At 72.7% G+C, this 111912-nt stretch carries 108 protein-coding genes and 2 tRNA genes (1 of these 110 running past the window's edge); 36 read left to right on the top strand and 74 right to left on the bottom strand.

Annotation, left to right across the window (positions count from 1 at the left end; all coding sequences use genetic code 11):
* Both glmU and BKA00_RS34725 read right to left on the bottom strand, forming a co-directional pair.
* Positions 1-675: the beginning of a bifunctional UDP-N-acetylglucosamine diphosphorylase/glucosamine-1-phosphate N-acetyltransferase GlmU gene (gene glmU, locus BKA00_RS34730; RefSeq protein WP_268248232.1), read on the bottom strand. 771 nt of this gene lie to the left of the window's left edge; only the first 675 of its 1446 coding nucleotides appear in the window; it begins with the start codon at positions 673-675; its stop codon lies beyond the left edge, outside the window.
* A 166-nt stretch (positions 676-841) separates the two neighbouring features.
* Positions 842-913: transfer RNA gene (locus BKA00_RS34725), tRNA-Gln, on the bottom strand.
* Positions 914-1293: 380 nt separating this feature from the next.
* Here BKA00_RS34725 and BKA00_RS34720 point away from each other — a divergent pair.
* Positions 1294-2247 (top strand): acyl-CoA desaturase, encoded by a 954-nt coding sequence (locus BKA00_RS34720; RefSeq protein WP_185032285.1) that lies wholly within the window; start codon positions 1294-1296, stop codon positions 2245-2247.
* Positions 2248-2264: 17 nt separating this feature from the next.
* The gene (locus BKA00_RS34715; RefSeq protein WP_230298957.1) at positions 2265-3047 is read left to right on the top strand and encodes a TetR family transcriptional regulator; all 783 of its coding nucleotides are present in this window, start codon (positions 2265-2267) and stop codon (positions 3045-3047) included.
* Here BKA00_RS34715 and BKA00_RS34710 read toward each other — a convergent pair.
* Positions 3039-3401 carry a VOC family protein gene (locus BKA00_RS34710; RefSeq protein ID WP_185032283.1) on the bottom strand — a complete coding sequence of 121 codons (363 nt, stop codon included), beginning with the start codon at positions 3399-3401 and terminating at the stop codon, positions 3039-3041. The genes BKA00_RS34715 and BKA00_RS34710 overlap by 9 nt on opposite strands.
* Before the next feature lie 173 nt (positions 3402-3574).
* A complete protein-coding gene (locus BKA00_RS34705) occupies positions 3575-4363 on the bottom strand; it encodes a trans-aconitate 2-methyltransferase (RefSeq protein ID WP_185032281.1) in 789 nt (262 codons plus the stop codon).
* A 114-nt stretch (positions 4364-4477) separates the two neighbouring features.
* On the opposite strand from BKA00_RS34705, the gene BKA00_RS34700 reads away from it, so the two are divergent.
* On the top strand, positions 4478-5284 hold the full coding sequence (locus BKA00_RS34700) for a patatin-like phospholipase family protein (protein ID WP_185032279.1): 807 nt from the start codon (positions 4478-4480) through the stop codon (positions 5282-5284).
* A gap of 43 nt (positions 5285-5327) precedes the next feature.
* Positions 5328-5816, top strand: coding sequence for a MarR family winged helix-turn-helix transcriptional regulator (locus BKA00_RS34695; protein ID WP_185032277.1), 489 nt, complete (start codon positions 5328-5330; stop codon positions 5814-5816).
* A gap of 236 nt (positions 5817-6052) precedes the next feature.
* Here BKA00_RS34695 and BKA00_RS34690 read toward each other — a convergent pair whose 3' ends face one another.
* The 10 genes from BKA00_RS34690 to metG all read right to left on the bottom strand — a co-directional run bounded on the left by BKA00_RS34690 (position 6053) and on the right by metG (position 16602).
* A complete protein-coding gene (locus BKA00_RS34690; RefSeq protein WP_185032275.1) occupies positions 6053-7180 on the bottom strand; it encodes an amidase in 1128 nt (375 codons plus the stop codon).
* Between the two features lie 46 nt (positions 7181-7226).
* The gene (locus BKA00_RS34685) at positions 7227-8990 is read right to left on the bottom strand and encodes an ABC-F family ATP-binding cassette domain-containing protein (protein WP_185032273.1); all 1764 of its coding nucleotides are present in this window, start codon (positions 8988-8990) and stop codon (positions 7227-7229) included.
* A gap of 51 nt (positions 8991-9041) precedes the next feature.
* Complete coding sequence (locus tag BKA00_RS34680) at positions 9042-9482, bottom strand: hypothetical protein (RefSeq protein WP_185032271.1); 441 nt, start codon at positions 9480-9482, stop codon at positions 9042-9044.
* 87 nt (positions 9483-9569) lie between these two features.
* Entirely contained in the window at positions 9570-9812 is a 243-nt protein-coding gene (locus tag BKA00_RS34675) for a hypothetical protein (protein ID WP_185032269.1), read from the bottom strand.
* Between the two features lie 128 nt (positions 9813-9940).
* On the bottom strand, positions 9941-10870 hold the full coding sequence (locus BKA00_RS34670) for a 4-(cytidine 5'-diphospho)-2-C-methyl-D-erythritol kinase (protein ID WP_268248231.1): 930 nt from the start codon (positions 10868-10870) through the stop codon (positions 9941-9943).
* Positions 10871-10891: 21 nt separating this feature from the next.
* Complete coding sequence (locus BKA00_RS34665) at positions 10892-12019, bottom strand: glycoside hydrolase family 26 protein (protein WP_230298956.1); 1128 nt, start codon at positions 12017-12019, stop codon at positions 10892-10894.
* Between the two features lie 29 nt (positions 12020-12048).
* Positions 12049-12954 carry a 16S rRNA (adenine(1518)-N(6)/adenine(1519)-N(6))-dimethyltransferase RsmA gene (rsmA, locus tag BKA00_RS34660; protein ID WP_185032267.1) on the bottom strand — a complete coding sequence of 302 codons (906 nt, stop codon included), beginning with the start codon at positions 12952-12954 and terminating at the stop codon, positions 12049-12051.
* Between the two features lie 59 nt (positions 12955-13013).
* On the bottom strand, positions 13014-13829 hold the full coding sequence (locus BKA00_RS34655; protein WP_230298955.1) for a transglycosylase family protein: 816 nt from the start codon (positions 13827-13829) through the stop codon (positions 13014-13016).
* 158 nt (positions 13830-13987) lie between these two features.
* Positions 13988-14812 (bottom strand): TatD family hydrolase, encoded by an 825-nt coding sequence (locus BKA00_RS34650; RefSeq protein WP_185032265.1) that lies wholly within the window; start codon positions 14810-14812, stop codon positions 13988-13990.
* Positions 14809-16602: a methionine--tRNA ligase gene (gene metG / locus BKA00_RS34645; RefSeq protein WP_185032263.1), complete on the bottom strand. Its 1794-nt coding sequence runs from the start codon at positions 16600-16602 to the stop codon at positions 14809-14811. Before metG ends, BKA00_RS34650 begins: the two co-directional genes overlap by 4 nt.
* A 93-nt stretch (positions 16603-16695) precedes the next feature.
* Between metG and BKA00_RS34640 the strand changes: the two genes are divergently transcribed.
* On the top strand, positions 16696-18312 hold the full coding sequence (locus tag BKA00_RS34640; protein ID WP_185032261.1) for an ArnT family glycosyltransferase: 1617 nt from the start codon (positions 16696-16698) through the stop codon (positions 18310-18312).
* On the opposite strand, the gene BKA00_RS34635 is transcribed toward BKA00_RS34640, so the two are convergent.
* Both BKA00_RS34635 and BKA00_RS34630 read right to left on the bottom strand, forming a co-directional pair.
* Positions 18309-20135 carry a hypothetical protein gene (locus tag BKA00_RS34635; protein ID WP_185032259.1) on the bottom strand — a complete coding sequence of 609 codons (1827 nt, stop codon included), beginning with the start codon at positions 20133-20135 and terminating at the stop codon, positions 18309-18311. The genes BKA00_RS34640 and BKA00_RS34635 overlap by 4 nt on opposite strands.
* A 103-nt stretch (positions 20136-20238) precedes the next feature.
* On the bottom strand, positions 20239-21594 hold the full coding sequence (locus BKA00_RS34630; protein WP_185032257.1) for a glycosyltransferase family 2 protein: 1356 nt from the start codon (positions 21592-21594) through the stop codon (positions 20239-20241).
* Between the two features lie 798 nt (positions 21595-22392).
* On the opposite strand from BKA00_RS34630, the gene BKA00_RS34625 reads away from it, so the two are divergent.
* Positions 22393-23832 (top strand): glycosyltransferase family 39 protein, encoded by a 1440-nt coding sequence (locus BKA00_RS34625; protein ID WP_230298954.1) that lies wholly within the window; start codon positions 22393-22395, stop codon positions 23830-23832.
* Positions 23833-23844: 12 nt separating this feature from the next.
* Here BKA00_RS34625 and BKA00_RS34620 read toward each other — a convergent pair whose 3' ends face one another.
* Together BKA00_RS34620 and rsmI are read right to left on the bottom strand one after the other, a co-directional pair.
* Positions 23845-24147: a hypothetical protein gene (locus BKA00_RS34620; protein WP_185032255.1), complete on the bottom strand. Its 303-nt coding sequence runs from the start codon at positions 24145-24147 to the stop codon at positions 23845-23847.
* 138 nt (positions 24148-24285) lie between these two features.
* Positions 24286-25143 (bottom strand): 16S rRNA (cytidine(1402)-2'-O)-methyltransferase, encoded by an 858-nt coding sequence (gene rsmI, locus BKA00_RS34615; protein WP_230298953.1) that lies wholly within the window; start codon positions 25141-25143, stop codon positions 24286-24288.
* Positions 25144-25228: 85 nt separating this feature from the next.
* Here rsmI and BKA00_RS34610 point away from each other — a divergent pair, with 85 nt between their 5' ends.
* A complete protein-coding gene (locus BKA00_RS34610; protein WP_185032253.1) occupies positions 25229-27016 on the top strand; it encodes a dolichyl-phosphate-mannose--protein mannosyltransferase in 1788 nt (595 codons plus the stop codon).
* Positions 27017-27031: 15 nt separating this feature from the next.
* Here the strand turns inward: BKA00_RS34610 and BKA00_RS34605 are convergent, their stop codons facing one another.
* Complete coding sequence (locus tag BKA00_RS34605) at positions 27032-28240, bottom strand: MFS transporter (protein WP_185032245.1); 1209 nt, start codon at positions 28238-28240, stop codon at positions 27032-27034.
* A gap of 123 nt (positions 28241-28363) precedes the next feature.
* On the opposite strand from BKA00_RS34605, the gene BKA00_RS34600 reads away from it, so the two are divergent.
* The 3 genes from BKA00_RS34600 (at position 28364) to bla (ending at position 31539) form a co-directional block, all read left to right on the top strand.
* Positions 28364-29377, top strand: coding sequence for a LacI family DNA-binding transcriptional regulator (locus tag BKA00_RS34600; protein ID WP_185032241.1), 1014 nt, complete (start codon positions 28364-28366; stop codon positions 29375-29377).
* 65 nt (positions 29378-29442) lie between these two features.
* Positions 29443-30477, top strand: a complete 1035-nt coding sequence (locus BKA00_RS34595; RefSeq protein WP_185032239.1) for a magnesium transporter CorA family protein — start codon at positions 29443-29445, stop codon at positions 30475-30477.
* A 108-nt stretch (positions 30478-30585) separates the two neighbouring features.
* Positions 30586-31539 carry a class A beta-lactamase gene (gene bla, locus BKA00_RS34590; protein ID WP_185032237.1) on the top strand — a complete coding sequence of 318 codons (954 nt, stop codon included), beginning with the start codon at positions 30586-30588 and terminating at the stop codon, positions 31537-31539.
* A gap of 77 nt (positions 31540-31616) precedes the next feature.
* Here the strand turns inward: bla and BKA00_RS34585 are convergent, their stop codons facing one another.
* Complete coding sequence (locus tag BKA00_RS34585; protein ID WP_185032235.1) at positions 31617-33266, bottom strand: penicillin-binding transpeptidase domain-containing protein; 1650 nt, start codon at positions 33264-33266, stop codon at positions 31617-31619.
* A gap of 155 nt (positions 33267-33421) precedes the next feature.
* Between BKA00_RS34585 and BKA00_RS34580 the strand changes: the two genes are divergently transcribed.
* The 3 genes from BKA00_RS34580 to BKA00_RS34570 all read left to right on the top strand — a co-directional run bounded on the left by BKA00_RS34580 (position 33422) and on the right by BKA00_RS34570 (position 38152).
* A complete protein-coding gene (locus tag BKA00_RS34580; protein ID WP_185032233.1) occupies positions 33422-34393 on the top strand; it encodes a LysR substrate-binding domain-containing protein in 972 nt (323 codons plus the stop codon).
* The gene (locus BKA00_RS34575; protein WP_185032231.1) at positions 34390-35295 is read left to right on the top strand and encodes a serine hydrolase; all 906 of its coding nucleotides are present in this window, start codon (positions 34390-34392) and stop codon (positions 35293-35295) included. The genes BKA00_RS34580 and BKA00_RS34575 overlap by 4 nt, the downstream gene beginning before the upstream one ends.
* Before the next feature lie 121 nt (positions 35296-35416).
* Positions 35417-38152: an AAA family ATPase gene (locus tag BKA00_RS34570; protein ID WP_185032229.1), complete on the top strand. Its 2736-nt coding sequence runs from the start codon at positions 35417-35419 to the stop codon at positions 38150-38152.
* 46 nt (positions 38153-38198) lie between these two features.
* On the opposite strand, the gene BKA00_RS34565 is transcribed toward BKA00_RS34570, so the two are convergent.
* The gene (locus tag BKA00_RS34565; protein WP_221493078.1) at positions 38199-39359 is read right to left on the bottom strand and encodes an IS30 family transposase; all 1161 of its coding nucleotides are present in this window, start codon (positions 39357-39359) and stop codon (positions 38199-38201) included.
* Positions 39360-39435: 76 nt separating this feature from the next.
* Entirely contained in the window at positions 39436-40773 is a 1338-nt protein-coding gene (locus BKA00_RS34560; protein WP_185032227.1) for an amidase, read from the bottom strand.
* A gap of 508 nt (positions 40774-41281) precedes the next feature.
* Here BKA00_RS34560 and BKA00_RS34555 point away from each other — a divergent pair.
* From BKA00_RS34555 to BKA00_RS34545, 3 genes are read left to right on the top strand one after another with little or no spacing between them, the layout of a single operon-like run.
* Positions 41282-43642, top strand: coding sequence for a phosphoketolase family protein (locus tag BKA00_RS34555; RefSeq protein ID WP_185032225.1), 2361 nt, complete (start codon positions 41282-41284; stop codon positions 43640-43642).
* The gene (locus BKA00_RS34550; protein WP_185035203.1) at positions 43642-44742 is read left to right on the top strand and encodes an acetate/propionate family kinase; all 1101 of its coding nucleotides are present in this window, start codon (positions 43642-43644) and stop codon (positions 44740-44742) included. Before BKA00_RS34555 ends, BKA00_RS34550 begins: the two co-directional genes overlap by 1 nt.
* 9 nt (positions 44743-44751) lie before the next feature.
* Positions 44752-45984 (top strand): PP2C family protein-serine/threonine phosphatase, encoded by a 1233-nt coding sequence (locus BKA00_RS34545; RefSeq protein WP_221493420.1) that lies wholly within the window; start codon positions 44752-44754, stop codon positions 45982-45984.
* A gap of 10 nt (positions 45985-45994) precedes the next feature.
* On the opposite strand, the gene BKA00_RS34540 is transcribed toward BKA00_RS34545, so the two are convergent.
* Positions 45995-46495, bottom strand: a complete 501-nt coding sequence (locus tag BKA00_RS34540) for an Lrp/AsnC ligand binding domain-containing protein (RefSeq protein WP_185032223.1) — start codon at positions 46493-46495, stop codon at positions 45995-45997.
* 103 nt (positions 46496-46598) lie between these two features.
* Between BKA00_RS34540 and BKA00_RS34535 the strand changes: the two genes are divergently transcribed.
* The 3 genes from BKA00_RS34535 to BKA00_RS34525 all read left to right on the top strand — a co-directional run bounded on the left by BKA00_RS34535 (position 46599) and on the right by BKA00_RS34525 (position 51323).
* Positions 46599-50102 carry an indolepyruvate ferredoxin oxidoreductase family protein gene (locus BKA00_RS34535; RefSeq protein WP_185032221.1) on the top strand — a complete coding sequence of 1168 codons (3504 nt, stop codon included), beginning with the start codon at positions 46599-46601 and terminating at the stop codon, positions 50100-50102.
* Between the two features lie 391 nt (positions 50103-50493).
* Complete coding sequence (locus tag BKA00_RS34530; protein ID WP_185032219.1) at positions 50494-51099, top strand: DUF2975 domain-containing protein; 606 nt, start codon at positions 50494-50496, stop codon at positions 51097-51099.
* Complete coding sequence (locus BKA00_RS34525) at positions 51099-51323, top strand: helix-turn-helix domain-containing protein (RefSeq protein WP_185032217.1); 225 nt, start codon at positions 51099-51101, stop codon at positions 51321-51323. Before BKA00_RS34530 ends, BKA00_RS34525 begins: the two co-directional genes overlap by 1 nt.
* 264 nt (positions 51324-51587) lie before the next feature.
* Here the strand turns inward: BKA00_RS34525 and BKA00_RS34520 are convergent, their stop codons facing one another.
* A complete protein-coding gene (locus BKA00_RS34520) occupies positions 51588-53024 on the bottom strand; it encodes an MFS transporter (protein WP_185032215.1) in 1437 nt (478 codons plus the stop codon).
* A 65-nt stretch (positions 53025-53089) separates the two neighbouring features.
* Between BKA00_RS34520 and BKA00_RS34515 the strand changes: the two genes are divergently transcribed.
* A complete protein-coding gene (locus BKA00_RS34515) occupies positions 53090-53602 on the top strand; it encodes a winged helix-turn-helix transcriptional regulator (RefSeq protein WP_221493419.1) in 513 nt (170 codons plus the stop codon).
* Between the two features lie 16 nt (positions 53603-53618).
* Here the strand turns inward: BKA00_RS34515 and BKA00_RS34510 are convergent, their stop codons facing one another.
* From BKA00_RS34510 to BKA00_RS34365, 31 genes are all read right to left on the bottom strand, one after another.
* Positions 53619-54251: a GTP-binding protein gene (locus tag BKA00_RS34510; protein WP_185032213.1), complete on the bottom strand. Its 633-nt coding sequence runs from the start codon at positions 54249-54251 to the stop codon at positions 53619-53621.
* On the bottom strand, positions 54232-54675 hold the full coding sequence (locus BKA00_RS34505) for a DUF742 domain-containing protein (RefSeq protein ID WP_185032211.1): 444 nt from the start codon (positions 54673-54675) through the stop codon (positions 54232-54234). The genes BKA00_RS34510 and BKA00_RS34505 overlap by 20 nt, the downstream gene beginning before the upstream one ends.
* A 6-nt stretch (positions 54676-54681) precedes the next feature.
* Positions 54682-55101 (bottom strand): roadblock/LC7 domain-containing protein, encoded by a 420-nt coding sequence (locus BKA00_RS34500; protein ID WP_185032209.1) that lies wholly within the window; start codon positions 55099-55101, stop codon positions 54682-54684.
* A complete protein-coding gene (locus BKA00_RS34495) occupies positions 55098-57866 on the bottom strand; it encodes a sensor histidine kinase (RefSeq protein ID WP_185032207.1) in 2769 nt (922 codons plus the stop codon). Before BKA00_RS34495 ends, BKA00_RS34500 begins: the two co-directional genes overlap by 4 nt.
* 80 nt (positions 57867-57946) lie before the next feature.
* Positions 57947-58519 (bottom strand): hypothetical protein, encoded by a 573-nt coding sequence (locus BKA00_RS34490; RefSeq protein WP_185032205.1) that lies wholly within the window; start codon positions 58517-58519, stop codon positions 57947-57949.
* Between the two features lie 38 nt (positions 58520-58557).
* Positions 58558-59100, bottom strand: coding sequence for an ATP-binding protein (locus BKA00_RS34485; protein WP_185032203.1), 543 nt, complete (start codon positions 59098-59100; stop codon positions 58558-58560).
* A 141-nt stretch (positions 59101-59241) separates the two neighbouring features.
* Positions 59242-59823 carry a PadR family transcriptional regulator gene (locus BKA00_RS34480; protein WP_185032202.1) on the bottom strand — a complete coding sequence of 194 codons (582 nt, stop codon included), beginning with the start codon at positions 59821-59823 and terminating at the stop codon, positions 59242-59244.
* A gap of 76 nt (positions 59824-59899) precedes the next feature.
* The gene (locus BKA00_RS34475) at positions 59900-61777 is read right to left on the bottom strand and encodes a fatty acyl-AMP ligase (RefSeq protein WP_185032200.1); all 1878 of its coding nucleotides are present in this window, start codon (positions 61775-61777) and stop codon (positions 59900-59902) included.
* Positions 61778-61782: 5 nt separating this feature from the next.
* On the bottom strand, positions 61783-63747 hold the full coding sequence (locus tag BKA00_RS38435; RefSeq protein ID WP_221493418.1) for an acyl-CoA dehydrogenase family protein: 1965 nt from the start codon (positions 63745-63747) through the stop codon (positions 61783-61785).
* A gap of 72 nt (positions 63748-63819) precedes the next feature.
* The gene (locus BKA00_RS34465) at positions 63820-64272 is read right to left on the bottom strand and encodes a nuclear transport factor 2-like protein (protein ID WP_185032198.1); all 453 of its coding nucleotides are present in this window, start codon (positions 64270-64272) and stop codon (positions 63820-63822) included.
* A gap of 29 nt (positions 64273-64301) precedes the next feature.
* The gene (locus BKA00_RS40175) at positions 64302-65147 is read right to left on the bottom strand and encodes an SGNH/GDSL hydrolase family protein (RefSeq protein WP_185032195.1); all 846 of its coding nucleotides are present in this window, start codon (positions 65145-65147) and stop codon (positions 64302-64304) included.
* A gap of 34 nt (positions 65148-65181) precedes the next feature.
* Entirely contained in the window at positions 65182-65826 is a 645-nt protein-coding gene (locus BKA00_RS34455; RefSeq protein WP_185032193.1) for an SGNH/GDSL hydrolase family protein, read from the bottom strand.
* The gene (locus BKA00_RS34450) at positions 65826-66083 is read right to left on the bottom strand and encodes an acyl carrier protein (protein WP_268248221.1); all 258 of its coding nucleotides are present in this window, start codon (positions 66081-66083) and stop codon (positions 65826-65828) included. The genes BKA00_RS34455 and BKA00_RS34450 overlap by 1 nt, the downstream gene beginning before the upstream one ends.
* A 464-nt stretch (positions 66084-66547) precedes the next feature.
* Complete coding sequence (locus BKA00_RS34445; RefSeq protein ID WP_185032189.1) at positions 66548-67552, bottom strand: sulfotransferase family protein; 1005 nt, start codon at positions 67550-67552, stop codon at positions 66548-66550.
* A gap of 237 nt (positions 67553-67789) precedes the next feature.
* Positions 67790-68362 carry a GNAT family N-acetyltransferase gene (locus BKA00_RS34440; RefSeq protein ID WP_185032187.1) on the bottom strand — a complete coding sequence of 191 codons (573 nt, stop codon included), beginning with the start codon at positions 68360-68362 and terminating at the stop codon, positions 67790-67792.
* Between the two features lie 25 nt (positions 68363-68387).
* On the bottom strand, positions 68388-69455 hold the full coding sequence (gene hypE, locus BKA00_RS34435) for a hydrogenase expression/formation protein HypE (RefSeq protein ID WP_185032185.1): 1068 nt from the start codon (positions 69453-69455) through the stop codon (positions 68388-68390).
* Positions 69452-70612, bottom strand: coding sequence for a hydrogenase formation protein HypD (gene hypD / locus BKA00_RS34430; RefSeq protein ID WP_185032183.1), 1161 nt, complete (start codon positions 70610-70612; stop codon positions 69452-69454). Before hypD ends, hypE begins: the two co-directional genes overlap by 4 nt.
* Positions 70612-70881: a HypC/HybG/HupF family hydrogenase formation chaperone gene (locus BKA00_RS34425; protein WP_185032181.1), complete on the bottom strand. Its 270-nt coding sequence runs from the start codon at positions 70879-70881 to the stop codon at positions 70612-70614. The genes hypD and BKA00_RS34425 overlap by 1 nt, the downstream gene beginning before the upstream one ends.
* Positions 70881-71519 (bottom strand): D-sedoheptulose-7-phosphate isomerase, encoded by a 639-nt coding sequence (locus tag BKA00_RS34420; RefSeq protein WP_185035197.1) that lies wholly within the window; start codon positions 71517-71519, stop codon positions 70881-70883. The genes BKA00_RS34425 and BKA00_RS34420 overlap by 1 nt, the downstream gene beginning before the upstream one ends.
* A gap of 5 nt (positions 71520-71524) precedes the next feature.
* Positions 71525-71731, bottom strand: a complete 207-nt coding sequence (locus BKA00_RS34415) for a HypC/HybG/HupF family hydrogenase formation chaperone (protein WP_185032179.1) — start codon at positions 71729-71731, stop codon at positions 71525-71527.
* Positions 71728-72324, bottom strand: coding sequence for a D-sedoheptulose-7-phosphate isomerase (locus BKA00_RS34410; RefSeq protein WP_185032177.1), 597 nt, complete (start codon positions 72322-72324; stop codon positions 71728-71730). The genes BKA00_RS34415 and BKA00_RS34410 overlap by 4 nt, the downstream gene beginning before the upstream one ends.
* Entirely contained in the window at positions 72321-72827 is a 507-nt protein-coding gene (locus BKA00_RS34405; RefSeq protein ID WP_185032176.1) for a DUF892 family protein, read from the bottom strand. Before BKA00_RS34405 ends, BKA00_RS34410 begins: the two co-directional genes overlap by 4 nt.
* A gap of 23 nt (positions 72828-72850) precedes the next feature.
* Complete coding sequence (locus tag BKA00_RS40170; RefSeq protein ID WP_268248220.1) at positions 72851-72982, bottom strand: DUF6893 family small protein; 132 nt, start codon at positions 72980-72982, stop codon at positions 72851-72853.
* A complete protein-coding gene (locus BKA00_RS34400) occupies positions 72979-73770 on the bottom strand; it encodes a hydrogenase maturation protease (RefSeq protein ID WP_230298896.1) in 792 nt (263 codons plus the stop codon). Before BKA00_RS34400 ends, BKA00_RS40170 begins: the two co-directional genes overlap by 4 nt.
* Positions 73767-74759 carry a hypothetical protein gene (locus tag BKA00_RS34395; RefSeq protein WP_185032175.1) on the bottom strand — a complete coding sequence of 331 codons (993 nt, stop codon included), beginning with the start codon at positions 74757-74759 and terminating at the stop codon, positions 73767-73769. The genes BKA00_RS34400 and BKA00_RS34395 overlap by 4 nt, the downstream gene beginning before the upstream one ends.
* Positions 74747-75421, bottom strand: coding sequence for a DUF6084 family protein (locus BKA00_RS34390; RefSeq protein WP_185032173.1), 675 nt, complete (start codon positions 75419-75421; stop codon positions 74747-74749). The genes BKA00_RS34395 and BKA00_RS34390 overlap by 13 nt, the downstream gene beginning before the upstream one ends.
* A gap of 108 nt (positions 75422-75529) precedes the next feature.
* Positions 75530-75733: a hypothetical protein gene (locus BKA00_RS34385; protein ID WP_185032171.1), complete on the bottom strand. Its 204-nt coding sequence runs from the start codon at positions 75731-75733 to the stop codon at positions 75530-75532.
* A 10-nt stretch (positions 75734-75743) separates the two neighbouring features.
* Complete coding sequence (locus tag BKA00_RS34380) at positions 75744-76385, bottom strand: DUF5947 family protein (RefSeq protein WP_185032169.1); 642 nt, start codon at positions 76383-76385, stop codon at positions 75744-75746.
* Positions 76382-76867, bottom strand: coding sequence for a NifU family protein (locus BKA00_RS34375; protein WP_185032167.1), 486 nt, complete (start codon positions 76865-76867; stop codon positions 76382-76384). The genes BKA00_RS34380 and BKA00_RS34375 overlap by 4 nt, the downstream gene beginning before the upstream one ends.
* Positions 76867-78672, bottom strand: coding sequence for a nickel-dependent hydrogenase large subunit (locus tag BKA00_RS34370; protein ID WP_185032165.1), 1806 nt, complete (start codon positions 78670-78672; stop codon positions 76867-76869). Before BKA00_RS34370 ends, BKA00_RS34375 begins: the two co-directional genes overlap by 1 nt.
* Positions 78673-78848: 176 nt before the next feature.
* Positions 78849-79898, bottom strand: coding sequence for an NADH-quinone oxidoreductase subunit B family protein (locus tag BKA00_RS34365; RefSeq protein WP_185032163.1), 1050 nt, complete (start codon positions 79896-79898; stop codon positions 78849-78851).
* A 181-nt stretch (positions 79899-80079) separates the two neighbouring features.
* On the opposite strand from BKA00_RS34365, the gene BKA00_RS34360 reads away from it, so the two are divergent.
* The 3 genes from BKA00_RS34360 to BKA00_RS34350 are packed head-to-tail and all read left to right on the top strand — an operon-like array spanning position 80080 to position 82311.
* A complete protein-coding gene (locus tag BKA00_RS34360; protein WP_185032161.1) occupies positions 80080-80418 on the top strand; it encodes a hydrogenase maturation nickel metallochaperone HypA/HybF in 339 nt (112 codons plus the stop codon).
* Positions 80411-81217 (top strand): hydrogenase nickel incorporation protein HypB, encoded by an 807-nt coding sequence (gene hypB, locus BKA00_RS34355; RefSeq protein WP_185032159.1) that lies wholly within the window; start codon positions 80411-80413, stop codon positions 81215-81217. Before BKA00_RS34360 ends, hypB begins: the two co-directional genes overlap by 8 nt.
* A gap of 56 nt (positions 81218-81273) precedes the next feature.
* Positions 81274-82311 (top strand): aldo/keto reductase, encoded by a 1038-nt coding sequence (locus BKA00_RS34350; RefSeq protein ID WP_185032156.1) that lies wholly within the window; start codon positions 81274-81276, stop codon positions 82309-82311.
* A gap of 60 nt (positions 82312-82371) precedes the next feature.
* Here BKA00_RS34350 and BKA00_RS34345 read toward each other — a convergent pair whose 3' ends face one another.
* From BKA00_RS34345 to BKA00_RS34320, 6 genes are all read right to left on the bottom strand, one after another.
* Positions 82372-84522, bottom strand: coding sequence for an acyl-CoA dehydrogenase family protein (locus BKA00_RS34345; protein ID WP_185032154.1), 2151 nt, complete (start codon positions 84520-84522; stop codon positions 82372-82374).
* A 77-nt stretch (positions 84523-84599) separates the two neighbouring features.
* On the bottom strand, positions 84600-85367 hold the full coding sequence (locus BKA00_RS34340) for a hypothetical protein (protein ID WP_185032153.1): 768 nt from the start codon (positions 85365-85367) through the stop codon (positions 84600-84602).
* A gap of 194 nt (positions 85368-85561) precedes the next feature.
* Positions 85562-86353, bottom strand: a complete 792-nt coding sequence (locus BKA00_RS34335) for a hypothetical protein (RefSeq protein WP_185032151.1) — start codon at positions 86351-86353, stop codon at positions 85562-85564.
* A gap of 160 nt (positions 86354-86513) precedes the next feature.
* Positions 86514-87422 carry a DUF5753 domain-containing protein gene (locus BKA00_RS34330; RefSeq protein ID WP_185032149.1) on the bottom strand — a complete coding sequence of 303 codons (909 nt, stop codon included), beginning with the start codon at positions 87420-87422 and terminating at the stop codon, positions 86514-86516.
* Positions 87419-88246 (bottom strand): SAM-dependent methyltransferase, encoded by an 828-nt coding sequence (locus BKA00_RS34325; protein ID WP_185032147.1) that lies wholly within the window; start codon positions 88244-88246, stop codon positions 87419-87421. Before BKA00_RS34325 ends, BKA00_RS34330 begins: the two co-directional genes overlap by 4 nt.
* 157 nt (positions 88247-88403) lie before the next feature.
* On the bottom strand, positions 88404-89408 hold the full coding sequence (locus BKA00_RS34320; protein WP_185032145.1) for an oxygenase MpaB family protein: 1005 nt from the start codon (positions 89406-89408) through the stop codon (positions 88404-88406).
* 108 nt (positions 89409-89516) lie between these two features.
* Here BKA00_RS34320 and BKA00_RS34315 point away from each other — a divergent pair, with 108 nt between their 5' ends.
* Together BKA00_RS34315 and BKA00_RS34310 are read left to right on the top strand one after the other, a co-directional pair.
* The gene (locus tag BKA00_RS34315; protein ID WP_185032142.1) at positions 89517-90155 is read left to right on the top strand and encodes a TetR/AcrR family transcriptional regulator; all 639 of its coding nucleotides are present in this window, start codon (positions 89517-89519) and stop codon (positions 90153-90155) included.
* Between the two features lie 118 nt (positions 90156-90273).
* Positions 90274-91881: a peptide chain release factor 3 gene (locus tag BKA00_RS34310; RefSeq protein WP_230298895.1), complete on the top strand. Its 1608-nt coding sequence runs from the start codon at positions 90274-90276 to the stop codon at positions 91879-91881.
* Positions 91882-91894: 13 nt separating this feature from the next.
* On the opposite strand, the gene BKA00_RS34305 is transcribed toward BKA00_RS34310, so the two are convergent.
* A complete protein-coding gene (locus BKA00_RS34305) occupies positions 91895-92101 on the bottom strand; it encodes a hypothetical protein (RefSeq protein WP_185032140.1) in 207 nt (68 codons plus the stop codon).
* Between the two features lie 45 nt (positions 92102-92146).
* Between BKA00_RS34305 and BKA00_RS38430 the strand changes: the two genes are divergently transcribed.
* From BKA00_RS38430 to BKA00_RS34285, 4 genes are all read left to right on the top strand, one after another.
* Positions 92147-92602 carry a hypothetical protein gene (locus BKA00_RS38430; protein WP_221493417.1) on the top strand — a complete coding sequence of 152 codons (456 nt, stop codon included), beginning with the start codon at positions 92147-92149 and terminating at the stop codon, positions 92600-92602.
* 226 nt (positions 92603-92828) lie between these two features.
* On the top strand, positions 92829-93452 hold the full coding sequence (locus BKA00_RS34295; RefSeq protein WP_185032138.1) for a COG4315 family predicted lipoprotein: 624 nt from the start codon (positions 92829-92831) through the stop codon (positions 93450-93452).
* Positions 93442-93945 carry a COG4315 family predicted lipoprotein gene (locus tag BKA00_RS34290; RefSeq protein WP_221493416.1) on the top strand — a complete coding sequence of 168 codons (504 nt, stop codon included), beginning with the start codon at positions 93442-93444 and terminating at the stop codon, positions 93943-93945. The genes BKA00_RS34295 and BKA00_RS34290 overlap by 11 nt, the downstream gene beginning before the upstream one ends.
* Positions 93942-94421, top strand: a complete 480-nt coding sequence (locus tag BKA00_RS34285) for a hypothetical protein (protein WP_185032137.1) — start codon at positions 93942-93944, stop codon at positions 94419-94421. Before BKA00_RS34290 ends, BKA00_RS34285 begins: the two co-directional genes overlap by 4 nt.
* A gap of 17 nt (positions 94422-94438) precedes the next feature.
* On the opposite strand, the gene BKA00_RS34280 is transcribed toward BKA00_RS34285, so the two are convergent.
* The 6 genes from BKA00_RS34280 to BKA00_RS34255 all read right to left on the bottom strand — a co-directional run bounded on the left by BKA00_RS34280 (position 94439) and on the right by BKA00_RS34255 (position 100286).
* Positions 94439-95458, bottom strand: a complete 1020-nt coding sequence (locus tag BKA00_RS34280) for an aminotransferase class V-fold PLP-dependent enzyme (RefSeq protein WP_185032135.1) — start codon at positions 95456-95458, stop codon at positions 94439-94441.
* Positions 95459-95587: 129 nt separating this feature from the next.
* On the bottom strand, positions 95588-96592 hold the full coding sequence (locus BKA00_RS34275) for a hypothetical protein (RefSeq protein ID WP_185032133.1): 1005 nt from the start codon (positions 96590-96592) through the stop codon (positions 95588-95590).
* Positions 96593-96933: 341 nt separating this feature from the next.
* On the bottom strand, positions 96934-97683 hold the full coding sequence (locus BKA00_RS34270) for an amino acid ABC transporter ATP-binding protein (protein WP_185032131.1): 750 nt from the start codon (positions 97681-97683) through the stop codon (positions 96934-96936).
* Positions 97680-98588: an ABC transporter permease subunit gene (locus BKA00_RS34265; protein ID WP_230298894.1), complete on the bottom strand. Its 909-nt coding sequence runs from the start codon at positions 98586-98588 to the stop codon at positions 97680-97682. Before BKA00_RS34265 ends, BKA00_RS34270 begins: the two co-directional genes overlap by 4 nt.
* Entirely contained in the window at positions 98549-99403 is an 855-nt protein-coding gene (locus BKA00_RS34260; protein ID WP_230298893.1) for a transporter substrate-binding domain-containing protein, read from the bottom strand. Before BKA00_RS34260 ends, BKA00_RS34265 begins: the two co-directional genes overlap by 40 nt.
* A 52-nt stretch (positions 99404-99455) precedes the next feature.
* Positions 99456-100286 carry an SAM hydrolase/SAM-dependent halogenase family protein gene (locus BKA00_RS34255; protein ID WP_185032128.1) on the bottom strand — a complete coding sequence of 277 codons (831 nt, stop codon included), beginning with the start codon at positions 100284-100286 and terminating at the stop codon, positions 99456-99458.
* A 253-nt stretch (positions 100287-100539) separates the two neighbouring features.
* Here BKA00_RS34255 and BKA00_RS34250 point away from each other — a divergent pair, with 253 nt between their 5' ends.
* On the top strand, positions 100540-100848 hold the full coding sequence (locus tag BKA00_RS34250) for a hypothetical protein (protein ID WP_185032126.1): 309 nt from the start codon (positions 100540-100542) through the stop codon (positions 100846-100848).
* A gap of 92 nt (positions 100849-100940) precedes the next feature.
* Here the strand turns inward: BKA00_RS34250 and BKA00_RS34245 are convergent, their stop codons facing one another.
* Positions 100941-101360: a hypothetical protein gene (locus tag BKA00_RS34245; protein WP_185032124.1), complete on the bottom strand. Its 420-nt coding sequence runs from the start codon at positions 101358-101360 to the stop codon at positions 100941-100943.
* A 113-nt stretch (positions 101361-101473) separates the two neighbouring features.
* Between BKA00_RS34245 and BKA00_RS34240 the strand changes: the two genes are divergently transcribed.
* On the top strand, positions 101474-102628 hold the full coding sequence (locus tag BKA00_RS34240; RefSeq protein ID WP_185032122.1) for a hypothetical protein: 1155 nt from the start codon (positions 101474-101476) through the stop codon (positions 102626-102628).
* A gap of 146 nt (positions 102629-102774) precedes the next feature.
* Complete coding sequence (gene folP / locus BKA00_RS34235; RefSeq protein WP_185032119.1) at positions 102775-103581, top strand: dihydropteroate synthase; 807 nt, start codon at positions 102775-102777, stop codon at positions 103579-103581.
* Here the strand turns inward: folP and BKA00_RS34230 are convergent.
* A complete protein-coding gene (locus BKA00_RS34230; RefSeq protein ID WP_185032117.1) occupies positions 103578-104234 on the bottom strand; it encodes a dihydrofolate reductase family protein in 657 nt (218 codons plus the stop codon). The genes folP and BKA00_RS34230 overlap by 4 nt on opposite strands.
* A gap of 95 nt (positions 104235-104329) precedes the next feature.
* Here BKA00_RS34230 and BKA00_RS34225 point away from each other — a divergent pair, with 95 nt between their 5' ends.
* The 3 genes from BKA00_RS34225 (at position 104330) to BKA00_RS34215 (ending at position 108010) form a co-directional block, all read left to right on the top strand.
* Positions 104330-105088: a glycosyltransferase gene (locus BKA00_RS34225; RefSeq protein ID WP_185032115.1), complete on the top strand. Its 759-nt coding sequence runs from the start codon at positions 104330-104332 to the stop codon at positions 105086-105088.
* A gap of 135 nt (positions 105089-105223) precedes the next feature.
* Positions 105224-107014, top strand: a complete 1791-nt coding sequence (locus tag BKA00_RS34220) for an alkyl/aryl-sulfatase (RefSeq protein ID WP_185035185.1) — start codon at positions 105224-105226, stop codon at positions 107012-107014.
* 12 nt (positions 107015-107026) lie between these two features.
* The gene (locus BKA00_RS34215; RefSeq protein ID WP_230298892.1) at positions 107027-108010 is read left to right on the top strand and encodes a DUF389 domain-containing protein; all 984 of its coding nucleotides are present in this window, start codon (positions 107027-107029) and stop codon (positions 108008-108010) included.
* A gap of 253 nt (positions 108011-108263) precedes the next feature.
* On the opposite strand, the gene BKA00_RS34210 is transcribed toward BKA00_RS34215, so the two are convergent.
* Positions 108264-108348 (bottom strand) — tRNA-Ala (locus BKA00_RS34210).
* A gap of 124 nt (positions 108349-108472) precedes the next feature.
* Here BKA00_RS34210 and BKA00_RS40165 point away from each other — a divergent pair.
* On the top strand, positions 108473-109825 hold the full coding sequence (locus tag BKA00_RS40165) for a tyrosine-type recombinase/integrase (RefSeq protein ID WP_185032113.1): 1353 nt from the start codon (positions 108473-108475) through the stop codon (positions 109823-109825).
* A gap of 152 nt (positions 109826-109977) precedes the next feature.
* Here the strand turns inward: BKA00_RS40165 and BKA00_RS34200 are convergent, their stop codons facing one another.
* From BKA00_RS34200 to BKA00_RS34190, 3 genes are all read right to left on the bottom strand, one after another.
* Positions 109978-110175 (bottom strand): hypothetical protein, encoded by a 198-nt coding sequence (locus tag BKA00_RS34200; RefSeq protein ID WP_185032111.1) that lies wholly within the window; start codon positions 110173-110175, stop codon positions 109978-109980.
* 5 nt (positions 110176-110180) lie between these two features.
* On the bottom strand, positions 110181-110708 hold the full coding sequence (locus BKA00_RS34195) for a hypothetical protein (RefSeq protein WP_185032109.1): 528 nt from the start codon (positions 110706-110708) through the stop codon (positions 110181-110183).
* Between the two features lie 194 nt (positions 110709-110902).
* The gene (locus tag BKA00_RS34190; RefSeq protein WP_185032107.1) at positions 110903-111637 is read right to left on the bottom strand and encodes a hypothetical protein; all 735 of its coding nucleotides are present in this window, start codon (positions 111635-111637) and stop codon (positions 110903-110905) included.
* Positions 111638-111912: the final 275 nt, after the last annotated feature.

Raw genomic sequence — 111912 nt, 5'->3', positions numbered from 1 at the left:
GGCCAGGTGCGCGCCCGCCCGGTGGCCGTCGCCGCGCAGGATCGCCACCACGTCGGTGAGGTACTCCTCGCCGCCCGCGTTGTCGGTCGTCACCCGCTTCAGCGCGTCCGCCAGGAGCGCGCCGTCGAAGGCGTACATCCCGACGTTGATCTCGTTGATCGCGCGCTGCTCCCCGGTGGCGTCCTTGTGCTCGACGATCGCCTCGGCGCTGCCGTCCGCCGCCCGGATCATGCGCCCGTAGCCGGTCGCGTCCGGCATCTCGGTGGTCAGCACGGTGACGGCGTTGCCCTCGTCCTCGTGCGCCCGGACCAGGGCCCGCAGCGTCTCGCCCCGCAGCAGCGGGTGGTCGCCGTTCGTCACGACGACGGTCCCGTCCAGCGCGCCGGTCTGCTCCAGCGCCATCCGCACGGCGTGGCCCGTCCCGCCCTGCCGTTCCTGCACGGCGGCCTCGGCGTCCGGGGCGTGCTCGGCGAGGTGCGCGACGACCTGCTCGCGCCGGTGCCCGACGACCACGACGAGCCGCTCGGGCTCCAGCTCGCGGGCGGCGGCGAGCACGTGGCCGAGCATGCTGCGCCCGCACAGCTCGTGCAGCACCTTCGAGGTACGGGACTTCATCCGGGTGCCCTCGCCCGCGGCGAGGACGATGACGGCGGCCGGGCGGCTCGCAGCGCTCACAAGGAGGCTCCTCGGCATCGCGGACGGGGATCGGTCACGGGCCCGCCCACCTGCGACATCACGACACGGCAGGCCGGGGCGAACCCGACACCGGCAGGATACCGCCCACCTCGCTCCTGTCACCCCACCGCCCACCCGGGGCCACCCGATCGGGCGTCTCAGACAGCTCCGGCGCAAGGACTCGAACCTTGTCTAAGGGCACCAAAAACCCTTGTGCTGCCGATTACACCACGCCGGATCAAAGCAGACGGATCCGGACAGAGCCGCGAACCGACCGGCCCCCACGATACCGACACACGCCCGGGAGAGCCCACCTGAAATGGCCATCGGCCCGGCCGCTCCCGCCGCCGCACCCCATGGCCGTTCCTCCCGGCCGGTTTAGAACCTGTGCTATCGAGCAAGCAAACTGCGTGCCGGCCGGCCCGGGCCCGGTCGGGCGGCACACCGGTTCCGCCGCACTTCGCGGGCGGCCGGCGACCCCCGTTACGCAAGAGAATTATGTGACCGAAGAGGCAGTTTCTCGCCGACTTTACTGTTCGGCTCTGCCCAACCTACGGACTCGTAGGTTACGTTGGCGTAGGTAAGGCTGCCCCGAGTCACGGGAAGAAGTGATGACGCATGACGACAGCTCCGGCCATGGATCCACCTCGCCCGCAGCGGCGTCCCGAACTCGCGCCCCAGCAGCGCGGCAACGGTGAACGGGCGCTGATCGCCGCGTTCACGGCGCTGCCCTTCCTGGCACTGTTCGCCGCCGTCCCGCTGGCCTGGGGACGGTTCCTCGGCTGGACGGACGTCGTCCTCACGGCGGTCTTCTACCTGGTGTCCGCGGGCGGCATCACGGTCGGCTACCACCGGTACTTCACCCACGGCTCCTTCAAGGCCACGCGCGGCCTGAAGATCTTCATGGCGCTGGCCGGGAGCCTGGCCATCGAGGGGCCGGTCATCACATGGGTGGCCGACCACCGGCGGCACCACAAGCACTCGGACAAGGAGTTCGACCCGCACTCGCCGTGGCGGTTCGGCGACGACTGGAAGGCGCTCGCCAAGGGGCTGGCCTGGGCGCACTACGGCTGGCTGTTCGACGCCAACAGGACCTCCAAGCAGCGGTTCGCCAAGGACCTCCTCAACGACCGCGACCTCCGGCGCATCCACCTGGCGTTCCCCGGCCTGGTCGCGGTGTCGTTCCTGCTCCCGGCCGTCATCGGCGGCCTGGTCACCATGTCCTGGATGGGCTTCCTCACCGCGCTGTTCTGGGCCGGGTTCGTCCGGATCACCCTGGTGCACCACGTGACCTGGTCCATCAACTCGATCTGCCACACCTTCGGCAAGGAGGAGTTCGAGGTCCGCGACAAGTCGCGCAACGTGTGGTGGCTGGCCATCCCCTCGCTGGGCGAGTCGTGGCACAACCTGCACCACTCGGACCCGACCTGCGCTCGGCACGGCGTGCTGAAGGGGCAGGTCGACATCAGCGCGCGCATCATCTGGGCGTTCGAGAAGATGCGCCTGGCCCATGACGTCCGGTGGCCGAACCCCGACAGGCTGGCCGCTAAGCGCACGAAGCAGGCGGTTTGACCGCCACAATTGATCCCGTGACAGATCCCGCTCCCAGGACCCGCAGAAAGCGGATGACCGCCAAGGAACGCCGCGAACAGCTTCTCGACATCGGCCGGACGCTGTTCGCCGAGCGCGGGCTGGACGGCACCTCGGTCGAGGAGATCGCGTCGGCGGCCGGGGTGTCCAAGCCGGTCGTGTACGAGCACTTCGGCGGCAAGGAGGGGCTCTACGCGGTCGTCGTCGACCGGGAGTTCGAGCGGCTGCTGGGCCTCGTCACCGACTCGCTGAACTCGGTGGTCCACTACCGGAGCAAGCTGGAGAAGGCGGCGCTGGCGCTGCTGGAGTACATCGAGGAGCGCCCGGACGGGTTCCGCATCCTCGTCCGCGACTCGCACGGCGGGACGGGCACGGGCAGCTACGCCAGCCTGCTGAGTGAGATCGCCGGCGAGGTGGAGCACATCCTGGCGCAGGAGTTCGACCGGCACGGGTACGACGACAAGTTCGCGCCGCTGTACGCGCAGAGCCTGGTCGGCATGGTGGCGCTCACGGGCCAGTGGTGGCTGGACGTCCGCCGACCGCACCGGGAGGACGTGGCCGCGCACATCGTGAACCTGGCGTGGAACGGCCTGTCCGGTCTGGAGCCGAGGCCGTCGCTGGATCCGCGCCGCCGCCGCAAGGAGATGGAGCGGCAGGAGAAGCGCGCCGAGAAGGCCGCCGCCAAGGCCGAGCGGGCCGAAGGCAAGGCGGCGGCGAAGGCGGAGAAGGCGCACCGCCGGGCGCGGCGCGACTTCGAGGAGATCCCCGACCCGTCAGCCTGAGGGCCGCAGGAACTCCAGCCGGTTCCCCACGGGGTCGTCGGCGTAGAAGCGGCGGTGCCCGGGGAACAGGTCGTCCGGCGCGACCTCGTGGCCGGCGGCCCGCAGGCGCGCCGCGAGGGCGTCGAGATCGTCGACGAGCAGGCCCGGGTGGGCCTTGCGGGCCGGCCGGAAGGCGGGCTCGACGCCGAGGTGGAGTTCGACGCCCGGGCCGCGGAACCACGCTCCCCCGCGCTTGGCGAGCTCGGGCGGCTTGGGGACCTCCTCAAGGCCGAGGACGCCGCCGTAGAAGGCGCGGAGCCGGTCCTCGCTGCCGGGCGGGGCCGCGAGCTGGACGTGGTGGACACCGGTGATCATGGTTGCCTCCGGACATGGCACCGGCGGCCCCCCGGAGTTCGTCCGGGAGGCCGCCGGCGGGGTCGCCGGTCTCGGGTCGCGAGCCGGGTTTCGCGGACGCCGCCCGTCCGCCGGAGATGGCACACCGCAGGGGAACGAGTCGCTTCCCTCGGGCGGGGCGGGCGGCATCCCGTCTAGGGGGTGGTGGCGATCACGAAGATCCTCCGGAACGGGAACACGGTGCCGTACGGGGCGGCGGGATAGGCGCGCCTGAGCCGCTCGCGGTACTCGGCGAGGAACTCGTCCGCCTCCGCGGGCGGGAGGGCGGTGAGGACGGGGCGCAGCGCGCTGCCCTTGACCCATTCGAGGACGGGGTCCTCGCCGTGCAGGACCTGCGCGTAGGTGGTCTCCCAGGCGTCGACGGCGCAGCCGAGGCGGGCGAGGAGGTCGACGTATCCGGCGGGGTCGAGGACGGGGGCGTCGTGCTGCAGGTGGGCGAGCCTGTCGCGCCACCGTTCGGAGCGGCCCATCTCGCGGAGCAGGACATGGCTGGGCGCGCCGAAGTTGCCGGGCACCTGGAAGGCGAGGCGGCCGCCGGGGGCGAGGGCCGCGACCCAGCGGGGCAGCAGGCGCGGGTGCTCGGGGAGCCACTGCAGGACGGCGTTGGAGATCACGAGGTCGAGGGGCCGCTCGGGCTCCCAGTCGGCGACATCGGCGACGCGGAAGGCGAGGCGCCCCGGGATCCCGTGCGCGCGGGCCGCCGCGATCATCTCCGGTGAGCTGTCGAAGGCGTCGATGACGGCGTCCGGCCAGCGGGCGGCGAGGGTGGCGGTGAGCTCGCCGCTCCCGCAGCCGAGGTCGGCGACGCGCGCGGGCGGGGCACCGCCGAGCCGTCCGGCGAGCTCGGTGAAGGGCCTGGCGCGCTCGTCGCCGAAGACCCCGTACTGCGCGGGGTCCCATACGGCCGCGGTTTGTCTCGACATCAAGAGACATCATGCCCCGGCCCATATCTTGATGTCAAGAATCTTGGCGCGTGTCGCGGCGACCGGTCGCATGACGGATGCGCCCCCGCCGAAGCCGCTCCTAGGCTCACCGGCATGACGGACGACGAGAGCGGATGGGCCCTGGCGCTGGGCCCGGGCGGACCGGTGGGAACGGCGTGGCTGATCGGCCTCGCGGCGGGACTGCGCGAGGCGGGCGTGGACCCGGCGGGCGCGGGCCTGGTCGTCGGGACCTCGGCGGGCGCCATCGCCGGCGCGGCGATCACCACGGGCAGGGACCTGGCAGCACTGGAGGAGCTTCCGCCGCGCGACGGCCCCCCGGCGCCCGCGGACGGCTCGGTGATGGCGCGGGTGTTCGAGGTGGGCGCCACCCCGGGACTCGCACCGGACGAGGCCAGGCGGCGGATCGGGCGGCTGGCCCTGGACGCGGCCGCGCTGCCCGCCGAGCGCCACCGCGCGAGCATGCGGTACCTGGTCGGGACCGACACGTGGCCGGGCGCGCGGTTGCTGGTCACCGGGGTGGACGCCGTGTCGGGCGAACCGGTGCTGTGGGACGCGTCGAGCGGCGTCCCGCTGTCGCTGGCGGTGGCCGCGAGCAGCGCCGCCCCCGGCTTCGCCGAGCCGGTGCCGATCGGCGGGCGCCGCTACCTGGACGGCGCGTTCGCCGGATGGTCGGAGGCGGAGCTGGCGAAGGGGGCCGGACCGCTCGTCGTGGTGGAGCCGATGCCCCACATGCGGGGCGGCGGCGGCGACGTCCGGATCGTCCCGGACGCGCGGGCGCTGGAGGCGTTCGGCCCGAACCTCGGGGACCGCTCGCGCTGGACGCCCGTCTACCGCGAGGGGGTCCGGCAGGCCCCGGAGGCGGCCGAGCGGATCGCCTCCGCACTGCCCGCCCGCCGCTGATCGCGCCCGTCTTTCTCGATATCAAGACAGGTAGGGTGGCGGCATGCGCGATGAGGTCGACAGGCTGGTCGAGGCGTGGAACACCGAGCGCCCGGACCTGGACGTCCGGCCGCTGCAGGTCCTCAGCCGCGTGTCCCGGCTGGCCCGGCACCTCGACCGCGCCCGGCGCTCGGTGTTCGCCGACCACGGACTGGAGCCGTGGGAGTTCGACGTGCTCACCGCGCTGCGCCGGGCGGGCGCCCCCTACCGGCTGAGCCCGGGCCGCCTCCTGCACGCCACCCTGGTGACCTCCGGCACGATGACGAACCGCATCGACCGGCTCGCGGCGGCGGGCCTGGTCGAACGGCACCCCGACCCGCAGGACAAGCGCGGCGTGCAGGTCCGCCTCACCGACGCGGGCCTCACCCGCGTCGACGCCGCCTTCGCCGACCTGCTCGGCCGCGAGCAGGCGATCCTGGAGAGCCTCTCCCCCGACCAGCGCGAAGCCCTGGCCGACCTCCTGAGAACCCTCCTCATCCCCTTCGACGCGTGATCTCCCAGGGGAGCGACCCCCTGGAACCCCCGTTACGAGCCGGACGATCCTCACGCCACAGTGCGGGTGTGTTGTGTCCGTGCGGGTTCGCGATGTGGCGCTGCGGTCGCCCGGCTCGGCGGGTCGTGCGACCTCCAGGCGCCTAGAGCGCCTTCCGGCCGCCCGACCCGCGCCCCGACTCAGGTCCCGGTCCACGTTGACTCCAAGAGCGTTCGGGCGTGGCACGTCCGAGAGGGCTACGGGGTCAGGGCGCTTTCCAGTGCGGCGGCGAGGGCGCAGAGGTGTTCTTCGCCGCCGGCTCGGCCGATGAGCTGGACGGACGCGGGCAGGTGCGAGCCGGGCACCGGAACGGGCAGGGCGAAGGCGGGGAGCCCGGCGACGTTGGCCTGCCCCACGAGCGATGTGAGGACGAGGTCTGACTCGTCCGCCTCGTCCGCCTCGTCGGGCTCCGGGGGCAGGCACGTCAGGACCGGGAGGGCGATCGCGGTGTGCCGGGCGAGGATCGCGTCGAGTTCGGCCCTGATCGCCTTCCGCACGGCGAGCGCCCGGTCGAGCAACCCGGCGCCCGACACGTCGATCATGTGCTGGATGCGGCGCGCGATGCGCCCGCTCAGCAGGTCCGGCTCCGTGAGGAGGTGCCCGTTCCAGCGCGGGGCCTCGTCGCTGATGATGAGGCCGTTGGCCATGGCGGCGTCGGCGTAGTGCTCGGACGTGACCTCGGTGAAGGGGCCGAGGCGGCGCAGGGCGTCGTCGACGGCGGCGTCGACCGCCGGGTCCACGCCGTCCGCGCGGAGGCGCGCGACGGTCATGGACGGGTCGTAGGGGGCGGGCGTGAAGCCGGGTTCGAGCAGGCGCATCCCGAGCACGACGGCGGCGACGTCGCGGCCCATCGGCCCGACGACGTCCAGCGTCGGCGACAGCGGGTGCACGCCGTCCAGGGAGACTCGGCCGTTCGTGGTCTTCAGGCCCGCGATGCCGCAGCAGGCGGCCGGGATGCGGATCGACCCGGAGGTGTCGGTCCCGAAGGCGACGTCGGCCTCGCCGGTGGCGACGGCCACGGCGGAGCCGCTGGAGGAGCCGCCCGGCACCCGCGACGGGTCGAGCGGGTTCACCGGCGTTCCCGACCAGGGGTTGACGCCGTCCGCGGCCATGCACAGCTCGTTCAGGTTGGTCTTCCCGGCGATGCGGGCGCCCTGCGCGCGGGCGGACGCGACGGCGGGCGCGTCCGCGGCGGCGGGCTCGGCACGCTCGGCGACGGCCCGGCAGCCCGCCGTGGTGGGCAGCCCCGCGACGTCGATCGCGTCCTTGACGGCGAGGCGCGGGCCTTCGCCCGGCTCGCCCGTCCTGATGATCCAGGTCGTCATTCAGGGATGATGCCCGGTGCGCCCGCGAACCGCCATGAACGTCCTGCTAACCGAGATCCTCGGCGAGCATGAGCCACTCCTCCTCGACGCCGGCGGCCTCGGCCTGGATCTCCTTGAGCCGGGCGTCCAGCTCCTGGAGCTTGGCGTAGTCGGTGGCGTGCGCGGCGAGCTGCTCGTGGAGGGCGGCCTGCTGCCCGGCGAGCTTCTCCAGGCGGCGTTCGAGGCGGTCGAGCTCCTTGCGGGCCTTCCAGTCCTGGCCGCCCGCCTTGGGCTTCGGGGCCGCCGGGGCGGGCTCGTCCCGGACCGCGCCGGGCTTGGGCGCGGTTCCGGCGGCGCGCCGTTCGAGGTACTCGTCGACGCCGCCGGGCAGCAGCGACACGCGGCCGTCGCCGAGCAGCGCGACGACGTGGTCGGTGATGCGCTCCAGGAAGTAGCGGTCGTGGCTGACGACGACGAGCGTCCCGGGCCATCCGTCCAGGAGGTCCTCGACCTCGGTGAGGGTCTCGATGTCGAGGTCGTTGGTGGGCTCGTCCAGGAGGAGGACGTTCGGCTCGGCCATCAGGAGGCGCAGCAGCTGCAGGCGGCGGCGCTCACCGCCGGACAGGTCGCCGACGGGCGTCCACTGCCGGTCGCCCGCGAAGCCGAGCCGTTCGAGGAGCTGGCTCGCGGTCCACTCGCGCTTGCCGACGGTGATGCGGCGGCGGATCTCCTCGACCGACTCCAGGACGCGCCGGGCCGGGTCGAGCTCCTCCAGGTTCTGCGACAGGTGCGCGAGCTGGACGGTCTTGCCCTGCACGACCGTTCCGGAGACCGGCCGGACGGAGCCGTCGAGAAGGCGCAGCAGGGTGCTCTTGCCGCTGCCGTTGACGCCGACGAGGCCGACCCGGTCGCCCGGGCCGAGCCGCCACGTCATGCGCTGGAACAGGTCGCGGTCGCCGAGGCGGACGCTGACGTCCTCGATGTCGTAGACGGTCTTGCCGAGCCGCGCGGTCGCGAACCGGGTCAGCTCCACCGCGTCGCGCGCCGGCGGCTCGTCGGCGATGAGGGCCTGCGCGGCGTCCACCCGGAACTTGGGCTTGGACGTGCGCGCCTGCGGGCCGCGGCGCAGCCACGCCAGTTCCTTGCGGAGCAGGTTCTGCCGCTTGGCCTCGGTGGCGGCGGCGATCCGGGAGCGCTCGGCCTTGGCGAGGACGTAGGCGGAGTAGCCGCCCTCGTAGCGTTCGACGCGCCCGTCGACGACCTCCCACGTGCGGTCGGTGACCTCGTCCAGGAACCAGCGGTCGTGGGTGACGACGAGCAGCGCGACCTTGCGGGCCCTGAGGTGCCGGGCCAGCCAGTCGATCGCCTCGATGTCGAGGTGGTTGGTGGGCTCGTCCAGCAGGAGCAGGTCGGACTCGGGGACCAGCAGCCGGGCCAGCGCGACGCGGCGGCGCTCCCCGCCGGACATGCCGGCGAGCGGCGCGTCCAGGTCGAGGTCGGCGAGCAGGCCGCCGAGGATCTCGCGGACGCGGACGTCGCCCGCCCACTCGTGCTCGGCGCGGTCGCCCACCACCACGGACCGGACGGTCGCGTTCTCGGCGAACGCGTCCCGCTGGGTCAGGTAGCCGAGCCGGATCCCGCGCGCGTGCGTGACGCGCCCGTCGTCGGGTTCGGTCTCCCGGGCGAGGACGGACACGAGGGTGCTCTTGCCGCCGCCATTGCGGCCGACGACGCCGACGCGGTCGCCCTCGTCCAGGCCGAGGGACACGGCGTCGAGCAGCGGCTGGGGCCCGTAGGCCTTGGCGACGTTCTCAAGATTGATCAGATTCACGGCGCCTTCAAGCGTAGGGCACCGCCCGAACGGCGCGCCCCGCCCGGACGATCAGTTCGGGGGCGCCATGCCCGAGGGCCCGGGCTGCTCCGGCCGATCCGGCTGATCGGGTTGCCCGTACTGACCGGGCTGATCGGGTTGCCCGTACTGACCCGGCTGACCCGGCTGACCCGGCTGACCCGGCTGCCCGTACTGACCCGGCTGCCCGTACTGACCGGGCTGGCCCGGCTGCCCGTACTGACCGGGCTGGCCCGGCTGCCCGTACTGACCGGGCTGCCCGTACTGACCGGGCTGCCCGTACTGGCCGGGCTGCCCGTACTGACCGGGCTGCCCGTACTGGCCGGGCGGCTGCGGCGGGTAGAGGGCGCCGGGCGGCCCGTACGCCGCGCCGGAGTTCTTGCCCTTCGACGAGTTCGCGGCGAGGACCGCTACGAGCACCACCACGCCGACGACGACCAGGAGCAGGAGCAGGAGTATGAAGGGGGTCAACATGCCAAGAAAGGCCATTTCGCTCTGTTCCGACAATCGCGGGGGGCGGACCGGTCGATGGCGGCCGCGCGTCCCGGCCGCGCGGCGAGCCTACTGCCCGCCCGCCTCCCCCGGCACCACGGAGCCGGGCGCCACGGGCCCCGGCACGGCGGGGCCCGCGCCCCCGGGGCCCGGCACGGCGGGACCCGGCACGGAGCCCATGCCCGAGGCGGCCGCCACCACCTTGTCAGGGGCGTTGCGGCGCAGAGCCCGGTCGCGGCGCACCGCCAGCAGGACGAGCGTCGCCATCACGACGATCGCCACGAGGCTCAGCATCCCGGACAGGTACGTCATCGCTCCACCTCGCCGGTCGGGTCAGTCCCGGAGGAACCGGTGTCACGGATAGAAGACGCGCTCCGCGACGCCGGGGTTCGCTTGTGTGACGATGGCAGCTACCGGGACAGGGGTGTCCCACCGTCCCGTCAGACGATTGTGGCCCCGGGGACGGGTCCGGAGGCCCTGACGATCTGCTCCGCGACGCCGGCCGAGTCCAGCGCGTCCGCGAGCTCGGCGGCGTCCTCGTCGGTCTCGGCGAGGAACGCGCACGTGGGACCGGAACCGGAGACGAGCGCCCCGATCGCGCCGAGGTCGCGGCCGGTGTCGAGCGTGCGGCGCAGCGACGGGCGCAGCGACAGCGCGGCGGGCTCCAGGTCGTTGGACAGCGCGGCGCCGAGGGCCTTGGCGTCCCCGGTGGCGAGCGCGGTCATCAGCGCCTCGGACACGGTCGGCCAGGCGGCGGCCTCCCCCGCCGCCAGGCGGAGCCGGTCGCACTCGCCGTAGACGGCGGGCGTGGACAGGCCGCCGTCGGCGGTGGCGAACACCCAGTGGAAGGTGCCGCGGGTGAGGGCGGGGGTGAGCCGCTCCCCGCGCCCGACGCCGACGGCCGTGCCGCCGAGGACGGCGAACGGGACGTCGCTGCCGAGGTCCCCGCCGAGCTCCATGAGGTCGTCGCGGGTGAGCGCGGGCTCCTCGCGGTCGTCCCAGAGCCGGGCGCACGCGACGAGTGCGGCGGCGGCGTCGGCGCTACCGCCCGCCATGCCCCCCGCGACCGGGATCGCCTTGCGGATCGAGAGCTTCACGGCCGTCTCGACGCCGAGGCGCGCGGCCACGAGCCGGGCCGCCCTGGCGGCGAGGTTGTCCTCGCCGGTGGGGACGCCGCCGACCGCGACCCGCGAGTGCGGCGCCGCCCGGACCTCCACCGCCAGCCGCTCGGCGGGCTCGGCCGTGACCTCGTCGAACAGGGACACGGCGTGGAACACGTTGACGAGGTCGTGGTAACCGTCGTCGCGGATCGGCCCGACGCCCAACTGGAGGTTCACCTTGGCGGGGACCCGCACCGTCACTGCGCTCACTCGCGAAACCCTACGGGACCCTCAGCCGCCGCTGGTGACGGGGAGGTTGCGAGGGTTGAAGTACGGGGTGGTGGCGAGTTCGCGCAGCGCCGAGATCGCGTGCGTGTCGCCGGTCACCGAGTAGGAGCGGCGCCTGTCGCGGGCGTTCTTCGCCTGCTCGTCTGAGTTGAAGTAGACGACGGCCTTGACCTGCGGGTCCTGCAGAGTCTTGGCGGCCTCGCGCAGCCACTCGGCGCGGCGCGGGCCGTAGGACTTCGGAACCCCGAACTCGGCGATCATGATGGGCTTGTGGCGTCCCCGGGCCCACTCCGTGAACAGCTTCAGCGCCTCCGACAGGTCGCGGTAGTCGTAGTCGGCGCCGGGCTGGGCGTCGGCGCAGATCCAGTCGACCTGGTCGTCGCCGGGGTAGTAGGAGCCCGCGTTCGCGCCGTTGAAGCCGCGGGCCGTGGGGCACCACACCCAGGCGACGTTGTCGACGTTCTCCCGCTTGAAGATCTCCCGCAGGTGCTTCCACGCGGCGGTGAAGTCGGCCGCCGAGTGGACGCGCTTCTGCTCGGACGACTTGTCCATGTCCCGCGACCAGCGCAGGAACACGGGCTTGCCGAGGGCCTTGACGGCGCGGGCGCGCTTGGCGATCAGGTCGTCGTGCTCGCCCTGGACGATCTCGCGGGCGTCACCGCCGTCCCAGGTCAGCAGCAGGTAGCGGTCGCCGTCGGCGACGGACTTCTCCAGCCCGCCGGGAAAGTCGCTCTTCCAGCCGCGGTAGCTCTGCACGATGTCGAGCCGGCGGCCGAGCCGCTGCTCGAAGCCGGCGACGGGCGCCATGCCCGGCTTGCCGGCGTCCTTCCCGGACGGCGACTCCGACGGCGAGCCGGAGTCCGACGGCGAGCCGGAGTCCGACGGCGACTCCGACGGCGAGGCGGAGGCGGACGGCGTGCCGCCGCCCTCCGGCACCCACGCCCCGAAGTAGGCCCCCTGCTCCGGCGGGACCGGCGCCACGCCCGCCCGCGCCGTCGTCGTGATCTTGGGTGCCGCGCCGGCGCCGCCCCCGCAGCCCGCCGCGACCGTGGCGACCACGCCCGCGATCGCGAGCAGGGCCGTCCCCACGACCGGCATCCGGGTCCGCGCCGCCCGCGAACGCGCCTTCACATCGACCTCCGGCTAGTACTGATGCTGTCTCATCCCCCGCGGGGAGCCCTCGCCTCGGGGGTTCGAGAGTGATCACCCCGGCGAGAAGGACCATACTCGGCAATCCGGGCGAAGGCGGCCACGTCCAGCGCTTCGCCCCGGGTCCGCGGGTCGACGCCCGCGGCGCGCAGCGCCTCCTCGGCGGCGGCCGCCGACCCGGCCCATCCGGCGAGGGCCGCGCGCAGCGTCTTGCGGCGCTGCGCGAACGCGGCGTCGACCACGGCGAACACCTCCCGCCGGGACGCCCCGGTCGGCGGCGGGTCCCGGCGGGTGAACGCCACGAGCCCGGAGTCGACGTTCGGCGCGGGCCAGAACACGGCGCGCCCGACGGCCCCGGCCCGCCGCGCCTCCCCGTACCAGGCGAGCTTCACCGACGGCACCCCGTAGATCTTGGAGCCGGGCGCGGCGACCATCCGGTCGGCGACCTCGGCCTGCACCATCACCAGCGCGGACCGCAGCGACGGCAGCGTGGCCAGCAGGTGCAGCACGACGGGGACGGCGACGTTGTAGGGCAGGTTCGCCACGAGCGCCGTCGGCGCGGGCCCCGGCACCTCCGCGATCCTCATCGCGTCGTCGCGCACGACCTCCAGCCGTTCCGCGAGGTCCGGCTCCCGGGCGGCGGCCGTGGCCGGCAGCTCGGCGGCCAGCGCCGGATCGATCTCCACGGCGACGACCCGCCGCACCCGCGGCAGCAGCGCCAGCGTCAGCGACCCGAGCCCGGGACCGACCTCGATCACGACGTCATCGGGGTCCAGCTCGGCGGCCCGGACGATGCGCCGGACGGTGTTGGCGTCGATGACGAAGTTCTGCCCGAGCGTCTTCGTCGGCCTGATGCCGAGCCGCCCGGCCAGCTCCCGCACGTCCGCGGGCCCGAGCAGGCCCCTGGTGTCCCCCATGCGACAAGTCTCCCCTGTCATCGCGGGTGCCCCGTCCCCCGGGGCCCCGCGGGCGCCGGTCAGGAGAACAGGAACTTCCCGCAGTTGGGCCACTGGCCCTGCCAGCGGCCGTTCACCCGCTTGTAGAGGAGCTGGGCCCGGTAGGTCTGCTCGGCCGAGCTCGCGTCCGACGGCTTGCCCGAGCCGCCGACCGACGCCCACGACGCCAGGGAGAACTGGTAGAGGCCGTAGTACCCGGCCGGGTTCACGGCCTTCGGGTTGTTGTGGGACTCGCAGTTGGCGAGGCCGCGCCAGTTCAGCCGCGTCACCGAGCCGCTGTTCGCCGACTTCGGGCCCACCGCGATGATCTGCGCGACGGGCTTGCGCTTCACCTTCCTGGCGAGGACCTTCGTCACCTTGCGGCCCTTGCGCCGGACGAAGGCCACCTTGAGGATCGTGATGCCCGGGCGGCCCTTGCGCAGCTCCTTCTCGGTCCACGGCGCGACGGACGAGCTGTTCTTGCGGACCGTCGGCGCGGTCGTCTTCACGACCTTCGTCACCGGATCCGACAGCAGCCGCATGATCTTGATGGTGTCTCCGGCGGGCTTGTCGGCGGCCGGCTCGACCAGGTCGTGCGGGCCGAGCGCGATCTTCGCCTGCTCCAGCACCTGGCCGACGGTCGCGCCTGTCGTCATGGTCTCGGTCTTCTTCGCGTCGACGACGATGACGACCTTGCGCGGTGCGGGGGCGCTGGTGCGCGGCGCGTCCGCGACGACGCCGTTCTTCGGGGCCGCCGATCCGCCGTCCCCGCCGCACGCCGAGGCGAGCAGCGCGGACGCCAGCAGGACGGCGAGGAGCGCGGTCGCGCGGGGCGCGCGCACGGATGGGGAAGGCACGGGGAGATCCTCCAGGGAGCCGGGCTCGGGGGGCGCCCGTCCAACGGCCAGAGATTAGAGGTCCCCGCCCGTCTCCGCCACCGCAACACCGCCACTCGCACCATTTGCCCGATATGCCGGACACGGGCCTCCCGCCGTCCCGGCCGGTCCCGCGCGGGTCACCAGGGGCCGAAGGCGCGCTCCCCGTTCGCGGCGATCGCGGCGCACAGCTCCGCCAGGTCCACGCCCTTGACCTCCGCCATCGCGCGGACGGTGTGCGGGACCAGGTAGGAGGCGTTCGGCTTGCCGCGGTGCGGGATCGGCGTCAGGAACGGCGCGTCGGTCTCCACGAGCAGCAGGTCGAGCGGCGCCGCGCGCAGCGCGTCCCGCAGGGGTTCGGCGTTCTTGAACGTGACGTTCCCGGCGAAGCTCATCAGGTAGCCGCGGTCGGCGCAGACCCGCGCCATGGCGGCGTCGCCGGAGTAGCAGTGGAAGACGACCGTGTCGGGCGGGCCCTCCTCCTCCAGGATCGCCAGCACGTCGTCGTGGGCCTCCCGGTCGTGGACGACCAGGGCCTTGCCGGTGCGCTTGGCGATGTCGACGTGGGCGCGGAAGGAGCGGTGCTGGTCCTCCTTCGGCGCCCAGTCGCGGTAGTAGTCCAGGCCCGTCTCGCCGATCGCGCGGACCTTCGGGTGCGCGGCGAGACGGGCGACGTCGGCCAGGACGGCGTCGCTGATGCCCGTCGTCTCGTTCGGGTGGATCGCGACCGCCGCGTACACGTCGTCGAACTCGGCGGCGGCGTCCACCGCGAACCGGGAGGACGGCAGGTCGCAGCCGATCGTGACGATCCGCGCGATGCCCGCCGCCTTCGCCGACCTCAGCTGCTCGTCCACCGGCGTCTCGACGATGTCGAGATGGCAGTGGCTGTCGAAGACGTCGACGGGCAGGCGCTCGGGCAGCGGCGGGTAGGACCGGGAGGCCTGCCCGTCCCCCTCCTCGGTCACGCCTTCTCCAGCCGGGCGAGCTCCTCGTCCACCACGGACGTCTCCAGCTTCTTGAACAGCGGCACCGGCTTGGCCAGCGGGACGCCCGGCCTGATCGGCATGGACTTCCAGCGCGCCTCGGTCTCGTAGTCGCCGGTGAGGACGCGGTAGTCGGGGCCGCCCTCCTCCGACACCGTCTCCAGCCGCGGCATGCCGCTCCACACGCCCTGCCCGCCGAGCATCTCGTAGACCTTCTGCGAGGAGTTCGGCAGGAACGGCGTCAGCAGCGTCTTGGCGTCGTCGACGACCTGGAGCGCGGTGTACAGGATCGACTTCACGCGCTCGGGGTCGTCCTTCAGCTTCCAGGGCGCCTGGTCGGACAGGTACTTGTTGGCGTCGCGGACGACGTCCAGCGCCTCGGTGATCGAGTTCTTGAACCGCGACCGCCCGAGCTCGGCGCCCACGGCCCCGAACGCCGCGCGGCTGCGCTCCAGCAGCGCCCGGTCGGCGTCGGTGAGGTCGCCCGCCTCGGGAATCGCGCCGAAGTTCTTCGCCGCCATGTTGACCGAGCGGTTGACGAGGTTGCCCCACGCCGCCACCAGCTCGTCGTTGTTGCGGCGGACGAACTCCGACCAGGTGAAGTCGGTGTCCTGGTTCTCGGGGCCGGCGACCGCGACGTAGTAGCGCAGCGCGTCGACGTCGTAGCGCTCCAGGAAGTCCTTCACGTAGATGACCACCTGGCGGGACGAGGAGAACTTGCGGCCCTCCATCGTCAGGAACTCCGACGACACGACCTCCGTCGGGACGTTCAGGGCGCCCAGCGAGCCGGGCGTGCCGCCCTTGTCGCCCTGGCCGCCGTAGCCGAGGAGCATCGCCGGCCAGATCTCGGCGTGGAAGACGATGTTGTCCTTGCCCATGAAGTAATAGGACAGGGCCTCCGGGTCCTGCCACCAGGCGCGCCACGCCTCGGGGTCGCCGGAGCGCCGCGCCCACTCCACCGACGCGGAGAAGTAGCCGACGACGGCGTCGAACCACACGTACAGCTTCTTGGCCGGGTTGTCGCGCCAGCCGTCCAGCGGGATCGGCACGCCCCAGTCGAGGTCGCGGCTGATCGCCCGCGGCTGCATGTCGTCGAGCAGGTTCAGCGCGAACTTCAGCACGTTCGGCCGCCATTGGCCCTGGTTGCCGCGCAGGTAGCGGCCGAGGACCTCGGTGAACGCGGGCAGGTCGAGCATGAAGTGCTCGGTCTCGGTGAACACCGGCGTCTCGCCGTTGATCCGCGACACCGGGTTGATCAGGTCGATCGGGTCGAGCTGGTTGCCGCAGTTGTCGCACTGGTCGCCGCGCGCCCCGTCGTAGCCGCAGATGGGGCAGGTGCCCTCGATGTAGCGGTCCGGCAGCGTCCGGCCGGTGGACGGCGAGATCGCGCCCATCGTCTTGGTCGGGAAGATGTAGCCGTTGTCGTACAGGCCCTTGAAGACCTCCTGGACGACGGCGTAGTGGTTCAGCGTGGTGGTCCGGGTGAACAGGTCGTAGGACATCCCGAGGCCGTGCAGGTCCTCGGCGATCACGGAGCTGTAGCGGTCGGCCAGCTCGCGGGCCGTCACGCCCTCCTTGTCGGCCTGCACCTGGATCGGCGTGCCGTGCTCGTCGGTGCCGCTGACCATCAGGACCTTGTTGCCCGCCATCCGCTGGTAGCGGCTGAACATGTCGGCGGGCAGCGCGAAACCGGAGACGTGCCCGATGTGACGGGGCCCGTTGGCGTACGGCCATGCGGGCGCGGTCAAGATATGACGGCTTGACGAGGACATGGAATCAAGGGTAGTCGCGTCACGGGGGCCGCGGCACGCGAGTAACCTGGCTCGGCGTCACAGCACGGACCAGCGGAGGCGGGAACTCAAGGCATGGCCCAGACCACGTCCGACCAGGCGGTCGCCCGGGAAGCCGACGACGCGGGGCCGGACGCGCCGTCCGAGCGCCCCGGCCTGTGGGGCCGGGTGCGGCGGACCCGGCGGGTGGTGTGGCTGTCGCTGCTGGTCGCGGCGTCCGCGGTGCTCGCCCAGTGGGTGATCATGACGCCGCCGCTGTACTTCGACCCATACTACGTGTGGCTCGCCGCCCGCGACTGGCCGCACATCCCGCTCACCCAGTGGCCGTTCGACGAGGTCCCGCACCAGGTCACCCGCATCGGGCTGGTGCTTCCGGCGCGGCTGGTCCAGGAGCTCCTCGGGGACGGCCAGGCCGCGTACTTCACGGTCGCCGCCCTCGGCTGCGCCGCCTTCTTCGTCGGGACGTACCTGGTCGTCCGGTCCCTGTTCGGGGACGTGGCGGGCCTGGCGTCCGCGGCGGTCATGCTGGTCCACCCGTTCTTCACCATGACCAACCCGTTCGGCCACGAGATCACCTGGTCGACCGGGGTGATGCTGCCGGACATGCCGGGCGCCGGGCTGTTCACCATCGGGATGGCGGGCCTCGTCGTCGCGAGCCGCCGGACCGGCCGGGCCCAGACGCGGATGCTGCTGGCCGCCGGGGTGCTCCTCGGCGCGTCGTTCCTCGTCCGGGAGTTCCTGGCCTTCCTCTTCCTCGCCATCCCCGCCTACCTGGCGCTGCTGCGCATCCCGTGGCGCCGCAACGTCACGGTCGGCGCGCCGATGCTGGCGATCCTGCTGCTCAACTTCGTCCACAACCAGCTGGTGTGGGGCAGCCCGCTCGCCGGGCTCATGTCGGCCGCCTCGCACGGCGGCCAGTCCCGCGACTACGTCACCCGCTCGCTCGCCGCGCGGTCGTTCCTGCGCGCGATGCACGAGTGGAACCCCCTCGGCCTCGTCTTCACGGCGGCGCTGGTCCTCACCATCGTCGGCTGGGCCGTCACCCGCGACCGGCGGCTCACGCTGGTCCTGGTGTGGTTCTTCACGCTGGCGGTGCCGCTGACGCTGTTCTCCGGCGTCCTCGACCCGAACGACATCTCGCTGCGCGCCTGGCTCCAGCGGTACTGGTTCGCGGTGCTGCCCGCGCTGCTCGCCGGCGGCTCGGGGTCGCTGATCCTGATGTTCCGGATGCTGCCGTCCGGCCTGGTGTCACGGCTGCGGCTGCGGACGGTCGCGGCACCCGTCCTGGCGGTCGCGCTGGGTGCGGCGTACGCGGTGGCGGCGGTCCGCGCCGTCCCGGAACTGCCGCGCGACAAGGCGTGGAGCGAGCTGCGCGGGTACCTCGGCGACCATCGCGACATCACGCTGATCTGCGCCGACCGGCGGCTCGCGCAGACCCTCACCTTCTACACGCGCGACATGTGGGGGCGCCCGGTCTGGCGCGGCGAGATCCGCGACTTCCCGCACTACATGCCGGTCCCGCGCAACGCGACGGAAGGGCCGATGCTCTACACGCGCTGGCGCGGCATGGAGTCGCAGATCGGCGGCGGCTGGCGCCCCGACCCCGCCCAGGGCTGGACGCTCATGTGGCGCTCGTCGGACGGGGTCCTGCAGCTCTGGAATCCCCCCGCCCGGGCCTCCGCCGGCAGTTAGCGGGTCCAGGCGACCCAGTCGCCCTCGGCGGTGCGGCGGCTGGCGACGACGCGCCAGCCGGGCGGGGCGCCCTTCGGCCAGGACGCGGTGGGAGGAGCGTTCTTCGGCCAGGCCAGGACGACCATGTCGGCGTCCTGCGGCGGCGCGGTCCAGCGCGCGTCGAACACGCTGCCGTCGCTCCACCAGGCCCAGTAGTACTGGGAGAGCCGGATCGTCCACCAGATGTTCCAGTCGACGGCGATCGACCGCTGCCTCGTCAGGTCGGCGGCGCCCCGAAGGTCGGTGTAGGCCGTCTCGGCGCGCACCAGCGGCTGGGCGATGCGCTCGGTCGCGGTGACGGACATGGCGAGCGCGACGGCGGCCAGCAGGCCCGCCAGCAGCGGCGGGCCGGCCGAGCGGCGGAGCCGCGGCAGGACGGCCGCCGTCGACAGCACGAGCAGAAGCAACCCGGCGGACGTGGCCCGCCAGAGGTGGAACGCCGTCCAGTCCCAGGTCAGGAGCGACGTCTCCGGGAAGTCGTAGGCGGTGTAGGTGTACCGGGTGAGCAGGTCGCCCGCGTACCACTGGACGACGCACGCGGCGACGATCGTCAGCACGGCGGCCGCGCCCGCCGCCCACAGCAGCGTCCGCCGCGAGGCTCGCATCAGGACCGCGACGCCCACCGCGAACAGCGCCGGGGTGACGCTGGCCAGGTAGCGGCCGTACACGTAGTTGCCGATGCGGTACTCGACGGGCAGTGCCGCCGACGTAGCGAACGCGATGCCCGCCACCAGCGCCATGACGGCGAGCGCCAGCGCCCGCACCGGCCCCGGGGTGGTGCGGCGCACCGCGAGGAACGCGACGGCGACGAGCCCGAGCGCCGCCACGCCGCCGGTCGCGACGGACTGGTACCAGACCTGGCCGGTGCCGAGCGAGAGCATCCAGCCCCACCCGTCGAGTGTGGTGAGGCGCTTCACGACGTTGCCGCCGAGATCGTTGTCGCCCTGCGGGTACATGTGCGGCAGCAGCGACCGGTTCAGGAGCATCCCCGCGGCCGTCGCGGCGGCGAGGGCGAACGTGGCGGCGGACACGGCGCGCCAGGACCGCCACCGGAACACCAGGGCGGCGCCGAGCAGCGCGGCGTGCACGAGCAGCAGGATCGCGCCGCGGGTGTGGCAGGCGTAGGCGTAGGCGACCAGGAGCGACGCGCCCGCCCCGGCCAGCGTCAGCCGGACGGCCGGGCGGCGCCCGGCCGGGGGCGGCGCGGTCAGCCACGTGTGCGCCAGGAGCAGCCAGCCGGCCACGAGCACCGGCAGGATCGCGTCCGTCAGCGCGAACCCGGAGTAGAACAGCACGCACGGCAGCAGCGCCGTGACGTGCCCGAAGACGTACGACCAGCGGCGCCGCACCGCCAGCCGGCGCAGCAGCAGGTAGGCCAGCGGCAGCATCGCCGCGCTGACCAGCGCGTTGATCGCCAGGGCGGTCCGGTAGACGCCGACCGGGCCGTCGCCGATCCAGAAGGCGGGCGTCAGCAGCAGCGGGTAGCCGCCGCGGTACACCGTCCCGAACGACATGTCGGCGTCGGGCCCGCCGGTCAGGACGCGGGCGGCGAACAGGTAGCCCGACTCGTCCGGCGTCGCCACCGGCAGCGTCTGCCCCGACGCGAGCCAGAGGCGCACGGCGACCTGCGCGACCCAGCCGAGCGCGAACAGCCAGGCCCAGCGGCGGCGGGCCGCGCGGGGCGGGGCGGCGGGCGGGTCCGCCGGGGACGCCGGCGGCCGGGCGTCGGCGCCTTCGTGTGGTGCGTCCGGGCGCGCGGCGCCCTGCGGCGTGCGCGTGCTCACCGGCACGCGGCGCGCCGGGCGCGGACTGCCGGGGGAAGAAGCTCCATCGACGGTCAAGCCTGCCATAGTGCGGGCGAGGCGCCCGGGCCCGGCCCGGTGGCGCTCAGCGACCGTCCTCGTCGCCGTCCTCGGACGCGGTCGCGCCCTTCTTGCCCGCGGCGACCTTCTCCGGCCCGTCCTCGGTCGCGGCCTCCTCGGCCTTCACACCGTTCTCGGCGCGCTCCGCCTTCGCCGCCTTCTCGGCCCTGGCCGCCTTCTCGGCCTCGGCGACCTTCTGCACGGCGGCGTCGACGACGCCCGCGGCCTCCTCGGCCGGGTCCGTGAGCGGCGGGTGCTGGCGGCGGCGGATGCCGAGGATGCTGACGAACAGCGAGGCGAAGATCGCCTGGAAGCTCATCACCAGCGCGGTCGCGGCGGGGACGACGATGCGCAGCGAGTGCCGCGGGTCCAGCTCGCCGAAGCTGTTCACCCGCCAGTGCAGCAGGGACGCGACGAGCCCGCCGAGACCGGCGACGGCGAGCAGCCCGCCGAGCAGCAGGCCGCGCTCCAGGCTCCACCAGTCAATGACCTTCTGCACGCGGCTGTCGTGCGGGAGGAAGCCCTCCTGCATCGCGTAGACCTTGGTCAGCAGCGCGAACAGCACCGCCTGGAAGCCGATCACCAGTGCGGCGGAGGCGCCGACCAGCGTGTCGACGTCGAAGGCGATGTCTCCGACGGTCACCGGGCCGGTCGACAGCGCGACCCCGGCGACCAGGCCGAGCATCATGAAGACCAGGCCGGGGATGAGGAACAGCCAGCGGGGGCTGTAGAGCATGAGGAAGCGCAGGTGGCGCCAGCCGTCGCGCCAGGTGTTGAGGTGCGGGGCGCGGGTCCGGCCGTCGGGCGACAGCGTGGTCGGCACCTCGCGGATGTCGTAGCCCTGCAGGGTCGCCTTGACGACCATCTCGCTGGCGAACTCCATGCCGCCGGTCTGCAGGCCGAGCCGCAGGATCGCGTCCTTGTCGAAGGCGCGCAGGCCGCAGTGGAAGTCGCCGATCTTGCTGCCGAAGAACAGCCGGCCGACGAAGCTGAGCACCGGGTTGCCGAGGTAGCGGTGCAGCGGCGGCATGGCGCCCTCGGCGATTCCGCCCTTGAACCGGTTGCCCATGACGAGGTCGGCGCCGTCGCGCAGCTCGTCCAGGAACGGGCCGAGGGTGGCGAAGTCGTAGGAGTCGTCGGCGTCGCCCATCGCGACGTACCTGCCGCGCGCGGCCCGGATCCCGCCCATCAGGGCGTTGCCGTAGCCCTTGTCGACCACCGGCACGACGCGGGCGCCCGCGTCCCGGGCCAGCTGCTGGCTGCCGTCGGTGCTGCCGTTGTCGGCGATGACCACCTCGCCGTCGATGCCGCTGTCCTCGAAGAAACCGATGGTCTTGCGGACGCAGGTCTCGACCGTCTCGGCCTCGTTCAGACATGGCATCACTACGGAGAGTTCCACGCGATCTCCTTCGTTACCCCTGGTGGCGTCGTTACCCTTGGTGACCCTGTTACACCTGCTGACCGTCTGCGGCGTTTTCCACTAATCTCTGTTGTTCCGCGTGTTGTTCATCGGGACGGCCCGTCGGCGTTCATGATGCCCGCCGAGGGCGGGGCATGATGGCCGCTCTCGTCAAGAGCACCCGTATCGTGTTGCCCACTTGCAACCGGAAAACCCTATCCGGCACCGTCGCGGGCGGCATGTTAGGACGTCAAGCATACGGGCACGGCGGCCCGGAAAGGGTGGGCGGCTGTGACGCGCGCCGCAGGACGCAGTGCCGTGGACGAACGTAGTGCCCTGGACCAACGCAATGCCACCGGACCGGGGGCCGGACATCGAAGGGAAGGTGCGGCGATGGCGGGGGAAACGCCGCAAGGCACCGCGCTCGACGGGTCGGCGCAGGGCGGGACGGCCCTGGCGACGACGGCCGGCTCCGCGGCGGCGACGGCCGCACCGGGCACCACGGCCGACGCGCCCGGGGGCGCGGAGACCGCCCCGGAGTCGGCCAAGTCTTCGTCAGAGGCCGGCAACGTCGCACCCGATTCCGGGACAGAAGGTCTGGAATCCGGCATAACGGTCACCGCTTCCGGTGAGTCCATTAAGGACGCGCAGGAAACGGACACAAAGGTGCGTCCGGAATCGGGCGACACGCCGGACGACACGCCCGGGGAGAGTGCCGAGGCGGGTCGCGGACGCGGCCGCGGATTGTGGACGCTGGCGTGCCGGAACCCGGTCTTCAGTGTGATCATTGCCATAGCGGCGCTGCTCCGCCTGGTGGCGATGCTCGGCTACCAGCCGGTGATGTTCTTCAACGACAGCTTCGACTACCTGAACGTCGCGATGGACCCGTACCCGCACCCGCTGCGGCCCGACGGGTACTCGTTCCTGCTGCTCGCCCTCAAGCCCTTCCACAGCTTCGCCCTCGTCGCGGGAATCCAGCACCTCATGGGCCTGGCCATGGGCGTGATGATCTACGCGCTGCTGCGGCGCCGGTTCGGCCTGCCCGGCTGGGGCGCCGCGCTGGCGGCCGCGCCGGTTCTGCTGGACGCCTACCAGCTGCAACTGGAGCACCTGGTCCTGTCGGACACCACGTTCACCTTCCTGGTGATGTCCGCGGTCACGCTGCTGCTGTGGCGCGACCAGCCGTCCTGGAAGATCGCCGCGGGGGTCGGGCTGATCGTCGGGATGGCGTGGCTGACCCGCTCGGTCGGGATGCCGGTGCTCCTCGGCGTGCTGGTCTACATGCTGATCCGCCGCAGCGGCTGGCGGCTCATGGCCGTCACACTGGTCGCCTGCCTGCTGCCGGTGCTCGGCTACATGGGCTGGTACAAGGCGGAGAGCGACAAGTTCGCGATCACCGAGAGCAACGGGATCTTCCTGTACGCCCGCGTCTACAAGTTCGCCGACTGCCACCGGATGAAGGACCTGCCGGTCAGCGAGTACCCGCTGTGCACCGAGCCCGCGAACCGGCTGCCGAACTCGCAGGACGGCATCTGGAACGCCCGCTCCCCCCTCAACCGCTACACCGGCACGCGGTTCAGCCCCGAGAACAACAAGCTCGGCAACGACTTCGCCAAGCGGGCCATCGCCTCCCAGCCGCTCGACTACGCGCGCGTCGTCGCGCACGACTTCTTCCGCGTCTTCCAGTGGAAGCGCACGGTGTTCCCCGACCCGGCGACGTACTCGCAGTACGAGTTCGAGAAGAAGAGCAGGCCGCTTCCCGACTGGCACATGCCCGGCGGCGGGACTGCCGCCCAGGACGCGCGCGGCTACGAGCACGGCAACGCCCGCACGCAGGTCGTCGAGCCGTTCGCCGGGGCCGCCCGCGGCTACCAGGACGTCTTCTACCTGCGCGGCACCATGGTCGGCGGCATCCTGCTCCTCGGCCTGGCCGGGCTGGTCCCGCTGTGGCGGCGGTTCGGCGGCGAGGCGCTGCTGCCGTGGACGCTCGCCACCGGGCTGCTGCTCGCGCCCGCCGCCACCGCCGAGTTCGACTACCGGTACGTGCTGCCCGCCGTCCCGCTGGCGGCGCTCGCCGCCGGGCTGGCGTTCCGGCCCGAGGCCCGCGCGACGGCGGCCGGCTGGACGCGCCGCCTCACCCGCCGCGGCGAGGGCCGGGCGACCCCGCCGGCCGAGCCCGCGGCCCAGGACTCCCCGGAGACCGCGGGCGTCACCGCCTGACCACCGCTGCGGCTACCAGGCGTGCATGCGGCGGAGGTGGAAGACCATCGCCACGTCGCTGCCGCTGCGGGCGATCGGCAAGTCGTCATGCCTGCCGTGCGTCGCCGACAGCGCCTTGACGTTCTGGCCGCCGCAGGTCGGGCAGGACCGGTCCATCCAGGGCGTCGTGCAGGGCTGGCCCTGGCGCTCGTAGATGACGGCCGCGTTGCCGTGCCCGTCACCGGAGTGCCGGACCCGGAACTCCTCGTCCCAGGAACCCTCGCAGCACAGGCACTCGAAGACCCACACTTCGTGGTGCGTCCATGCCTCGTGCATGGCACCCACCCCCTCACAGACCGTCTTCCGCGCGACACTTGGGCGCCCCTGGTCTGCTTCGCTCGGATGCCCCGGCCGGAGGCCGCCGGATCGGTTATGCCCCGGAGAGACCCGTTTGGATCGCTCTGAGGGGGGTGACTATTTCCTGGCCTTGACAACGGCGTCGTAAACGAGGCGCTTCTGGGCGCCGTTCTCCCGGGCGACCTCGGTGATGGCCTGCTTGCGCGGCGTCCCGGCCGCCTCCCGCGCGGCGACCGCCGCCGCCAGCTCCGCCGGGTCCGTCAGCCCCCGCGGCTCGGGCGCGCCCCCGACCACCACCGTGATCTCGCCGAGGACGCCGTCCCCGGCCCACGCGGCGAGTTCGCCGAGCGTCCCCCGGCGGACCTCCTCGTAGGTCTTGGTCAGCTCCCGGCACACCGCGGCCGGACGGTCGGAGCCGAACGCCTCCGCCATGGCCGCGAGGGTGACGGGCAGCCGGCGCGGCGACTCGAAGAACACCATCGTGCGCGGCTCCCCCGCGAGTGACTCCAGCCGGCGGGCCCGCTCCCCCGGCTTGCGCGGCGGGAACCCCTCGAAGCAGAACCGGTCGGTCGGCAGACCCGACACCGCCAGCGCGGTCGTGACGGCGGACGGCCCGGGCAGCACCGTGACCGGGACGCCCTCGGCGACCGCGGCGCGCACCAGCCGGTACCCGGGGTCCGACACGCCCGGCATCCCGGCGTCGGTGACCACCAGAACGTCCCGTCCGGCGAGCAGGTCCTCGACCAGGCCCGCGGCCCGCTCCCGCTCGTTCAGGTCGTTGTAGGACACGACGCGCGCGGCCAGTTCGACGCCGAGGTCGCCCGCCAGCCGCCGCAGCCGCCGCGTGTCCTCCGCCGCGATGACCGGCGCCTCCGCGAGCGCGGCCCGCAACCGGGCCGAGGCGTCCTCGGGCCTGCCGATCGGCGCCGCGGCGAGCCGCAGCGTTCCCGTCCCCGCCGCCATCACGGCCCCCATCCCGCTCGTCCCGTCACGCGGCCCATTGTCCCAGGGAAGGCGCCAAGGTCCTGAAGGAGGAGGGAAGTGCAAATAAACTCGCAGGATGTCGACGACGGATCTGGCTCCGGTCCCGGCCACGGCGTCCCGGCGCAGGCCCCCCGCGCTGCGGGAATGGCTCGCGCCGGCGATCCCCGGCAGCCCCCTGCTGTCCTGGCTGGGCGCACTGCTGGTCACCGCGCTCGCCGGGTACCTGCGGTTCGACCGGCTGGGCACGCCGAAGGCGGTGGTCTTCGACGAGACCTACTACGCCAAGGACGCGCTCGCCCTGCTGAGGTTCGGCTGGGAGCACAACACCGTCGAGGGCGCCGACAAGATGCTCATCGCCGACCCGGACGCCCGCATCTGGGGCAGCGGGCCCGCGTTCGTCGCGCACCCGCCGTTCGGGAAGTGGATGATCGCGATCGGCGAGTGGATGTTCGGCGCGACGCCGTTCGGGTGGCGGTTCATGCCCGCCCTGGTCGGGACGCTGTCGGTGCTGATCCTGTGCCGGCTCGCCCGCCGGATGACGGGCTCGACGCTGCTCGGCTGCGCCGCCGGGCTGCTGCTGGCGCTGGACGGCCTGGCGTTCGTGACCAGCCGCGCCGCGCTGCTGGACGTCTTCGTGATGTTCTGGGTCCTCGCCGGGTTCGCCTGCCTGGTGAACGACCGGGACCGCTCCCGCCGGGTGCTCGCCGAGCGGATCGAGCAGGGCCGGACGTCGGTGTACGGGCCGTTCCTCGCGCACGGCTGGCGGTGGGGGGCGGGCGTCTGCCTCGGCCTCGCCTGCGCCACCAAGTGGACGGGGGTCTTCTACGTCGCCGCGTTCGGGCTCATGACCGTCCTGTGGGACTACGGCGCCCGCCGCGCCGCCGGGGTCCGGGCCCCGCTGCAGGGGACGATGCTGCTGGAGGCCGTCCCGGCGTTCGTGCAGCTCGTCGTGGTCGGGCTGGTCGCCTACCTGGCGACCTGGTGGGGATGGATCTTCAAGCCGGGGGGCTGGGGGCGCGGCGAGGTCTCGGGCAACCCGCTGTGGCGGCCGTTCGAGGCGATGCCCGAGCTGTGGCACTACCACGCGGAGATGCTCGGTTTCCACACGGGCCTGGACGCCAAGCACCCCTACCAGTCGTGGCCGTGGGAGTGGCCGATCCTGCGCCGTCCGGTCGCGTTCTTCTACACCGAGCCGAAGGACGCGTGCGGCGGCGCGGCGCGGTGCTCACGCGAGATCCTCGGGATCGGCACGCCCGCCCTGTGGTGGGGGGCGCTGGTCGCGCTGGTCGTGGTGGCGTTCATCTGGCTGATCCTGCGGGACTGGCGGGCGGGCGCGATCCTGCTCGGCTTCCTCGCGGGCTGGCTGACCTGGTTCCCGTCGGCGTTCGCCGACCGCACGATGTTCCTGTTCTACGCGACGCCGCTGATCCCGTTCATGGTGCTGGCGGTCGTCCTGGTGCTGGGCTACCTGATAGGGCCGGCGCCCGCCTCGGCGGCGGGCGCGCACGCGGCGCGCCCCGGCGAGAGCGGCCACGACGCGGGGCCCGCGACCGCCCGGCCGGCCTCCTCCGAACCGCCTCCCCCGCCCCCGTGGGGAGCGCCCGCCGACCCGTCCCCGGCCCTCACGCCGTATGACGGGAACGCGCCGCACGACGAGCACACGCCCTATGGCGAGGACGGGGCGCACGCTCCGCCGCCGCCCGTCCAGGCCGCCGGGGCCCGGCGGCTGATCGGCGCCGCCGCGGCGGGGGCCTTCCTGCTGGTGGTGCTGGCCAACTTCGCGTACTTCCACCCGATCCTGTCCGCGCAGACGATCCCCTACGAGGACTGGCAGGCGCGGATGTGGTTCGACCGCTGGGTCTGACGCCCGGCCGGGCCGTCACAGCCGGGCGGCGGCGTCCGCGGTGACGGCCGGGCCAGCGGCGGGGCGCAGCGTCCGCGCGCCGAGCAGGCACAGGGCCAGGGCGAGGACGCCCCCGGCCCCGGCGCCCGCGAACGCGCCGGGCACGCCCGCGGCGTCCTGCCCGACGCCCGAGACGAACGAGCCGACGGAGCCGCCCGCGCCGATCGCCGCGACGATCCACGCGAACGCCTCGGTGACGGTCCCGGCGGGGGCGAGCCGGTCGACGAGCGTGAAACTGCACGCCAGCACCGGTGCGAGGAAGACGCCGGAGACGAACGCGAGCACCGACATGACGGGCAGTCCCGGCGCGAGGACGAGCGGGAGGTATCCGGCGGCGAGCGCGGCCATCAGCCAGGGCAGGCGCCGGTGCGCGGCGCCCGCCCACCGGCGCGCGCCGTAGACGATCCCGCCGGTGAGGGCGCCGCCCGCCATGCACGCCAGCAGCAGCCCGGAGGCGAGATCGCAGCCCAGGTCCTCGGCGTAGGCGACGACGGCGACGGAGTAGACGCCGAGGGCGATCCCGGCGCAGGCGAGCGACAGCAGCAGCACCCGCAGGCCGGGCGACCGCAGCGGCCCGGCCCAGTCGGAGGCGCGCGGCTCGCCCCGCCACCGGCGCGACGGCCCGGACAGCGCGACGACGAGCGTCCCGGCGATGCCGAGGACGCCGGTGATCAGCAGCGCGGTCTCGGTGTTCACGACGGCCGCGGCGACGACGAGCAGCGGCCCGACGGTGAACAGCAGTTCCTGGGCCGCGGCGTCGAGCGCGTAGGCGGCGTCGACCTGCTCCGGGCCGTCCAGGACGTCGGGCCACAGGGCGCGCAGCCCGGCTTCGAGCGGCGGGGTGGCGAACCCGGCGGCGAAGACGGCGGCGACGGCCAGCGGGAGCGGGGCCGCGCCGACGGCGGCGAGCAGGGCGAACCCGGCCGCGGAGGCGCAGGCGGCGGGCAGCAGGACGCGCGGCTGCCCGAACCGGTCCATGGCGCGGCCGAGGACGGGCTGCCCGGCGGCGGTCGCCAGCCCGAGGATCGCGGCGAGGGTCCCGGCGAGGGGGTAGCCGCCGTCGTCGGCGCGGACGTGCAGCACGACGGCGAGCATGCCCATCCCGTTGGGCAGCCGGCCGAGCAGGGTGCCGCCGAGCAGCCGTCCCGCGTACGGCCTCCGCAGGAATACGACGTAGCCGCGCATCGATGGCCCCCGGGATTCTGTCTCAATTGTCAGTCATACGTATTACCTCCGTCATACGTACCACTTCCGGCTCCTCCCGTTCTAGTCTGATTTCGTTAGAACGATCCGCCCAGGGAGGCGCAGGTGCCGGCCATCAGCCGCCCCACCAGCAAGGACGTGGCTCAGGAGGCCGGGGTCTCGCAGTCCACGGTCTCGCTCGTGCTCGGCGGCAAGTGGAGCGGGCGTGTGTCCCCCGCGACCGCGCGCAGCGTGCGGAGCGCCGCCGAGCGGCTCGGCTACCGGCCCAACCAGGCGGCCCGGAACCTGCGGCTCGGGACCACCCGGACCGTCCTGCTGATGGTGCCGACCCTGACCGCGCCGTTCTTCGGCCCCGTCTACACGGGCGCCGCGCGGGTCGCGGCCCGGCACGGCTTCGGCGTCGTCGTCTCGACCTGGCCGGACGGCGCGGCGGGGCCCGCCGACGGCCCGTTCGCGGCGCCGGACGAGGCGATCGACGGCGTCCTCGCGTCCTCGATGGCCGCGGAGACGCTCGGCGGGTTCGGCGGGACGCCCGTCGTGACGCTGGACAGCGGCCCGGCCGGGCGTCCCGGCGCCCCCGTCCCCACCGTCGACTTCGGCGTGGCCGACGGGATGCGGGCGATCGCGGAGCACCTGGCGGGTCTCGGCCACCGCCGGATCGGGCACGTGGCCGCCGCCCTGGACCAGTGGACGTTCCACGCCCGCGCGGACGCCCTCGCGGAGGTCGTCGCGGGCCTGGCGGGCGGCGTCCTGAGCCGGGCCGGCTGCGCGATCGACGTCGCCTCGGCCAGGGACTCCGCCACCCGGCTGCTCACCGGTCCCGAGCCGCCGACCGCGCTGGTCTGCGACGACGACCTGATCGCGGCGGGCGCGTACAAGGCGGCGCGGGCGCTGGGCCTGGACGTCCCGTCCGACGTGTCGGTCACCGGTTTCGACGACGTGCTGCTGGCGACGGCGCTGGAACCGGAGCTGACGACCGTCCGGCTGCCGGCCGAGGAACTGGGCGCGCAGGGCATGGCGGCGCTCCTCGACCTCCTCGACGGCCGCCGTCCGGGCCCCCGCGTCCTGCCGGGCGAGCTCGTCGTCCGCGGCTCGACGGCGCCGCCGCGCGCCCGCTGACCGTCCGGACGGCGCGGCCGGCCCCGTCCCCTCATGTCCTGGGAAAGCAGGGGTATAAGGCGCGCATGGGATCCGATCCATCCGAGACCGACTTCGAAGAGGATCCGGGAAACCGGATCGGCTCGGCACCCCCGCGGACGCGGGCCTGGCGCGGCGGCGAGATCGAGGCGGAGGGCTTCCCCGTCTCACGGCTGAGCGACTACCTGGAGCGCCCGGACGTCGTCGTCTGGCTCGACCTGTGCGCGCCGCGGCGCGAGGACCTGCACGTGGTCGCCGACGAGCTCGGCCTCGATCCCGTCGCCGTCGAGGACGCGGTGTCCCGGCACGAGCGGGCGAAGCTCGACCGCTACCAGGGGTACGCGTTCCTCAACGTCTACGTCCCGGTGGTGACCGACGGCGAGCTGGTGATGCACGAGGTGTCGGCGTTCATCAGCGAGCGCGCCCTCGTCACGGTCCGGCAGGACCGCGGGTTCGACGTGGACGCGCTGATCCGGCGCTGGGACCAGACCCCGCACGGCGGGTTCGACGAGCCGACCGCCGCCTTCCTGCTCTACGGGATGCTCGACCTGGTCATCGACCTGCAGCTCACGGCCGTGCAGGCGCTCGACGACGAGGCCGACGAGGTCGAGGACCTCGTCTTCGACGACGCGTTCCCGGTCAAGGAGATCCAGCGGCGCAGCTACCGGCTGCGCAAGAACCTGACCGCGCTCCGGCGGGTCGCGCTGCCGATGCGGGAGGTGCTCAACACGCTGCTGCGCCGCGACCTGAAGATCATCCCAGCGCCGCTCGTCCCCTACTTCCAGGACGTCTACGACCACACCCTGCGCGTCGGGGAGTCGACCGACGCCCTGCGCGACCTCGTCGCCGACTTGCTGGAGACGCGGCTGGCCTTGCAGGGCAACCGGATGAACGAGGTGATGAAGAAGGTCACCAGCTGGGCGGCGATCATCGCGGTGCCGACCGCCGTCACCGGGTTCTACGGGCAGAACGTCCCCTACCCGGGGTTCTCCCAGCACTCCGGCTTCATCGCCAGCACGGTCATCGTGGTCGTCTGCAGCCTCTCCCTGTATGTGATCTTCAAGGTCCGCGACTGGCTGTGACCCGCCGCTTCCGGCGAGGTCAGGGCGCCCGTATATGCGTTTGCATATCGCGACTTAGGCCATATCAATATTGGACATCCCGTTCGCGGCTCTGGTCTGCTCTCCGGCATGACGACCCACAGCATCCGCGACCGGCGGCTCGGCGCCGCCGCTCTCGCCCTGACGACGATCGCCGGCCTCGCCGGCTGCGGTTCCGGCGCGGACCCGGACGTGCGGAGCGCGGCGCCGCGCGGCGCCGCGTCCGCGATCGCCGTCGACCCCGTGCAGACGAAGGTCACCAAGCAGATCGGCCGCCTCGAGGCGACCCACCACGTGCGCATCGGCGCCTTCGCGATCGACACCGGGAACGGGCGCAAGGTCTCCCACCGGCCGGACGAGCGCTTCGCGTTCGCCTCCACGTTCAAGGCGATGGCGTGCGGCGCGGTGCTGCGCAAGGCCCGGCGGTCCGACCCGGGCCTGCTCGACAGGGTGATCCACTACACGAAGGACGACCTGGTCGAGTACTCCCCCGTCACCGAGAAGCACGTGGACGACGGCATGACCGTCGCCGACCTGTGCCACGCCGCCATCACCCAGAGCGACAACACCGCCGGGAACCTGGTGCTGAAGCAGATCGGCGGGCCCGCCGGCCTCACCGCCTTCTTCCGCTCGCTCGGCGACACGGTGAGCCGCAGCGACCGCTGGGAGACCGACCTCAACATCTGGAAGCCGGGCGAGCTCCGCGACACCACGGCCCCGCGCCCGTGGGCGGGCGACCTGCGGGCCCTCACCGTCGGCGACGCGCTCGTCCCGGCCGACCGCGAGCGGCTCACCGGCTGGATGAAGGCGACCGTCACCGGGGACAAGCGCATCCGAGCCGGGCTCCCCAAGAACTGGACGGTCGGCGACAAGACCGGCACCGGCGGGGTCTACGGCACCGCCAACGACATCGCGATCGCCTGGCCGCCGTCCGGCGCGCCGCTGATCATCGTGATCACCACGAACGGGCCCACCCCCGACGCCGAGACCGACGACAAGGCCGTCGCCCAGACCGCCCGCGTCCTCGCCGGCGCACTCCGCTAGAAGACCGCGTCATGACCATCGCCCCTGGCACCGGACGTCCGGTGCCAGGGGCGACGCGCGTCAGAGGCCGCCGGGGCTCAGAGCGCCCTGAGGAACTTCGCGGCGATGGGGGCGGCCGCCTCGGCGCCGGTCCCGCCGCCTTCGACGATCACGGCGAAGGCGACGTCCTCGTGGTAGCCGATGAACCAGGCGTGGGTCGGCGGGTTGTCGCCCCCGCCGAACTCCGCGGTACCGGTCTTGCCCGCCGTCCCGGCCGGGAAGTCGACCCCGGAGGCGGTGCCCTCGCTGACGACGGCCGGCATCAGGGCGTGCAGGGCCTTCTCGACGGCGGGCTCCAGCCGCTTCGGCGGCTCGGGCTTGCGGCCTCCGGCGTCGGCGGCCTGCGCGGCGAGGGACGCGTCGACCAGGCGGGGCGAGCGCCAGGTGCCGTCGGCCGCGGCGGCGGCGACGCTCGCCATGTTGAGCGGGCTCGTCAGCACCTCGCCCTGCCCGAAGGACGCGGCGGCGAAGGAGGTGTCGTCCTTGTTGGCGGGGAACGCGGCGCGGACGGCGGGCAGCCCCGCGATGATCGGGGCGTTGAACCCGAACTGGGAGGCGACCTGGGCGAGCCGCTTCTCGCCGAGCTTGTCCACGGCGAGGCGCGCGAACGTGGTGTTGCAGGAGTGCGCGAACGCCTCGCGGAGCGGGACGGTCCCGAAGTCCTCGTGCTTGTAGTTGTGGAACGACCGGCCGCCGACCGCGGTGGTCGCCGGGCAGGCGACGTCCGTCGTCGGGGCCATCCCGCCCGCGACGAGCGCGGCGGCCGTGACGACCTTGAACGTCGAGCCGGGCGGGTACCGGCCCATCAGCGCGCGGTTGTAGCCGCCGGGCTGGTTCGCCACGGCGAGGATCTCACCGGTGGACGGGCGCAGCGCCACCATGGACGCCGGCTTGGCCGCCCCCGCGACCGCCTGCCCGGCGGCGGCCTGCGCCTTCGGGTCGATGGTCGTCTTCACCGGCTTGCCCGCCCCGCCGCCGAACCGCTGCAGCGTCTTCACCGGGGTGCCTTCGGCGTCGGTGATCTGCACCGCGAGCGCGGGCTTGCCCGACAGGCGGCGCTCGTACTGCTGCTGGAGGCCGTCCGCGCCGGCCGGGTCGCCCTTGCGGTACGGGGCGCCGAGCTTGCCCGCCGCCTCGGCGGACACGGGGCCGACCTGCCCGGCGAGCTGCCGGGCGGACCCGGAGGGCGAGGACGAGAGGTCGCTGCCGTCCGCCGCGAGGACGGGGGCGCGGTCGGACCAGGCGCGCGCGGCGCGCAGCCGCTGCCCCTCCTTGAGCTGCGGGTACATGACCTGCGGCGACCAGCGGACGAGCCAGTCTCCGTCCTTGTCGACCATCGGAAGCGACCCGCTGTACTTCCACACCCGGTCGCCGGCCAGCGTCACCTCGGCGCTGTAGGCCCCGCCGACCCTGCCGTCCTCGGGACGCCCCACGGAGGCGACCGTGTAGCGCTGCCGGACGGCCCCCAGGTCGTCCCGCATCTGCTTGAAGCGCGTCTCGAAGTCGGCGGGCGGGGCGTCGGTCAGTGCCTTCATCGCGGCGAAGTCGCCGCCGCTCCAGGCCGCGAGGTAGCGCTTCGCGGCGTCTCCGGGATCGTCACCGTCGCGCAGGAACCACACCGCCCCCGCCCCCACGATCACGACCGCCGCCACGACCGCGGCGACGGCGAGCACACGGGATCGGCGCATCGTCGAACTCCTTCTCCCCCTGTCCGGCCCACCGGCCGGGCGATCCGCCGAGAGCGCGGATGACCGATGGGGGCACAAGGACACCAGGCGCCGCCCGAAAAGTCCAAGATTGATATCGGTCCAGAGCAATATCCGTTTTGGTATTATCCCTGTTCGTGAACCTGGTCGGGCATCTGCGGTGCTTCGTCGTCGTCGCCGAAGAACTGCACTTCGGCCGCGCGGCCGAGCGCCTCGGCATGGCGCAGCCGCCGCTGAGCCAGCGTATCCAGCGGCTGGAGAAGGAGCTCGGCGTGCGGTTGTTCGACCGGTCCAGCCGGCGGGTGCGGCTCACCGCCCCCGGCGGGCTGCTGCTGGAGGAGGCGCGTGACATCCTCACCCGCGTGGACCGCATCTACTCCGTCGCCGAGCGGGCCCGGCTGGGCGAGGTCGGGACGGTTCGCGCGGGCCTGCCGAGCGACCTCGGCGGCCGGGTGGTCGCCGCGCTGATCGCCGCGTTCCGGGAGCGCCGCCCGGACCTGCGGCTCGACCTGCGCGAGACGGGCACCGACCAGCAGATCCGCGCGCTCGCCGAGGGCGCGCTGGACGCCGGGGTGGTGCGGCATCCGTGCGACGCCCGCGGGCTGGAGCTCGGCCCGATGCTGGCGCAGCCGCTCGGCGTGCTGCTGCCCGGCGGCGACGTCGCCGCCCGGCCGGACGCGCCCCCGGAGGTGCACCTGGCCGACCTCGGCACCCGCGACGTCGTCGTCCCGCCGCGCGAGGAGGCTCCCGGCGCCCACGACGAGATGCTCGCGGGCTGCCGCCGGCACGGGTACGCGCCCGCGGCGGTCCACGAGGCGCGGCACCCGGGGTTCGCGCTCGGGCTCGTCCTCGCCGGGACGGCCGTGGCCCTCGTCCCGCGCACCGACGACACCGCCGGGGCGGTGTGGCGGCCGCTGGCGGGCGAGCCGCTCGCCTGGCGGACGTCGTGCGCCTGGCGCCGGGCCCGCGATCCCGAGCACGCGCGCGCCATCGCCGACTTCACCGCCGTCGCGACCGCGGTCCTGCGCGACGAGGCCGGCATGGCCCCGCTCGACCGCGCGCCGGCCCGCCGGGTCGTCCCCCGCCCGTCCTCCGGGTTCCTGGCATGAGCGAGGTGCCCGCCAGGAGAGCGAGCGCGCCGGAGCGGATCAACGCGGCGTTCCGGTCCGCCGGCGTGACCGGGTTCCTGCACGTCGTGGACATCGACACCGGACGGGACGTCGCGGTCGGCGCGGACGAACCGGTGGTGCTCGCGTCGGTGTTCAAGGTGCCGCTGCTCGTCGCGTTCCACCGGCAGGCCGCCGCGGGCGTGCTGGACCCGGCCGAGCAGGTCACCCTGCGCCCGGACGACCGCACCGCCGGACCGACCGGCGTGTCGGCCCTGCTGGACGAGGTCCGCATGTCGCTGCGCGACCTCACCTGCCTGATGATCACCGTCAGCGACAACGCCGCCGCCGACGTCGTCATGGACCGGGTCGGCCTGGACGCGGTCAACGCGGCGGCCGCCGAGCTGGGGCTGCGCCACACCGTCATCGAGGGCAACGGCCGCGACCTGCACGAGACCCTGCTCGCCGACGCCGGGGCGGGCAGCGTCGCCGAGGTCTGGGCGCGGCTGGACGAGCCGGGCCTCCAGGGCCGGCTGCGCGCCCTCGACCCCCTCCGCACGAGCCGCAGCACGCCCCGCGACATGACCCGGCTGCTGTCGATGATCTGGCGGGACGAGGCCGCCCCGCCCGCCGAGTCGGCGGCGATGCGCCGCCTGTTCGGCCTCCAGGTCTGGCCGCACCGCCTGTCGTCCGGGTTCCCCTACGACGACGTCGTCGTCAGCGGCAAGACCGGCACCCTGCCGACCCTGCGCAACGAGGTGGGCGCGGTCGAGTACCCCGACGGGGCCCGCTACGCGGTGGCGGTGTTCACCAGGTCGACGCTGCCCGTCGCCGTCCTCCCCGAGGCCGACGCGGTCATCGGCTCCGCCGCCCGGATCGCCGTGGAGTCGCTCCGCCGGCCCTGAACGCGCCTGTTCGGGCCCGTGCGCTGCACGACCCTCGCGCCCGGTGCCGCGCGGGCACCACAGCACTCGCTTTGAAAACATAAGCTGTACCCCTGTTTTGGACGTTCTTGGGGAGTGTTCGTTGCGGCTGCCAGAGCATCTGGAGCTACTGCTCACCGACGAGCCGGTGCTCGACGTCTACTCGCACGGCCCGTGGCGCGTCCCGGACGGGCTGTTCGAGGAGATCTCGGCGCGGATCGACGGGCTGGCGGCCGACCCGCGGGCCGTGGAGCTGACCACCGACGAGCACAAGCTGCTGACGCTGCCCGCGTCGCTCGTCACCGCGGAGATCTTCGGCATGCTGGCGTTCCTGCCGGGCGGCGGCGCGATCAAGGCGGGCTCGTGGTCGCAGCTCCCCGAGCGGCTGCTGCACCGGCACCTGGTCAACCCCGGGCCGCTCAGCACCCGCATGACCCGGTGGGACGCGCCGGGCGGGCGGTGGCGGCCCCCGGTGGACTGGCTCATCGAGGCGCCCGACCGGGCGCTGGCGATCGAGCTGGCCCGCGACTGCCTGGCGGCGCTGGAGGGGATCGAGCCGCTGGAGGAGCGCCGCAAGGCGCTGCTGCGCCTCTACGACGACCCGCCGGTCTGCGACATGAACCTGCCCAAGACGGAACTGCGCGAGCACTGGCACGCGCACGCCGGCGACGACATCGTCGCGGCGGTGCCCGAACTGCTCGGCCCGGTCGGCTACCTGGAGTGGGTCTGCGCCGGCCTGCTCGCGTCCTACGAGCACCTGATGGAGGCGGCGCCGCGCGAGGAGACCGTCGAGGTCCACCTGGTGCACCTGCTGCTGCAGGGCAGCATGGAGCAGGTCCCGGCCGAACTCGCGGTCGCGCTCGGCGAGGACCGGTACGGTGAGCTGCTCCAGCGGTTCACCGCGGAGCGCCGCGGGTTCAAGGCGGGCGCGTGGCAGGAGCGGACGCGCGCGTGGCTCGTCCGGGCCCTCGTCGCGGGCGCCGCCGACGCGTGCCGCGGCTGGCTCGACATGGCGATGCGGTTCGTCGCGATCGTGCAGGGCCTGCCGGGCGACCCGTGGTTCCCGAAGGCGGAGTGGATCCCGGTCGGCCAGTTCCAGACCGACCTGCGCCGCCTGTACGCGCCGCGCCGCCGCGTCGTGAACCCGCTCACCGAGACGCTGCGCGGCCTGCCCGCCGCCGACGCCGCGCCCGGTGCGGCCGCGGGCGGCCGGGCGGAGATCGCCACGTCGCTGGTCGAGCAGCCGGAGGTGACCGCGGCGCTGGCCGAGCTGACCCGCGGCAGCGCGCCCGTCCGGCTGCTGATCAGCGGACCGGACGGCACCGGCAAGCGCGATGCCGCGCAGGAGCTCGGCCGGGCGCTGGCGCTCGGCCGCGACCCGCACTGGGTCACCGACAACCTGTTCGCCGGGCAGCGCCTGTCGGACGCCGTCGCCAAGCTGCACGCCGACGCCCGCGAGTGCGCCGGCGACCGGCTGCTGATCATCGAGGGCCTGGACGGGATCGTCGCCGACCCCGGCAACGGCGAGGCCCTGGCCGCCGAGCTGCACCGCCTCCTCGCCGTCCACCCCGACCTGAACCTGGTGGCGCTGTGCGACGCCGGCGGCGAGGAGCGGATCCGCGAGATCAACCCCGTCCTGCCGCAGCGGTTCCGGATCGCCCGCACCCGGCCGTTCACGGCGGCGGGCCACGCCGAGCTGTTCCGCCGCGCGCTGGACGCCCGCGGCGCCCGCGGCACCCGCCAGGCGATCGAGGCGGCGGGCGGGCTGCTGGCCGCGACCACGCCGACGCAGACGCTCCGCAACGCGCGCCTCGCGCCGCACCTCGCCGACCAGGTCGTCGCCGCCGCGCGGGCCCGGCTCGGCGCCGACGCGGCGGGCGGCGCGCCGCTCGTCCGCAAGCAGGACCTCCCGGCCGCGCTCGACACCGCGCAGGCCGCCGGCGACCCGCTGGCCGAGCTGCGCGAGCTCACCGGCCTGGAGGGCGTCAAGCACGAGATCGCCCTGCTCGTCGCCGGGACGCAGGCGGCGCGGCTGCGCAGCGAGTCGGGTCTGCGGATCACGCCGCCGACCCGGCACATGGTGTTCACCGGCAACCCGGGCACCGGCAAGACGATGGTGGCCCGGCTGCTCGGCCGCATCTACAAGCGGCTCGGCGTCCTGTCGTCCGGGCATCTGGTGGAGGCGTCCCGCGCCCACCTCGTCGGCGAGTACATCGGGCAGACCGCGCCCCGCACGCGCCGCCTGGTGGAGCGCGCGGTCGGCGGCGTCCTGTTCATCGACGAGGCGTACACGCTGACGCAGTCGCCGCTGAAGGGCGACTACGGGCACGAGGCGATCGCCGAGCTGGTCAAGCTGATGGAGGACCACCGCGACGACCTCGTCGTGGTCGTGGCCGGCTACCAGCAGGAGATGGCCGAGTTCCTCGCCGCCAACCCCGGCCTGGACTCCCGGTTCCCCAAGCAGATCCACTTCCCCGACTACGACGACGACGAGCTGATCACGGTGTTCGGCCGGCTCGCCGCCGCCGACGGCTTCGAGCTGGCCCCCGGCACCGAGGACGTCCTGCGCTCGATGCTGCGCCGCGCGCCCCGCGGCCCGTCCTTCGGCAACGGCCGCCTGATGCGCAACATGCTGGACGTGGCCGTCGCGAACCAGGCCGACCGCGTCGCCTCCGCCGCCGTCGCCCAAGCGGAGGACTCGGCGGGCGGGAAGGGCCCCGGCCCGGCCCGGGGCGGCGACCAGGCGCCCCCCACCCGGGAGGAGCTGGTCACGCTGACCGCCGACGACCTGCCCCCGCTCCTGGACCACCCCGAGGAATTCTTCGGCCTCTACCTCTAACCCCCCGTCGAGTTGCGGCGTGTTGCCCTTATCAGCGCCGGCGGTGTCAAGCGGTTGTTGCAACGAGGTATTCGTTGAGTGCTTGGGCTGGGGTTTTCCAGTTCAGGGTTTGGCGGGGTCGTCCGTTGAGCTGGCGGGCGACTTCGTCGAGGTCGTGCTGGGTGTAGTTGCGGAAGTCGGTGGAGGAGCGGGGGAAGTACTGGCGCAGCAGCCCGTTGGTGTTCTCGTTGGAGCCGCGCTGCCAGGGCGCGTGCGGGTCGCAGAAGTAGACCCGGCACCCGGTGGCCAGGGTGAAGTCGGCGTGCTGGGCCATCTCCGATCCCTGGTCCCAGGTCAAGGTCGCGGCCAGCTCGGCCGGCAACCGCCGCATCAAAGTGGTCAGCACGCCGGTGACCTGCTCGGACACGCGTGAGTGCGGCAACGCGCCGAGCATCACGAACCGGGTGGTGCGCTCGACCAGGGTGATGATGGCGCTGGATCCGCGGGCCCCGATCACCAGGTCGCCCTCCCAGTGCCCCGGCACCGCCCGGTCGGCCGCCTGGGCGGGCCGGGCCGAGATGTGCAGGCCCTGGATCCAGGGCCGGCGGCTGCGCGCCGCGCTCTCGGCGCGGGCCAGACGCGAGGGCGGACGGCGGGCGGCGCGGCCGCTGCGCAGCACCGACCCCTCCCCCGGCCGCAACTGCAGCTGCCGGGCCAGCTCGGCCCGCATCCGGCCCCGGGCCTGGTAGTAGATCGCCTGATAAATCGTCTCGTGCGACACTCGCATCTCCGGCTGGTCAGGATAGGCGGCGCGCAGGTGCGCCGCGATCTGCTGCGGCGACCACCGCCGCACCAGCAGATCACGCACCACCGGCCACAACCGGCCCTGGCACCAGGCCCGGCCCTTGTTCCCGCTGTTGCCGATCAACTTGCCCGGCCGGTGCCGACGCGCCCGCTCATCGGCCTTGCGCTGCGCGGCCACATGCGAGTACGTCCACCGGTACAGCCCGCCCAGCCCGCCCGGACACGCGGTGGTCGCCCGGCCCGGATACCGCGCCCCGCCCCCACCGGCGTCCGACCGCCGATAGGAGTGGTTACGGCGCACCTCCCGCCACACAGTTGACCGGTCCCGGCCGATCGCCTCCGCGATCTGCGGAAACGACCGGCCCGCACCGAACAACACCTCGATCTGCGCGCGCTCAGCAGCTGTCAGACGTCTTCCCGGCACAACAAGATCCTTCCAGGGATCTCGTTGCAACAGACACTAGAGACCGCCCCCGCGCAGAAGGGCAACATGCCGCAACTCAACGGGCCCCCAGCCCCAGGTGGTCGGCTGCCTCGAAGAGGAGGCTTTCCGCGCCTCGGCGGGTGACTAGTTGCGCCCCGACGGGCATTTCGCCGCCGCCGTCTACCGGGACGGTTCCGGCGGGGACGGACAGGGCGGGCAGGCCTAGCACGTTCCACGGCGAGGTGAGGCTGACCAGGAGCGCGGTGAGCGAGCCGAGCCCGACCTCGGTCGCGCCGATCCGGGGCGCGGGGATCGGCATGGTGGGCATCGCCAGCAGGTCGTAGCGGTCCAGCAGCCCGGCGATCTCCTCGGCGTAGCGGTCCCGCTCGCGCAGCGCCCGGACGAGCCGCCAGCCCGGCATCCGGCCCGCCTCCTCCAGGCGGGCGAGCGTCGCCGGCTGGTACCGGCCGGGCGCCTCGGCGACCCGCTCGGCGTGCACGTCGTAGGCCTCGCTGTACTCGATCGCCAGGAACACCTGCCGGAGCCCGGCGAAGTCGATCCGCTCGGACGGCGCGTCCGGGAACAGCGCGCGGACGCGCCGCTCCACCTCGGGGTCGCACGCCGGCGGCTCGATCCAGGCGACGCGCCCGTACGCCGTGCTCCCGGCCCGGCCGCCTCCGCCGGACTCGCCGTCCAGGAGGGAGGGGACGGCCTCCGCCGGCCCGGTCAGGGCGTGGTAGGCGACGCGGCAGTCGGCCGCGGTGGCGGCGAGGACCCCCACGTGGTCGAGCGAGCGCGACAGGGGGAACACGCCGCCGGCCGGGATGGCGCCGTGCGGCGGCTTGAACCCGGCGATCCCGCAGAACGCCGACGGGATGCGCACCGACCCGCCCGTGTCGGTGCCGATGGCGAGCGGGACCATGCCCGCGGCGACCGCGACGGCGCTGCCGCTGCTGGACCCGCCGGACATCCGCTCCCGGTCGCGGGGGTTGCGGACCGCGCCGTTCACCGACACGTCCCCGCTGCCGCCGAACGCGAACTCCTGCGTGCCGGTCTTGCCGACGATCACCGCGCCCGCGTTCCTCAGCATCGTCACGCAGGCCGCGTCGGCCTCGGCGACGTGCCCGGCGTAGTGGCCGGACCCCATTCCGGTGGGCAGCCCGGCGACGTCGATGATGTCCTTCACCGCGACCGGGACGCCGTGCAGCGGGCCCCGGTCGACGCCGGACGCCAGCTCCTCGTCGGCCCACCGGGCGGCGGCCTCGGCGCCCTCCTCGTCCAGGGTCACGAAGGCGTTCAGGTCCTTGTCGACCGACTCCAGGGCCCGCGTGACCAGGCCCCGCGCCGACTCCCGGCCCGCGCGCAGGTCGCGCCCGATCCCGGTCAGCGTCCGTCCGGTGAAGAACCCACCCATTCCGCCTCCTTGCCGCTTACCTGTACCGATCTGCGTAGCATCTCAGACCGCCGCGACCCCTCCCCGTCCGCCCGCCGTCCCGATCATCGCTCACAATGTGGCACTCTGTCACGGATTAGTCGCTCATTGTCCACCGTTCACCGCAGATTGCCCGCCGCTCGCCGAGCGGGCCCCCGGAAGCGTGAACCTACGCACCGGTAGGCGACAGGCTTCCAGCACCCGGGGGCGACGCTCCCGCCGGTTCGCTGGGGGGCGGGGCGGAGGCCGCGCGCCGTCGCGCCGGCATACCGCCCCTGTAACCGGCGGTCGCGCCGAGGTGGGGGAACGAGGTCACGGCCGAGCGCCGTGGCCTCGTTGTCGCCCCGGCCCCGCCGACGCTCCGGGCGTCCCGGGACGTTCGGCCCTAGGCCCGCGGGCAAAGGGCTGATGGGCTCTCGGTGACGGTTGAGAACCCCGTTCGTGGGGACGGGATGTCCTCAGGGCGGTCGAGAGCACCCGGAGGACGCGCATGACCCAGGCGGGCACCCTGAGCGATGACGAAGTACAACGGATCAACGCGTACTGGAGAGCGGCGAACTACCTGTCCGTGGGGCAGATCTACCTTCTGGACAACCCGCTGCTCCGCGAGCCGCTCGAACGGCGCGACCTCAAGCCGCGGCTGCTCGGGCACTGGGGCACCACGCCGGGCCTGAACTTCTGCTACGCCCACCTCAACCGCGTCATCACCGCGCGCGACCTCGACATGATCTACGTCATGGGCCCGGGGCACGGCGGGCCCGCGGCGGTCGCGAACGCCTGGCTCGAAGGCACCTACAGCGAGGTGTACCCGGAGGTGTCGCAGGACGAGGCGGGCATGCGGCGGCTGTTCCGGCAGTTCTCCTTCCCCGGCGGCATCCCGAGCCACGTCGCGCCGGAGACGCCGGGCTCCATCCACGAGGGCGGCGAGCTGGGCTACTCCCTCGCCCACGCGTTCGGGGCGGCCTTCGACAACCCCGGCCTCGTGGTCGCGTGCGTCGTCGGGGACGGCGAGGCCGAGACGGGCCCCCTCGCGGCGAGCTGGCATTCGACCAAGTTCCTGGACCCGGTGCGCGACGGCGCCGTCCTGCCGATCCTGCACCTCAACGGATACAAGATCGCGAATCCGGCGGTGCTGGCGCGCATCCCCGAGGAGGAGCTCGTCCAGCTGCTGGACGGGTACGGCTACCGGCCGTTCCTCGTGAGCGGCGACGAGCCGGCCTCCATGCACCGCAAGATGGCCGCCGCCCTCGACCAGGCCCTCGACGAGATCGCCGACATCCAGCGCGGCGCCCGGGAGGGGCGGGCGTCCGAGCGGCGGCGCTGGCCCATGATCGTCCTGCGGTCCCCCAAGGGCTGGACCGGCCCGAAGGAGGTGGACGGGCTGCCGGTCGAGAACACCTGGCGCTCCCACCAGGTGCCGCTCTCGGGGGTCCGCGAGGACGCCGGGCACCGCGCGCAGCTGGAGGAGTGGCTGCGCTCCTACCGTCCGGAGGAGCTGTTCGACGAGGCGGGCCGCCCGGCGGCCGGGCTCCGCGCCCTCGCTCCGAGGGGTGGGCGGCGGATGAGCGCGAACCCGCACGCCAACGGCGGGCTGCTGCTGAAGCCGCTGGCGCTGCCCGACTTCCGCGACTACGCCGTCGAGGTCGGCAAGCCCGGCACCACCACGACCGAGCCCACCCGCAGGCTCGGCACGTTCCTGCGCGACGTCGTGGGGGCCAACCCGTCCAACTTCCGGATCATGGGCGCGGACGAGACGGCGTCCAACCGGCTCGGGGACGTCTTCCAGGCCACCGACCGCGTCTTCGAGGGCGAGGTGCTGCCGACCGACGAGCACCAGGCCCGCTCCGGGCAGGTGATGGAGGTGCTGAGCGAGCACCTGTGCCAGGGCTGGCTGGAGGGCTACCTGCTCACCGGCCGGCACGGGCTGTTCAACAGCTACGAGGCCTTCGTGCACATCGTCGACTCCATGTTCAACCAGCACGCGAAGTGGCTGAAGGTCACCCGCGGCCTGCCGTGGCGGCGCCCGATCGCGTCGCTGAACTACCTGCTGTCGTCGCACGTGTGGCGGCAGGACCACAACGGCTTCACCCACCAGGACCCCGGCTTCCTCGACGTCGTGCTGAACAAGAAGCCGGAGATCGTCCGCGTGTACCTGCCGCCGGACGCGAACACGCTGCTGTCGGTCGGCGACCACTGCCTGCGCTCCCGCGACTACGTCAACGTGATCGTGGCCGGGAAGCAGCCCGCGCTGAACTGGCTGCCGATGGACGCCGCGATCGCGCACTGCACCCGCGGCATCGGCATCTGGGAGTGGGCGTCCACCGACGGCGGCGCCGATCCCGACGTGGTGCTCGCCTGCGCGGGCGACATCCCGACGCTGGAGACGCTCGCGGCCGTCGACCTGCTCCGGCAGCTGTTCCCCGAGCTGCGCGTCCGGGTCGTCAACGTCGTCGACCTGATGCGGCTCCAGCCGTCCAGCGAGCACCCCCACGGCCTGTCGGACCGCGAGTTCGACGCGCTGTTCACCACCGACAAGCCCATCGTCTTCGCCTTCCACGGCTACCCGTACCTCATCCACCGCCTCACCTACCGGCGCGCGGGGCACGGCAACCTCCACGTCCGCGGCTACAAGGAGGAGGGGACGACGACCACGCCGTTCGACATGGTCATGCTGAACGACCTCGACCGGTTCCACCTCGTCATGGACGTCATCGACCGCGTCCCGTCCCTCGGCGCCCGCGTCGCCCACCTCCGGCAGCGGATGGCCGACCAGCGGCTCTTCCTGCGCTCCTACACGCGCGAGCACGGCGAGGACGCCCCGGAGGTCCGCGACTGGACGTGGCCCTACTGATGCGGGTCCTGACGGTCAACCCCGGGTCGAGCAGCCTGAAGGTGAGCCTGCTCGACAACGACGACACGGTCATCGCCGAGGACTCCGGCGGCGGGCACGAGATGGCCGCGCTGGTCGCGGACCTGCCCCGGCCGGACGCCGTCGGCGTCCGGTTCGTCCACGGCGGTACCGGCTTCACCGCGCCGGTGCGCGTCGACGAGAAGGTCACCGCGCGGCTCCGCGAGCTCGCCGACCTCGCGCCGCTGCACCAGCCCGCCTCCCTGCACGCCCTGGCCGAGATCACCGGCGCCCTGCCGGACGTCCCGGCCGTGGCGTGCTTCGACACCGCCTTCCACGCCACCCTGCCGGAGGCCGCCGCGGCCTACGCGCTCCCCCGCGAGTGGCGCGAGCGGTTCGGGCTGCGCCGCTACGGCTTCCACGGCCTGTCCTTCTCCTACGCCGTGCGGCGCGCCGCCGAGATGCTCGGAGCCGACCCGGCCGCGCCGCGGATGGTGGTGTGCCACCTCGGCGCCGGCGCGTCCCTGTGCGCCGTGGCCGGGGGCCGGTCGGTCGACACCACCATGGGGTTCACGCCCCTCGAAGGGCTGGTCATGGCGTCGCGGGCGGGCAGCATCGACCCCGGCATCCCGCTCTGGCTGATCAAGCACGGCATCGCGCCGGAGGAGGTGAACGACGCGCTCGAACGCGACTCCGGGCTGCGCGGCCTGACCGGCACCGGCGACATGCGCCGGGTCCGCGAGCGGGCCGCCGCGCACGATCCGGCCGCCCTCGCCGCCCTGGACGTCTACCACCACCGCCTGCGCGCCTGCGCCGCCGCGATGACCGCCTCGCTCGGCGGGCTGGACGTCCTCGTCTTCACCGGCGGGATCGGCGAGCACGATCCGGCGGTCCGCGGGCGGCTGGCCGAGGACCTCGCCCACCTCGGGACCTCCGTCGACCCCGGCCGCAACGCCGCCGCGGACGGCGACGCCGACGTCACCGCCCCCGGCGCCGCCGTCCGGACCCTCGTGGTGTCGGCCCGCGAGGACCTGGAGATCGCCGCCGGCGTCCGGAGTGTCCTGCGGCGCGATGGCCCGCCCGGCACAGCAGGTAGTGCATAAGGTGTAAAGGTGGGTAATACGGCGGGCGCTTCGGAGGGCGCGATCCGCAGGCTCTCGAACATCCAGGCGATCACCGACGAGGCGTTCGCCTACATGGGCGTGGACGAGCTGCTCGACACCCTCCTCGGCCGGGTCCGCGCCATCCTGGAGGTCGACACGGCCGTGGTCCTGCTCCTGGACCGGGAGGAGCGGTTCCTCGTCGCGACGGCCGCGAAGGGCATCGAGGAAGAGGTCGCCCAGGCCGCCCACGTCCCGGTGGGCGAGGGGTTCGCCGGGCGCGTCGCCGCCGAGCGGCGGCCGGTCTACGTCCCGGACGTCCCCAGCGCCCGCGTGTTCAACCCGCTGCTCGTCGAGCGGGGCCTGCACTCGCTGCTCGGCGTCCCGCTCGTCACCGGCGGGACGCTGGTCGGCGTCATGCACGTCGGGACGCTCGCGCACCGCCGGTTCACGGGCGAGGAGACCGAGTTCCTCCAGCTCGCGGCCTCCCGCGTCGCGCTGGCGGTGCAGTCCCTGCTCAGCCGCGCCGAACGCGCCGGCGCGCTGGAACTGCAGCGCAGCCTCCTCCCGGCCGCGCCCCCGCGGGTCCCCGGGCTGGAACTGGCCGCCCGCTACAGTCCCGGCAAGGCGATCGTCGGCGGGGACTGGTACGACGTGTTCACGCTCCCCTCGGGCGAGGTCGGCATCGTCATCGGCGACGTGGCGGGCCACGGGCTCCCGGCGGCCGTGGTCATGGGCCGGATGCGCAGCGCGCTGCGCGCCTACGCGCTGGACAACGACGACCCGGCCGAGGTGCTGCGCAAGCTCAACCGGAAGATGCTGCACTTCGAACCCGAGGCGACGGCGACCGTCCTGTACGCGGTGGTCGACACGGCCGCCGGCCGGGCCCGGCTGTCCTCGGCCGGGCACCCTCCCCCGGTCCTCGCGCTCCCGCACGGCCCGGCCGAGTCCGTGGACATGAAGTTCGACGTCCTGATCGGCCTGGGCGAGGACATCCCCCGCCGTACCCTCACCCTCGGCCTGCCGCCCGGCGCCCTGCTGTGCTTCTACACCGACGGGCTGATCGAGCGGCGCGACGACTCGATCATGGCGGGCGTCGCCCGGCTGTGCGAGGCGACCTACGCCGGGCCCCCCGAGGCGGTCGGCGCGGCGGTGATGTCGGCGCTGATCGGCCGCGAGGCCGCCGCCGACGACGTCGCGCTCCTGCTCGCCCGCCGCGTCCCGCCGGAGCGCGGGGGCGCCTGACCCGGCGGCGTCAGTCGGCCGGTCTGCGGGACGCGGCGCGGGCGCGCCTCTCCTCGTCCTCCAGCAGGGGGCCGAGGCGGAACGGGACCTGGTGGGTCAGGACGATCGAGGTGGTGCTGCGGCGCACTCCGGGGCAGGCCAGGATCGAGTCGATGACCTCGTGGAGCTGCTTGCCGTTGGGGGCGACGGCGCGGACGAGGAGGTCGCCCTGGCCGGTGATCCCGAGGACCTCCAGCACGCGCGGGATCGCCGAGAGCGCGACGGCGGCCTCGCGCAGCCTGCCCTGGGCGACCTCCAGGGTGACGAAGGCGGTCAGCTCGAAGCCGATGGCGCCGAGGTCGACCTCGCGGCCGCGGTGGCCGATGACGCCCTCGCGTTCGAGGCGCTCCACCCGGGCGTGCGCGGTGTTGCGGGCGATGCCGAGCTTGGCGGCCAGCTCCGTGACGCCGATGCGGGGCTGCTCGACGAGGCGGCGCAGGATCTGCAGATCGAGGAGAGTGGTACGGGTCACAACGCTCAGCTCCGGCGGGTAACTCGGTTCTGACTTGAGCAATCCGCTCAATTATCGCCCACGCATCTTGCACTCCGCTCAGCGGAGGCGGCTCAATGCAAGCATGAGCACCAGCGTTTCTTCCTCCCCCCTTCGCGACAGGCTCGAACTGGAGCGCGGCCGGATCGCGATCGGCGGGGTGCACGCCCTCGTCCGGCTGCTGCTGGAGCAGCGGCGCGCGGACGCCCGGCGGGGATGGCGGACCGCCGGTTTCGTGTCCGGGTACCGCGGGTCCCCGCTCGGCGGCCTGGACCAGCAGCTGCTGCGGGACGCGAAGCTGCTGGAGGGCCACGGCATCCGGTTCGTGCCGGGCGTGAACGAGGAGCTGGCGGCGACGGCCGTGTACGGGTCGCAGCTCGCCGAGCACCTGCCGGGTCCCCGGTTCGAGGGCGTGTTCGGGCTCTGGTACGGCAAGGCGCCCGGGGTCGACCGGTCGCTGGACGCGTTCAAGCACGCGAACTGGCTCGGCACGTCGGAGCGCGGCGGGGTGCTCGCCGTGGTGGGCGACGACCCGTCCGCGAAGTCGTCCACGCTGCCGTCGGCGACGGAGGGCGCGCTCGCGGAGGCGTTCATGCCGGTGCTGGTGCCCGGGTCGGTGGGCGACCTGCTGCGCCTCGGGCGGCACGGCTTCGAGATGTCCCGGTTCAGCGGGGCGTGGACCGGGTTCAAGCTCGTGACGGACGTCGCCGACTCCCACGAGATCGTGGACGCCGGGCCGGTCCCCGACCCGGTCCGCCCGGAGTTCGCGTGGCGCGGACGGCCGTGGAAGCCGACGCGCAAGCCGGGCGTCGACCTGCAGGGCACGACCGCCATCGAGACCGAGGTCCTCCAGGGCCGCCTGCTCGCCGCGACGGCCTACGCCGCCGCCAACGGGCTCGACCGGATCGAGGGCGCCGCCGGCGGCGCGGTCGTCGGGCTGGTCGCCGCGGGCCGCACCTACGTGGAGCTCCGCGAGGCCCTCGACCGCCTCGGCCTGGACGACGCGGCGCTGGAGCGCCGGGGCGTCCGGCTGCTGCGCCTCGCGCTGATCTACCCGCTGGACGCGGACCGGCTCCGCGAGTTCGCCCGGGGGCTGCGCGAGATCGTCGTCGTGGAGGAGAAGCGGCCGTTCGTCGAGACGCAGATCCGCGACATCCTGTACGACCTGCCGGAGCGTCCCGCCGTGTACGGCAAGAACGGCCCGGACGGCGCCGGCCTGGTCCCGCCGGACGGGGGCCTGGACGCCGACCGGCTCGTGAAGGCGCTCGCCGGGCTCCTCGCCGACCGTGTCGGGCAGGAGCACGTGGACCTGCGCGACGCGGTGCTGAAGCCCCGCAAGCCGCAGATCAACCTGCTCGCCCCGGCGCGCACCCCCTACTTCTGCTCGGGCTGCCCCCACAACCGGTCGACGGTCGTCCCGGACGGGTCGATCGCGGCGAGCGGCATCGGCTGCCACGTGATGACCGTGTTCACCGACCGCGGCATCGGCACCACGCAGATGGGCGGCGAGGGAGCGATGTGGGTGGGCGCGGCCCCGTTCTCCGACACCGGCCACATGTTCCAGAACCTCGGCGACGGGACGTTCTTCCACTCCGGCAGTCTCGCGGTGCGGCAGGCCGTCGCCGCCGGCACCAGCATCACCTTCAAGATCCTCTACAACGCGGCCGTGGCGATGACCGGCGGGCAGGACGCCGACGGCGGCTCCGACCCCGCGGCGATCACCCGGATGCTGCACGCCGAGGGCGTCGCGAAGATCGTGGTGGTGGCGGACGACCCGTCCCGCTACCCGCGCGGGACGGACTGGGCGCCCGGCGTCCGGGTCCGGCACCGCGACGACCTCGACGCCGTCCAGCGGGAGCTGCGCGACATCCCGGGCGTGACCGTGCTGCTGTACGACCAGGCGTGCGCGGCCGAGACGCGCCGCAAGCGCAAGCGCGGCCTCGTCCCCGACCCGCGGACCCGCGTCCTGATCAACGAGGCCGTCTGCGAGGGGTGCGGCGACTGCGGCACCAAGTCGAACTGCCTGAGCGTGGAGCCGGTCGAGACCGAGTTCGGCCGCAAGACGCAGATCAACCAGACGTCCTGCAACAAGGACTACTCCTGCGTCGACGGCGACTGCCCCTCGTTCGTCACCGTCCTGCCCGGCGAGAAACCCAAGGCGGCGCGGACCCTGGCGCCGATCGGCGAGCTGGAGGAGCCCGAGGCCCGGCCCGAGTCCGCGGACGTGCTGCTCGTCGGCATCGGCGGCACCGGCGTCGTGACGGTGAACCAGGTCCTCGCCACGGCGGCCCTCATCGACGGCCGGCACGCCCGCGCGCTCGACCAGACCGGGCTGAGCCAGAAGGCCGGCGCGGTCGTGTCGCACCTGCGCATCGGGACCGCCGAGCGGGACCGGCCGGGCATGGTCGGCGCGGGCGGCGCCGACGCCTACCTCGTGTTCGACTCCCTGGCGGGGACGAGCGAGGCCAACCTGCGCCGCTGCGCGCCGGACCGGACCGCCGCGGTCGTGTCGACCAGCGAGGTGCCGACCGGACGGATGATCGTGGACACCTCGGCGTCGCTGCCGCCGAGCGCGACGCTGGTCAGGCGGATCGCCGAGCGCACCCGGGCGGACCGGCTGGTCGCGTTCGACGCCCTCGCGCTCGCCGAGCGCTGGTTCGGCGCCACGACCACGGCCAACTTCGTGGTGGTCGGCGCCGCCTACCAGGCGGGGCTGCTGCCGCTGTCGGCGAAGGCGATCGAGGAGGCCCTCGCGCTGAACGGCGTGCAGGTGGAGGCGAACGTCCAGGCGTTCCGCGCCGGGCGCCGCCTCGTGCTCGAACCCGAAGGCCGCGACGACGCCGCGGCGGCGGCCGCGCGGGTCGCGCCGCGCCCGCTGGACGCGACGGCGTCCGCCGCGATGGACCTCGTCGACGAGTCCGGCGTGGACGGCGAGCTGGCCCGCGTCCTGCGGATCCGCGTCCCCGACCTCGCCGCCTACCAGAACCTCGCGCTCGCCAAGCGGTACCTGGACGCGGTCCTGCGCGTGGCCAGGGCCGAGGAGGCGGCGGGCTCCGGCGGGCGGCGCCTCGCGGTCGCCGTGGCGCGCAACCTGTACAAGCTGATGGCCTACAAGGACGAGTACGAGGTGGCCCGGCTGCACCTCGACCCGGAGCTCGCCCGGCGCGTCGAGGAGCAGTTCGGCCCCGGCTCCACGGTCGCGTACATGCTGCACCCGCCGCTGCTGCGGGCCGTCGGGGTGGACCGGAAGATCGCCCTCGGCCGGACGGCCCGCCCGGCGTTCCGCGCGCTGCGCGCGATGCGGCGGCTGCGCGGCACCCCGCTCGACCCGTTCGGCGCCACCGCGCAGCGGCGCGCCGAGCGGCGCCTCGTCACCGGGTACGTCGCGGTGGTGAACGAGCTGGTGGCCGGGTTGGACGCGGGCGCCGCCGGGGGCGGCCGGCTCGACGCCGCCGTCCGGATCGCCGAGCTGCCGGACATGATCCGCGGTTACGAGGACGTCAAGACCGAGAACATCGCCCGGTACGAGGAGACCCTGCGCGAGCTGCTCGCCGCGTGGCGGGCCGAGCGGTCGCCGAGCCGCGTGTGACACCCGGGTGAGCGCGATCGCCGGCGTCCCCGGCCGGGCCTGTCGAACCCGCCGGGGACGGCGGCGCGTACCTCCTGGCGAGGCGGGGACCGCGCCCGGCACCGGAGTGCGGCGAGGGTGACGTCCAGTGGATTCGGGCCTGCGGCCGACCGAGCGCTACCGCCTCGCGGAACGCCTCGACGGCGGGGGACGAAGGAGGTACCTCGCCGCCCGGATCGCCGAACTGCACGCCAAGCTCGTCACGCGGCTGAGGGAGCGCGGCCTGTCCCCCCGGCCTCGCCCGCGAACTGAACCGCGCCCTCGCGACCGGCCGATCGGAGGGCCTTGACGGCGGCATATCGTTTATCGTTATTATCGAAAAACGATAAGCCTCCCCAAGGAGAGTTGAGACATGACCCTGGCAGCGTGCTGGACGAAGTTCGACAGCCGTTTCCTGGAACTGGTCATCGGGATCGGCCTACTGCTGGTCGGACTCTTCCAGGCCCTCTTCCCGATCCTCGGCGTGACCGGCCCCTTCCCGCCGATCGACACCCGCGACGTCGACCTCCGCTCCACCGCGCAGGTGCCGCACCTCGCGTCCGGCGGGACGGTCCTGCGCGGCACCCACCACGCCGAACTGGCGGTCGGCGACCCCGGCCTCGGGGACCGGGTGCTGCTCGCCGCGCCCGAGGTCCTCCGCGCCGTGCTGATCATCGTGATCCTGTCGGTCCTGCTGCGGATGGCCGCGACGTTCCGCACCGGCGACGTCTTCGTCCCGGCGAACGTCCGGCGGCTCTTCGCGGTCTCCACCGCCGTCCTGCTGCTCGGCGTCGCCGCCCCCGCCTTCGACATGCTCACCACGAACGCGCTGGTCAGCGGCACCGCGCTCGAGGACGCGGTCGAGATCGGCTTCACGGTGCGGGCCTCCACCGTCCTGCTGGCCGTCCTGATCGCCGCGCTGGCCGGGGCGTTCGGGCACGGCGCCCGCCTGCGCGCCGACACCGAGGGCCTGGTCTGATGCCGCCCGAGGATCCCCACCAGATCACCGTCCACCTGGACGCGATCCTCGCCGACCGCGGCATCACCCTGGTCGAGCTGGCCGAACGCGTGGGCGTGACCCCCGTCAACCTCTCCATCCTGAAGAACGGCCGCGCGAAGGCGATCCGCTTCACCACCCTCAGCGCCCTGTGCCGCGAACTCGACTGCCAGCCCGGCGACATCCTCAACTACACCAAGGACTGACGCCAACCGTCGGACACGACGACCCCAGCCACCACAGCAACCACCAACTAAGCCAAACCGTCGCGATTGCGAGCGAAGCCAGGTTCGAGCCTGCGAGAACCTGATCGCCGAGTGAGCCGCCAGGCGAACCGAGGCGATGCAGCAATCGCACAATAAATACAGCAGGCACCTCTCCGGATGAGGTGCCTGCTGTGCGGGGTACGGGCGAACCGGGCCTCGCGGTCCGGGTCAAGGCTTCGCCCGTTTCCCGTGTCAAGGAGGGTTTCAGGCGCGGGCGATCACTTCCGTTTCTGGCTCGGGGACGGGACGGGACGGCCGGGGCCGGCGCGGGGTCATGCCAAGGGCGGCGATCGCTGCGATCACCATGAACCCGCCGACCATCAGCCAGGCGTGGACGTAGGCGGTGTGGGCACCGGGGTACCCGTGCGGGGTGCCGAGGACGGCGACGGCGAGGCTGACGCCGAGGACCGCGCCGATCTGCCGGCTCATGTTCACCACGGCGCTGCCCGTCGCGTAGCGGTGGGGCGGCAGTTCGACGGCGGCGGCGGACAGGATGGTGGGCAGGGCGAGCCCGACGCCGGTCCCTCCGACCAGCCAGCCCGGCAGCATCGCGGCGGCGTAGGCCGGGGCCGGGCCCAGGCTCATCGCGATCATGACGACGCCGAACGCGCACAGCAGGCATCCGACGGCGGTGATCAGCCCGACCGGGACGCGCGCGGCGAGGCGCCCGGCGATGAGGGCCATCACGGGGACCATCAGGGGGCCGGGCGCGACGGCGAGCCCGGTGCGGATCGGCGAGTAGTGCCAGACCTGCTGCATCCACAGCACGCCGAGCAGCAGGTTGGCGGCGAACGCGACGGTGAACAGCAGCACCGCGGCGTTGGACCAGAGGAAGGTGCGGACGGCCAGCAGCGCGGGCTCGATCACCGGCGCGGGGTGGCGCAGGGAGCGCAGCCAGAACCAGGCGAGGCCGAGCAGCGCGGCGGCGACCACGAGGACCGTCCGCTCGCCCGGCCAGTCGTTGATCTTCACCACGCCGAGCGCCAGCAGCGCGATCGCCGCGGTCGCCACGGCGGTGCCGGGCAGGTCGGGGACGCGGGCGGTCACGCCCTCCCGCGAGTCGGGGACGAGGCGGGCCGCGAGCAGCACCGCCGCGATCCCGATGGGGACGTTGACCTCGAACACCCAGCGCCAGGAGGCGTCCACCAGGACGCCGCCGACCGCGGGACCGGCCGCGGCGGCGATCGCCGAGGCGGCCGACCAGATCCGCACCGCGCCGCCGCGCCGCTCGGCGGGGAACGCCGACAGCAGCAGCCCGAGGCTGGTGGGGATGAGCGCCGCGGCGCCCGCGGCCTGCACGACGCGGAAGGCGACGAGCCACCACAGCGACGGGGCGGCGGCGCACGCCTGGGAGGCGAGGGTGAAGACGGTCAGGCCGATGAGGAGGCCCGCCTTGCGGCCGTAGCGGTCGGCGAGCCGGCCGAGCGGCACGAGAAGGGCGGCGAACACGATCGCGTATCCGTTGAGCACCCACGACAGGTCGGCCATCGACTCCCCGGCGAAGTCGCGGCCGATGTCGGTGAACGCCACGTTGACGATGAACAGGTCGAGGCCCGCCATGAAGGAGGCGACGGAGAGCACCGCGAGCACCGGTCCCCTGCGGACCCGGCCCGCGCCGCGCACCTGACTTTGTTCCACCATAGTCAGGGAGGCTAGCGAGCCCCCTGACTTTGGTCAAGCAAAGTCAGCAGGTTTATAGTGGAAGGGTGACAATCTCACTGGAAGGGCATTTCGCCGACCGCGACGCCTGGTCGATGCAGAACTGCCCGGTCGCGAGGACGCTCGCCGCGCTCGGCCCGCCGTCGGCTGTGCTGGTGCTCAGCGAGGCCTTCTTCGGGACGAACCGTTTCGGCGACTTCGTGCGCAACCTCGGCATGACCGAGTCGGCCGTCACCGCCCGGCTGCGCCACCTCGTCGACGCGGGCCTGCTCACCAGGGAGCCCTACCAGGAGCCCGGGCAGCGCACGCGGTACGAGTACCACCTGACGAAGATGGGCCTGGACCTCGCGCCCACCCTCGTCAGCCTCATGGAATGGGGCGAGACCTACCTCCCCCACGAGGAGGGGCGCCAGGTCATGCTGACGCACGCCCGCTGCGGCGAGCGCGTGACGGCGCAGGTCAGGTGCGCGGACGGCCACGACGTCGCGGTGGACGAGATCGTCATGGGCCCGCCGGGCGCGGCCGACGACGAGCAGGGCGACGGCGGATCCGGGGGCTGACGGGCGGCCGCGGCGGCTACGCCTGCCGGGTGCCGCCCGCGAGCCGCAGCGCGTGCTCGACCAGCGAGACGAGCACCTGCTTCGCCGACACGGCCCGGCGGGCGTCGCACAGCAGCACGGGGACGTGGGGGTCGATGTCCAGGGCCGTCCGGATCTCGGGCGCCTCGTAGCGGTCGGCGTCGTCGAAGCAGTTGACGGCGACGACGAACGGCGTGCCCTTGCGCTCGAAGTAGTCGATCGAGGCGAAGCTCGCCATGAGCCGCCGCGTGTCGGCGAGCACGACCGCGCCGAGCGCGCCGCGCGACAACTCGTTCCACATGAACCAGAACCGCTCCTGGCCGGGCGTCCCGAACAGGTAGATGGCGACGCCGTCGCGCAGCGTGATGCGGCCGAAGTCCATCGCGACGGTCGTGGTGGTCTTGGCGGCCACGCCGTCGAGGTCGTCGACGCCGACGCTCACGTCGGTCAGCGCCTCCTCGGTGCGCAGCGGGCGGATCTCGCTGACCGCGCCGACCAGGGTCGTCTTCCCGACGCCGAACCCTCCGGCGACGAGGATCTTCAGCGCGACGCGCGGACCGTCCGCCCGGTCGTCGGGCTCGTCCGGTTCCGCGGTGGCGGGGGGCGGGGCGTCAGAGCGCGCGGAGTTCATCGAGCACCCTCCTGAGCAGGTTCGGGTCGTTGTGCGGCTGGAGCGCGGTCGCCGGGCCGAAAGGCCCGGACGGCGACGGCGCCGGGGACCATCGCTGGACTTCCAGGAGGCCGGAGTCGAGCAGGTCGCCGGCCAGCACCCGGATCACGCCGAAGGGCAGGTTCAGGTCCGAGGCGAGGTCGGCGAGGGCGTGCGGGCGCCGGCACAGCGCCAGCAGCCCGCGCTGCTGGCGCGAGAGCCGGCCGGGTTCGGGCGGCGGCCGCCCGGTCGCGACGAGGATCGCCACGATGTCGAGCGGCTCGCCGCTCGGCCGGGTGCGGCCGCGCGTCACCGCGTAGGGGCGGACGATCGGCCCGGCGGCCGCGTCGAGCCACCGTTCCCTGCCGGGACCCCGGGGAGCACCGGGCCCTTCACTGGGGTCCATGGCGGGTCACCGGTGTCCGGGCCCGGGCGCGCCCTGCCTGAGTCCGGTGGACAGCTGCCTGCCGACCCGCTTGACCAGCATCGTCATCTCGTAGGCGACGAGGCCCGCGTTGGCGCCGACCTCGCTGAGCAGCGCGAGGCAGCTGTTGGCCCCGGCCGGGACGACGAAGAACAGGCCCTTGTCCATCTCGACGAGCGTCTGCCGGATCTCGCCGGAGTCCAGTTGCGGACGCGCCCCGACGGCGAGGCTGTGGAACCCGGCGGCGAGGGCCGCGAGGTACTCGGAGTCCTCGCGCCCGACGCCCCGCGACATGCCCATCACGAGCCCGTCCCGGGACAGCACGACCACCTTCCGGATCTGCGGGACCCGGTCCACCAGGTCGTCGAGGAGGAAGTTCAGCTCGGCGGCCGCTCCCTGATAGGTCATGATCTTCCCTCCATGCCGTCCGCGGGTCCTTCGGGCGCCTCGTCCTCGTCCCGGCCGCGCAGCCAGCCCGCCTGCAGCGACGCGAACAGGTCGCGGGACGCCTCCGCCGACCGTTCCTCCCAGGCGGCGACGGCGTCGCCGGTGGCCGCGGGCTCTTGTCCGTACGGACCGGTCTCCTCGCGGGAGCCGGTGTCCTCGTAGGCGCCGGCGTCGCGCAGCTGCGGCGCCAGGCTCCCGCCGCGCACCCGGCGCGGCAGCGGGGCCCGCCCGCCGCCGGTCGTCTGCGCGTCCCCGAACCGCGCCCCGCCGAACGACGTCTCGCCGAACGACGTCTCGCCGAACGACGCGGGCGCCCCGTACTGGCCGGCGGCTCCGCCGTAGGAACCTCCGCCGTAGGAGGGCGCGCGGGGACCCGCGGCCTGGAACGGACGCGCGGCGCCGGTCGGCGGCGGACCGTGCGGCGGTGGGGTGCCGAACGACGTCGGGGTCTGGTCACCGTCGTCGAACCCCACCGCCGCGTTCTGGTCCGGCTTCTCCTCGCTCGTCCATCGGGGGAGGGACACCGGCGTCTCCGGCGGCGCGCCGCCGGGCACTGAATTCGGAGGCACTGGACACGGGGGCACCGCGCTGTCGGGCACTGCCCGGTTGGGCGCCGTGTCGGTCGACGCCGCGTCCTGGGCGGGGGCGATGTCGTACACCGGCGCGTTGAGCGTCGCGGTGGACGACGGCGCCGGAGGCGTGGGCCACGCGCGCATCGACCCGTTCGCCGCCGCCGCGCCCCGCTGCTGGGCGGGACCGGCCTGGACGGCGCCGTCCTCGTCCTCGGGCTGGTCGACGTCCACGATCAGCCGGCGCGGGATCAGCACGACGGCGCTGACGCCCCCGTACAGGGACGGCTGCAGCGCGACCCTGATGCCGTGCCGGCCGGCGAGCCGGCCGACGACGAACAGGCCGAGCCGGTCGGTGACGGCCAGGTCGAACTCGGGCGGCCGCGACAGCCGCAGGTTCAGCGCGTCCAGCTCGGACTGGTCGAGCCCGATGCCGCGGTCGATGATGTCGACGGCGAACCCGTTGGCGCCCATCTCGCCGCGGACGAGCACCTCGGTGGGCGCGGGCGAGAACACCGTGGCGTTCTCGATCAGCTCGGCGAGCAGGTGGATGATGTCGGCGACGGCCTCGCCGATCACCGCGGCCTGCCCGGACACCACGACGATCTCGACCCGGGTGTAGTCCTCGACCTCGGCGACCGCGGCGCGCAGCACGTCCTCGACGTGCACCGGCCGGCTCCAGCCCCGCCCGGGGGACGTCCCGGACAGGATGACCAGGCCCTCGGCGTGGCGGCGCATGCGGGTGGTGAGGTGGTCGAGGCGGAACAGGTCCTCCAGCACCTTGGGGTCGGAGGCGTCGCGCTCCATCTCGTCCAGCATCCGCAGCTGGCGGTGCAGCAGCGACTGGCTGCGCCACGCGACGTTGAGGAACACGCGGCTGATGCCCTGCCGCAGGTAGGACTCCCGCACGGCGGTCTCGATCGCGGTGTGCTGCACCTTGGTGAAGGCGTCGCCGACCCGCGCGACCTCCCGGGACCTGCCGATGACGAGCGGCGGCGCCTCGGCGTCCACGTCCACCTCCTCGCCGCGCCGCAGCCGGGCGACGACGCCGGGCAGCCGGTCCTCGGCGAGCTTCAGCGCGGCGCGCTGCAGCCCCCGCAACTCCCGCGACAGGCTGCGCGCGGCCAGCAGCGACAGCACGATCGAGGCGATCACCGCGAGGAGCCCGAACCCGCCCGCCAGGACGAGCCGCATGATGATCCGCTCACCGATCGGCTTGGCCATCTCGTTGAGCGCGAGGCTCGCCTCGGTGACCTTCTGCGCCCACGCCTGCGACAGCAGCTGCGTGGTGGCCTGCCAGTCCGCGGCCTCGGGCGGCAGCCGGTCGCCGCGCGCGCCGACGATCGCGTCCTCGGCCGCCCGGTACCGCTGGTACTCCGCGGACGCGGCGAGCCTGCCGAGGGGCCCGCGGATCTGCTCGTTGAGGTCGGCGAGCCCGGCCTCGAACTCGCGCCGCCCCTCCGCGGCCCACTGGACGAACGCGGTGTGCTCGGCGGGCGTGAGCCGCCCGTTGCGCGCCATCGCCGCGGTGACGAGCGAGTCCTCCCGCAGCATGTAGGCGCGGGCGTTGCCGATGCCGATCAGAGCCCGGCCCTGGGTGAAGATGGCGACGTCGTTGACGGTCACCAGGCCGTCGAAGACCTTGATGACCTGGTCGAGCAGGACGCTGTAGGAGTTGATGACCTCCAGCGGCTGGACCCGGCCCGAGTCGACTCTGGCGCGCAGCTGCGGCAGCCGGTCCAGCGCCTTCACCGCCTCGGCGAGCCGCCGCTTGGTCTCCGGCCGGGCCGCGTCCCTCGCCTCGGGCGACAGGGCCGTCGAGCGGAACGCCTTGTCCACGGCGCTCACCCGGGCGCGCTGCCCGCCCAGCTTCTGCCGGTCGGCCTGGTCGCGCGTGCTGAGCGCGACGACGCTGAGCGAACGCTCCGCCTGGAGCTGGTTCACCAGGTAGATGCCGGGAAGGCCCACCTTCTCGTACGTCGTGGAGAAGTCATACTTGTCGAACGCGTCGCCGAGCGTGATGTTCGCGGCGAACGCCCACAGGGTGATGAGGGACACCAGCGGGACCAGCAGCAGCGCCGTGATCCGCAGCCGGATGGGACGCCGGCGCCGGGGCCTTCCGCCGGACGCGTCGTCGCGGGGTGTCGTGCGGGACATCGAGATCACTACCTCTAGCCGGGGGCGGGCCGCGCCTGCCGGCGCGGGGGCCGGGCGGCCCGTGTGTCAGGGGTGCGGGGTCAGGGGCCGGCCTCGTCCAGGGCCGCGCGGGCGACCAGCCCGCGCAGCCGATCGGTGATCATGGCGACGGCCTGGGCGTGCCCGCGCAGGGCCTTGTCCCGCGCGGTGTACTGCCCGATGTCGGCGTGCATCGCGTGGTCGGACGCGATCGTCTGCCACAGCAGCGGCCTTCCGTTCGCCGCGATGCCGAGGTCGATCACGGTGAACCAGGTCGAGACGACCACGACGACGGCGCCGACGCGGATGACGTCCTGCGCGAGCAGGCGTTCCCGCACGTCGAGCAGCAGCCGCTGGGCCTCCTCGGCCGTGGCGCGGCGCCCGTCCTCCCGGTAGTAGCCGGGGGGACGGCGGGGGTCGGCGGGCCGCAGGCCGGCGGGCTCCCCCGCGGGCCGGCGGTCGCCGGGCCCCGGGTCGGCGGGCCTCAGGTCGATCGGCCACCGGTCTGCGGGCCGCAGGTCGGCGGACCGCCGCTCGGAAGCCCTCGGGTCGGCGGGCCGCCCATCGGCGGCCCACGTGCCGGTGGGCCGCTCATCGGCGGGCCGCCTGTCGGCGGGCATGGCGTCAGCAGGCATGGCATCTCCCATCGCCGTACCGGGTGCGCGGGAGACGCTCAGTGGCCGGGGTGCTCGTCCCGCGGCCAGGCGCGCACCTCGCACCAGACCGCCTTGCCGGAGGCGGTGTGCTCGGTGCCGTGCCGGTCGGCCATCACCGCGACGAGGAACCAGCCGCGCCCCGTCTCCTCCATGAGGTCGACCGGCCGCGCCGTCGGGACGGCGGCGCTCTGGTCGTGCACCTCGATGCGGAGCCGGGCCCCGGCGCGCAGGAGCCGCAGGCACAGCGCGCCTCCGGCGGCCGGCGCGTGCCGGACGGCGTTGGTGACCAGTTCGGACACCAGGACCTCGGCGTCGTCGGCGATGTGCCCGACGCCGGACGCGGTGCTGACGGACCTGCTGAAGCGCCGCGCCGCCGGCACGGACGCGCGCTCGGCGGGCAGCGTCAGCTCGCCCAGCAGGACCACCGGCGGCTCGTCCAGGCCCCGCGGCCCGTTCGGCGCCGTGCCGTTCGGCGGCGCGACCGGCGTCGCGGTGGTGGTCAGATGGCTCGGGAGTGGGGTGCTAGGGAGTTCGATGGTGTGGTGGTCGCCCGACATCATGATGAACGCCTCCTTGACTAAGGCGTGCCGCCCTGTTCCAGCCCTGCCGGGGTGCGAGGCTGAGGTGGGCGTGGGGGGTCTGTGCCGGTGCCGCCGCCGTCCGGGCAGGCGGTGGCACGGCGTGCGAGGCTCGCGGCGGCCTCATGGCGGGCCGCTCCCCTCGGACTCTGTGCCCGCCCGGGCCCGCAGCAGCCGGGCGGTGCTGGTGAACCACGCGTAGTTCTCCTGCTCGAAGCGGCGTCCGCGCAGGCACGTGAGGTAGGGCCCGAGAGGGGACCCCGTGCGCAGGAAGGACTCCTCGTCCAGGTCGCCGCGCAGGTGCTTGAGGGTGCGTTCGAAGACCTCGACCTTGGCCGCCGAGGCCACCGCCCGGTCCTCCAGCTGCGCGATGACGGAGTCGGCGCAGATGTGGTCCACGGCCTGCACCATGACGAGCAGGTTCTCGCGGATGATCCCTGGCTTGGCGGGGGTCACGGCGAACCGTTCGAGTTCGTCGACGCCGGCCTGGGTGACGGTGTACACGCGCTTGTTGGGACGATCGTGCTGGATGATCTGCCGCCCGCTGATCAGACCTTCCGTCTCCAACCTCGACAGCTCCGAGTAGAGCTGCTGCGGCACGGCATGCCAGAAGTTGGAGACCGACAAATCGAAGATCTTTGCCAGCTGGTAGCCGCTGTACTCGCCGTCGAGCAGCGCCGCCAGCACCGCGTGACGTAGCGCCATCGGCCTTCTCCCCCCGCCTTGACTCAGGGTGATGCCCGACGTTAGCAGACAACGACATGATTAGTCATCATGTTGACTAGGATTGGTCAGCGTCGATCGGTGCGGGCGCCCTCCGGAGGCCGGCGACGCCCGGTTCGAGATCGGCCGCGAGTTCGGTGATCTTTCCCGTCAGGAACGCCTCGCGGGTCAGCCGGCGCTGCATCTTCCCGCTGGTCGTCCGCCTGACCGAGCCCCGCGCGGCCAGCACGACGCTGACGGCGGGCAGCTCGAACGTCCGGGCGACCCGCGTCCTGACGGCGGAGGCCACCTCCTCCAGGGGCGTCCCGGCGGCGGCGCGGGTGCTGATCTCCTGGACGATGACGACCTGCTCCCGGCTCGCGTCGAGCGCGCCGCCCCCGCCGGGCCGGCCGCCCGGCGGCGCCGGGCCGAGGTCGGGGTCGATGGCGGCGTCGATCGCGAAGGCGGCGCCGAGCAGGGCGGCCGGGTGGGATGCGCGTGCCACCTCCTCGATGTCGTGCGCGTGGATGTTGCGGCCGTTGACGATGATCAGGTCCTTGATCCGCCCGGTGACGTAGAGCTCGCCGTCGGCGGTGAAGCCGAGATCGCCCGTCCGCAGGAACGGGCCCTCGCCGGCGGACGTGCGGGCGCGGAAGGTCGCCTCGGTCTGCTCGGGGCTCCCCCAGTAGCCGCGGGCGACGCTGCCCCCGCGCACCCAGATCTCCCCCACGCGCCGCTCCGGCCGCTCCGCGCGCGTCTCGGGGTCGACGACGCGGACGTCCAGGGTGACGGGACGGCCGCTGCTGACGAGCCGCCTGGCGCCCCCGGCGGCGGGGTCCCCGCCCGTGAGGCCCGGCTCGTCCGCGGGGACGGCCTCGTTCCGCGCGAGGGCCCCGGCGTCGAAGTCGCGGACGACCGGGCCCCCGCCGAGAGGCGCGCCGGTGATGAGCAGGGTCGTCTCGGCCATCCCGTAGCACGGCATCCACATCGAGGGCCGGAAGCCGACCGGGGCCAACCGCTCGGCCACCGCCTCCAGCGTCGCGGCCCGGACGGGCTCTGCGCCGTTCTTCACGACGGTCAGCGACGACAGGTCCAGGCCCTCCAGCTGCCGGTCGGTGACGCGCCGCAGCACCAGCTCGTACCCGAAGTTGGGCGCCACGGTGATCGTCCCCCGGTACCGGGTGATCAGCTCCAGCCACAGCACGGGGCGCTTGATGAACGTGATCGGCGAGGTGAACACGTACCGGCAGCCGAGGTAGAGCGGCTGGAGGAACTGACCGACCAGGCCCATGTCGTGGTAGTGCGGCACCCAGCCGACGCCGACCGTGGCGGGCGACCCCTCGATGCGGCGCTTGATCTCCTCGCCGTTGGCCACCAGGTTGCCGTGGGTGACCATGACGCCCTTCGGCTCGCTGGTCGACCCCGAGGTGTACTGGAGGAAGGCGACGGTGTCCGGGCCGGACCGCGGCGGGGACCAGTCGCCGGCGTCGGTGTCCTTGCCCGCCTGGGTGTCCAGGCAGTGCACGCGCCCCTTCAGCCCGGCGGCCGACAGCCACGCGTCGAGGGTGTCGCGGTGGGCGGTGTCGGTGAGGATCAGCGCGACGTCGGCGTCCTCGATGATCCGGCGGGTCCGGCCGAAGCGGCCCGCGTCCAGGTCGGGGAGCGGGGCCGGGACGGCGATGACGCGCGCGTACAGGCAGCCGAGGAAGGCCGCCAGGAACTCCAGCCCCTCCGGATAGAGCAGCAGGACGGCCCGGTCCCGCAGGCCGCGCGCCTCCAGGCGGCAGCCGAGCGCGCGGGCCCGGCGGTCCAGGTCGGCGAAGCCGAGCACGTTCTCCTTGTACCTGCGCCCCGGTTCCTCGCTGATGAAGGTGAAGGAGCGGGTGTCGCCGTGCGTCCGGATGTTCTCCCGGACGAGCGACACGAAATCTCTCGCCGTCTCCGGTGGCCCGGCCATGGGTGTCACCCGTCCTCGGGTGAGATGAGCAGGGAGGGCGGGAGCGCGGACAGGGAGAGCAGGGAGAACCAGCGCCGCTCGCCCGTGCCGCCGAACATCGCGTCCTCCAGCGGCGGGAGGAAGTCCTCGGACAGGACGGTGTCGGGCTGCGCCCGCTGGAGCAGCCGCTGCAGGCACAGGACGAGCCACTGGCCGTCCTCGAACGCCCCGCCGAACACCCGCCGGTTGTGCAGCCAGGTGAGCATGCACGAGGTCATCGCGTGCAGCTCGCAGTACCGCTTGGCCCGCGTCAGCGCCGCCACGGAGGAGGTGTCGCCCTCGTTCGCGCGGATGCCCTCCTCGATCCTGGCGCGCAGGGCGCCGATGGCCGACAGCAGGTCCTTCAGCTCGGCCGCGACGCCGGGCGCGGCGTGCGCGTTCGCCGCCGCCAGCACCTCCTCGGAGATCTCCTCGAACCGCTGGCCGATCTCGTCGCGGCCCTCGTTGGTGAGTTGGAGCAGGCGGCCGTCGGGTTCCCAGGCGGGCGGCGTCCGCGTCCAGCCGAACAGGTCGGCGAGCAGCTCGTCCTCGCGGCCCGTCTCCGCCGGCGGGTCGACCAGGAAGGGCAGCTGGCCCGCGACGTTGGCGAGGTTCACGTGCGTGGTGCCCTCGAAGATGCTCGCGATCGCGTGGTCGCGCTGCAGCTTCTGGAACACCCCGTGCGCCACGCCCTCGCGCAGGTAGCCGCGCGCGGCGAGCACCGTCCCGATGCTGGCCACGACCTCCTCGCCGAGGACCGGCACGAAGTACTTCACGATCGAGGACCACAGGCTGAGCCGCCCGGGCGCGACCGTCAGGCAGCGCGCCACCGGGATCGCCACGCACTCGGCGATCAGCAGGTCCAGATGCGCCTTGACCAGATGGTCGCGGATCACCGGGATCCGGTAGATGTCCGAGCCGTACAGGGTGCGCTGGCGCGCGTACTCCATCCCGATGCGCACCACCGCGTCCATCGTCCCCACCGACAGCGCCGCGATCGCGGTCCGGGTGATCTGCAGGGTCTTCAGCGTCTGGACGAGCCCGGAGCCGCGCCGCCCGATCACCCGCTCGGCGGGCAGCCGCGCCCCGGAGAACGCGACGCCGGACAGGTCGTGGCCGCGCAGCCCGACCGTCCGGACGGGGGGCAGCGTCGACCAGGCCGCCGGGTCGAGCTCCCGCTTGTCGACCAGGATGAGGGAGAAGTCGCGGGGGCCGGTCTTCGCATAGGTGGTGACGAACCGCCCGCGGGTGGCGTTGCCGACCGGCCACTTCACCCCGGTGAGCACAAGTTCGTCCCCCTGGATGTCGGCCTCCGACTCCGACGCCATCACGTCGCTGCCGTGGTCGGCCTCGGAGACGCCGAAGCAGGCCAGGTCGCCGCGCAGCACCCCGTCCGCCACCGTCCTGCGCTGCCACGCGTCGCCCCACAGCCACACCGGGTTGACCGCCAGCAACCCGGACCCGTACATGACCGCGACGGTGACGCTGCGGCGCGAGATGCCGCGGGTGACGAAGAACAGCTCCTCCAGCGTCGTCAGGCGCCCGCCGAGCCCGCTCGGCACCAGGTACTTCGGGAAGCCCCACGCACGGACGGCGTCCACCGCGCCCGGGGGGATCTCGTCGCGCTCCTCCGCCTCCACGATGGCCTTGTAGGAGAACGGCCCGGCCTCGTCGTCCATCGGGTCGCCGAGGTAGCCGTCCAGGTCGGCGGCGATCCGGTGCGCCGGGGCCAGCCTCTCGCGCGGGTGCGGTCCCGGCGCGGGACCCCCCGAAGCGGACTGCTCGGTCGCGAGGCTCCCGGACGAGGGGTTCTCGGATGAGGGGTTTTCTGACGAGGGGTTCTCGGACTGGCCCGGGTGGACGGAATGCGCGGGATGGGCGGGGCTCTCCGCGCGGGCCCCGGGGGCGGAGTGAGCGGGCCGGGCGGGGTGTGCGGGGACCTTGCTATCCATTTTTCCTTCGACTCCCTAGTGTGGGTCGCGCCTTCCGGTTCGCGGGCCGCGACTCCTGTGCGGGTCGGCTCCCTATGGCTGCGCGGTGTCGCCGGACGGGCCCCCCGCGTTGTCGGCGCCGGTCGGATCCTCCATGCGCCTGCCGACCACCCGGGCGAGCGTCATCGCCGCGGGCAGCGGGCGCACCATGACGGTCAGGCCCGTGACCAGCCCGGTCTCGCCGAACCTGAGCAGGTCCAGCCCCTGGAGGTCCTTGCCCAGCACCTTGGCGCTGAAGACGAGCGCCTGCGCCGGCGGGCCCGCGCCGTTCGTCCCGTCCGAGGGGACGCCCACCAGCTCGTCGGTGTAGTGGAAGTCCTCGAAGACGTCCAGCAGGACGCCGAGCAGGGCGGCGACGGCGTCGCGCCCCAGGTAGGGCTTCACCATCACCGGGCTGCGGAACTCGATGCCGGGGTCCAGCGCAGCGGTGATCGCGGCGAGGTCCTTGGACTCCACCGCCGAACGGAACGTTCCGGGAACCGTCATCCGGCTGCTCCCTTTCGCTTGCCGTGTGGTCAGTCGGCCGTCCTCGGCGGGACGGCCCCGGCGGGGGGCGTGTCCTGCGGCGGGTCGCCGGGTCCGGGGGCGGGCCCGGGGGCGGGAGCGGGAGCGGCGGCGACGGCGACGCGGGCGAGGTCGCGCGCCCAGGCCCGGTAGCCCGCGGCCGACGGGTGGAAGCCGTCGGCCGCGAAGAGCCGCCGGTCGCGGGCCATGGCCTCGTCCATGGGAGCGTGGACGGCGCCGCCCGCCGCGGCCGCGTCCCGCGTGATCCGGTCCATGGCGCGCGCCCGCGCGCCGAGGACCGAGCGCAGCGGCCGCGGCAGGGCGGGGAACCGGTGCACCGGCGGCATCCCGGCGACGAGCACGGTCGCCTCCGGGAACCGGCCGCGCAGGAGGGCGACGAGCTCGGTCACGTCCGCCGCCCACCGGCGCAGGGGACGCCGCCTGATCAGGTCGTTGATGCCCGTGGTGACGACCACCACGTTCGGCGCGGAGCCGTTCGCGGGCGGGACGAGCCCGCCGATGATGCGCCGGGCCGTCGCGCCGTTCCGGCCGGAGACCGACCACGCCACGCTGCGCCGCAGCCGCTCGCCGAGCTCCTCCGCCAGGAAGCCGGGCAGCGCCTCGGCGTGCCGGGACGCGCCGACGCCCACGGCGGTGGACTCGCCGATCACCATGACCCGCAGGGCCGGGCCCCGCCCGGGGTCGGCGCCGGCGACGAAGCCCTGCTCGTCCCCGGTCGCCGGGTCCAGCCGCGGTGTCCGCCGCACCGTCCGCCACGCCTGCACCGCCAGTACGGGAGCGAGGAGCAGCGGCATCGGCGAACGGATCGCGCGGGCGACGGAATGTGCTCTTTTCATCAGTCTCCCAGACTGCTGGATCGGCCCCCGGGACTCATTTCACCCGCTCACCGAGCAGGCTCGCCGCAATCTGCGCCATCACCTTCGCGACATAGGCGTGCCCGTCCGGATTCAGGTGGATTCCGTCGGCACTCCACATCGCGGGATCGGCGACCATCGCCACCGTTTCTCGCTCTGGAAACGCCATTCCGAACTCGCGCGACACCCGGTCGAGCTCGGCGTTGAAATCGTGAATGCGCTGCACCGTGCGTTTCTTACGGAACTGCGAGATCGGGGTGATGTCCAGCAGCGGCGGCCGCGGCACCGGGATGGCGAGGACGACCGCGCCGCGCCCGCGGCCCCAGCCGAACAGCTCCGCCAGCCGGCGCGCCGCGGCCTCCCGCTCGAAGCCGCGCAGCGCGTCGTTCATGCCGCAGCCGAGCACGACCAGCCGCGGCGCCAGCCCCCGCACGGCGGGCAGCTGGTCGCGCACCACGTCCTCGACCGTCGCGCCCGGGTCGGATGCGTTGAGCATCTCCTCGCGGGAAATCCCCAGGTGAAGGGCCAGCCGCCCGGCCCAGCCGAGCCACCCGCCGGCCGGATCCGGATCGTCCTGGCCCTCGGCCACGCTGTCGCCGAGCACCACCATGGCGGGCCCGGCGGCGTCGGCGCCGCCGACCTCGGGGGGCCGGCCGGCCATCACGCGACGAGGTCGAGCAGGTAGTCGGTGAGGTCGGCCACGGTCTCCCGGCGCCGCGCCTCGGTCACGTCGACCTCCACCTGCAGGTGGTCCTCGATGTCGCTGATGATGCTGATCGCGTACACCGAGTCGACCCCGTAACGGGCGAGTTCGACCCCGGGATCGATGTTTTCCACAGGCCTGTCGAGGTAGAAGGCGATCTTGTCAAGAAGCCACGATTGCAGCTCGTCGTGGGAAATTATTTCCGATCGGGCCACCGCCGCTCCTCCTTATGTCAGAGGATCATCAAAACAATCGTGATTGGTAACGGAAGACGAGCAACACGCAAGATACAGCCAAATGGTTGGCGTGTCTCGATCCGGGTGTGAACGATCGGACACGGAGGTGTCCCCGTCCTGTAAACCCAGTCAGTGGTACGGTAAAAACGGCGATAAGTTACTTGCCGGTAACCACTTCCGATAAGGGCCCAGCGCAGGCGGTCGCGGACCCGCCGCCCCGCACGTCCCACCGTCCCGCTCTCCCCCGCACGACTCCCGGCGGCACGCTACCTGCGCTGTTCCCTAGTCAGCCTCGTCCCGGCACCCCCCGGCCCCGGCCGAGAACCGGGCGCGTTCCAGGAGAGTTTCGGACAACCCTTCGGCGGGGTCCCGTGTGGCCCGGCCGAGGTCGCCTTACCTGAAGGCAAGGGACACCTATCCCTTCAGTCCCCGCCCTCAGTCTGTCAGGACATACTTACTGGACCGTTCAGCCACGAGACGACGGGGTTGGGCTCGCGTCCCCGCGCGAGCCGGTCACGGAGGGCCTGCGCGTGCCGCGCCCGCCAGCGGTGCGCCGCGAGGCGGTGGAATCTGACGAGCGGCGCCGCCGCCGGACGCGCCCCCTCCGTGATCGCGTAGCCGTGGCGGCGCAGCCGGGAGGCGAGCACGTACTGGACGAGGTCCGCCTCCCCCGCCTCCAGGCGGTCGCGCCACGCGCCGACGCTGCGGGCGTTGACGGCCTCGTGCGTGCCCAGGTGCCACTTGCGCGCGGACGGTACCGTCCTCCGCGCGTGCCGGTACGCCGTCGTCATGGCGGGGTCGTACTCCTCGCCGAGGAACGCGCACAGCCTCGTCAGGGCGTCCTCGGGGTCGGCGACCAGGTCCTCGTAGCGGAACTCGTAGAACGTGTCCGGCCCGAGGCGGGCCCGGAGGCGGGCGCCCGTGTCGACCGCCTCCCGCCACGTCAGCGCGGCGGCGTGGATGTCGCCGTCGAACCACGGCATCCGCGTCAGGGAGCTCACCGCGTCCCGGCCGTCCCGGACGAGATGGACGAACTGGGCGTCGGGGAACATCCGCCGGAGCATCGGCACCCGGCGGAAGTAGCTCGGCCGCTTGTCCCCCCAGCGCCGCTTTCCGTGCCGGCGCGCGTAGGCGCGGAACACGGCGGCGAGCGCCGACCCGAGCGTCGGCGGCCCCTGCACGATCTCCTCGGCCACGGCGGCGGCGTCCAGCCGCAGCGCCCCGAACTTGGTGCCCTCTCCGCCGGTGATCCATTCGGCCAGCGCGCGCCGGTTCTCCGGCCGCTCCAGGTCCCCGAACCGGTGCCGGATGTCGTAGGAGACATGCACGAACCGCGTCTCGGAGGGGAACGCGATGTGCCGGTGCGAGTGCAGCATCTGCTGGAGCAGCGTCGTCCCCGAGCGCGGGCACCCGAGGACGAAAATCGGTCGGCACGACTCCCCCGTCATGGCCAGCGACTACCCGCGCCCCCGGGAGCGAAGCCCAAACGAACTTCAACAGATCTCATGCTCAAGGCGCGGATTCCTCGGGCGCGCATAGGACGGCGAGATATGCGCCGCCGACCCGGCCGCGCGCTTCCCGAGTGGGTCACGGCTCCGCGTCCGCCGCCGCTCCGCCCTTTTCCGCCGGCGGCGTTTCCGGCGTCGAGTTCGGCGAATGCCCGCGCGGCGCCGCCCGCCGCCGGCTCAGGGACAGGGCATGCTCATGTAGAGCGCCTGCTCGCCCGCGGCGGGGGTGCCGTCGTAGAGGGCCGTGTCCAGCCCGCAGAAGGCGAAGCCCATCCGCCGGTACGCGTGGATCGCCGGCGCGTTGATGTTGGTGACCTCCAGCCAGAGGTGCCCGGCGCCCCGTTCGCGGGCGAACTCCACCGCGTGCCCCACCAGCGCGCGGCCGACCCCCCGGCCCCGGTGCTCCGGGGCGACCTCGATGTCCTCGATGGTCAGCCTGCGGTTCCAGCCGGCATAGGAGACGGCGACGAACCCGGCCAGATCGCCGGCGGCTCCGAGCGCGACGAAGGTGCGGTGATCTCCGTCGTCCCCGTCCCCGTCCCCGTCCCCGTCCCCGTCGTACGCGTCCTCCGGAAACGCCTTGGTCAGGGGCGGGTCCACGGTGATCTCCCGCAGCGCGAACCCGTCATCGACGGCGGTCACCTGGAAGATCGTGCCGGTGGTGAAGGAGCCGTCCAGGGCCTTGATGGCCTCGGCGTCCCCGGGGACGGCGGCTCGGTACCGGTAAGCGGTGCTGTCGATGACGGTCACGGCACGATGCTAGACGCGGGGCGGGTCAGCAGATGCGCGGTAGCGGGTCCCCGACCAGGAGGTCGACGATGCGGGTGCCGCCGAAGGCCGTCTTCAGCAGCACGAGACCGGACGGGTCGTCGGTCACGCGGCCGATGGCGGCGGCCTCCTCGCCCAGCGGGTGGGCGCGCAGCGCCGCCAGCGCGGCCGGCTCGCACTCGGGGGCGACCACGACCACGGCGCGGCCCTCGCACGCGACGTACATCGGGTCGATCCCGAGCAGCTCGCAGGCGCCCCGGACGGCGGGGCGGACGGGGATCGCGTCCTCCTCCACCACCACGGCCGTCCCCGCGTCCGAGGCCAGCTCGTTGAGGACGGTCGCCACGCCGCCCCGGGTCGCGTCCCGCATCCGGCGCAGGCCGCCCGGGCACGCGTCGGCCAGGTCGGCGAGCAGGCAGGTCAGCGGCGCGGTGTCCGAGACGACGTCGGCCTCCAGCTCCAGCTCGCCGCGCGCCAGCATGATCGTGACGCCGTGCTCGCCGATCGGCCCCGTCACCAGCACGGCGTCGCCGGGGCGGATCTCCCCCGCGAGCCGGGACCGCACGACCCCCACGCCCGCCGTCGTGACGAAGCAGCCGTCGGCCTTGCCGCGCTCGACGACCTTGGTGTCGCCGGTGACGATGTCGACACCCGCCGCGTCCGCCGCGCGCCGCATCGACTCGGTGATACGCCGCAGGTCGGCGACGGGGAACCCCTCTTCGAGGATGAACCCCGCCGACAGGTGCAGCGGCCTCGCGCCGCAGACGGCGAGGTCGTTGACCGTCCCGTTGACGGCCAGGTCGCCGATGTCGCCGCCGGGGAAGAACAGCGGCGACACGACATGGCAGTCGGTGGTGAAGGCGAGGTCCGCGCCGTTCACCATGAAGCGCGCCGAGTCGTCCATCCGGTCCAGGAGCGGGTTGGCGAACGCCTCCCGGAACACCGCCTCGACCAGCGTGCGGCTGGCCTTGCCGCCGGCCCCGTGCGCGAGCGTGATCCTGTCCTCGCGGAGCCGGGGCCTGCGGCTCCGCGCGCGCTCGATGCGTTCCAGTACCTGCTCCTCGCGGACGGTCATCGCACGGCCTCCCTGGCCTCGGCGGGCTCCCCCGCTTGCCCCGCCCCGCCGATCCGCTCGCGGGTGAAGCGGCCGAAGTTGTAGTACGCGGCGCAGGCTCCCTCGGACGAGACCATGCACGTCCCGATCGGCGTCTCCGGAGTGCAGGCCGTCCCGAAGACCTTGCACTCCCACGGCTTCAGGACGCCCTTGAGCACCTCGCCGCACTGGCAGGCCTTCGGATCGGCGACCCGCCCGCCGGGGATCTCGAAGACGCGCTCGGCGTCGAAGGCGGCGTACTCCTCCTTCATCCGGAGCGCGGAGTGCGAGATGAAGCCGAGGCCGCGCCACTCGAAGTACGGCCGCGGCTCCATGACCTGGGCGATCGCCTCCAGCGCCCGCGGGTTGCCGTCCCACGGGACGACCCGGCCGTACTGGTTCTCGACCTCCGAGCGGCCGCCGGCGAGCTGGGCCAGCAGCATGTGCACCGACTGCAGGATGTCCAGCGGCTCGAACCCGGCGACGACCAGCGGTTTCCCGTAGTCGCCGGTGATGAACGAGTAGGGCCGGCAGCCGATCACGGTGGACACGTGGCCCGGGCCGAGGAAGCCGTCCAGGCGCAGGTCCGGCGAGTCGAGGATCGCCTTGATCGCCGGAAGGATCGTCACGTGGTTGCAGAACACCGAGAAGTTCTCGACCCCCGCCGCGGCCGCCCGCAGCACCGTCATGGCGGTGGACGGCGCGGTCGTCTCGAACCCGATCCCCATGAACACCACGCGCCGCGACGGGTTCCGCTCGGCGATCCTCAGCGCGTCCAGCGGCGAGTACACCATCCGGACGTCCGCGCCGGCGGCCTTGGCGTCCAGGAAGGACCCCCTTCCGCCCGGCACCCGCATCATGTCCCCGAACGACGTCATGATGACGTCCGGCTGCGACGCGATGTGGATCGCGTCGTCCACCCGCCCCATCGGGATCACGCACACCGGGCAGCCCGGCCCGTGCACCAGCGAGACGCTCTCCGGCAGGTAGTCCTCCAGGCCGTGCTTGTAGATGGTGTGCGTGTGGCCTCCGCACACCTCCATGAGCTTGTAGTGCCGCCCGGGCTCGCACAGCGCGGCGATCGAGGCCGCGAGGACCCGCGCCCGCTCCGCGTCCCGGTACTCGTCGACGAAGCGCATCAGTCGATCCTCGATTCCCGCAGCGCGTCGATCTCGTCGTCGTAGGCCTCGCCGAGGCCCTCCAGCAGCGCCAGCGTCGCCCTCGCCTCGTCCTCGTCGATCTTGGACATGGCGAACCCGACATGGATGAGCACCCAGTCGCCGGCGGCGAGCCGCTCCCCGTCGAGCAGGGCGGTGTTCACCGCCCGCCGGACGCCGGTCACGTCCACCGTCGCCACCGGGCGGTCCGGCATGATCTCCACGATCTCGCCCGGTATCGCCAGGCACATCAGAAGGCCTCCCCCGCCAGTTCGAGCTGCGTCAGTTCCCAGAGCGCGTGGTAGATCGTCGTCTGCGCCTCCTGGACGCGGTGCACCGACGACGACGGGACGGTGAACAGGTGGTGCAGGCCGGGCGTCTCCGCCATCTGCCCCCCGGTGTATCCGGCGAGCCCGACCACCGTCATCCCGCGCCGCGCCGCCTCCCGCAGCGCGGCGATCAGGTTGTCGGAGTTCCCGCTGGTGGACAGCGCCAGCGCGATGTCGCCCGGACGCCCGAACGCGGCGAGCTGCCGCGCGAACACCACCTCGAACCCGACGTCGTTGGACAGCGCGGTCACCACGGCGACGTCGGTCGTCAGCGCGAGCGCCGGCAGCGGCCGCGCGGACCCGCCCGGATTGAGGAAGAGCGCGGCGACGTCCTGCGCGTCCGTCGAGCTGCCCCCGTTGCCGAACGTGAAGAGCCGGCCGCCGGAGCGGAACGCGCCCGCCATCCGCGCGGCGCACGCCGCGAGATCCTCGGCGTACTGCTCCAGGACGGCCTCGCGGAGCCGGACGATGTCCTCGACCTTCTCCCGCGTCGAGCGGCGCACGTCCTCCAGCAGGGTGTCCAGCCCCGAGCCGCCCGCGTACAGGAAGGGATAGAGCATCTCGGTCACGTCGTCACGACCCCGATCGCCTCCTTGGCGTGGACGAGCACGGTGTCGCCGACCTCGGCGTCCACCAGCGCCACGCTGACCCGTTCGAGCCGCCCGCCGCCGACGTCCACGTCCGCGAGGCCGCCCGCGAGGAGCCGCGCGACGACCACCGGGACGGCCTCGTCCGCGCAGGTCACGCAGTGATCTCCCGTGCATTCGGTCACGCCGTCACCTCCTGGCCGAGCACGCCCGGCTGCTCCAGGAACACGTGCACCAGCTCCCACAGCACGTGGTAGGCGGTGACGTGCACCTCCTTCACGACGCGCGGGTCGCCGGACGGCACGGTGACCAGGTGGTCGACCGCCCCGGCGAGCGCTCCCCCGTCCCCGCCCGCCAGCGCGACCGTCAGCATGCCGCGGTCGCGGGCGCACTCCATGGCGCGCAGCACGCTGCCGCAGCGGCCGTCCGGCGAGACCCCGAACGCGATGTCGTCCGAGCCGCCGAAGCAGCGGACCTGGTGGGCGAACGCGTCGTCGAACCCCGCCCCGGCGGAGACGCCGGTCAGCGTCGCGACGTCGCCGGTGAGCGACAGGGCCGGCAGCGCCCGCTTGCCGACGATCACCGGGTGCACGAACTCGACCGCGACGTGCTGCGCGTCGGTCGCGGCGGCGCCGGTCCCGAAGGTGAGCAGGCGCCCCCCGCGGTGGAAGCGCGCCGCCATCGCGTGGCAGGCCGCGGCGATCGCGCCCGCCTCGTCGGCGAGCGCGGCGCCCGGCTCCGCGCGGCGGCGGAACACCTCCGCCACGGCGGCGCTCACCGGCCGTCCCCCGCGGGCGGGGCCTGCCGGGCGCGCAGCGACATGTCCACCGCGAGGTCCCAGCGGTCCGACAGCTCGTGCGAGATCGCGTGGGCGTCCTCGCACATCGCCGCCGCGACCACCGCCGTCTCGCCGTCCCCGGCGCGGTCGGCGAGCCGCCGCAGCGTCTCACCCGCCGCGATCTGCAGGTGGACGGCGACGTAGGCGTCCCGCATGTGCCTGACGGGATCGCGGTGGCCGTGGCCGATGCCGCCCTCCAGCACCGACGCGAGCAGCGTCCCGGCGTCGCGCGCGATGCTCGGCGACGACCCGTGCGCGTGCAGCCGCGCCTCGATCGCCCTCGTGTACGCCCGCGACCGCTCGGCGTAGTGGCCGAGCGGCCGGCACAGCTCGGGCTCGTCCGCCGCCGCGGTGAGCATCTCGCTCAGCGCGGCCTCGGCGTGCTCCTGGAGCGCGTGCGCGTCCTTCAGATGGCCGACGAGCCGCCGCTCGATCGTCGACATGAGCGTCCGCTCCGCGTCCCCGATCACATCGACTCGGCTTTGAGGTACCGGCGCAGCGCCGGCATCTCCTTGACGAGCACCGCGACCGCGCCGGCCGCGACCAGTCCGAGCATCAGCCGGACGACGACCGAACCGACGCAGGTTCCCTTCCTCATCCCCCCGCTCCCTCCTGTGCGAGTTCCTCCGTGAATTCCTCCGCCAGCAGCCGCTCGACCAGCGCGGCGGCCTCATCGACCGCCGCGCCGACCGGCGCGCTGAGCCTCATCTCCCAGGTGGCGTCCGTGGTCCGCGCCGACGGCTCGCACGCGACGAGCAGGATGCGCGGCGGGACCGGGCCGTTGTCGCGCGCCAGCCGCAGCACCTGCGCGGGGTCGAGGCCGTGCGCGTCGACGGCGACGCCGCCGAAGTCGTCCGGGCCCGGCTCGACGAGCGACACGGTGCCGGGCGCGTGGCCGCGCTCGGCCGCGTCGACCAGGACCGCGGCCCGGTACCCGTCGCCGAGCGCGTACATCAGGTCGATGCCGCGGATGCCGAAGTCGACCGCGTCCACGCCGGGCGGCAGCGAACGGGCCGCCAGCCTCCGGACGACCTCCACGCCGAACCCGTCGTCGCCGTGGAAGACGTTCCCGATCCCCGCGACGAGGACCGTGCGGGACGGCGCCTCCCCGGGCAGCGGCTCGACCTCGTCCGGCCGGACGAAGAAGCGGTGCCCGAGCTGGTTGTAGGGGCCGAGGTCGCGGCCCGGGTCGTCGTCCAGCGCGACGACCAGGTGCACCCCGCCCTCCATGTCCTCCTCGACGCGCTCGACGACGGCGGTGCGGCCGACGAGCGCCAGGTCGAAGATGTCCGCGCCCCCGCGGGGACGCAGCCGGACCCGGCTCCCCGGAGCCGCCTCCCGCCCGCCCGTGCCCGCGCTCCGCCCGCCCACGCCGTCCCCGTTCACCAGACGTCCTTCCGCGGATCCCGCAGCGTGCCGTGCAGCGCCAGCAGCTCATCCGACGACAGCGCGCCGCACCGCTCCAGGACTCGCCGCGCCTTCGGGTCGGTCGCCGCCATCTCCCGCCGCTCGTCCTCGGTGAGGCTGAGCACGCTGAGGATCAGCAGCTGGTCGATCTCCGTCCCGTCGAACAGGTCGCCGGGGCTCTCCGGCGCCACCTGCGGCCAGTCGTAGAGGACGATCGGCGCCGCGAGGACGGTGTCGTGGCTGCCCGGCTCCCCCGCGAGGACCGGCCAGAGCCCGTCCTTGCCGCACCCGGCGGCCGCCTCCGCGAGCCGCTCCGGCGGATCCGTCAGCGACACGAACGCGCCGCCGCCGGTGCGCGCCAGGACATGGGCGCACAGCATCCCGGCGCGGACGGCGTCCTCGCGCTCCTCGGCGGCGCCGGTGTTGACGACCTCCACGCGCAGCCGCACCGCGCCGTCCCCGGCGGGCACGGCCGAGACCTCGACCCGTCCCTCCACCCGCCCCCACGACCGGACGAACCGCACACCGCCGCCCCCGCACGGCGCCTTGCCCTCCACGGGCTCCTCCTCGGCGCCCGCGGCCACCTCGACGGGGACCCGGACGGGAGCGTCCACGAGGCGCTCGACCGCGACCGGGCCGCCGGCGAGCTCGCGCTCGCGGGCCTCCTGCCACGTCGTATGGATCTCGTCCCCGATGCGGATCTCGTCCACGGGGGTGTCGCCGTGCATCACCTGGCGGTGCACCGCGTGCAGGAACCGGAGCGTGACCTCGACCTCGGTGCCGGGCCCGGCTTCGAGGAGGAACTCGGTGCGGACCGTCCAGCGGTCACTGTTCCGCTCGGCGTAGCCGCGCGGGTAGACGCCGCCGATCGTCCACCGCTGCCGGTTCTTCAACGCGGACCGGCGGTACGGCCAGAGGAGGTACCCCTCGTAGAGGACGGTGTCCGCGATCGCCCTCAGGCGGTCCACTCTTCCTCCCCGCGTCGCTTCTCGGCGTGGCTCAGCAGCTCGTCGACCGTGTCGTCGAACGAGGAGTGCGCGCGGCGCGCCCGGTAGGCCGACAGGCGGCCGAAGCAGTCGTCGTCCAGCCGCAGCCAGCGGGCCGTGCCGTAGTAGCGGCCCATCAGGTCCCGCCACACCTGGAGGGGCAGGTCCCCGGTGGCCTCGTGATGCCACGGGATCTGCCCGGTGCGCAGCGCGCCGTCCTCGCCGGGGTAGAAGACCGTGCCGTTGAAGGCGAGGTCGAGCGGGACGTCGCCGCCGCCGAGCGCGTGCAGGTACCGGTCGGCCGCGACCTGCATGTCGTGCCCGCACGGCAGGGACAGCGCCGCCTCCGTCCCGCCCCGGAACGTCGGCACGGTCGCGCCGACGCGCGCCCAGGTCAGGCCGCGCAGCGACCGGTCCCACATCTCCGGCGGGCCGAACACCCCGGCGAGCCGGTCGCGCTCCGCGTCGTCGTAGCCCCGGCGCGCCGCCGCGATCGTCACCGTCGTGGTCAGCAGGACGCACTGGACGGGCCCGCCGTCCAGCCGCCGCAGCCCGATCCGCAGGCTCAGCGTCGGCGTGGCCGCGAACTTCTCCGGCTCGATACCGAGCAGATCGAGCCCGAGCTCCGGTGTCCCATTCATCATGCTGTGTCTCCTTGTGGGGGGACGACCCCCCACACCCCCCGGTTCGCTGCGCTCATGCTGTGTCTCCCCGTGGGGGGGCGACCCCCCACACCCCCCGGTTCGCTGCGCTCATGCTGGTGACAGATTCGGCATCGAGTCGAGGATCGGACCGTGCGTCTCCGGGTTGATCCCCGTCGAGCGGGCCGCCGTGGACGTGCCGTCGGGCAGGTGCCCGACCTGCTTGTCGTAGTTGCCCGTCCGGTTGCCCTCGCGGACGCCCCGCGTGTGCGAGGGCTTGTCGGGAGTGACGTCGGGCTTCCCCACTTTGATCATCGTGTTCCCCTCATCTCCTCGGTGGCCGCCCGGGCCGCTTCAACTCGGTGAAGAACGCGTCGATGTGCCGCCAGACCGCCTCGCCGCCGGTGAAGCCCGTCCAGTGCTCGCGCAGCAGGGCGGTGAGCCGGAAGCAGTCGTCGATCGGGAGGATCCAGTGCTCGGCGGCGCCCCGCGCGCGGTGCACGACGAGCGCCTCCACGTCCGGGCGAAGCTCCGCCAGGACGGGGTTCACCTCGGCCAGGCGCCGCCAGCTCGCGGCGTGGACGGCCGCGTGCAGCGCCCCCGCCGGGCTCGGATAGCGGGCGGTGACCTCGCCCGTCCCGGAGACGGAGAAGAAGGCGAGGTCGACCGGGACGCCGAGACCGGCCCACAGCGGGCCGTCCAGGTGGAAGCCGGCCAGCTCGCGCCGCCGGTCCGGGACGAGTCGGTAGTGCCTCCCGCCCGCCGCCTGCCCGTCGAACAGGACGGCGCACGCCCCGCACGCGCACAGCGGCTCGCCCTCCTCCAGGTCGAGCAGGTGCCGGTGCCCGTCGCGCACCGGTTCGGCGCACAGCTCGCACCGCTCCACGGCCTCGCCCGGCGGCGGCGCCGGGCGAGGCGGAGCCGAGGCCAGCGCCGCCAGCCTCGGTGTGGAGAGCCCCTGCGTCATGCGCGGCTCCGCACCTGGTCCAGGGTGATCAGCACCTTCTCCGGCACGGGCGCCTCGATCTCGACCCGCTCCAGTTCCGGTGCCGCGGCGAGGGCCGCCCGCTCCACGGCGTCCAGCACCGGGCGCGGCGCGGCGGCGCGCCCCTCGGTCGCGGCCCTCAGCCGCACCGTGTCCCCGTCCACCCCGGTGAGCTCCACGGACGTGCGGTGCTTGGCCAGGAACCCCTCCAGCCCGGCGAGGGCACGCCGGACCCGCGCCTCCGGCGTCTCCGGGTGCACGCCGTGCATGGCCAGCAGATGGCCGACCAGCTCGTCGCCGGCCAGCTCCGAGGCGTCCGCGCAGAGCCGCACGATCCGGCCGAAGGCCTCCCCGTACAGCTCCACCAGCGCCTGGACGGCCTGGTGCGCCCCGGGGTCGAGCCCGTCGAGCAGCCCTTCGAGGCGCTGGACGTGCTCGCGGACGCGCTCGTCGTCCCAGCCCATCAGTGGCCCTCCTGGGCGCCGAACATCGGGGAGTGCCGCTTCTCGATCGTCCGGCCGTTGCCGACGTACATGTGCACGCCGCACGGCAGGCACGGGTCGAAGCTGCGGACCGTCCGCATGATGTCGATGCCCTTGAAGTCGTCCGGGCCGTTCTCCTCGAAGATCGGCTGCCCCTGGACGGCGTCCTCGTAGGGGCCGGGCGTCCCGTAGGAGTCGCGCGGGCTGGCGTTCCACGGCGTCGGCGGGTACGGGTGGTAGTTGGCGATCTTGCCGTCGCGGATGACGAGGTGGTGCGACAGCACACCGCGGACCGCCTCGTGGAACCCGCAGCCGATCGCCTCGTCCGGGACGTCGAAGTCGGTGAACACCTTCGTCCGCCCGGACCGGACCTCGTCGAGGGCCTTCTCGGCGAAGTACAGCGCCATCCCCGCCGCGTAGGCGATGAAGTACACGCGGGCCCGGTCGCGCTCGATGGTGTTGGCGTACTGCGGCGGCTTCCACTCCAGGTTCATCTCCGGCATGCCGGGGGTCTTCGGCAGGTCGATCTGGACGCTGTGCCCGGTGGAGCGGACATACGGGGTGTCCACCTCCCCGGCCAGCGCGGTCGCCCACAGCCGGGCGAGCGGCCCGCCGCCGGTGTCGAGCGCGAGGTGGTCGCCGGTCTCGGGGTGGCGCCAGCGCGGGCTCATCACCCAGCTGTACTTGCCGCCGTCGAGGTCGCGCTTCTGCGGGTTCGGCAGCGTCGTCTGGTTCCACGGGTGCCGCTGGTCGATCGGGTTGCCGAGCGGGTCCTCCTTGACGAAGGTCTCCTCGTTGGCCCAGTCGTCGTAGTAGGAGCTGCCGAGCAGGATCCGCATGCCGAGGTTGATCTCGACCAGGTCGGTCGTGACGAGCTGCCCGTCCACGACGATGCCCGGGGTGACGTAGGCGGCCCGCCCCCACTCGGACATGTGCCGGTAGTCGTAGTCGACGACGTCCGGGTTCTGGAAGGCGCCCCAGCAGCCGAGCAGCGTCCGCCGCCGGCCCACCTGGTCGTAGCCGGGCAGCGCCTCCAGGAAGAAGTCGAAGATGTCGTCGTTCATCGCGACGGCCCGCTTGACGAAGTCCAGGCAGCGCGTCAGCCGGACGAGGTAGTCGGTGAACACCTGCGGCGTCGCGACCGTCCCCACTCCGCCCGGGTACAGCGTGGACGGGTGGACGTGGCGCCCCTCCATCAGGCAGATCATCTCGCGGGTGATGCGGCTGACCTGGAGGGCCTCCTTGTAGACCGAGCCCTCGAACGGGTTGAACGCCGTCATGATGTCTGCGATCTTGCGTAGCCCGTGCACGGAGCCGCGCGGCGCGTCGGTGTTCTTGGCCGTGGCGAGCAGGCTCGGGTTCGTCTCGGCGACCATCCGCTCGCAGAAGTCGACGAAGACCAGGTTGTCCTGGAACAGCGTGTGGTCGAACATGTACTCGGCGGCCTCGCCGAGGTTGATGATCCAGTCGGCGAGCGGCGGCGGCTTGATCCCGTAGGCCATGTTCTGGGCGTAGATCGAGCAGACCGCGTGGTTGTCGCCGCAGATGCCGCAGATCCGGCTGGTGATGAAGTGCGCGTCGCGCGGGTCCTTGCCCTTCATGAACACGCTGTAGCCGCGGAAGATGGACGAGGTGCTCCGGCACTCGGCCACCTGCCCGTTCGCAAAGTCGATCTTGGTGTAGATGCCGAGGTTGCCGACGATCCGGGTGATCGGGTCGAACGCCACCTCGACGAGCCCCGCCTGCGTGGCGGCCCGTTCGCCTCGCGCCTGCGTCCCCTGCTTCATGACTCGCCCCGCTTCATGACTCGCCCCGCTTCATGACTCGCCCCTGTTTCCTCGCCCGCCGCCGTCCGTCGGCGCGGCCGTCCCGCTTTCGTGTCCTTGCCGGTCATGCCGGTCGTGCCTGTCATGCCGGTCAGGACGGACGCGCCGGCGGGGCCGCCCGCCGGCGCGGCCGCCGCTCACTGGTGCGGCCAGCGGGGCTGGTAGCCGCTGGTCAGCCTCTCCCGGTTGTGGCGCCACTTCGGTTCCCGGTTCGCGCCCTTGTTGGTGATCGACCGCATCTTCCGGATGAACGGCCCGTAGGACCGCAGCAGCGTCGTGGAGAGGCTCGCCCCGGGCGGCTCGTCCATGAACGGCATGAACTTGTCCGGGAAGCCGGGCATCGTGCAGCCGATGCAGATGCCGCCCACGTTGGGGCAGCCGCCGATGCCGTCCATCCAGCCGCGCTTGGTGACGTTGCAGTTCACGACCGGGCCCCAGCATCCGATCTTCACCTGGCACTTCGGCGAGTTGTAGTCGCGCGCGAAGTCGGCCTGCTCGTAGTAGGCGGCGCGGTCGCATCCCTCGTGGACGGTCTTGCCGAACAGCCACGTCGGGCGCAGCTTGTCGTCCAGCGGGATGACCGGCGCCTGCCCGGCCGCCTGGTGCAGCACCCAGAGCAGCGTCTCCATGAAGTTGTCCGGCTGCACGGGGCAGCCCGGCACGTTCACGATCGGCAGCCCGCCCGCGGAGCGGAAGTCCCAGCCGAGGTAGTCGGCGAGGCCCATGCAGCCCGTCGGGTTGCCGGCCATGGCGTGGATGCCGCCGTAGGTCGCGCACGTGCCGATCGCCACGACCGCCCACGCCTTCGGCGCGAGCCGGTCGATCCAGGTGTTCACCGTGATCGGCTCGCCGGTCTCGGGGTCGTTGCCCATCGATGTCCAGTAGCCGTCCCCGTTGATGTTCTCGTTGGGGATCGAGCCCTCGACGACGAGGATGAAGGGTGCCAGCTCGCCGCGCGCGGCCTGCCGGAACGCCTCCATGAACTCGTCGCCGTTCTCGTAGGCGAGCACCTTGTTGTGCAGGTGGACCTTGGGCAGGCCCGGTATCGCGCCGAGGACGACGTCCTCGATGCTCGGCAGCGACGCCGCGGTCACCGAGATGGTGTCCCCGTCGCAGCTCATTCCCTCGGACGTCCACAGAATGTGGATCTCCTCCGTCAGCGGTTCCGCCGGAGCGACGCTCGTCATCGCTTCCCCCCTCGACCTGCCGAGATCATCACTCCTTGCGGTTGCCCTGCGAGAACGGCGCGAAACACCGCCCGAAAAGCCCCCCAAGGCCTTTCCCTGATTCGGCAAAAACACCGTTTGAGCAGGGAAGATCGGGGCAGCAGAACGGCGCTGGGACAATGGAAGCGGGCCGGGAGGGCGCGTGCACGAGCTGGCCGTGACAGAGAGCGTCATCGCGGCAATTTCTACTCAATTGCCCGATTCGCGGGTGGTGGTGGTGCACCTCGAAATAGGGAGACTTTCCGGAGTCATGCCGGACGCGGTGCGCTTCTGCTTCGAACTGGCCGGCGAGGGGACGTGCGTCGAGGGCGCGCGGCTCGACATCACCGAGCCGGAGGGCGTCGGCGACTGCGCCGCCTGCGGGGCCTCCTTCCCCGCCCGCGACCCGCTCGCGCTGTGCCCGTGCGGCAGCGCCGACGTCACGATCAGCGGCGGCGCCGATTTGTTGATCAAAGCGGTGGAGGTCGCCGACGATGTGTGAGACCTGCGGATGCGACGGCGGGGACGCCGCGCGCCTGACGACCCTGACGGCCCCCGGGGACGGCCCCGGCCACGCCGCCGGGCATGTCCACGTCCACGATCCCGTCCCCGTCCCCGTCCACGGGCACGGGCACGGGCACGACGACGGGCACGTCGTGACGCTGGGCCAGAAGGTGCTGGCCCGCAACGACGACCTGGCCGTCCGGAACCGGGCGTGGCTGGCCGAACGCGGCATCGCCGCGCTCAACGTGATGAGCTCCCCGGGTTCGGGGAAGACGACGCTGCTGGAGCGCACCGTCGCCGACCTGAGCCCGGACCGGCCGATCTCGGTGATCGAGGGCGACCAGGAGACGCTGCTGGACGCCCGGCGGCTCGCCGCGGCCGGGGCCCGGACCGTCCAGGTCAACACGGGCGCCGGCTGCCATCTGGACGCCGCGATGGTGGCCGGCGCGCTGGCCGCGCTGGGGCCGCCCGACGGCTCCACCGTGTTCGTCGAGAACGTCGGCAACCTCGTCTGCCCGGCGCTTTTCGACCTCGGCGAGCGGGCCCGCGTCGTGCTCATGTCCGTCACCGAGGGCGACGACAAGCCGCTGAAGTACCCGCACATGTTCCGCGGCGCGGACGTCCTGCTGCTCAACAAGACCGACCTGCTGCCGCACGTCGACTTCGACATGGACGCGTGCCGGGCCGCGGCCCGCCGACTGTGCCCCGGGCTGCGCGTCCTGCCCGTCTCGGCGACCCGCGGTGACGGCCTGGGCGCCTGGTACGACTGGCTCGACGAGGTGACGGCCGCGCCTTGACCTGGAGTGCGCTCCAGCACCTAGCGTTCTGCGCGAGCCACTGACGAGGAGCACGCATGCAGTACCGCAAGCTCGGCCGTACCGGCGTCGAGGTCAGCACCCAGACCCTCGGCGCGATGATGTTCGGAGCCGTCGGCAACCCCGACCACGCCGAGTCAGAGCGCATCGTCCACCGGGCGCTGGACGCCGGGATCAACTTCATCGACACCGCCGACATGTACTCGGCCGGGGAGAGCGAGGAGATCGTCGGGAAGGCCCTCAAGGGCCGGCGGGACGACGTCGTCCTCGCGTCCAAGTTCTTCTTCCCGCTCGGCGAGGAGCGCAACGCGCGAGGCGGGTCGCGGCGCTACATCTTCCGCGCCGTGGAGGACAGCCTGCGCCGCCTCGGCACCGACCGCATCGACCTGTACCAGATGCACCGCCGCGACTGGGAGACCGACCTGGAGGAGACTCTCGACGCGCTGACCGACCTGGTCCGCCAGGGCAAGGTGCTCTACGTCGGGTCGTCGTCCTTCCCCGCCGACTGGATCGTCGAGGCGCAGTGGGCGGCCGAGCGCCGGGGCGGCGTCCGGTTCGTCTGCGAGCAGCCGCAGTACTCGATCTTCGCCCGGTCGATCGAGGAGTCCATGCTGCCCGCGGCGCGGCGCCACGGCATGGGCGTGATCCCGTGGAGCCCGCTCGCCGGCGGCTGGCTCACCGGCAAGTACCGGCGCGGCGAGCAGGCCCCCGAGGGCGCCCGCTTCGCGCCGTCGGACAACCCGGCGTGGCGGGGCCGCACGGTCGACACCGACCCGAGCGTCTCGGCCCGCTACGACGCCGTGGAGCGACTCAGCAAGATCGCCGAGCAGGCGGGCCTCTCGCTGACCCACCTGGCCCTCGGCTTCGTGGCCGAGCACCCGGCCATCACCTCGACCATCATCGGGCCGAAGACGATGGCGCAGCTGGAGGACCTGCTCGACGCCGCCGACGTCCGGCTCGACGCCGCCACCCTCGACGCCATCGACGAGGTCGTCCCGCCCGGGACCGACATGGCCGGCATCAAGCACATGACCGGCAACCCGTCCCTGGACGCGGAAAACCGCCGCCGGTCCTGACGCGGGCCCCGGCCCCGGCCCCGGCGCCGGCGCCGCGGCGCCGGGCCGTGCCGTGCCGTCCTAACGGATCAGCGGGTCGCGGGGCAGTCCGAGGATGCGCTCGGCGATCTGGTTGCGGGTGATCTCGGAGGTGCCGCCCGCGATCGACATGCCGCGCGACCCGAGGCGCATCAGACCCGCGAACTGGCCGAGGCCCTCGGTGAACGCGGTCTCGGGCCCGGCGAACTCGGCGAGCAGGGCGGCGGTGGCGTGGCCGTGCTCGGCGAGGACGAGCTTGGTGATGTTCCCCTCGGGGCCCGGCTCGCCGCCCGCGACCGCGCGCTCGGCGGACCGCAGGTTGAGCAGGCGGAGGGCCTGCTCCTCTGCGGCGTAGGCGCCGACGCGCTCGGCCGCCGCCGGGACGCGGTCGCCGCGCTCGGCGTAGAGCCGGAACACGTCGGGTCCCGGCGGGCCGCCGACGCCGCCGCCGATGCTGACCCGCTCGTTGCCGAGGGTGGCGCGGGCGACCGTCCAGCCCTTGTTCGGTTCCCCGACGACATCGGCGTCGGGGACGAAGACGTCGGAGAAGAACACCTCGTTGAAGTCGGAGGTGCCGGTCGTCTGGCGCAGCGGCCGGACCTCCACGCCCGGGTGGTGCATGTCGACGACGACCATCGTGACGCCGGAGTGCTTCGGCGCGTCGGGGTCGGTGCGGACGGTGGCGAAGCCCCAGCGGCAGTACTGGGCGCCGCTCGTCCACACCTTCTGGCCGTTGACGAGCCAGCCGCCCTCCACCTTGACGGCGCGGGTCCTGACCGCCGCCGCGTCCGACCCGGCGTCGGGCTCGCTGAACAGCTGGCACCAGACCTCCTCGCCGGTGAGCGCCGGGCGCACCCACCGGTCGATCTGGTCCTGGGTGCCGTGCTGGACGAGCGTGAGGATCACCCAGCCGGTGATGCCGAGCTGGGGACGCTTCACGCCGGCGGCGCGGAACTCGTCCTCGATGACCAGTTGCGACCCGGCGCTCGCCTCCACCCCCCAGGGGCGCGGCCAGTGCGGCTGGACGTAGCCGGTCTCGATGAGCCTCTCGCGCTGCTCGGCCGGGGGCAGCGCGGCGATCTCCCGGGCCAGCTCGCGGATCTCCGCGCGCCGCGCCTCATCCTCGGGCGGCAGGTCGAGGCTCGCCTCCCGGACGACCCCCGCGGCCCGCAGCCGGGTCACGTCCCGCTCCGCGGCGTGCGGATCGGCGACGGCCTCCAGCGTCGCGGCGCGGCGCAGCAGCAGGTGCGCGTCGTGCTCCCAGGTGAATCCGATGCCGCCGTGCACCTGGATGTTCAGCCCCGCGTCGGAGGTGAAGGCGGGCAGGGCGAGCGCCGCCGCCACGGCCGCGGCCAGCTCGAACTGGTCGGACGGACCGGCCGCGGCCCGCGCCGCGTCCCACACCGCGGCCGTGGCGAGCTCCGCGGCGACGAGCATGTTCGCGCAGTGGTGCTTGACGGCCTGGAACGTCGCGATCGGCCGCCCGAACTGCCGCCGCGCCTTGGCGTACGCGGTGGCGGTGTCGACGCACTCCAGCGCGCCGCCGACCGCCTCGGCGGACACCAGCGTCCGGGCGACGGCGGTCGCGTGCGCGCGGGCCCCGGCGAGGACCTCCACGGCGGCGCCGTCGAGCCGCACGCGCGCGGAGCGGCGGGACGGGTCCAGGTTGCCGGGCACCTCGACCGCGACGCCCGGCGCGCCCGCCCGCACGACGACCATGTCGTCGCCGGCGGGCAGGACGAGCAGTTCCGCGAGGCCGCCGCCCAGCACGACGCCCGCGTCCCCGGTGGCGGCGCCGCCGGTCACGGTGAGCGCGCCGTCCAGCCCGAGGGCCGCCGGGGTCGCGCCCGACGCGAGGCCGGGCAGGAGCCGGGCCCGCAGCTCCCCGTCGCCCGAGGCGGCGAGCACGGCGGACGCGATCATCGTCGGCAGCATCGGGCCGGGAGCGACCGCGCGGCCGAGCTCCTCGGCGACCACGACCAGCTCCGGAAGGCCCGCTCCCCCGCCGCCGTGCTCCTCGGGAAGGTGCAGGCCGAGCAGTCCCAGCGCGGCGAACTCCCCCCAGAAGGCGGGCAGGGTCTCCTTCTCGGCGTCCAGCAGCGCGCGGTTCGCCGCCCGCGCCCGCTGGTCGCGCAGGAACGCGCGCGCCGTCCGTGCCAGCTCGCGGTGTTCGTCGCTGATGGCGATCGCCATGGCCCCTCCAAGCTTCCGTCCCGGCCTGAACACCAGAATGGCATTCGGTTCCCCTCCGGGGCGAGAGGGAGATCCGGTCAGCCGCCGACGCGGGTCGGGTGCGGCCCGTGCCACGCGGACCCGGGCGGCGCCTTCCCGGGCGGCACGCCGCCGGGCGGCGGCGCGAGGTAGAGCCACGCGCTCGTGCGGGTCTGCTTGACGTCGATGTCGATCAGCTCGAAGTCCTCGCCGTCGATCAGCCGGTATCCGGTGGCCGCCTCGTAGACGTTGGGGGAGACGGCGAGCGCGAAGTCGGCGTCCTCGTCGTCGAGGCGCCGCTTCACGGTGGGCGCGTCCAGCATCCGGAACACCAGGTTGACCGTGCCGCCCGACACCCCGTTCCTGTCGCGGTGCAGGAATCCCGCGTGCAGGGCGGCCCGCAGCCGCAGCCGTTCCGAGGGAACGGCGGTCGCGTTGTAGGCCTGGACCCCTTCGCGGATCTTCCCGAAGAACTCCGGAAGGACCGTGTCAAGACTGGCCCGCGACTGCAGGACCATCAGGACCCCGTCGCCCCGGTCCTCCCGCCGGCTGCCGCGCCGCCCGATGCGCGCCGCCGTGAGCGCGTCCTCGACGATCCGGTACATGACCGCGCGCAGGTGGACCTGCGCGGCGTCGTCCCGGCTCGTGAAGCGGGCGATGTCCAGGGCGAGGACGACGCGGCAGCGGGGCCGCACGCCGCCGCCGCGCCGGCGGGCGAGGCGGCGGTACAGCCGCCGCGCGAGGCACCGCCCCGCTCCGCGCCGCCGGGACATGCCGAGAAAGAGAGCTTCGACCAGGGGATCGTCGCTCTGGAAGCTGGGCGCCATTGCCGTACTTCTCCTCCACGAAGATCGACCGCTTCTGTCAGCGATCACCTGACTCTTTCGTGTGCTTAGTCAGTTCCGTGGCACTTCATCCAAAAAAGACCGGCAGGGGCGCATGCGATACGCCGGGGAACGACGCGGAACGCCGACGAATGCAGGAGATCGTCGCAATTTCGGCTATTCGTCCGATATTTCGGCTAGTTGTCCGGTGCGCCTGCCGGACGCGGCGGGCGGGCCTCCGGCGCGGCCCCGCAGGATCGGAACGCGCGCGCCGCGTCCTCGTCGCCGTACCGCCCGGCCGCGTACGCCAGGGCATGCGCGTGCGCCCGCGCCAGCCGCCCGTCGACCTCCCCGTCGTCGGCGGGCAGCAGGTCCGGCGCGGCGCTCTGACCCGCCGCCGCGGCGTTCACCAGGTAGGCCGCCGCCTTGAGGCCGCGGCCCGTTCCGCAGGCGAGCAGCACCGCGATCTCGTAGACGGCGTCGCGGTCGCCGCGCTCGGCCCGCGCCGCCAGCGCCGAGGCGTACGGGCCGTGCGCGTCGAGCACCGCGCGCTCGCCCGGTTCGAGCCGCACCGGATCGGCCGCGCGGGCCGTCCGCGCGCCGCCACCGCCGCCGGACCCGGCACGGGCGCGCGCGCTCTCCTCCGCCTTCGCCTCCCGGAGCAGGCGGTGCCACTCCCCCAGGGCGGAGGGGCCCGGGTCCTCGGCGAGGCCGCCGTTCTCCCGGCCGCACCGCCCCAGGGCGAGGACGATCACCGCCAGCATGCTCGCGGACGGGAGGCGCACGCCGTTGACGACCTGGTTCAGCGTCGAGCGCCCGACACTCGTCGGCAGTGTGCTGCGCCCTCCCATCAGCGGATAGAACTCCTCCAGGTCCCCGACGATCTGGTTCACCACCGTCGGCTTGGGCGCTCCGGCCCGCTCGTAGAGCTCCTTGATCCGGTGCTTGAACACCCGGAGAGCGGAGGCTTCGGGCTGCTCGTCGGGCATCGCGTCCTCGTTCTCTCCGCCGCCCGCCCGGAGGGCCCCGGCCGGGGGGTGACAGGAGTGGACCGCCGGGACGGGACGGCGCGCGTGGTGCTCGCCATCGATCGCGGGACACGATGTCACAGCGCGGCGGCGGGCGTCTGCGTCATACGACACGGCCCCGTCACAATGCGGAGACCAGCTCCTTCAGGATCAGCGGCGTGCGGGCCGGCGGCGACGCCCGGGTGGCCAGCACGTTCATGGCGTGCCGGTGGTGGTCCCGTTCCCACGGCAGGTCCGGATAGATGGCGTTGTCCAGCTGTTCGAGGTAGACGACGTCGGCCAGATCATCGTGGGGCAGCCGGAGCAGCGTCATGGCGCCGGCCGGCGCGGCATGGCCGGCGCCGGCGAGCGGCAGGATCTGGAGCGTGACGTTCGGCAGGTCGCACAGCTCCAGCAGATGCTCGATCTGCCGGAACATCGTGGCCCGCCCCCCGACCGGGCGGCGCAGCGCCGCCTCGTCGAGGACCGTCCACACGCACGCGGGCGAGGCCCGGTGCAGGACGTCCTGCCGCCGCAGCCGCAGCCGCACCCGCGCGTCGACCTCCTCCACGGGGCCCGCGCCCCAGGCGGACGCGAGCCGGGCCCGGGCGTACTCGGCGGTCTGCAGAAGATCGGGGACGTACCGGACGGCGTAGCAGCGGATGACGGCGGCGATCTGCTCCGCGCCGACGTAGGGCAGGAACCAGTCGGGGATGATCCTTCGGTACGGCTGCCACCAGCCGGGACGGTGGGACTGCCGCGCCAGCTCCAGCAGCGCGACCCGGGTGGCGTGCTCCCTGACCCCGTACAGCTCGCTCAGCGCCAGCACGTCGTCGATCCCACAGCGCGTGACGCCGGACTCCAGGGCGGCGAGCCGGTCCTCGGAGCCGAGGGCCCGCGCCGCGGCCCGCGCGCTCAGCCCGCGCCGCGCGCGCAGCCTGCGCAGGTGGGCCGCCAGCACCAGCCTCGGCATCGTCGGCCCCGCCGACTCGTCGGCGCCGAGGCCGGCCGCGAGCGCGGCGCCGATCCGTCCCGCCGGGACGGGGCTCATGGCCCGTCGGGCTTGCGCGCGACGCCGCAGAACTGGTCCATTTCCTCGGGCTCCCCGAACGGTGTCGCCTCCGGACGCCACCTGGTGCAGGAGACGACGCCGGGTTCGACGAGATCCAGCCCCTGGAAAAGGTTCTCGATCTGCCGGGGAGTGCGGTGGATGCCGGGCGGCTCGCCGAACCTGTTCCACTCCCGGATCGCCGCCGCCATCCGCTCGCCGGTGATCTCGGTCGTCGGATGCGCGATGGCGAGGTAACTGCCGGGCGCCGTTCCCGCCATCAGCCCGCGGACGATGCCGAGCGCCTCGGCGTCGTCGGTGACGTGCCACATCACGCCGAGCATCGTGATCGCGACCGGCCGGGTCAGGTCGAGCGTGGCACCGGCCCCGCGCAGAACGGCCTCGGTGTCGCGCAGGTCGGCGTCGAGGTAGTCGGTCGCGCCCTCCGGGGTGCCGGCCAGCAGGGCCCTCGCGTGCGTCAGGACCAGCGGGTCGTTGTCGACGTAGACGACCCTGGCGTCCGGCGCCACGCGCTGGGCGACCTCGTGGGTGTTGTCGGCGGTCGGCAGCCCCGTCCCGATGTCGAGGAACTGCCGGACGCCCGCCTCGCCTGCCAGGAAGCGCACCGCCCTGCCGAGGAAGAGCCGGTCGGCGCGGGCCTGCTCCACGATGTCGGGCAGCACCGCCGCTATCTGGTCGCCGAGCCGGCGGTCCACTTCGTAATTCTCTTTGCCGCCCAGCCAGTAATCCCAGATCCGCGCCGAATGCGACACCGTGGTGTCGATCTCTGGAACGGGGGGCGGATGCGGCGCTCGCGGATCGTCCAAGGTCTGCCCCTACTCCCCGACGGACACAGCGCCTTCCACCCTAGGTCTCGGATCGGCCCCTCCCTTGGCCCATTGAGGCCATCACGAAATCGGACCGCGTCTTTGGGCGAGATCGGCCAACGCGGCGGCTTTGTTCGCCGGAACGCCGTTCCGCGGGTCAGGCCGTGGCCTCGACTTCCGCGCGCGACAGCACCGGGTCGGGCCCGTCCGGCGCGGTGGAGGCGACCGGCGCCGACACGCCCGCCGCGACGCGGGCCCGCGCCTGGCGGAACTCCGGCAGCGGCCCGGTGGCGTCGTGCAGCGCGTTGAGGACGACCCACAGCGCCGTCCTGCGCAGCCGCAGCGTCACCGGGTTCGGCGGCTGGTAGAGGGCGAGCTTGCGCGCCCACTCCGGCAGCATGTCGCGGGCGGCCCAGTCCATGAACGGGCTGCCGGGCTCCCACGGCCTGGTCTTGCTGTCGCGCAGGTTGGGCCCGGTCCCGAACGCCTTGATGGGGGTGATCGCGAGGCGGGGCAGGTAGGACTCCAGGCACTCGGCGACGTCCGCCTTGGTGGCGGGCAGGTCCGTCCCGCCGAGCGCCTCGCCGACGCGGACGAACTCGCGGTAGTAGCGCTCCAGGTCGTCGCCCTTGAGCGGGCGGCGGTGGTAGCGCTCGTGCGCGGTCGCCAGCCCCCACACCACGGTCGCGTAGTTCCAGCGCAGCCAGTCGGGGTCGTCGGCGTCGTAGGCCAGCCCGTCCGGGCGGGTGCCCTTCACCGTGTGGTGCATGGCGCGGACGGTCCGGGCGAGGCGCTCGGCCGTCGCGGTGGAGCCGTAGGCCGTCCCGATGAAGAACGACAGGGAGTGCCCGAGCCGCACGGCCGCGCCCTCGGGGTCGATGCCGCCGGTCGGGACGCCGTCGACGCGCTCGGGGATGCGGGAGTGGTCGTAGGCCATCCAGCTGATGCTCGGGTCCAGGCCCTCGATGTAGGCGGCCCCGACCAGCCCGAGCAGCAGGGTCGGCAGGTGAGAGTGGACGTACCAGACCGCGCTGCCGGGCCCGAACCAGCCGGGGTCCCCCTGCGGTCCGGCGAACTCCAGACCGCGGAAGAACCTGGAGCGGATCTCGGCGTCGAAGGCCCGCTCGAACCGCGCCGCGATGATGTTGGTCCTCGATGGCATGCCGCACTCCCGGCCCATTCTGGTGACAAGTGTGTCCAGAGTAAGTGTCTGGGTACATGCGTGTCCAGACTTCGGCGGGTCCCCGGCCCGCCGGGTAGGGTGACCGGCATGGCGAGCACGCGCACGGCCTCGTCCACGCGGTGGGCCGGCGTCCCCGCGGGCCGGCGCCGCGACGAGCGGCGCGCCATGCTCGTCCGGGCCGCGTTCCGGCTGTTCGGCGAGGAGGGCGAGGCCGCCCTCACCGTCCGCGCCGTGTGCCGCGAGGCCGAGCTGCACACGCGCTACTTCTACGAGAACTTCGCCGACACCGGCGAGCTGCTCGCCGCCGTCTACGACCGGGAGGCCGCCGCCCTCGGCGAGGTCCTGGCCCGCGCCCTGGACGGGGCGGGCCCCCGCCCCGACGTCCGCACGCGCGCCGGCGTCCGCGGCGTGCTGAGCTTCATCAGCGACGACCCCCGCCGGGGCCGCGTCCTGTTCGCCGAGGCGCACGGCAACGAGGTCCTGGCCGAGCGCCGCCGCGCCGCGCAGGACGCCCTGCTGGAGGGCGTCCTCGCGATGAGCCGCGCCGAGAGCCCGCCGCTCCCCGTCGTCGTCGCCGCGACGATGTTCACCGGCGCCATGACCGAGCTCGCCCGGCAGTGGGCCGACGGCCGCCTGGGCGACGACCTCGACGCCGTCGTCGACAGCGCCGTCGAACTCTCCCTGGCCCTGCACGCCACGACCGCCCCCCACCTCCCCACCGGCTGACAAAGGCGGGCGCGGCACCGGAGCGGACCCGGTCCGGAAAGGTCGGCGGCCCGCGCATCTCTTCGAGGGGGAAATCGACCCTAGAGTAGGGGGGACGGTCGGCGGAGAGGGGAGCCTGGTGAGCGCCGGAATCGGCACTGCGGAGGACGTTGCGGCGGAGGCGGCGCGGCGCCGGACGTTCGCGGTGATCAGTCACCCGGACGCCGGCAAGTCCACCCTGACCGAGGCCCTCGCCCTGCACGCGCAGGCCATCGAGCAGGCAGGCGCCGTGCACGGCAAGGCCGGGCGGCGCGGCGTCCGCTCGGACTGGATGGACATGGAGCGCTCCCGCGGCATCTCCATCACCTCCTCGGTGCTGCGGTTCGAGTTCGGCGACACCCTGCTGAACCTGCTCGACACCCCGGGCCACGCGGACTTCTCCGAGGACACCTACCGGGTGCTGGCCGCCGTCGACGGGGCGATCATGCTGCTGGACTCGGCCAAGGGCCTGGAGGCGCAGACGCTCAAGCTGTTCGACGTGTGCCGGCACCGCGGCATCCCCGTCATCACGTTCGTCAACAAGTGGGACCGGCCGGGCCGCGAGCCGCTGGAGCTGCTGGACGAGGTCGAGCAGCGCATCGGCCTGCACCCGGCGCCGCTGAACTGGCCGGTCGGCATCGCCGGGGACTTCCGCGGCCTGATCGACCGCGCCGACGGCTCCTACACCCGGTTCCGCCGCACGCCCGGCGGCGCCACCCGCGCCGCCGCCGAACGCGTCCCGGCCGACCGGGCCGCCGCGGAGGAGGGCCAGGCCTGGGTCACCGCCAACGAGGAGCTGGCGCTGCTTGAGGAGATCGGCGCCGTCCTCGACATGGAGGCCTTCGCCGCCGGCTCCTGCACTCCCGTGCTGTTCGGCGCCGCGCTGCCCAACTTCGGCGTGAGCGCGCTGCTCGACACCGTGCGCCGCCTGGCGCCCGCGCCGTCCGCCCGCACCGACGCCGCCGGGCACGCGCGCCCGGTGACGGCGCCGTTCTCCGGGCAGGTGTTCAAGGTGCAGGCGGGCATGGACCGGGCGCACCGCGACCGGCTGGCCTTCATCCGCGTCTGCTCGGGCCGCTTCGAGCGCGGCGCGACCCTCACCCACGCCCCGACCGGGCGCCCGCTGGCGACCAAGTACGCCCAGACGGTCTTCGGCCGCGACCGCTCCACCCTGGACGCCGCCTACCCCGGAGACGTGATCGGGCTGCCCAACGCCTCCGGCCTGACCGTGGGCGACACCCTCTACACCAAGACCCCCGTGACGTTCCCGCCGATCCCGGCGTTCGCCCCCGAGCACTTCATGGTGGCGCGGGTCAAGGACAACAGCCGCGCCAAGCAGTTCCGCCGCGGCATCGACCAGCTCGACAGCGAGGGCGTCGTGCAGGTCCTGCGCAGCGACCTGCGCGGCGACCAGGCCCCCGTCCTGGCCGCGGTCGGCCCCCTCCAGTTCGACGTGTTCACCGCGCGGATGGCCGACGAGTTCGGCGCCCCGGTCGAGCTGTCCCGCCTCGACTACACGACCGCCCGCATCACCGACAAGGAGTCCGCCGAGACGCTCGACGGGCGCCGCGGCGTCGAGGTGCTCACCCGCACCCTCGACGGCTCGTACATCGCGGTCTTCGTCGACAAGTGGCGGGTGCGCGCGATCGAACGCGAACACCCCGACCTCACCCTCACCCCCATGCTCGCCGCGGGCGTCCCGGACTGACCCGCCGAGGCCTCTACGGTTCGCCGGGGCCGTTCAGGGCGCGTGCGAGCCAGTCGAGGGAGCCGGTCTTCTGGGCCTGCTCGGCGAGGCGCCGGGCCGACCCGGTCCGGAGCTGGGCCAGTGAGCTGTCGATCCAGGCCAGCCACCCCGTGCGCCGGTAGCGCTTGAGGAGCCCGATCTCGTACAGGAAGCCCGCCAGCCGCTCCGTCTCGTCCGCCATGCCCAAACCGCAGAGGACCGGAGGTCAGGGCGTAGATTGCCCCAGGTGAGCCAAGGCGAGCCGGACGAGGCGCCCCCGCACTTCCGTACACCGGCGGACTACCGCGACGCGGCCCGCGACCCGGAAACCGATGTGCGCACCTTCCGCCATCTCGCCCGGTCCCCCTACCCGTTCGTCTGGCAGGAGCTGGCCGCCAATCCGAGCACACCCGCGCGCGTCCTGGACGAGCTGTGCTCGAACCGTGACAGCGCGTGGAACGACGGCCGGCTTCTGCGTCTGCTCGCCGAGCACCCGAACGCCGATCGCGAGGTGCTGCTCAAGGTGCTGGCCGAACTGGAGGCACGCTTGCGGACCTCCACGACCCGCCCGTACGCGGCGGTGCTCGCGCTCGCCGCGCGCCGGGAACTGCGGCCGGAGGAGTTGCGTCATCTGGCCGCTCTGCCGGGCGCGTCCCCCCGCATGCGAACGGGCCTGAGACGCCGTCTCGGCGAACGTCAGTAAGCGCGACCGTCGCTGGAACGGCCGTTCTCAACGCCTCGGGCTGGTGAGTCCCAACTTCCCCGGCCGCCGGCTCCTCGCGCGGCCATCGGCATGCCAACGGTCGTTCAGCAGCGGAAAAGACCAGTTCATGGCCGGGAAGGAGCAGTTCGCTCCCCACACCGCGCGGGTATGCGGCGCCAAGGAAGGTACCGGCCGTCCGGTACCGCGCTCCGAAGGGAGGGCACGCATGTTCGATGAGTACTCGGCCGGCGTCCGTTCACCCGGTCCGTCCGCCGTCCGGCGGCGCCGCCGAGCACGGACCGCGGGGCCGCTGGCCGTCGGCGCGGCCGCCGTGGTCGCGGCCGCGGTCGCCGGATGCGGCGGCGGGTCGAGCACCTCGTCCCCGACGACCTCTCCCCCGTCCTCCCCGACGATGTCGCCCCCGTCCTCGGTCGCGCCCACCGGCGGCGCCGCGCCCGGCGGAACCATGAAGACGGCGAGCGTGGGGGCACTCGGACAGATCGTGGTCGACGGCCAGGCTCGGACGGTGTACCTGTTCCAGAAGGACACGGGGACCACCTCGTCCTGCTCCGGGTCGTGCGCGGCGGTGTGGCCGCCGGTCACGACCACCGGCAAGCCCCAGGCCGGTTCGGGAGCGGACGCGGCGAAGCTCGGCACCACCAAGCGGAGCGACGGCAGGACCGAGGTCACCTACAGCGGGCATCCTCTTTACTATTACGCGCCCGACGGCGGCGCGAGCGGCAGCGCGAAGGGGCAGGGGCTCAACCAGTTCGGCGCCAAATGGTACGTGCTGTCCCCGTCCGGTGCTCCGGTGACCCAGCAGCCGTCGGGTGGCGGTGGTGGCTACTGAGAGGGGCCGTCCCCGGACGGCCCGATTCGGCGGGAGGCTTCTCGCCGCTGCGGTCGCGGCGGCGGCGCTCGCCGGGTGCGCGACCGCGACCAACTCGCAGAATCCCGGCCGGATGCAGATCAGTACGGCCCAGGCGCCGCACCTCGGGCAGATCCTGGTGAACAAGACGGGACGAACGCTCTACCTGTTCGTCGCCGACCCACCGAACCAGTCGACCTGCTCGGGGGCATGCGCGAGCATCTGGCCGCCGGCGACCACCGAGGGCGCCCCGACCACGGCCGGAAGCGCCCAGCGGTCCCAGGTCGCCACGATCAGCCGCTCCGACGGGCCCCCGCAGATCGTCTACGGGGGCCACCCGCTGTACTACTACCAAGCCGACACCGGACGCGGCGACACCCTCGGCGAGGCCCTCACCCAGTTCGGCGCCGAGTGGTACGCGGTCTCGCCGCAGGGCCAACAGGTCGAGAGCGGAACGAGCGCGGGACCGCCATGAGCAACGTGCTGCGCTATCTGGGCGTGCTGCTGCTGTTCGGCATCGGCGCGGTCCATCTCTACGAGTACTTCGCGGACTACTACCGCGTCATCCCGGTCATCGGCGTGCTGTTCGTTCTCAACTTCGCCGGCGCGGTGGTGCTGGCGCTCGCCCTGGCCAGCCCGCTGAGGTCACTGCCCGGCCTCTGCTCCGTGCCGATCGCCGGTCGCGCCCCCCACGCACTCGTGGCGCTCGGAGCGATCGTCTTCTCGCTGGGAACCCTCATCGGCCTCCTGATCAGCGAGCAGGGCGCGCTGTTCGGGTTCCACGAGTACGGCTACCGGACCACCGTCATGCTCGCGATAGGCCTGGAGTCCGGCGTCATCGTCGTACTCACCGCCTTTCTGGCACTTGAGGTACGCCGGCTGCGTCCGCCTGCCGGGTCGGGCGGAAGCCGGGCGTCCCGGCGCGGCCAGCACGCCCCACCCCGTCGATGAGACTGCGCTGACCGAGCTCAGACCAGGGCCGCGATGGCCGAGTCGACGTCGGCCTCGGTCGTGTAGAGGTGGAAGGCCAGGCGCGCCGCGCCCTTGCGGACGGACGCCCGGACGCCGGCCGCCGCGAGCCGCTCCGCCGCGCCGGGCCGGGTGACGCTGACGATCGCGCTGTCGCCGGGTGGCATGCCGAGGCCGGCCCGGAACCGGTCGGCCATCCGCACGTCGTGGTCGTGGATCGGCTCGATGCCGATCTCCAGGAGCAGTTCCAGCGTGGGGGCGGCCGCGACGTAGGAGAACCAGGGAGCGGCGATGTCGAACCGGCGGGCGTCCTTCGCCAGCCGCAGCGGCGGGCCGTACGAGGCGTCGCCGTCACCGGCGTACCAGTTGGCGGCGAGCGGCCGTACGCGGTCGCGCACGTCCGGGCTCACGTAGCAGAAGGCGGTACCGCGCGGGCACATCAGCCACTTGTACGCCGAGACGGCGAGGACGTCGAAGGGCGCCGCGTCGACCGGGAGCCAGCCGACCGCCTGGGTGGCGTCGCCGACGACGAGCGCGCCGTGCGCCCGCGCCGCCGCGACGACCTCGTCGACGGCGGCGACCTCGCCCGTCGCGGACTGGACCAGGCTGAAGGCGACCGCGTCCGTGCGCTCGTCGATCGCGCCGGGCAGGTCGGCCGGCGGCACCGTGCGCACGTCGAGATCCTGGACGAGCCACGGGAACAGGTTCGACGTCTGCTCGATGTCGGGGACGACGACGCGCGAGCCGGGCGGAAGCGAGGCGGCGACGGGGGCCAGCACCTGGGAGGCGGAGGCGCCCACGGCCACGTCGTCGGCCGCGACGCCGACCAGGCGCGCGAACGCGCCGCGCGCGCGGCCGGTGGACCGGTCCCACTTGTCCCAGCCGTTGGCCCCGCGACGCCACTCGGCCAGCGCGCCCTGCAGCGCCTCGAACGCCGGTTCCGGCGGTATGCCGTAGCTCGCGGTGTTCAGCCATCCCGGCGCCGGGTCCCACATACGTACCGCTTCGTCCAGATTCACCCTGGTGAGCCTAGGGCCCGTGCACGAAGGAGCGTGGGGAGGGGCGGCGGCCCCTCCCCACTGGTGGTGGTTCTTCCAGTCCCGGGCCGTGGCACGTGTGCCGCGGCCCGCGACCGGCTGATGTGACCGTCAGGCGGACTGGTTCCCGCCCTCGACGATGAGACGGCCGCCCGACCGCTTCAGAATCGGGATCGGCCAGATCCAGCCGATGAACGCGGCGACCAGGACCATGGCCATTCCGCGCCACACCCAGACATCGGGGGCCTGAACCGCGGGCAGCCAGCCGAGGGCGGCGCCCCCGAGTCCGACCAGGCACCCGATCAAACTGTCGAACAGGTAGAGCAGACCCGACACGGACGACGAGATCTTGTTCGACAACCAGACGCCCATGACCGTCGGCAGCGCGAAGGACAGGACGCCGGCGACGGAGCCCAGACCGAGCACCTTCAACGACAACTCGGAGTACCCGCCTCCAATGAGGAAGCTCATCCCCCCCACCCCGAGAGCGGTGAAGGGAACCGCGACGAGATCCGCCACGGCCAGGGTCCTGAGCTTCTCCTCCTTCGCCACGTCGTACATGCAGCGGAGGTAGTTCCAGAAGCTCCAGGCGCCGAGAATGCCGCAGCCGAGCCCGTAGAGCTTCTCGTTGGTGACGTGCTCCAACCCGGCCCAGGGCTTGTTGATGACCATCACGCCCGCGAACGCGAACAGTCGAAGCACGAGGTTCAGGGCCGCGACCCAGAGAACCCTGTTCGGCAGCTCCTTGCGATACCGCCAGGTCTTCCACAGGTTGCTGCCGTTGAGGCACGCCGCACCCACCGCGGACATCGTGACGATGGCCCCGATTCCCACGGACTGGATGCCGTAGGGGTACGCCGTGTGGAGGATCAGGATTCCGATTGCGAGGCGAACGACGATCTTGCGGTCACCCTTGCGCTCGTCCGTCAGGAGTGCCCTGAACGGAAGGGGCCTTCCCGTCCACCACCTCACAAAGATCCCGAAGACGGAGGCACCGACCACGGCGGTGACGAGCCCGCTGGCGAGCGGGTCTTCGACCGCGGTGAAACCCCAGCCGGTTTGTTGGATCGTCAGTTCCCACAAACCGAACAAGAAAAAGCCGACGGCGAGTAGCACTGCTTCTCTCCTTTGAACGGCCTCCGCCCCTAGGGCGGAGGTGGCTGTGATCCCGTGGATCACGGCGTGCTCTGGCCGATCGGGCCAGGACACGCCGGGATTCCGCGGAATCCGAACGTGTCCCGGCGGATGGCCGGAACACTGAAGACAGTGCGGGGAAGAGCGGCGGGGGCAGCGCGGTCGGCGATAAACAGACGCAGATCACACGGTCGGCGCGGGTCAGCCGGGGGTCGTGGAACGCGAGAAGGCGGCACCCTCGTTCACACGAGGATGCCGCCTTCGGCAGCGCACTTCGTTAGCCGATCCGGCCGGCCGGATCGGCCGCGGCCGTCCTGGAGGATTCAGAGGCGGCGGGACTCCAGGACGCGGCTCAGGAACTCGCGGGTGCGCGGCTCGGTGGGCTCTTCGAAGATCTGCTCCGCCGGGCCGCGCTCCAGCAGGACGCCGTCATGGAGGAAGCAGACGGTGTCGGCGATGTCGCGGGCGAACCCCATCTCGTGCGTCGCCAGGATCATCGTCATGCCGGAGTCCTTGAGCTCCCGGATGATGCCCATCACCTCGGTGACGAGTTCGGGGTCGAGCGCGGAGGTCACCTCGTCCAGCAGGAGCAGGCTCGGCCGGGTGGCCATCGCCCGGATGATCGCGACGCGCTGCTGCTGTCCGCCCGACAGCCGGTCGGGGTACTCTCCGGCCTTGTTCGCCAGCCCGAACCGTTCGAGCAGCTCGCGCGCCTGCTCGGCGGCCTCCGCCTTCGGGCGCTTGTGGACGCGGAGAGGGGCGAGCGTGATGTTGTCCAGCACCGACATGTGCGGGAACAGGTTGTAGGACTGGAACACCATCCCGATCCGCTTGCGGACCTTGTCGGGGTCCGCGCGGGGGTCGGTGATGTCGTCGTCCTCCAGGAAGATCGCGCCGTCGTCGACGGTCTCCAGGACGTTCACGCAGCGCAGCAGCGTCGACTTGCCCGATCCGGAGGCGCCGATGAGGCAGACGACCTCGTGCGGCGCGACGTCCAGGTCGACGCCGCGCAGCACCGGGTGGGCGTGGTAGGTCTTCCAGACGCCCTCGATGCGCAGCAGCGGGGTGCTCATCGGCCGCCTCCGGGGGCGCGGCGGCGTTCGGCGCGCGCCGCGAGATGGTCGGTGAACCGGGCCATCGGCACCGTCAGCGCGATGAACAGCACCGCCGTGGCCAGGTAGGGGGTGTAGTTGAAGGTCTCGGCCGAGTGGATCTGCGCCTGCCGCAGCGCCTCCAGCGGACCGAGCACCGCGACGAGCGCGGTGTCCTTCTGCAGCGAGGCGAAGTCGTTGAGGAGCGGCGGGACGACCCGGCGCACCGCCTGCGGAAGGACCACGTACCGCAGGCTCTGGGCCTTGCTGAGGCCCAGAGACCGGGCCGCGGCGCGCTGGCTCGGGTGGATGGAGTCGATGCCGGCCCGGAACACCTCCGCGACGTACGCCCCGTAGGACAGGACGAGCGCGAACCCGCCCAGGACCGCCGGGCTCTCGGGCAGGCCCTGCAGCCGCAGCGCCGGAAGCCCGAACCCGACCAGGTACACCAGCAGGATCGTCGGGATGCCGCGGAACACGTCGGTGTAGGCGACGGCCAGCGCCCGCACCGGGAACAGCAGCGGAGTCCGCAGGCCCCGTGCGAGCGCGACCAGCAGCCCCAGCACCAGGATCGCCACTTCGGCGATCAGGAAGATCCGTACGTTCAGCCAGAAGCCGCGCAGCACATCGGGGAACGCGCCGGTGAACTCGCCCCAGTTGAAGAACGTCTCGTGCACGCGCGGCCAGCCCGGCGACCCCACCACGACAACCACCACGACCGCGGCGCACAGCACCGTCGAGGCCGCGGCCACCGACCCCGACCGGACGTCGGCGCGGCGGCGCCGACGCTCCCGGTCGAGCTGCCGCTCACTCTTGACCCAGGCGGTCTTCCCGCCCGCCGGCGCGGTCACTTCAGGACGGGTGCGCCGGCCGACGCGGTCAGCCACTGCTGCTGGATCTTCGCCAGCTCACCGGACGACTTCAGCTGCCCGATCGCCTGGTCGAGGCAGCCGGCGAGCCCGCTGCCCCGCTCCATCAGCAGTCCGAAGTGCTCGGCGGCGCCGCCCTGCGACTGCGGCAGCTGACCGACGATCTTCGAGTCGTCGATCTGCGCGGCGGTGACGTAGAAGGCGGTCGGCAGGTCCACCACCAGCACGTCCACCTGCTTGTTCTTCAGCGCGTTCACCGCGTCGATCTGCGTGTTGAAGATCTTCGGCTCGTCGGCGGGCTTGATCTGGTTCTTCACCGCCTGCAGCGACGTCGTCCCGACCTGGACCGCGATGCGCGCCTTGCCCAGCTCCGCGACGGACTTGGCGTTCTCGAACTTGCCGCCCTTGAGCGTCACGATGCCCTGCTGCACGTCGTAGTAGCCGTCGCTGAACGCGACCGCCTTCTCGCGCGCCGGGGTGACGGAGATCTGGTTGATGTCGAAGTCGAAGGTCTTCGGCCCCGGCGCGTACGACGACTCGAACGACTGGGTCTTCCAGACCACCTCGTCCTTGGTGAAGCCGAGCTTCCCGGCGACCGCGTAGGCGACGGCGCTCTCGTAGCCCTGCCCGTTGGACGGGTCGTCGTCCTTGAACCACGGCTCGAACGCCGGCTTGTCGGTCGCGATGGTGAGCTTGCCGGGCGACTTCAGCGGCAGCTTGTCCTTGGCGCAGGAGGCGGGACTCTTGCTCGCGGAGGCGCCCGAGTCCTCGTCCTGCGGAGCGCAGGCGCTGACGGCGAGGGCGAGCGCGGCGGCACCGGCGAGCGTTGCCACGAGGGGACGGCGGATCACAGGAAATGCCTCCGGCGGTGAGGGGTTTCGAGGGTCATGGACGCGGCACCGCGCGCAGAGTGAGGGTCTGCGCGCCGGCCAGGCCGAGGGCGTCGGCGGCGCGTCCCTGGTTGACGCCCAGGGCGAGCCATCCGGACGAATCGGTCCACAGCAGCGGCTCCCCGACCGCGACGCTGCCGAAGGTGAGCTGGAACGGGACGCGGGCCGTCCTGGACGGTCCGTCTGCAACGTTCCACTCCACGTCAAGCGGGGTGCCCGGCTCCAGCGAGCCGAACGCGGCCGCCAGGTCGCCGGGCTCCGCGCCCAGCACCAGGCTGCCGAACCGGTCGGTGTACAGCACGGGGACGGTCAGGTCCCCGGGCCGGGCCACCGGGGGCGGGACGTCCAGCGGCAGCGGGTCGACGGCGGCACCGAGATCCGCCGCGTCCACCCCCGCCGCGACGTGCGCGGCGGCGGGAGAGAAGACGTCACGTCCGTGGAACGAGGTCGAGACCTGCGGCAGCCGGTAGGCCGGGTTCTCCAGCGCGTGCGCCCGGACGATCCCGCCCAGCGCCTCCGCCGCCGGCACCAGCAGGCCGTTGTCGGGCCCGACCAGCACATCGCCGCGCCCGGTCACGATCGCCAGCGGCCGGCGGGAGGTGCCCACCCCCGGATCCACGATCCCGACGTGCACGCCCACCGGCAGGTACGGCAGCGCCTGCCGCAGCAGCATCGCCCCCTCCCGCACGTCGAACGGCGTGATCTCATCGCTGAGCACCAGCACGTTCGCGTCCGGGGCGATGCCGTACATCACCCCGGCGCAGATCGCCGTGTACGCCGCACCGAAGTCGGTCGCCAGGCTGACGAACGGACGACTTTGCGGCATGGCAGACCTCATGAAACGGAAGGGGTGAGTGGTACGAGAGTGGAAATCCTACCAAGTCGATAGATTAGCCAACTCCGCCGCCTCCCCGTGCGCCAACGGCCCGACCGCGATCCCGCGCCGCCACCCTCACTCGCCCCGCCTTCCGCGGCACCGAAGGCTTGCTGGTCCCGGACCGCTGGGGACGGTCGTCCACACAGGAGGACTGGTGCCAAGGTGAGCCCCGCGGGGGCGGGGCCGGCTGCCAGTCGGAACAATGCAGAACAAGACAACCGGGTGGGTCGCGGGAGCGATCCTCCTTCTGATCATCGGCGGAACGGGGACGACCGGACTCCCCGGGTCCGGTTCCTCCTCGGGCGGCTCCGGCGGCCCTGCCGCCCCGGCCGCTCCGGCCGCTCCCCACAGCGGGGAGACGCAGGTGACCTCCCGCCTCTGGCAGATGCAGACCGGAGACTGGAAGGTCTTCCTGAAGGACGGCGGGACGGTCAACCTGCCCAAGGCCGTGGGCGACAAGTGCGACCACGGCAGCACCTACTCCTACGCGCAGAAGACGTGCAAGGGATAGGCGCCAATCGACCGGAGTTCCTGGAGTGCCCCGGCGCTCCAGGAACTCCGTACCTGGGCGCCCCGCGTGTCACGGCGTCTCCACACCGGCCGCTACGCGTCGCCTGGCGCGGACGTGTGGTGCGGGTGCCCGTGGGTGCGCCGCTCCTCCTTGAGTCGAGCCTCGTAGAGGTGCCGTCTACCAGCGGTCAACGACTCCCGTACGCGCGCCTCATAACGTCGGAGCGGTTCGTAGTAGGTGTCTTCGTACTCCTCGACCGCCTGGAAGCTCCAACGGTCCGGGAGGACGTTGCGGCCCACGAGTTCGCGCGACAGCTCGTCGGCGAGTTCTTGGTGCCCGGCCTTGGCGAGCAGCGCGGCGGCGTCCCCCAGCTCGAAGTCGGCCTTGCCGGTGAGCTGATGCCATGAGTAGAGGTGGCCCCGGGCGCGCTCGACGCTCTCCAGGGCCTCGCTCAGCTTGCCCACGGCTTTCACGGTCGCCTCGTCGGGCTCGGGACTGCTGCCAGCGATCATGCGGCCTTACCTTCCCCTCCGACCTCCGATGATGCGCTCCCGCGCGCCTCCGCGCTGACCGGCGGCCTAGACTGCTGGGCCGGTTCAGGTCGCTTCGGACGGCAAGGGGTCTCATGGATAACGGCGTCCCGCCTCAACGGCAGAGCCCGGAGAGCGACCGGCTCTCGGAGCGCATGGAGGCGGCGTCCGACCGGGAGAAGGCGTCCATCCTTGTCGACCACTTCGCGGCGGCCACCGCCGGCCCCCCTTCCGCATGGGTGGACGACTTCGTCTCCCGGGTCGAGGAGTTCGGGCTCCCCGTTCGGCAGATCCGGCGGGCCGCCACAGACCTCGCCTGGCTGGCCCGGAAGAACGGTCAGGGCTACCTGGACGAGACCGACCGGGCCCGCGTCCTGGCGGCGGGCAACACGCCTACCGCGCGGCTGTGCCTGGCCTACATCCACGGCCAGCGGCTGCGCTTCGACTTCAAGTTCGCGCAGCTCCACCGGCACTGTCTCGAATGGCTGGCAGAGTTCGACCAGGACGCCCTCGTACTGAGCTTCGCGGCCTTCGCCGCGCTCGGCGCCCGCGCCTCGAACGGGCCCGGCCTGTACCGGCGGGCCGTCGACGCCCCCGACGCGGACGACAAGACCAACCAGGTGCTCCTGACGGGCATCAATTTCGCCGACCACTTGCCGGAGCAGCCGCAGATGATGCTGGATCTGTCCGACGAGATGATGGCGCGCGGCCAGGAAAACTCCATTGTCTATTACCGGCGCGCGACGGCGTATCGGAAGCTGGGCCGTTTCGACGACGGTCTCCACGAGATAGACCGCGCGATAGACGCCCTCGGCCCCGGCGACGTTCTGGTGCACGAGCAGTTCACGCAAGAGCGCCGCTCGATCATTCTGGCCCAGGATCTGCAAGACCAGATCGAACGCAACACCCAGGCCGTTGCGGACTCCATCGCCGCCCAGGTGGACGAGAGGATCGCGGCGGCCTCGGCCGAGCTCGAACAACGGCTCGACGAGGCATCGCTGAGGCTCACCCAGCGTATCGACGTGGCGCAGGAGATGGTCTCGTCCGGCCTGCTCAAGATGGTGGAGATACTCGGCCTCTTCGTCGCTCTCGTCGGTTTCGTCGCCGGGTCCGGGGCCATAGTCATCAAGTCGCACGGCCTCCAGGAGCGGGCGCTCTCCATGCTCCTGGTGGTCGGCGGGGCTTTGGTCTTCTTCTCTCTCCTGCGGCTCGTCACCACCGTGGGGCGGCGGCCGCGAGCGGAGAGGTAGCCGACCGCCGCCTTGCTATGCTGACGCCAAGTTCAACTTAGGCGGCCAATGTGAGCGAAAAGAACGCTATCTTCTACCCTGAGATTATTTGCCCCGAACGGACGATCGGGCGGCGCACGTTTGATTTCTCGCGGCAGGTCGCCGTGATGGCGATAATCAACCGCACCCCCGATTCGTTCCACGACCGGGGGCGCACATTCGCCCTCGACAAGGCATTGGTCGCGGTAGAGAACGCGCTCGCCCACGAGGCCGACTGGCTGGACATCGGCGGGGTCCCCTTCGCCCCGGGGCCCCCGGTCGGCGTCGAGGAAGAGATCGACCGCGTGGTGCCGGTCATCGAGGGCGCCCGCTCCCGCACGGACGCGGTGATCTCCGTGGAGACGTACCGTCCCGAGGTCGCCCGCGCGGCCTTCGCCGCCGGCGCCGACGTCCTGAACAACACGAGCGGCCTGCACGACCCCGCCCTCGCCGACGTGGTCGCCGAAACCGGCGCGACCCTCATCATCACGCACAGCCTCGCCGACCCTCGGACTCCCTACCCTCGTCCTCGGTACGACGACGTCGTCACCGAGGTCGCCGAGTTCCTGCGCCGGCGGGTCGCCCTGGCCGAGAAGCACGGCGTGCCGGCCGACCGGATCATCATCGATCCCGGCCACGACCTGAACAAGAACACCTACCACTCGCTCGAACTGACCCGCCGCCTCCCGGAGATCGCGCAGATCGGCCACCCGCTGCTCGTCGCGGTCTCGAACAAGGACTTCATCGGCGAGACGCTGAACCGGGACCAGCAGGACCGCGTCGAGGGCACCCTCGCCACCCTCGTCGTCTCCGTCCTGGGCGGCGCGCGCATCGTGCGGGTCCACGACGTCACGGAGGCGAGGCAAGCGGTCAACATGGTCGAGAGCATCCTCGGCTGGCGTCCGCCGGCCTACGTCCGTCACAACATCGTCTAGCCCTGGGCCATGCGGTACCGAAGGTAGAGATAGTTCTCGTCCTGGATCGCGTGGCACAGCTCCATGCGCTGCATGTCGACGGCCGGGCCGTCGAGGACGCGGGCGGCGTCACCGGCGGTGATGACCGGGCTCAACGTCAGGCACAGCTCATGCAGCCACCCCGCGGCGGCGATCTGGGCGAGCACGACCGGCCCTCCCTCGCAGAGCTGACGCTTGTACCCCCTGTCGCCCAGCTGTCGCAGCGCCATGCCCATGTCCGTGGAGTCGGTACCGCACACCATGACCTCGGCGCGCTTCTCGGCTTCGCGCAGACGCCCGGCCGGTGCCGCACCGCACGTGATGACGACCGGCGGCGCGGGCGCCTCGGTGAACAGCGGCCCGTCGAAGTCGAACCGCAGGCTCCGCGACACGATCGCGAGCTTCCGCGCCTCCTTCGGATACGACCCGTACTCCCGGACGGTCGTGGCCCCCATGATCACAACGTCGGCCAGCGTCCTGAGCCGCTGCATGAGGGCCCAGTCTCCCGCGTACCCGAGCGCGCTGGTGCTCCCCTGGTACTGGATCCCCCCGTCAAGCGACGCGATCATGTTCGCCCGCAGCCACGGCGTCGTCTCCGGATAGGCGTACTGCTCAAGCATCGCGCTCACGTCCATCTCAGCACTGTAAGGGCTGCCGCCTCCCCGCCCCCGCCCGGACCATGTGATGATCAGGGCCGTCCGCCCGGCGCCGCTCACGATGGAGGAGTGCCTTGCCGCTGATTTCGATCATCACCGCCGTACGGAGGCCGATACCGGACTACCTGCGGCAGGCCGCGGCCGGCGTCACCGCCCAGCGCCTCCCCCCTGGCTGGGAGCTCGAATGGCTCGTCCAGGAGGACGGGGACGCACCCGCGGCCCGCGATCTGTGCCCGGGTGCGCTCTACGAGGCGAACGGCGCCCAACTCGGCACCGGGACCACCAGGAACTTCGCCCTGAGCCGGGCACGCGGCGAACTGGTCGCGGTGCTCGACTACGACGACGTCCTCCTTCCCGACGGCCTCGCGACGCTCATCCCCGCCTTCGACGAACACCCCGGCATCGGCTGGACGATCGGCCAGGCGGACGACCTGATCGACGGACGCCGCGTCCCCTACCCCCTGGCCTACCCCTGCGGCCTGGTGCCGGCGGGGACGATCGGCCGCCTGTACGAGGAGACGGGACTATGCCAGGCGGCCTGCGCCGGCCTGGTGGCCCCCACCGACCTGATCCGCGCCTTCGGCGGCTGGGGCGCCCTCCCCCGCGCGCAGGACGTGGCCCTGTTCATCGCCCTCAGCGAAGTCTTCGACGGCTACCAGGAACCCTCGGTGACCTGGCTCTACCGCAAGCACCCCGACCAGAGCACCCACCCCACGAAACCCGACACATGGGGCAGGCACCAAGACCGCTTCATCCGCCACCGCCTCAACGCCATCCGCATCGGCAACCTGCTCCCCCCGACCACTGCCCGCACCCACCCCCAGCCCCTCTGACTCGCCGCGTCGTCTTCACGGCGGGGATTGGCGGTCTCTTGGTGCGTCCGCGGTGCTGCTGTGGGCTGCACCAGGGAAGTGCTTGGTTGCTGACGAAACGTGCGCCGAGGAGGAGACGTGGACGCTGCGCCGTCGATGGAGGATCGGACCGATTTCGCCGACGCCGACAAGGGGTTCGTCGGCACGGCCTCGCAAACGGAGATCAAGGACACCTCGGGCCGGGTCGTCTGGGACCTGGGCGCGTACGACTTCCTCGACGCCGAATGCCCCGGCACGGCGAACCCGAGCCTGTGGCGGCAGTCGCTGCTCACCGCCAGGCACGGCCTCTACCAGGTGGCCGACGGCATCTACCAGGTGCGCGGCTTCGACCTGTCGAACATCTCCCTCGTCGAGGGCGACACGGGTGTCATCGTCGTCGACCCCCTGCTGTCGGTGGAGTGCGCGGCGGCGGCCATGGCGCTCTACCGGGAGCACCGGGGGGACCGCCCGGTGAAGGCGGTCATCTACAGCCACTCGCACGCCGACCACTTCGGTGGTGTCCGCGGGGTGGTGCCGGACGGCGCCGACGTCCCGATCATCGCTCCGGCCGGCTTCCTGGAGCACGCCGTCTCCGAGAACGTCTACGCCGGCACCGCCATGAACCGGCGCGCGACCTTCATGTACGGAGCGGTGTTGCCCAGGGGCGCCACCGGGCAGATCGGCGCCGGGCTCGGTGCGACGACGTCCACCGGCACGATGTCCTTGATCGAGCCGACGCTGTCGATCACCGAGACCGGGCAGGAGGAAGCGATCGACGGTGTCCGGATCGTCTTCCAGTTGACCCCCGGCACCGAGGCGCCCGCGGAGATGAACTTCCACTTCCCCGACCGGCGCGCCCTGTGCATGGCCGAGAACGCCACCCACAACCTCCACAACGTGCTGACACTGCGCGGCGCGCTCGTCCGCGACCCGCGCGTGTGGGCGCGCTACCTCACCGAGGCGATCGAGATGTTCGCCGCCGGGTCCGACCTGCTGTTCGCCTCGCACCACTGGCCGACCTGGGGCACCCGCGAGCTGACCGCCTTCCTGTCCCAGCAGCGGGATCTGTACGCCTACCTCCACGACCAGACGCTCCGGATGCTCAACCAGGGCTACACCGGCACCGAGATCGCCGAAATGATCCAGATGCCGCCCGCGCTGGACCGGCTCTGGCACACCCGCGGCTACTACGGCTCGGTCTCCCACAACGTCAAGGCCGTCTACCAGCGGTACATGGGCTGGTTCGACGGCAACCCCGCGCACCTCTGGGAACTGCCGCCCGAGGAGTCAGCGAAGAAGCACGTCGAGTTCATGGGCGGCGCCGAGAGCATCCTTCCCAAGGCCGAGGCCGCCCTCGCGGCGGGCGAGACCCGTTGGGCCGCGCAGGTGCTCAACTACGTCGTCTTCGCCGATCCCGGCAACACCGCGGCACGCGAGCTTCTCGCCCGGGTCTACGAAGAACTGGGCCATGGCAGCGAGAACGCCACCTGGCGGAACTTCTACCTCCAGGGCGCGGCCGAGCTGCGCGGCGACAAGCCCGCCAACACCCTCGACTCCTCGTCCCCGGACGTCCTCATGGCGCTGAGCGTCGAGCAGATCTTCGACTCCCTCGCCATCCGCGTCAACGGCCCGCGCGCCTGGGACACCCGCCTGACCATCGACTGCGTCTTCACCGACCTCAAGGACGAGGTCCGGCTCAGCCTCGCCAACGGCGTCCTCACCCAGACCCGGACCCGCGAGGGCACCCCGGCCGACCTCACCCTGACCCTGACCAAACCGCAACTGCTCCGCATGGTCGCCACCGGAGAACTCGGCGACGTCCACGCCGACGGCGACCGCCGGGCGGTCACCACGCTGATCGGCCTCCTCGACGACGGCGACCGCGACTTCGACATCGTCACGCCCTGACCCGGTGATGCGGTGCTGACCCGGATGCGGGAACTGCTGGTCCCCGCGGCACAGCGGCGGACGCTGGAGGAGCTCACCGCCGAACTGGACCTGCGCTCGGGCGACCGCCCGTCGAACCACTCGGCGTACTGGACGATGCTGGTGCTGTCCGCCGTCATCGCCGCCGCGGGAGTGATCTCCGACTCGACCGCGACCGTCATCGGAGCCATGATCATCGCCCCGCTGTCCGTCCCGATCATGGGCATGGCACTCGGCCTGGTGAAACGGACCAGGACGGGCGCGGGGTGGTTCGTCCTGGGCGGCGCGGCCGCGGTCGTCGTCGTCGGCCTGGTGGCCTCGCTCGCGGTGCCCCGCTCCTACGACCTGCTGTCCAACGGCCAGATCTCCGGCCGCACCTCCCCGGGCCTGGCCGACCTGATCGCCGCGATGGCGACCGGCCTCGCCGGAGCCGTCGCCCTCGCCCGCCGCAACGTCGCCGCCGTCCTCCCCGGCGTCGCCGTCGCGATCTCCCTCGAACCGCCCCTCGTCGTGGTCGGCGTCTGCCTCGGCGACGGCGCCCCCGGCCTCGCGCTGGGCGCGCTGGTGCTGTTCCTGTCCAACGTGCTGGCCCTCGTCCTCGCCGGCACCTTCATCTTCGCCGCCCTCGGCTACCTGGGCGCGCAGGCCGAGCCGACCCGCGTCCGGACCGCCCTCGCTCTCAGCGCCGTCGGCCTTGTCGTCATCGTCCCTCTCGGCGTCAGCACAGCCGCGAACTACGTGTTCGCAGCCTGGCGAACCCAGGTCAAGCACGCCGCCACCGCATGGCTCGCGGACATCCCCGGCGCCACCGTCATCAACGTCCAGACGCGGTCCAAGGCCTTCCACATCTCCGTCCGCACCCCGAACGACCTGCCGCGGTGCCGGATCTGCTCAGCCGCCTGCACGGAGTCATCCCGGACGGCTCGCCCGTCGTCATCGACACCACCCAGGGCCGCACCATCAACGCCGGAACAGTGAAGCCCTGACACAAAGGGTGGAACGGGCCGGCACCCTGTTCCAGCCGATCGGTGGCCCAACGCCGTAGGTGGCCGGGCGGCGGGGAAAGAGCCTCGGCTTTCCACGTGAGGGGACGTAGCCGTACGGACACCAAAAAGGCCGGTTTCTCTTTGGAGAACCGGCCTTTGACCATCGGGGGTCCGGGGATGTCCCCCGGAAAACACAGCGGGCCACCAAGGAAGACGCGAAGCGTCGACCAGGGTGGCCCGACTCGTGGAGCTGAGGGGATTTGAACCCCTGACCCCCTCGATGCGAACGGGATGAATCAAGTTTTACAGAGTCGGTCGTTCAACAACTTCAGGATAAAGTCGCAGGTGAGAGCGGCCCTTAATGCCGCCCCGTGTCACCGGGTTTCAAGATCGACCACACCGTCCTTGATGACATCTCGATGACACGGGCGATCACTGCTCCCTGGAGGTTCCCATGGGTTTCGCGCGGCCCCGCACGGCCAAGGACGGCCGAGTCCGCTACATCGCCCTCTACCGCGACCAGCGCAGCAAGGTCAGATCCGCTGGTACCTACTCGTCCCAGCGCCAAGCAGACAAAGCTTGGCAAAAAGCCGAGGCGAAACTCGCGTTAGACCGCCTGCCCGACGCCACCAAGGGCCGCCAGCGATTCCGCCGCTACGTCGAGGACGTCTGGTTCCCCAACCACGTCGTCGAACTACGGACGAGAGAGAACTACGACTACGAGATCCACCGCCACATCATGCCCTGGTTCGCCAGCATGCGAATGATCGACATCCTGCCCGTGGACGTCCGTGAATGGGTCACGCACCTACAGAACGAGGGGGTCAACCCACCGACCATCCGCTACTGCATGACGGTTCTCAGCGCCATCTTCACGACAGCGCTCAACGACCTCGTCATCGTCCTCCACCCCTGCAAGGGCGTGAAAACACCGCCGGTACACAAGAAGAAGCGCACCATCATCACGCCCGAGCAGTTCGACGCTCTCTACGAGTCACTGACCGACACGCGCATGAAACTGCTCATGGAAGTGAAGGTCGAAACTGGCCTCCGCTGGGGTGAACTCACCGAACTGAGGCCGAAGGACATCGACTTCGCGACGCGGACCCTCACCGTCAGCCGGGTCATCATCGAACTCAACCCGAGGCACCATCCGGAAGGCGGCCGCTTCCTGGTGAAGGATTACCCGAAAGACAGGGAGCACCGCAGCGTCCGCCTCAGCAGGCAGATCGCCCGCAAGGTCCAGACGTACATCAACGAAGAGGGCATCAAGGAGAACGACCTCCTCTTCTTCCTGCGCCAGGACGAACTTCCGCGCCCACGACGACTACGCGTCCTCCTCGACCCCGAAACCCTCGGCTTCATCGAGCCCGAGTGCCGTTACAGACACGGCACGCTGAGCGGGTACTCCGCGGGCAAATGCCGCTGTCAACACTGCAAGGACATCTACGCCGACTACCGCGCCCGCCGACGCGAAGCCGGCAAGGACACCCCCAGACGTCGCCGCACCATCAACACCGACGGGCACATCCCGCGAACCTGGTTCCGAGACCACGTCTGGAAGCCAGCGATCAAAGCGGCCGACCTCCGCATCCACCTCCGCCCCCACGACCTCCGCCACGCCCATGCGTCCTGGCTCCTGGCCGGCGGAGCCGACCTCCAGGCTGTGAAGGAACGCCTCGGCCACGCCAGCATCACGACTACCGAGAAGTATTTGCACACCCTCCCCGACGAAGACAACACTGCTCTGGACGCCTTCGACAAGATCCGTAACCGCTCGAAACCCACTTCGATCCGAGCTGTCTGAATCCAACATCGAGGCTTCCTGGGGATATCAACCCCCAGGAAGCCTCATGTCTTCGTGGCCAAGCTTCAGACGGCACGGTCCCTCACCATCAACACAGAAGGTCAGGCTCTTCATCGGAGAACCGGGTCTTCGTGCGAATGGTTGGCGGTTTGTCAGTTCGGCTCGATGCCGAGGATCCTGCGGAGGTCAGCCGTGACGACGCGATAGCTCGTGCCGATGCGGATCACCTTGCAGGGGAACTGCCCCCGGCGCGCAGGTTCGTAGGCACGCGTGCGCCCGAGCCGGATGGCGCGAGCTGCGGTCTCGACACTGACGGTGGTGGGGAGGGCGAGCAGCTCGTCGTGGCTCATCTGCTTCACGCTCCAGCCTCTCTCCGAGAGTTGCCGAACCATCTCGTGCGTAGCCGCCCGTTGTCGGGACGTGTCGCTTGTGGATCGGCTCGTCGAAGCGCAGCCGTGTGTACCGGTTCGGCAACGGGGTCGGGGGACGGCGTAGCGCGGACCATGGGCGGCAGGCCCCTGCCGTGAACGTGGTTGATCGTGCTCCTGGCCTGGTCGACCGCCTCGCTGCATCCCGTGCCCAAGTGGCGGGCGTGAAGAACGGCGCGGCTGAACGTTTCGAGAGTCTCATCGAGGCTCACACCGTGGTCATGGACGAGCTGTCTGTCCAAGTGCTGGCGCACGAGGAAGCGCTCGAGTTGAAGGAAGAGTTGATCGAGGCCGGAGAGGGCCGTGTGGACGGCGTCCAACACTCCGTAGACGGTCGCGGGCCCGGCAAGGGCCCCCGGTTGGCCGACGGCCCGCTTCAGTGAGCGGTCGGCGCCTTCGAGGTCGTGGGCAAACTGTTCGGTCTCATGGTCGGTCTGGGCGTGGTCGTGAGCCATGAGTGCACTCCTTGGGGTGCAGGCCCTCTGCGGGAGGGCCAGAGTTGATCGTGGACATGGCCGTCCTTCCTGTTGAGGGGCAGCAGGCAGATAGCGCTGCCGCTCCATGACGTTGTTTACGCTCCGTAATTGTGCCCGTGCCTTGATCATGACTCCACGACTCCAGAGGCCTCGGTGAGTCATGCCCCGCACGGTCAGCGCTTGGACGCTCCCCTGCGAAGCTGTGGTCCCTGGAGAGGACGGACAGAGGGCACGGCTGTCACGGCCAACCCCTCGGCCAGGGGTATTGGGAAAGACTCGGCCGCAAGGCAAGCCATTTCCCTTCCCTCCTCAAGCCTCTCCGAGACGCTCGGCGGCATCGGTACGGTCGGCTCAGCCGCTATCCGCCGGAGGGCGTGCAGCCGCCCGGCGGCCCGGCGTGCAGCATCGGCCTGGGCGAGGCGCTGCTGGGCAAGACGATGCTCGGCCGTCGATTCGATGAGGTCTGCGATGTTCGCGATGAGGAACAGCAGATCGACGGTGAGGTCCCTTTTCTGCTCGCGTCGGTCTCCCGAGCCAACGTTGATGACCGCGAGCATTCGCGCTACTGCTCGTAGGGCGCTTCCGTACGGTGTGACCGGTGGTGGGCGGCCGTACGGTTCTCGGGCGGCGCGGTCGTAGGCGTCGGCGGCCTTGGCCAGTTCGCGGTTGCCGGTGATGTCCGCCGTGACGTGCAGGACGTCGGCGGCCGCAGCTGCGAGGTCGGCGCGGACACCCGGATCACGGAGCGTTCGCATCTGCCAGGCCGCTGTCCCGGCTGCTCGGGTGGCGTCCCGGTAGGCCGCAGCGCGCTCCTCGTGGTCGGCGGACCAATCCGGCGTCCACCTGCGCGACCGGACCGTCGGTTGGCGGACCTCGCTGTCCGTCCATCGGTGACGCAGCTTGGGCAAAAGGTGAGGTCGGCGGCGAGCTTGCCGCCGGAGAAGAAGATCGGTTCACCCGCCGGGTTGGTGTACTCGGGTACCGCGACGGCGTACCCGGTGACCTCACCGGGTGTCCGGACGCTGAATCGCAGCCGTACCGCCAGCCCGCGCTCGCGCAGGCCGGCGAAGAACGCCTCCTCGCTGTCTGATGCTGCGGCGGCTGCGGCCACATGCCGACGCAGCGCGACACGGGGCGGCTCCTGCAACCCGGCGCGCTGTGCCCGTTCCAGCTCAGCCCGCGA

Origin of the sequence: Actinomadura coerulea, assembly GCF_014208105.1 — a bacterium.
Classification (GTDB): Bacteria; Actinomycetota; Actinomycetes; order Streptosporangiales; family Streptosporangiaceae; genus Spirillospora; species Spirillospora coerulea.
This window is presented reverse-complemented; position numbering and strand designations above follow the sequence as displayed.

What these genes read in the sequence shown, in the direction of transcription:
- BKA00_RS34720 (WP_185032285.1), top strand. Translation starts at nt 1,294, where the DNA reads ATGACGACAGCTCCGGCCATGGATCCACCTCGCCCGCAGCGGCGTCCC.
- BKA00_RS34710 (WP_185032283.1), bottom strand. Translation starts at nt 3,401, where the DNA reads ATGATCACCGGTGTCCACCACGTCCAGCTCGCGGCCCCGCCCGGCAGC.
- BKA00_RS34705 (WP_185032281.1), bottom strand. Translation starts at nt 4,363, where the DNA reads ATGTCGAGACAAACCGCGGCCGTATGGGACCCCGCGCAGTACGGGGTC.
- BKA00_RS34700 (WP_185032279.1), top strand. Translation starts at nt 4,478, where the DNA reads ATGACGGACGACGAGAGCGGATGGGCCCTGGCGCTGGGCCCGGGCGGA.
- BKA00_RS34695 (WP_185032277.1), top strand. Translation starts at nt 5,328, where the DNA reads ATGCGCGATGAGGTCGACAGGCTGGTCGAGGCGTGGAACACCGAGCGC.
- BKA00_RS34690 (WP_185032275.1), bottom strand. Translation starts at nt 7,180, where the DNA reads ATGACGACCTGGATCATCAGGACGGGCGAGCCGGGCGAAGGCCCGCGC.
- BKA00_RS34680 (WP_185032271.1), bottom strand. Translation starts at nt 9,482, where the DNA reads ATGTTGACCCCCTTCATACTCCTGCTCCTGCTCCTGGTCGTCGTCGGC.
- BKA00_RS34675 (WP_185032269.1), bottom strand. Translation starts at nt 9,812, where the DNA reads ATGACGTACCTGTCCGGGATGCTGAGCCTCGTGGCGATCGTCGTGATG.
- rsmA (WP_185032267.1), bottom strand. Translation starts at nt 12,954, where the DNA reads ATGGGGGACACCAGGGGCCTGCTCGGGCCCGCGGACGTGCGGGAGCTG.
- metG (WP_185032263.1), bottom strand. Translation starts at nt 16,602, where the DNA reads ATGTCCTCGTCAAGCCGTCATATCTTGACCGCGCCCGCATGGCCGTAC.
- BKA00_RS34640 (WP_185032261.1), top strand. Translation starts at nt 16,696, where the DNA reads ATGGCCCAGACCACGTCCGACCAGGCGGTCGCCCGGGAAGCCGACGAC.
- BKA00_RS34630 (WP_185032257.1), bottom strand. Translation starts at nt 21,594, where the DNA reads ATGCCATGTCTGAACGAGGCCGAGACGGTCGAGACCTGCGTCCGCAAG.
- BKA00_RS34620 (WP_185032255.1), bottom strand. Translation starts at nt 24,147, where the DNA reads ATGCACGAGGCATGGACGCACCACGAAGTGTGGGTCTTCGAGTGCCTG.
- rsmI (WP_230298953.1), bottom strand. Translation starts at nt 25,143, where the DNA reads ATGGGGGCCGTGATGGCGGCGGGGACGGGAACGCTGCGGCTCGCCGCG.
- BKA00_RS34610 (WP_185032253.1), top strand. Translation starts at nt 25,229, where the DNA reads ATGTCGACGACGGATCTGGCTCCGGTCCCGGCCACGGCGTCCCGGCGC.
- BKA00_RS34605 (WP_185032245.1), bottom strand. Translation starts at nt 28,240, where the DNA reads ATGCGCGGCTACGTCGTATTCCTGCGGAGGCCGTACGCGGGACGGCTG.
- BKA00_RS34595 (WP_185032239.1), top strand. Translation starts at nt 29,443, where the DNA reads ATGGGATCCGATCCATCCGAGACCGACTTCGAAGAGGATCCGGGAAAC.
- bla (WP_185032237.1), top strand. Translation starts at nt 30,586, where the DNA reads ATGACGACCCACAGCATCCGCGACCGGCGGCTCGGCGCCGCCGCTCTC.
- BKA00_RS34585 (WP_185032235.1), bottom strand. Translation starts at nt 33,266, where the DNA reads ATGCGCCGATCCCGTGTGCTCGCCGTCGCCGCGGTCGTGGCGGCGGTC.
- BKA00_RS34575 (WP_185032231.1), top strand. Translation starts at nt 34,390, where the DNA reads ATGAGCGAGGTGCCCGCCAGGAGAGCGAGCGCGCCGGAGCGGATCAAC.
- BKA00_RS34560 (WP_185032227.1), bottom strand. Translation starts at nt 40,773, where the DNA reads ATGGGTGGGTTCTTCACCGGACGGACGCTGACCGGGATCGGGCGCGAC.
- BKA00_RS34555 (WP_185032225.1), top strand. Translation starts at nt 41,282, where the DNA reads ATGACCCAGGCGGGCACCCTGAGCGATGACGAAGTACAACGGATCAAC.
- BKA00_RS34550 (WP_185035203.1), top strand. Translation starts at nt 43,642, where the DNA reads ATGCGGGTCCTGACGGTCAACCCCGGGTCGAGCAGCCTGAAGGTGAGC.
- BKA00_RS34535 (WP_185032221.1), top strand. Translation starts at nt 46,599, where the DNA reads ATGAGCACCAGCGTTTCTTCCTCCCCCCTTCGCGACAGGCTCGAACTG.
- BKA00_RS34530 (WP_185032219.1), top strand. Translation starts at nt 50,494, where the DNA reads ATGACCCTGGCAGCGTGCTGGACGAAGTTCGACAGCCGTTTCCTGGAA.
- BKA00_RS34525 (WP_185032217.1), top strand. Translation starts at nt 51,099, where the DNA reads ATGCCGCCCGAGGATCCCCACCAGATCACCGTCCACCTGGACGCGATC.
- BKA00_RS34520 (WP_185032215.1), bottom strand. Translation starts at nt 53,024, where the DNA reads ATGGTGGAACAAAGTCAGGTGCGCGGCGCGGGCCGGGTCCGCAGGGGA.
- BKA00_RS34510 (WP_185032213.1), bottom strand. Translation starts at nt 54,251, where the DNA reads ATGAACTCCGCGCGCTCTGACGCCCCGCCCCCCGCCACCGCGGAACCG.
- BKA00_RS34505 (WP_185032211.1), bottom strand. Translation starts at nt 54,675, where the DNA reads ATGGACCCCAGTGAAGGGCCCGGTGCTCCCCGGGGTCCCGGCAGGGAA.
- BKA00_RS34500 (WP_185032209.1), bottom strand. Translation starts at nt 55,101, where the DNA reads ATGACCTATCAGGGAGCGGCCGCCGAGCTGAACTTCCTCCTCGACGAC.
- BKA00_RS34495 (WP_185032207.1), bottom strand. Translation starts at nt 57,866, where the DNA reads ATGTCCCGCACGACACCCCGCGACGACGCGTCCGGCGGAAGGCCCCGG.
- BKA00_RS34490 (WP_185032205.1), bottom strand. Translation starts at nt 58,519, where the DNA reads ATGCCTGCTGACGCCATGCCCGCCGACAGGCGGCCCGCCGATGAGCGG.
- BKA00_RS34485 (WP_185032203.1), bottom strand. Translation starts at nt 59,100, where the DNA reads ATGATGTCGGGCGACCACCACACCATCGAACTCCCTAGCACCCCACTC.
- BKA00_RS34480 (WP_185032202.1), bottom strand. Translation starts at nt 59,823, where the DNA reads ATGGCGCTACGTCACGCGGTGCTGGCGGCGCTGCTCGACGGCGAGTAC.
- BKA00_RS34475 (WP_185032200.1), bottom strand. Translation starts at nt 61,777, where the DNA reads ATGGCCGGGCCACCGGAGACGGCGAGAGATTTCGTGTCGCTCGTCCGG.
- BKA00_RS38435 (WP_221493418.1), bottom strand. Translation starts at nt 63,747, where the DNA reads ATGGATAGCAAGGTCCCCGCACACCCCGCCCGGCCCGCTCACTCCGCC.
- BKA00_RS34465 (WP_185032198.1), bottom strand. Translation starts at nt 64,272, where the DNA reads ATGACGGTTCCCGGAACGTTCCGTTCGGCGGTGGAGTCCAAGGACCTC.
- BKA00_RS40175 (WP_185032195.1), bottom strand. Translation starts at nt 65,147, where the DNA reads ATGAAAAGAGCACATTCCGTCGCCCGCGCGATCCGTTCGCCGATGCCG.
- BKA00_RS34455 (WP_185032193.1), bottom strand. Translation starts at nt 65,826, where the DNA reads ATGGCCGGCCGGCCCCCCGAGGTCGGCGGCGCCGACGCCGCCGGGCCC.
- BKA00_RS34445 (WP_185032189.1), bottom strand. Translation starts at nt 67,552, where the DNA reads ATGACGGGGGAGTCGTGCCGACCGATTTTCGTCCTCGGGTGCCCGCGC.
- hypE (WP_185032185.1), bottom strand. Translation starts at nt 69,455, where the DNA reads ATGACCGTCCGCGAGGAGCAGGTACTGGAACGCATCGAGCGCGCGCGG.
- hypD (WP_185032183.1), bottom strand. Translation starts at nt 70,612, where the DNA reads ATGCGCTTCGTCGACGAGTACCGGGACGCGGAGCGGGCGCGGGTCCTC.
- BKA00_RS34425 (WP_185032181.1), bottom strand. Translation starts at nt 70,881, where the DNA reads ATGTGCCTGGCGATACCGGGCGAGATCGTGGAGATCATGCCGGACCGC.
- BKA00_RS34420 (WP_185035197.1), bottom strand. Translation starts at nt 71,519, where the DNA reads ATGCTCTATCCCTTCCTGTACGCGGGCGGCTCGGGGCTGGACACCCTG.
- BKA00_RS34405 (WP_185032176.1), bottom strand. Translation starts at nt 72,827, where the DNA reads ATGTCGACGATCGAGCGGCGGCTCGTCGGCCATCTGAAGGACGCGCAC.
- BKA00_RS40170 (WP_268248220.1), bottom strand. Translation starts at nt 72,982, where the DNA reads ATGAGGAAGGGAACCTGCGTCGGTTCGGTCGTCGTCCGGCTGATGCTC.
- BKA00_RS34390 (WP_185032173.1), bottom strand. Translation starts at nt 75,421, where the DNA reads ATGATGAATGGGACACCGGAGCTCGGGCTCGATCTGCTCGGTATCGAG.
- BKA00_RS34385 (WP_185032171.1), bottom strand. Translation starts at nt 75,733, where the DNA reads ATGATCAAAGTGGGGAAGCCCGACGTCACTCCCGACAAGCCCTCGCAC.
- BKA00_RS34380 (WP_185032169.1), bottom strand. Translation starts at nt 76,385, where the DNA reads ATGACGCAGGGGCTCTCCACACCGAGGCTGGCGGCGCTGGCCTCGGCT.
- BKA00_RS34375 (WP_185032167.1), bottom strand. Translation starts at nt 76,867, where the DNA reads ATGGGCTGGGACGACGAGCGCGTCCGCGAGCACGTCCAGCGCCTCGAA.
- BKA00_RS34370 (WP_185032165.1), bottom strand. Translation starts at nt 78,672, where the DNA reads ATGAAGCAGGGGACGCAGGCGCGAGGCGAACGGGCCGCCACGCAGGCG.
- BKA00_RS34365 (WP_185032163.1), bottom strand. Translation starts at nt 79,898, where the DNA reads ATGACGAGCGTCGCTCCGGCGGAACCGCTGACGGAGGAGATCCACATT.
- hypB (WP_185032159.1), top strand. Translation starts at nt 80,411, where the DNA reads ATGTGTGAGACCTGCGGATGCGACGGCGGGGACGCCGCGCGCCTGACG.
- BKA00_RS34350 (WP_185032156.1), top strand. Translation starts at nt 81,274, where the DNA reads ATGCAGTACCGCAAGCTCGGCCGTACCGGCGTCGAGGTCAGCACCCAG.
- BKA00_RS34345 (WP_185032154.1), bottom strand. Translation starts at nt 84,522, where the DNA reads ATGGCGATCGCCATCAGCGACGAACACCGCGAGCTGGCACGGACGGCG.
- BKA00_RS34340 (WP_185032153.1), bottom strand. Translation starts at nt 85,367, where the DNA reads ATGGCGCCCAGCTTCCAGAGCGACGATCCCCTGGTCGAAGCTCTCTTT.
- BKA00_RS34335 (WP_185032151.1), bottom strand. Translation starts at nt 86,353, where the DNA reads ATGCCCGACGAGCAGCCCGAAGCCTCCGCTCTCCGGGTGTTCAAGCAC.
- BKA00_RS34330 (WP_185032149.1), bottom strand. Translation starts at nt 87,422, where the DNA reads ATGAGCCCCGTCCCGGCGGGACGGATCGGCGCCGCGCTCGCGGCCGGC.
- BKA00_RS34320 (WP_185032145.1), bottom strand. Translation starts at nt 89,408, where the DNA reads ATGCCATCGAGGACCAACATCATCGCGGCGCGGTTCGAGCGGGCCTTC.
- BKA00_RS34315 (WP_185032142.1), top strand. Translation starts at nt 89,517, where the DNA reads ATGGCGAGCACGCGCACGGCCTCGTCCACGCGGTGGGCCGGCGTCCCC.
- BKA00_RS34305 (WP_185032140.1), bottom strand. Translation starts at nt 92,101, where the DNA reads ATGGCGGACGAGACGGAGCGGCTGGCGGGCTTCCTGTACGAGATCGGG.
- BKA00_RS34295 (WP_185032138.1), top strand. Translation starts at nt 92,829, where the DNA reads ATGTTCGATGAGTACTCGGCCGGCGTCCGTTCACCCGGTCCGTCCGCC.
- BKA00_RS34285 (WP_185032137.1), top strand. Translation starts at nt 93,942, where the DNA reads ATGAGCAACGTGCTGCGCTATCTGGGCGTGCTGCTGCTGTTCGGCATC.
- BKA00_RS34270 (WP_185032131.1), bottom strand. Translation starts at nt 97,683, where the DNA reads ATGAGCACCCCGCTGCTGCGCATCGAGGGCGTCTGGAAGACCTACCAC.
- BKA00_RS34255 (WP_185032128.1), bottom strand. Translation starts at nt 100,286, where the DNA reads ATGCCGCAAAGTCGTCCGTTCGTCAGCCTGGCGACCGACTTCGGTGCG.
- BKA00_RS34250 (WP_185032126.1), top strand. Translation starts at nt 100,540, where the DNA reads ATGCAGAACAAGACAACCGGGTGGGTCGCGGGAGCGATCCTCCTTCTG.
- BKA00_RS34245 (WP_185032124.1), bottom strand. Translation starts at nt 101,360, where the DNA reads ATGATCGCTGGCAGCAGTCCCGAGCCCGACGAGGCGACCGTGAAAGCC.
- BKA00_RS34240 (WP_185032122.1), top strand. Translation starts at nt 101,474, where the DNA reads ATGGATAACGGCGTCCCGCCTCAACGGCAGAGCCCGGAGAGCGACCGG.
- folP (WP_185032119.1), top strand. Translation starts at nt 102,775, where the DNA reads ATGGCGATAATCAACCGCACCCCCGATTCGTTCCACGACCGGGGGCGC.
- BKA00_RS34230 (WP_185032117.1), bottom strand. Translation starts at nt 104,234, where the DNA reads ATGGACGTGAGCGCGATGCTTGAGCAGTACGCCTATCCGGAGACGACG.
- BKA00_RS34220 (WP_185035185.1), top strand. Translation starts at nt 105,224, where the DNA reads ATGGAGGATCGGACCGATTTCGCCGACGCCGACAAGGGGTTCGTCGGC.
- BKA00_RS40165 (WP_185032113.1), top strand. Translation starts at nt 108,473, where the DNA reads ATGGGTTTCGCGCGGCCCCGCACGGCCAAGGACGGCCGAGTCCGCTAC.
- BKA00_RS34200 (WP_185032111.1), bottom strand. Translation starts at nt 110,175, where the DNA reads ATGAGCCACGACGAGCTGCTCGCCCTCCCCACCACCGTCAGTGTCGAG.
- BKA00_RS34195 (WP_185032109.1), bottom strand. Translation starts at nt 110,708, where the DNA reads ATGGCTCACGACCACGCCCAGACCGACCATGAGACCGAACAGTTTGCC.